Origin of the sequence: Runella aurantiaca (assembly GCF_003339505.1) — a bacterium.
Lineage (GTDB): Bacteria > Bacteroidota > Bacteroidia > Cytophagales > Spirosomataceae > Runella > Runella aurantiaca.
The window spans coordinates 57,672-173,014 of the sequence record NZ_QPIW01000001.1 but is presented as its reverse complement, the minus strand read 5'-3'; the positions used below and the strand labels follow the sequence as shown (position 1 = coordinate 173,014).

Sequence of the window (115,343 nt, the reverse complement as noted above, 5' to 3'; positions counted from 1 at the left end):
GCACCATTTTTACACAATCTGGACCCGAAAAGAAGCACTTCTGAAGGCCACGGGCGAAGGGCTTTGTGATGACATGAAACAAGTACCCGCCATACCCAGCCAGGTACGCCGAAATGGTCAACTTTATTTTCTCACTACTCGCCGCCACGAAGACTATATCGTCAGCTATGCCACATCCCATACCGACCCCGAATTGATAGGGTGGGAATTTGAGTAGACAAGAGAATCAATTGGAGCATCACCTCTTCCCATTATCTTAAAAACATTGACTTTTTTAATGCCTGATAGGATTTCAAAAGATTCCTCCCGCCAAACTGTGCCTATCAAACGGCTTGTAAGTAGTATAATTTTCAGGCAATAACAGGTAAAAAAAGAATAGGCGATGCCTTATATTGCTGTTATTCATATACGTTTCAACCTATAAAATCATCTAAACCTCATAACCACATGAAAAATAAACCTACCCCCGAATCGCGGCGGGAGTTTTTGGTCAAAGCCGCCACCGCCGCCATGGCCGCCCCACTCCTGTTTAGTTCGGAAGCCAATGCTGCCCCGTCAAAACTCCGTCATGCCTGTATTGGGGTGGGCGGAATGGGCTGGGGCGATTTGCAACAATTCAAAAAACACGCAAACGTCGAAATCGTGGCGCTGTGTGACGTAGACGAAAAAAACCTCAAACGTGCCGCTGAGTTTGTTCCCGGCGCACGCACCTACACCGACTGGCGCGAATTATTCAAGGCCGAATCGGCCAACTTTGATTCCGTCAACGTCAGTGTGCCTGACCATAACCACTTCCCCATTGCGGTAGAGGCCATTCACCGACAAAAACACGTGTATTGCCAAAAACCCATGTGCCATGATGTGGCTGAGGTTCGGGAATTGACCAAAGCCGCCGTCAAAGCGGGCGTCACGACCCAGCTCGGCACGCAGATCGCCTCTGGCATGGGCGACCGCACGGCAGTACAGTTAATCAAACAGGGCATTATCGGCAAAATAAAACACGCCTATTTGTGTTCCAACCGCCCAGGTGCTGTAGCAAGGTACCGATTGGTGGGTCCGCGCCCCACGGAGGCCCACGAAGTGCCCGCCCATCTGCACTGGGATCAGTGGCTGGGCACCGCACCCGTGCGCCCCTACGCACCCGACATTTATCACCCCGCCATCTGGCGTACATGGCAGGATTTCGGTACGGGCTGGTCGGGCGACATTGGTTGCCACATTTTTGATGCGGTTTGGAAAGGTCTCGGCATGAAAGCCCCGCTATCGGTGATTGCCGAAGTCCAAAAATCGTGGAAAGACTCCCCCGAGCGCCGCGCCGACACATGGCCACAGGGAAACCACATTACGTGGCAATTTCCAGGCAATGAACTGACCGCTTCAAACACCTTTCAGGCTGAGTGGTTTGACGGTGAGTTTTACCCACCACAAGAAATCCGGGATTTATACAAAGACGGCGAATACCCCGCCGAATCAGCGATGTTGATTGGTACGGAAGGCGCTTTGTTGATTCCCCACCAAAAAATGCCCGTGGTCATCCCTTTCCCCAACGGCAAAGTAAAAGATTACACCCTGCCCACGTTGGCCGAGCGCAACCATTATCATCATTTTGTGGATGCGTGTTTGGGCGGCGAAAAAACCGAATCTCACTTTGCGCAATCAGGCCCCATGACCGAAGCGGTATTGTTGGGTACGGTGGCGATTCGCGTTCCCGACCAATTGCTTGAATGGGATTCTGTCAAAATGAAATTCCCGAATTATCCCGCTGCCGAGAAATACCTACGCCGCACCTATCGGAAGGGCTGGGAGGTTTAACAAATACCGTTTGAAAAAGCGAAAAACTATTACCACCGCTCTATTGGTTCATTTTATGAGCCGATAGAGCGGCTTTTTATGAGCCTCATCCAAGTGTTTTAGTGTCAGGCAAAGTTGTGATTAACACAATTCATCCCATTTTTATCCCGGTTTACATCATTTTTTCATTCAGCTTATAACACCTTCGTATTCTTGCCATAGGAAACTATTGCCTAGCTATTCGCCAACCTTTTTATCAACCGGAAAAATGATTGAAAGCTACATCAAAACATCGAGACGCAACTTATGGCGCAACAAGCTATTCTCGACCATCAACATTGTTGGCCTTGCTATAAGTATGTCGGTAGGGTTACTGCTAATCGCGTTTATGCTCGACCTGCGTTCTTACGACAGGTTCCACCAGAACGGTGAGAGAATCTATCGTATCACCAACGTCCTGACCGAAAATCGCGAACAAAGCGGCAAGTTTGCCACCACATCAATAAAGACCGCAAAACTTATCCAAGAGAAAGTAACTGGCGTTGAAGACGTGGCCATTATGCACAACGACTTTTCGCAAGACGCGAAGGTTGGCGACAATATTCTCCCTATCAAAGGCTTCTGGGCGAATCCGTCAATATTTAAGGTCTTTACGTTTCCGATGTTGGAAGGCAACCCCCACACGGCCCTAAAAGAGCCTTACTCGATTGTTCTCACGGAGACCGCAGCGAGAAAGCTATTCGGCCACCAATCAGCACTTGGTAAGTCAATCAACTTCAATGCACTCGATTACAAGGTGACCGGGATAATGAAGGACGTGCCCTTTTTTTCGCACATCAACTTCGAAGCGTTGGTATCGCTCTCTACCGCCGAGCAGCTCAATAAGACCAACAACAACTTCGAACAATGGACGAGCATGGCATCGAACTATGTGTACCTCCTGCTGCCCGAAAATGTCGACAGAGCTTCTATCCAGCCACAACTTGACGCCATTGCGAAGGAAGAAAATCTCGCCGAAGAAAACACTGAAATCCAACTTGAGCTTCTTCCTTTATACGATATTGTGGTCGGAGAGAATCTCCGTCACTCCGAGGGTGGGCCAGGTTCCGTGGGTCCTCACATGCCTCTGGTCATGCTGTGGATACTTGGCGGGCTTGGACTCATTGTGATATTGTCGGCGTGTTTCAACTATACCAATCTTTCGATAGCACGTGCCATGCGCCGCTTTAAGGAAGTAGGACTTCGCAAAGCTATCGGCGCTGGAAAGAGTCAGGTATGGCAACAATTTTTAGTGGAAGCAATCATCATTTCCCTAGCCGCTCTTTTTCTTTCATACTTCATCTTTCTCGTCATGCGCCCCCTGCTGATAAATTTGGGTCCCGAGATGCAACGCACGGTAAAGCTCGAACTTACTCCGCTTATGGTCGCAGCTTTTATCGTCTTTTCGGTTACCGTAGGTGTGATAGCAGGCCTTATGCCCGCACTATTCTTCTCAAAAGTCAGTGCAATCAGTGCACTCAGGAATGTATCGACGGTGAAAGTGTTCAAACACGTTACCCTCCGACGCGCCTTGGTGGTGATTCAATACTCTTTCACTTTAATCTTTATAACCACAACCGCCATCGGCTACGTGCAGTATAAAAACATCCTTACCTTCGACCTAGGATACCGCACCGAAAACATCCTGAACATCAATATGCAGGGGAATAAACCTGATGCGCTTCTCAAAGAACTAAGCGAGATGCCAGAAGTAAAGGCCCTGTCACGGTCGATAATCATCACCAGCGTTGGAAATGCCTGGGGTGGATTTATGAAATACAAAGATTCGCAAGACTCCGTTTTGGTCATGACCAACCACGTCGACGAAAACTATTTGGCCCTGCATGAATACAAGCTCGTGGAGGGTGGCAATTTTATGGCACGACCCACTACAACCACCGCCGCCACAGAAGTAATCGTAAACCAACAAGTCTTAAAACGATTTAACATTGGCAGCAACGACCCCCAAAAAGCAATCGGGGAAGAAATCACATTCAGTAGTTTCCACGGAACACGCAAGATGACCATTGTTGGCGTAATGAAAGACTTTCACTACGGAAAGGTAGACAACCTTGTGGGGCCAGTAGCCTTCATGTCCTGGACACCCGAAGACAGAGCCATCATCAATGCCAAGATACAAAGTAGGGATATTCCGACGACCATGGCTAAAATCGAATCGGCCTGGAAGAAAATCGACCGTGTTCATCCATTTCAAGCTGAATTTTATGACGAAGCAATAGAAGAGGCATACAGCGAATTCTCAACAATAATCAAAATCATTGGCTTCCTTTCATTCTTGGCCATTTCGATCGCATCGATGGGATTGTTTGGAATGGTGGCCTTTACTACTGAAACTAGGCTGAAGGAAATCAGCATCCGCAAAGTGATGGGCGCAAACTCAGGCAGCCTTATTTACTTATTGAGCCGCAGTTTTCTCATACAGCTGTCGATGTCGGCACTCATCGCTCTGCCCGTAACTTACTTTTTCTTCGAAAGCTTTGTGCTGACCCATTTTCCGTATCACACACCCGTCCAAATCACCGAGTTGTTGGTGGGTTTGCTGGTGGTATTGCTGATTGCATTCATTATGATCGGTTCGCAGACGATGAAGGCGGCGAGGAGTAATCCAGTGGAGGTCCTTAAGAGCGAATAAGAGTTACTATTTGCCCCTATCCAGCGTAACAGCCAAGTATATATGTTACCAGTTACGCCACTTTTGTCCCTAAATAAGTCAATCAGCATTTTTTACATAGGTTCTTCGAGCAACCTGTGCAGTGCTCTGGGCTGAAATCCGCGATTTTTATCATCTGACGGTTATGTCCACGCGAAAGTATAGTACATTCAGTTAGCTGTCCTGTAATGGTACAGGCGTGTACATTTTTTTGTATTTGCATCTTCTAAAAGAGGTCTGTCATAAGGATAAAATACATTGTTCGGGTAAAGGTGAAAATGGGAAAGACAAATTTGTTTGGAAATCATTTGTGATTATATGACTAACCATTATGTTATTGACGACATGACTCAGGGCCGAATGCGGAGCAAAAAATAAATATTTGTGTATGATTCACAAATATTTACTGTTTATCAAATGAAACATGTTTTTACACTTTTGATACTGGGCTTTTGTCTGAATGGGATTGTTAAGCCCGTTTCAGCATAGGGTTTAAAGGAGGCAGAAAAAAGGAGATTAGAAAATATTGAACGGGAGGCTGTTCTAAAAAGTAATTCAGGGGCCTTGTATAACAAATTGTGGTCCTCAAATAGGGTCATCAACACTCCCGAAAATGTTGTTGAGACCGTGGAAGACGGATCAAGTTCAAAAGTTGTGGAGCAACTTGGATTAAGCATATAATTGAGTTAGCTGATACAGGAAGAATTCCACATTCCTTACCCCTCTGAATTGACTTCTAAAGGCTTTGATTTTAGCGCGGTCCGTCGTACGGTTGAAGGACTCCGCTGAAGCGTTCGTACTTCGGTTGTCAAAGTAGCGGTCCTCTGCCGCGGTTAAGAATCGTCTCATAATGATTTTGGATGGACCTCGCCACCGTGTTGAAGGCTTTAAATCCGGATTGTCACCCTTTTCGCATCGGCCTTTAGATTTGTGTGATGTAAAAATTCCAAGAAAATCATAGCTTGGAATATCTCTCAAAATGAGAGCAAGCCAGCGGCATCGGCCGTCCGAACCAGTGGGGTAGCCTTACCGCCTTCGGCTTAGAAAGACTCATGCAGGGCGGCCTGTGACAATCGATTCAAGACCCCACTGGCTTGTTGTAACACAGTACTCAACGGGGTGGCCCGAGCCATAGAAATTTGGACCGCAATAAAGCTAACAAACAATTAAAGGCATTGCTTGAGAACGGGGCGATGTCTGCGATTCAACATTCACCCGAAATTCGACAATATTACCTGAGAAAAACTGTTGAAGGTAAAAACGAAATGTTGGTCGTAAACAATGTTTGTAATAAAATTATCCATCGCGTGTTCTCTTGTGTTCACCGAAAGGAAAAATATAAAGATTTTTATACGCCATCAGTTGCATAAATCATAGAAATCGGTCCACCGTGTGGAGGCGCAACCCTTGTAGGAAAATGAAAAACGCGAAAGCTTCAGAGAGCCTCGGCAGTGGCTCAACCCTTGTAGAAATAATGTTTCAGATACGTTTGGAGAAACCAACCGCAGGAGTTGATTTTGGTATTCAGCAAGGAAGTGGATCAAATTATGTAACCCTCCAAAAACAACGTTCAACGGGAGAAGACCTTGTTTTTGACTTTGTGCTGAACCTGAAATCACAAACGGGCGAGTTTCCTATTTTTGTAGGGGCCGTGGCGCAAGGTTCGCCGCAGGAACGATTTGTGTATATCGACATTGGCACTGCCGCTGGGCAACTGGGCACTATTTGGAGCCGTCGGTTGAAAGTTCCCTTGAAGAGCATCACTTGGGAGATGCTTCGGCAAGTACAAACCGACGCACAAGCGGTGCTGGAAATCACAGTGCCAGGTGTTGGCAAGGATGGTGGGCCCACCTGCGGTAGTGTAAAAGGAGGCGAAAGCTGGAAGGTAAAAGCTTAAAATCGTTGGAGGGAGTTAACAGGGGAGAAAAATGTTACATTTGTTAACCTTTATTGCTCAATGTTGACGTATCAATGGCTACAAAAACCCTTCTCCTGAACCATTCATTTCATAGCGATTTGGCTCACGTCTACGATTCTATCCTAGATTTTAGAAAATTCGGCGAACATCATCCGTACATGGTCAACGTCTATGAACTAAAAAAAACGGATATGAATGGCATAGCATACAAAGTGAATGAAGAAGTGCTATTGTTGGGATTTCTGAAAATGCGCCCTGAATACTATGTAGAAGTGCTTGAAATAGAGAAAGATAAACACGTACGATACGTTAGTAATGTCAAAGGAGGGATTGTGTTGGTGATTGATTTTAACTTTGTGTACGATAAAAATACCAATCAGGTTGCCCTTGCGGAACACATAGTAGTCAAAGGAAATCGGTGGCTGATTGCTTATTTTATCACGCTAGTAAAAAAAGCGCATCTCCAATTGTTTGACAATCTGGCGGGGAGTCTTTTGGCTAAAACATAATTTTACCGCAAAATATATTCCTTCACAACCGCATAAAACCTAACAAAAAACCATGACAAAGCATTTTTACTTCACCGTCTTACTTTTCCTGTGTCTCCATTCGTTGCTACTAAATGCTCAGGTAATTACTTCCCCTGAGATTGATGCGTTGGTTGAAAAAACCTTGAAGACGTTTGATGTGCCGGGAATTGCGGTAGCGGTGGTAAAAGATGGCAAAGTGATTCACGCCAAAGGCTACGGCCTGCGGTCGCTCAATACGAAAGAGAAAGTAACCGAAAACACGCTTTTTGGTATTGCCTCCAACAGCAAAGCTTTTACTTCGGCGGCGCTCGGGATGCTGATGGATGAAAAAAAACTGACTTGGGATACCAAAGTGACGGACATTATTCCCGAGTTTAAAATGTACAATCCGTACGTGACCGAAGAGTTTACCATTCGGGATTTGCTCACGCACCGCAGTGGCTTGGGTTTAGGCGCGGGAGATTTGATGTTTTGGCCGGACCAGAATAATTTTACCCTGAAAGACATCATTCATAACCTCCGCTACCTCAAACCTGTTTCGGGATTTCGAACCAAATACGACTATGACAACCTGCTCTACATCGTGGCAGGCGAGGTGGTGGCGCGGGTATCTGGAATGCCTTGGGAGGACTTTATCGAAACCAGAATACTCAAACCGCTGGGCATGAATGCCACGGCGGCTTCGTACAAACGCCTGAAAGACAAGTCGAACGTGATTGACCCGCACGCGCCCGTGGAAGGAGTCGTTAAAGTAATTCGTCGCGATTGGAGTGAAGTGGCCAATGCCGCTGGCGGAATCTATAGCAACGTGACCGACATGAGCAAGTGGATAATCATGCAAATGGAGAATGGAAAATTTGATAACGGTAAACAACTTTTTAGTAGGGGAGTACATGATGAAATGTGGACACCCCAAACCATCATTCCCGTCAGAGGCACTAACTCCTACAATACGCATTTTTCGGGCTATGGATTGGGTTGGTTTTTGAGCGATGTTAAAGGATTCAAACAAGCTACCCACACGGGAGGATTGGCGGGTATCGTAACGCAGGTGACGTTGCTGCCCGAGCTGAAACTCGGCATTGTTGTTTTTACCAACCAACAATCAGGCGCGGCATTTACGGCCGTAACCAACACCATCAAAGACAGTTATCTGGGGATTAAAGGCTTAGACCGCGTGAAAGAAAACCACGACCGAGTACTGGCCAATGAAGCCGAAGCCAAGAAAATAACGGCTGAGATTTGGTCGGCAATTGAGGGGCAACAAAAAAACAACGGGGCCAAAACGGAGACAAACTTGTTTTTGGGAACCTACCAAGACCCGTGGTTTGGCGAGGCGGTTGTTTCAATCAAAAACGGAAAGCTATGGTTTGATTCCAAACGTTCTTTTCAACTGACAGGTGAGTTGTTGCCGTACAAAGGGAATACGTTTATCGTCAAATGGACCGAGCGTAGCATGGATGCCGACGCCTACGTGATGTTTGAGTTGGACAATGAAGGCAAAGCCTCAGGCTTCAAAATGAAGGCCATTTCTCCCTTGACAGACTTTAGTTTTGACTTCCACGATTTGGATTTTAAGGTGAAGAGCAAGTAGCTTTAAGAAAATCCAGCGCCACCACTTTTTCGCAATACATCTCGTTGAGGTTGTCTTTATTGACTTTAAAAATCATCAAAAACGGAGCGTCGTTGAGAGGTATATTGCGCTCAAAATCCTGCTTTTTCTGAATGATTCGCCAGTTTTGACATAAATAAGTAGTAATGGCGAGGGTAGACTTATTTTCGATTCCGCAAAAAAAGTAGCAGTTAATGGTTTCGGAAGAGAATGTAACGGGAAGTTTCAACAAAAATCCGCAGTCAAATCGTTCGTTGCTTTCGTAGTAATCGGTCCAAGCCGCTTGCTGGGTTTGGGCATTAATATACTTCACTCTGAACCGTACGGGACTATCTGTATATTCTATAAAATCGGCGGCATGGTTTTTGAGTATCCATCTAAAAAAATAGTTGGAATAAAATCCAATCGAAAAAATGCAATTTGTTTTGTTTAGGTTTAAATTCGTTTCGTTAAAATCTAGTTTGCCATTAATGTCTTGAATCAAATCTTGGTCATACATCCTTTTGGGAAGGGTTTGATTGTAATCATGAAACAGGGTAATCAATTCCAATAAACATTCAGTGTCTCTCGAATCAACGGTTTGCTCATTGGCCAGTGGAAACTTTCCCATCATGTCGGCAGGAGGAACGTCTTTGTTGGCGTCAAAAATGGGTTGAATTACCACGATTTTGCCCTCTTTTTTAATGCCAAAAAAGTGATGAAGCGTCAAGGAAAACTCGCTGATGTAGGCCTGAGGATTGGCATATCCCAAAAATTTTGTAAATAAATTGAAGTAATCCTCCTGAAAATTAACCAATTCTCTAGTTTGTACTTCGTTGCGCTTACGCCAGAGGTACATTGTATTGAAGGTAGAGGAAAAAGATAAATGGGTGGCTTCTTCCAAAATGGACTGAAAGTAAGTGACATTGGTTTTGGGATTGGTTAATTTCCAGATGAATGTTTCGGAGCCTCGGTAGGTCATGCCGCGTTTTACGAACTCCTCCTGCAATTTGGTTTTAACGTCCAAATAAAGTTGTTCACACAAGTTTTTATTGATGTTCATCGGTAGGGCAATTGTGTTCCATTTTGTTCCGAAAATAGTTTAAAATTTTGTAATAAATTAACTAATAATAGAATAAATAGGATAAAAAAATGTGCTTAAAGTCAAATACATTTGTCATGCAGTAACCTATGATGAATGAATAACGAAAGGTTATCTTTGCTTTTTAAGGCAACCTTTCGTTATAAAAATGGATGATTTATTAACAACTAAATTTCTGAAAATCGAATGAATCTTACATTAAAACGCATTCAACACGTAGGTATTCCGGTTACTGATTTGGCGCGTTCTGTTGCTTTTTATGAGCAATTGGGCTTTGAAAATGTAATGTCATCTTCGTTTGAGTTCAACGGTGGTCAAGGCAATGTTGCTATGATGCAAAGCGGGGAGATTATCATCGAAATCTACCAAATGCCCGATAGTGAATTGGCCGAAATCAAAAATAGAAAAGACGGACACGTAGATCATGTGGCCTTTGATGTCGAAAATATCGACGAAGCGTTTGAACAACTTAAAGCGGCGGGCTTTGCCATTTTGGAAGAGGCACCCGTGTTTTTGCCTTTTTGGAAAAATGGCTGTAAATATTTCAATATCAAGGGGCCTGATGGTGAGCGTTTGGAGTATAATCAGATACTATAAGCGATATTGAAAACCAGGGTTTTATATAAGAAATTTTTGAGATGGTGCTCCCTGAGCGTCGTTGAAAATCAAGATTCAGCAATGGTGTAACCCACCAAAACTGATAGGTTAAAGTGAACAGAAATGGCGGCGGCGATGAGCAGCTGCCATTTTTTTTAGGGTGAAGCGAGGGCTGATTTGACTTTTATCAACGCATTAAACCGTTTTGAGTAAGTAAAAAAAGGCATTATTTCAGTTTTAAGGATAAGCTGAAATAATCATGAAAAGAAAACTCACCTCGATATTGATGGTCGCTGGTAGCCTTTGCGCTTCATTTGCTCAGGCTCAAACGGCAAGCAGTTGGGAAACCATTCAGTCGACTACTAGCTGCACCGCGCGGCACGAAAACGCCTTCACCAAAGTAGGTGATAAGCTATACCTGATTGGCGGACGCGGCACGCGCCCCGTGGATGAGTACGACCCCGCCACCAACACGTGGAAGCAATTGGCCGCGCCTCCCATCGAAATGAATCATTTTCAGGCCATTGAATACAAAAATGAAGCCTACGTAATGGGCGCTTTTATGGGAGCGTATCCGCACGAAAAACCCATTTCGAGTATCTATATTTTCAACCCCACCAAAAATGAATGGCGCTTGGGCCCTGCCATTCCTGCCGACCGTTTGCGGGGTGCGGCGGGCTCGGTGGTGTATAAAAATAAGCTGTACCTCGTCTGCGGCATTCAGGATGGGCATTACGACGGGCACGTGGGTTGGTTGGATGAATACGACCCTAAAACCAACACCTGGCGCAAACTCCCCGACGCGCCGCACGTCCGCGACCACGTTTCGGTCGCCATCATTGATGACAAACTGTACGTAGCTGGCGGGCGACGCTCCACGGCACGCATCAATCAAGTGCTAAACCTGACCGAACCCGCCGTGGATGTGTTTGATTTTAAGACCAATACTTGGACGACGCTGCCCGAAAGCCTGAATTTGCCCACGCAAAGGGCGGGAAATACCACCGTTTCGTTTGGGTATAAATTGCTCATTATGGGCGGCGAAAGCGCCGCGCAAGTGGAAGCCCACGCCGAAGTGGAAGCCTTTGATACCAAACAAATGAAGTGGGAGAAACTGCCCAACCTCAACAAGGGGCGTCACGGGACAGGGGCCACGGTCTACAAAAAGAAAGTGTACGTTGCGGCAGGCTCCGGCAACCGAGGAGGTGGCCCTGAACTTACCACAATGGAAGTATTAAAATAGCCTTTCCTGTATTCTATTTACTTTCTCTGTCTATCTTTCTCGGTTTACTTTTTCAGTCTATCATTTTTCGGTTTATCTTTTTTCTGTTTACTATTTTTCGGTTTACAAATGACTATCGATTCTCACCAACATTTTTGGATTTTTGACGCGGTACGCGATGCGTGGATTAATGACGAAATGAAGCGTATTCAGCGCAATTTTTTACCCGAAGATTTATGGCCCGTTTTGCAAGCCAACGGCGTTGACGGTTGCGTTGCCGTGCAGGCTGACCAATCGGAAGCCGAAACGCTCTTTTTGCTGGCTTTGGCCGAAAAATATTCCAGCTTCGTCAAAGGCGTGGTGGGATGGGTGGATTTGCGGGCGTCCAATCTCTACGAAAAGCTCGAATACTATTCACAATACGAACTCCTTAAAGGGTTTCGTCACGTAGCGCAGGCCGAGCCCGACGATTTTCTGGCTCGCCCCGAAGTCATCAAAGGCATTCGACAATTAACTGCTTTTGATTTTACGTATGATATTCTGATTTATCCGACCCAACTCAAAGCCGCGCTGCACTTGGTGCGGGAGTTGCCTCAGGTAAATTTTGTGGTTGACCACATTGCTAAGCCGTACATCAAAGACGGTAAATTAAACACATGGTCCAATTATATGCGGCAATTGGCAGCGCAACCGCAGGTTCATTGTAAAGTGTCGGGGATGGTGACCGAAGCTGATTGGAAAAACTGGACAAAAAAAGATTTTTATCCCTACCTCGACGTCGTTTTTGAAGCATTTGGACCTGACCGACTGATGTTTGGTTCAGATTGGCCGGTGTGCCTCGTAGCGGCTGAATATGAGCAAGTAATCGGACTGGTCCGTGACTACATGATAAACGTCGGTTTCTCGGCCAGCGACCAAGCCAAGGTTTTTGGAGAAAACGCCACGCGTTTTTATCGGTTGGAAGAATAAATGAAAACATCATCCTGCCCGAAAACGTATATAAACAGATTCAGGTAGGAAAAATTTGTCGTCAAAAAACGAATCTGCTCAGGCTTGTGAATCGGGCCTTAAATGCACAAGTACTTCACTAATTGTCGTAAAATCACGGAAATTTGGGTGCTCTACTCGGTGCTCAATGTGTTCGTACGCCCAAGTAGTATGGAATGGAATGTGAAAACCGTGACCACCAATAGCCAATACAGGTAAGACATCTGATTTAAGCGAATTGCCAATCATCAAAAATTCATCGGCCTCAATGTCAAGGTGTTTGATGAGCTTTTGGTAGTCGGCTTCTTTCTTTTCGCTCATGATTTCGATGTGGTGAAAATAATGCTCCAAGCCCGATTTACGCAGTTTTCGTTCTTGGTCGAGCAAATCCCCCTTGGTCGCTACTACCAACCTGTAATGTCCTGACAATGATTGCAGGACGTGTTCGACATCCTCCAGTAATTCAATGGGTTTTTCGAGCATTTCTTTGCCCAACGCAATGATTTTTTCGATGACAGGTACGCCGAGGGTGTTTTCGGAAATGCGCAGGGCTGTTTCGACCATGCTCAAAATAAAGCTCTTTACGCCGTAGCCGTACAGCGAAATATTTTGGACTTGGGTCTGGTACAACTCCGCCGATATGCTGTGGTGGGGGAGGTAATCTTCGAGCAAACCGCAAAATTTACGCTCAGTCTCCTGAAAAAAAGGCTCATTGACCCAAAGGGTATCGTCGGCGTCAAACGCAATTACTTTAATACTCATATCTATTTTAATGACTAGCGGTCATTGAAAATCAACTTTTATACATTCCACCAATACGTCAATTTTAAGACAATGGCGCGGTTCTTAACCATTAGGTTTTCGGGTAAATAATTATCAGTGTACACGATAAACAGGTCAGAAGCAGGCTGATAGCGCCATTGGAGGCGGGTATTCAGGTTGATGTTTTTTGCTTGGCTGTTGTACTGCACAAAAGTAGTCCAGAACAGACTGTTGGTAAATGTAATGTCTACCCTAGGGCCTACGAGCCACAACTCAACGGGGGTTTTTAGGTAAGGAACCTGAATGTTGTTATAATCTACCGAAAACTTGGTCGCTACGTAAGGTTGAAAACGATACCCGAGGGTTGTTTTTAAATTTAGGCGGGTTCCGTTGGCAAAAAAACCACCGTAGCGGGCGCTGAAAGCGTAGGTCAAGCGTGCGCGGGGGCTAGAGGTGAAATCCATTCCTGCCGATTTCCAATTGTGATTTGTGCCAGCTGCTAACTTCTCCCGGCCTGTATTTGTGGGGTCAAACGGAGCCAATAGCTGTACGTAATTGGAAGCGACACCGACGACACCAGTAGCCCGATTTCGAAAGTTAAAGGTGTAGGTCAAGGTCGTTTCATTGTCGGTCAACTTACTTGATTTGTTCCAAAACAAGGTCGTTTGGAGCAAAGGCCCGTGGCTGATGAGGTTTGGGGAATTGACAAAAAACAAATAGCCGACGTTGGGAACGGCCATTTGGTACCCGCGCCGGGCGGCATTGGGCACATAGCCTACTTCGGCATTGTAGTTTTCACCGACGTATTCGTATCGCCATTGCCAAAAGAGATTTGCTTTGTTGAAGTTGAGCAAGCTAGAAATGGCCACGTCGTTGCCCGACAGGTGTGGACTGAATGATTTGAGCACGGTGGCCTTGCCCGTCCAGATATTATTGGCGGAGGCCAAGTTGAATTCGGCTCCTATGTTGCGGTTATATTTTCCCGTTGATTTATGGATTTGCTCATCATAGCCCAGTGATTCTTTATTGACCATCAAGATACCGACGTTGGAACGGGCGAATACTTTGCGTTGTAAGGCCACGACGGCAAAGTTTTGGGCGGGCAGATCCCCCTGCTCACGGGTTTGGGTATCCAAAACACCGATACGCCAGTTTTTATCCAATTTACCGCTGAGCCTTGCCCCGAATAAAATCGGAACGCCCAACCCAATACGTCGCGAGAAGAAGGGGCGCAGGGTCGAAAAGCCAAAACTGGCAAATAAGTCGGCATTTTCTAAAAAGAACTGCCGTCGTTCTGGAAAAAATAGTTCAAAACGGTCTAAATTGGTTTGTTGAACATCCACTTCTACCTGAGAAAAGTCTGGATTGACGGTCAAATCCAGGTTAAGAGATGAGTTAAGGGCAATTTTAGCATCTCCACCGATGGCCGGCTTCCAGTCCGCAGGAGTCTTTTTAACTTGGTCTTTCGATACATTCGTGAGTGCGTAGGGAATCAGCGAAATGTTTTTTCCCGCAGGAGGCAGGGGCTTGTCCCACACCAATACGCCTGCGTAGCCCAAATTGGCCGATTGAAATTGACGCGGAACGGGTGCCCACGCCGATTTTTCGTTGATAGTTAGTTCGAGACGGCTGAAATTGATGCCCCACCGGGTTTGGTCTGGGCGGTAGCGGATGCTTTTAAAAGGAATGGCGGCTTCCCATACCCAGCGGTCGTCGTAGTTTTTGGTAGCTCCGTGCCATTTATTGTCCCAGTTGAGGTTTATGAATGTCCCGTCGGCCTCTTGTCCGTCCCAATAAGCGCCTGCGGCACTGGCCCCAAACGAAAAGCCGTTGGTTAAATCCTCAAACGTATCCAGAACGATAAAAAAATTGTCATTGTTGCCAAAATTGAAGTCTCTTTTCAGGGATTCTACCACAAGGGCGCCTTTAACAGGCTTATAATTGATGGCAATGATGTAGAGGTTATTTTTATCATAACACATCTTAACCTCCGTTTTAGCGCGCGACAGGCTGGTATCCATCGGCGTAATCATAAAGAAGTCTTTGGCGGTTTCGGTAGTTTGCCAAGCGGCATCATTTTCTAGACCGTCGATTTTGAGAGGAGCCTCTGCTTCCCGAATGTGGTATTGGTAGGATTCATTTTTCTTTTGGGCAAAAACCGTTACCCCACACAGTAAAAACCACAGAAACAGACGCATTTGAAGCATTTGAAAAGATGTAATAATAAAGAATGAAAGGCGGTTAGAGCTGGGCCCTAACCGCCAAAATGTTTGGTGTGTCTTGAAGGCTATTTTATTGGTACGCCACCGCCACCTGACGCTGAGTGCCGAGGTGGTCGATGCCCAGTTCAACCACGTCGCCTGATTTGAGGTAGCGAGGAGGTTTGAAACCAAGACCCACCCCAAACGGAGTACCCGTAGAAATCACATCACCGGGCAGAAGGGTCATAAATTGGCTAAGGTAGCTAACAAGTTTAGGAATTTTAAATACCATGTCGTCGGTATTTGAATCCTGCAGCATTTCGCCGTTTACTTTCAGCCAAAGGCGCAATTTGTGCGGATCGGCAATTTCGTCCTTGGTTGCCATAAACGGCCCCATGGGCGCAAAAGTGTCGTTGCTTTTGCCTTTTACCCACTGACCGCTACGCTCAAGCTGAAACTCACGTTCTGAATAATCATTGTGTAAAACATAACCCGCCACGTAATCCATGGCGTCGGCTTCATCGACGTAGCTGGCTTTTTTTCCAATCACAAAGGCCAGTTCCACTTCCCAGTCGGTTTTGACGGAATTTCGGGGAATGATGACATTGTCAAACGGGCCGCAGAGCGCCGTGGTAGATTTAAAGAAAATAACGGGCTCTGGTGGCACTTGAGCGCCAGATTCGGCGGCATGTTTGGCGTAGTTCAGCCCAATACACACTATTTTGGAAGGACGCGCTACGCAAGAGCCGAGCCGAATGCTATCGGATACTTCTGGACAGGTGTCTGCGTTTGCGGTCAGCCATTCTGCCAAACGTTGAATACCATTGCTTGCAAAAAAAGCTTCATTGTAATCCTGACCAAAGGCTGAAACGTCAATTTTACGCCCATTGGGGAGAATTACGCCCGGTTTTTCCTGTTCAAAAGTGCCAAAACGAAAAAGTTTCATGGAATTAGGTGGTGTTTTAAAACTATCTCTGTGAGAAATAACAATTGTTTGAAAGATTCATCTTTCAAAATAAGTAGTTTTAGACCGATTTCTAACGCAGTGGAATAGTGAATTAAAAAAAATAAAATTTTTTTTTGACCGTAATTCGCTGATATAGGTTGACTTCCATTTTTTCTTTATTTTTTTTTTAGTTGAGGGCTTGCGTCGTATTCATGTTTCGCCTACTTTTGCACCACAATTCACGGAAACAACCGCCAAATTGTAAAAAAATGATTCTGTAGCTCAGCTGGTAGAGCAATACACTTTTAATGTATGGGTCCTGGGTTCGAATCCCAGCGGGATCACAAAAAGTCAAAAAAAGCCTCAAAACATGCGTTTTGAGGCTTTTTTCTTGTAGAATGAAAGATAAAAAGTTGTAGAATGGAAATTTGGGAGCAATCCCAAAATTTGTGGAGAGCGTTGGATTTTTTTAGGTTTGTGTTTTAATCAACCCTGCCTGTTTTGGAAAGTTTTCTGCCTTTAGTAGAGTACCTCTTACCTGATTTTATTCTAACCTATTTTGAGTTGATGCGTGTGGAGAAAATGGCTGATGTGCTCCATGTTTATTTGGAAGAGAACAATTACGCGGCCTCCTCTGAGCATAAAAAGGACTTACTATCGAAAGGTGCCGAGGCTTTTTGGCATTTGATTACTGTCCAATACTATCAAATCGGCAGAATAACCTGCTTTGATTCGGCCGAATTTATCGCCAAGGCCCAAGTGTTGGGCCGGATACATAGTGGCCATTCTGAAGGCTTCGTCTTTGGGGATTCCTACGTGGTGAATGCAGTTGCGCACCGCGTCGAGGAGCGTAATGGCTGAGCCTGCAAGCTTACCTTCATCGTTGAGTAGGCGATGCCCATCGTAGTTGGCAATAAAATCTTCAAATTCAAAACGCATTGGTTCAATTTTGGCCAAAGTAGCATCTGAAATCAGAAAAAGACGCTCCCGCATGAGCTGTTTGGCAATCCGCACCGTGGCATAGTCGCAATGATAACCATCGACAATGATGCTGGCGTTGACCGTTGGCGTATCCCAAATGGCCGTTACTACGCCCGGTTCGCGACTTTCAAAGGGGCGCATGGCGTTGTATAGATGCGTTGCCAACTGAATCCCACTGTTAAAATATCCTTTGGCTTGTTCGTATGTGGCGTTGGTGTGTCCCAATGACAATATAATGTCACTTTCTTGCAAAAGTTGCAACAATTCTTCGGGCCAGATTTCGGGTGCAATCGTCATGATTGTGAGTAAACCTTCACAACTGGCAATAATTTCGGCAATTTCCGCTTTGGTTGGAACGCGTACGGCATGGGCGCTGTGGGCCCCTCGTTTGGTAAAGTTAATAAACGGCCCTTCAATGTGCAGGCCCAATACGCCCATTTTACCCGCTGCCATGTACGATTTGGTTACTTCGATTGCTTTTAAAATTCGTTCATGTGAGGTAGAATAAAGCGTCGGAACCAAGCCTACTGTGCCATCCTGACGGTGCGTTTGGACCATATCCGTGAGGGATTCTTCCGATAAATCGCGTACGAAAAAGCCGTTTTTCCCGCCATAAAGTTGCAAATCAACCAAGCCCGGAACGAGGTCAAACCCCTGTAAATCAAAGCAAAATACATCCTTTGGAACATCTTCTTGTAGAACTACGTCCACGATGGTTTCATTTTCAATCAAAACGGCGTAATTGGTCAAAACCTCTTCACCAGTATAAATAGTACAGTTTGTGAGTGCGTGCATCGGTTGGTGGATTTTTTTGGGAACTTCCCGAAAGATGTAGAACTTTCGGGAAGTTTTCCAAAGAACAATGAATAAAATTTGGCTTTCATCGCCGCATTTGAGCGGCCACGAACAAAAATACGTACAGGAGGCTTTTGCTGCCAACTGGATTGCGCCACTGGGTCCCAATGTCGATGGATTTGAACGGGATTTGTGTACTTACGTGGGGGCGGGTCATGCCGCGGCTCTTTCTTCGGGCACGGCCGCCCTGCATTTGGCCCTCATCCTGCTGGGAGTCGGACGCGGCGATGTGGTTCTGTGCCAATCATTTACCTTTGCTGCTTCGGCCAATCCCATAGCGTATCAGGGAGCCACGCCTGTTTTTGTTGATTCGGAATTGGATACGTGGAATATAAGCCCAGACGCCCTCGAAACGGCCATCAAAAGCGAAAAAGCAAAAGGGAAAAACGTGAAGGCGGTCATTGCGGTGCACCTCTACGGAATGCCCGCCCAAATGCGCGAAATTCAGGAAATCTGCCAACTGCACGACATTCCGCTCATTGAAGATGCGGCAGAGGCCTTGGGGGCATCGTATCAAGGCAAGAAAATGGGCAGTTTTGGGTTGCTGAATGTCCTTTCTTTCAACGGCAATAAAATCATCACCACGTCGGGCGGCGGGGCGTTACTTTCTGACAATGAGGCTTTTATTCAAAAGGCACGTTTTCTAGCCACCCAAGCCCGCGACAATGCGCAGCATTACCAACATTCCGAAATCGGTTATAACTACCGCCTGAGCAATATCTGCGCAGGCATCGGGCGCGGCCAAATGGAAGTGATTGATGAGCGCGTGGCCCAACGCCGTGCCAATTTTGCGTTTTATGAAAGAGAATTGTCCAGTATTGAAGGTATTACATTTCAGCCCGAAGCCGAAGGCTGTTTTTCCAATCGTTGGCTGAGTTGCATGGTTGTTAACCCTAAACTAACGGGCGGCATCACCCGCGAGAATATTCGCTTGGCGCTGGCTTCTGAAAACATAGAAGCGCGTCCGTTGTGGAAACCGATGCATTTACAGCCCATTTTCCAAGACGCTCCTTATTATGGTAAAAGTATATCAGAACGATTATTCGAAAATGGTCTTTGCCTTCCTTCTGGTTCGAACCTAACGCAAGAGGAATTGGGAAGAGTGACGAATGGAATTAAAAAATGTTTTTCTTAACATCGGCAAAACGTCGGCGAGGTTGTGAACCTCGCCGACGTTGGGAAATCAATAATCCATCGGATCGTCGGCAACGCGTGTATTGTCGTGCCAAGTATTCATTTCGGCCATATCTTCGGCAGAAAGTTGAAAGTCAAACACATCTATATTTGCCGCTAAGCGATTCTTGCTCACCGATTTGGGTATCGTAATAGCACCCTGTTGCAACGACCAGCGAATTAGTACCTGAAACGTGCTTTTGCCGTATTTTTCAGCGATTTGTACCAGCCTAGCATCGTTTGCTTTCAGCCCCCGGACCAAAGGCGCATAGCCTTCTACCTGAATACCTCGTTGACTACAGTATTGCATTTGTTCGGGCAAATAGCAATAAGGGCTCAGCTCAAACTGATTGACGGCAGGAATGATTTCGGCATCGGGCCATAGTTCCTCAAAATGAGGAATGTAATAATTAGAAACGCCGATGGCGCGGGCTTTCCCTTCAGCATAAATTTGCTCCAACGCTTTCCACGTTTGGATTCGATGCTCTTTCACTGGCCAATGAATCAAATACAAATCCACGTAATCCGTGTTTAGTTGCCGAAGGCTTTCCTCAAAAGCACGCAACGTTGCTGCGTAGCCTTGGTCTTCGTTCCTGACTTTGGTGGTGACAAATATTTCTTCGCGGGCCAATCCACTTTGGCCTATGGCTTGACCCACTTCACGCTCATTTTTGTAGGCCGCGGCCGTATCTACCAGTCTATAACCCAGTTCGAAGGCCCATAACACCGCCTGTTTGATGTCTTGGTCGGGTTGTGGGTCATAAATACCCAGTCCCAATTGCGGCATAGTAATGCCGTTATTAAGCGTAATGAGTGGAATCATATCATTAAGTGTTTTTAACACAGGATATCCTATCTTTGAGGAAATGTATTCAATTTTTCAAAAATAGAAGATTTTCGTGGCTAACCCACATCCCTCTTGTTCGCGATAAAACATTTTTTAAACTTGCAATCAAAAGTGACGTTTTTGCGCCTGCTTCGTCCATCAGAAAATAAATCGTTGTTGATTTTATCACTTCTTATTATGAGAACACTCTTTCGTTTTAATTGGCTACCCTTCGTGATGGGTTTAGTCGTATTGCAATCTTGTTCGCGCAATCCTGTGACCGGCAAACGGGAAATCATTCTGATGTCGGCCGATCAGGAAATTGCGTTGGGCCAACAATCTCACCCTTCTATTGTCGCCTCCATGGGCTTATATGAAGATAAACGATTGCAGAGTTTTATCTCGGAAAAAGGGATGGCGATGGCTAAAATTTCGCACCGCCCAGAGCTTCCTTACCAGTTCAACATCATTGATTCTCCAGTTGTCAATGCATTTGCCGTGCCCGGAGGCTATGTGTATTTTACCCGAGGCATTATGGCGCACTTCAACAATGAAGCCGAATTTGCAGGTGTTTTAGGCCACGAAATCGGGCACGTTACGGCTAGGCACTCCGCCCGGCAACAAACCAGCCAAATTCTGGGTACCGTGGGATTGATTGCTGGTATGGTCATTTCGCCCAAATTAGCCCAATTTGGCGAACAAGCCATGCAGGGTTTACAAATGCTGATGCTCAGCTACAGTCGTGCACATGAATCTGAATCCGATAAAATTGGGGTAGAATATTCGAGCAAAGTAGGCTATGACGCGCACCAAATGGCCAATTTCTTCGGCACTATCAAACGTATTTCGGACAACGCTGGCCAATCTATTCCCAACATCATGTCGACACACCCCGATCCGGGCGACCGTTTCAACAATGTTCACGCAATGGCCAAAGATTGGCAAGCCAAAAATGTCGGTAATTACGCCGTAAATCGTGAAAGTTATTTACAAATGATTAATGGCATTGTGTACGGTGAAGACCCAAAACAGGGCTTTGTTGAAAATAGTGTTTTTTACCATCCTGAGCTTCGCTTTCAATTTCCTATTCCGAACGGTTGGCAGACCCAAAACTCCCCTGTTCAATTTGTGATGGCTCCCAAAGACGGCAAAGCAGAGATGTTGCTCAATGTAGCACAGGGCAGTACGCTGGATTCGGCCGCTCAAAATATGGTCAGGCAGTACAATTTAAAAGTGTTGGAATCTGCTCGTAAGACCATTCACGGCAACCAAGCCATCGTCATGATTTCGCAGCAACAGCCTCAACAACAACAACAGGGGCAACCCCAACAACAACAACAACCCCAAACGCCCGCTAATACGGTTCAGCTGGGCACATGGCTCATTCAATACAACGGTTTGATTTATGCCATTCACGGAGTAACCACCGCCGATGTTTTTGGTAACTTGTACCCTACGTTTCGAAATACGGCTGAGAACTTTCGTTTATTGAATGACCCTGACAAACTGAATCGCAAACCCGAACGCATATTTGTAAAAAGCGCCCCGCGCAACGGTACATTTAAAGACATCATGACAACGCTAGGAATGCCAGCCAACCGAATCGAGGAATTGGGCGTGGTCAACAGCATGAAAGCCGACACTCCGATTCAGAAGGGAATGTTGTTGAAAGTAATTGGAAAATAAGAAGTGAGGAATCAGAAGTGAGGAGTGAGAATAACAAAACCGTTACTCCTCGCTTCTGTCTCCTACATTCTCACTACTATCTCCTACCTACTTACTATCAACTACTCACTCCTACCTACTCGCTTCTCACTTCTAATTATCTACCCCAAAGCATATCGCTTACCGGGAAGTGAACGAATGTAGCCCTGCAATTCCAGATTGAGCAACAGCGTGGCCAATTTCCCCGTCGAGACCTGACTTTCCCACGTGAGATTATCAATGTGCATTTCGCCTCTTTGACGCAATAACGCCACAATTTGGCTTTCCTCCTGCGTAAAATGGTCGGGCAATGCCGCCTTTACGGATGCTTTGGAAGTGAGCCAACTTAATGATTCCAGTAAATTTTCTACGCCCGTAAAAATCTGGGCTTTATTGGCGCTGATTAGATTATTGGGACCGATAGAATAGGGGTTCGACAAATTGCCGGGCACAGCAAATACATCCCGATTGTAATTATTGGCAAACTCTGCCGTAAGCAATCCCCCACCCTTTTTAGCCGATTCTACCACAATGACTGCGTCAGATAACCCAGCGATAATGCGATTTCGGGCGGGAAAACGCATCGAATCGGGCTTGGTTCCCAAACAATATTCCGTCACAATTCCGCCATTGGGCTCCATCTCTCTCGCTGTTTTGGTATGCCCTTCGGGATAAACCACATCCACCCCTGTAGCCATCACGCCAATCGTCGGAATATGGCTCCGGACACTGGCCCGGTGCGCCGCAATATCAATGCCATACGCCAATCCACTGACAATCGTTACGTCGTGGTTGACCAGCCCTTCTACAATCTGCTCGGTGATATTTCGGCCGTAATCAGTCGCTTTTCGGGTGCCGACCAAAGAGACATAGCGGCCCTTATTGAAATCAATGTTGCCTTTGGTGTATAGCAAAACGGGGGCATCATAAAGTGATTTGAGTCGTTGGGGAAAGAGGGAATCGGTATAAAAAACCATATTGGCATTTAATTTCTCCAATTTCAGAAGTTCATCTTCAGCCGCTCTCAAACCTTCTTTTTGCAAAACAGTCCGGGCAATTGCCTCTCCTACGCCCGTAACGCGAATCAACGTTTTATAATTGGCTTCAAATACCTTTTGGGCATCTCCAAAGTGAGCAATCAAATACCGAATCAATACACCGCCCAATCCTGGGGTCAGATGCAATCCTAATTGATAAAGACGTTGGTCCATAAATAAATATTAGTGTTCTTTTTTAAGGCCGCCGCCCAAGTATTGGCAATTGATTAGTGCATCAATGCCGTCGTAGGGTACGGGGGCTTTTTCGTAGTCATAAACCACTCTGAGTGAGCGTGTATGGTTATTGTCGCCCATGGCTACGTCTACATCTTCCATCGTAAACTGACAGGGATGTTCATAGCCGCAGGCAATGGCTATTTCGAGAATCTCTTTGGTCAAGGTTTTTCCGTAATGATAAAAACGTTCACTTTTGAGCGCTGGATCGAGGCCCGCCTGCAACCATTTATTTTGCGTAGCTACCCCCGCCGGACAGCGGTTGGTATGGCATATCTGCGCCTGAATACACCCAATCGACATCATGGCTTCGCGGGCAACGTTGACAATATCGACGCCCATCGCAAACGCCATAATCGCCTGCGCTGGTAGGCCTAGTTTCCCCGACCCAATGAACGTTATACGGTCGGTGAGTCCGTGTTTTTTAAAGATTTTATATACACTCGAAAACCCATATACCCACGGTAAAGATACATGGTCGGCAAACGACGGAGGGGCAGCACCCGTTCCGCCTTCACCACCGTCGACGGTAATAAAGTCGGGCCCACGGCCCGTTTTCACCATGAGTTCCGCTAGTTGTTCCCACATGTCCAGTTTTCCCACGGCCGCTTTGATACCCACGGGTAGCCCAGTAGCCTCGGCCATGGCTTCAATCAAATCCAACATTTCGGGTAGGGTCGAAAAAGCGCTGTGCGCTGCGGGAGAGATGACGTCTTTCCCGATGGGTACGTGGCGAATTTCCGAAATCTCTTTTGTGATTTTAGCCGCTGGCAATACTCCTCCTTTGCCAGGTTTTGCTCCTTGTGAGAGTTTCAATTCAAGCATCCGAATGGCGGGGTTTTTCTGCGTCAGTCGGACCAATTTTTCCATGATAAAATTCCCGTCGTCGTCACGAATACCGAAATACGCTGTGCCGATATTGAGCACTACGTCGGCGCCTTTATCGTGGTACGGCGAAAACCCTCCTTCTCCCGTGTTGTGGTAACAGCCAAACTTCGCCGCTCCTTCGTTGAGGGCGGTAATCGCCGAAGCCGATAACGACCCAAAACTCATTCCTGAAATATTAATTACCTGCTTCGGACGGTAGGGTTTTCGACGATTATGGCTCAGCCCAATCACTTTGGGCGCGGGCAAAACGTACGGATTTTCGCGGTAGGGATGGTCTTTGGCCAATCGTTTGGTTACCAAAGCGGGTTTGATAAAGATAAAACCTGCACTGTTGACATCCTGGTCGGTTCCGAAACCCTGAAAATTATTTTCCCGTTTCGACGATGCATAAATCCACGAACGTTGCCGGCGATTGAACGGCAATTCCTCGCGGTTGTTGGCCACAATATATTGCCGAAACTCCGGTCCAACCGTCTCTAACCAATACCGCAGGTGCCCAATGACTGGAAAGTTGTGCAAAACGGTGTGCTTTTTTTGAGTAATGTCCCAAATAGCAACAATGGCCAAAATGACGGGGAAGCATGTCCACCACGGAATGAGCGCAAGCCAATTCAAAAGAGTATTCATTAGGGTTTAGTTTTTCTTGTTGAAAATATTAAAACAAATTTCACCGATTTCACCAATCATCTTTTCGGCGTCTTTTTCAGGGGTTCCTCTTACAAAAACTGAAATCACAAAGGGTGTGGCCGCAAACACAATACCTGCATCGCCGCGTACGTACGTCAGTCCGCCCGTTTTGTGCGCTATTTTGATGGTTTTGGGAATGAGCCTCGGCAGCGTAACCGTGTCCCGATTTTCAAACAAAAATTCCATCATTTGCTCACATAAAGCTGGCGTTGCTACTTTATGGCCATAAATAAGACGCAATAATGCATTGATGTCACGGGCGGTTACGTAATTATCAATCCCCCGGGCTACGGCCGCCGTATCCATCATCACCCGATTCAACTGGAGGCTCGCCAAACCGAAGAATTTCATACGGTCGTTGATTTTTTCCCGCCCCAGTTTTCGGATAAAAATATTGGTGGCCGTATTATCGCTCGCAATCATCATCAAACGAGCAACTTCTTTGAGCGACATTTGCTGCCCATCGGGGTACGAGGCCATCACGCCCGAGCCGCCCGTTTTGTCGGCAGTCACCAGCGTATAGGTTTCGTCTAGGTCCACTTTGCCCGCTTTTACCTGTTCCATCAGCTCAACCAAAATCGGAATTTTGATGATACTCGCCGATGGCACAGACTCCGCAGGCCCTTTGCTGAAATAGATTTCGCCCGTTAGCGATTCTACCTGAAAGTTTACAATTGTAGTGGGTGAAAGTTGCGCAAGATACGTTTCAAGTGAAGAAAAAGATGGGCGTTTTTGGGCAATACTCACGCATGGGAGCAGCATGAAGCATAAAAAAATAAGTTGTCGCATCAGAAAAAGGGTTTCTGGCAACAACTTACGCACAGGAAGACTAAAAATCAAGGAATGTTATGTATCCTTTCCTTCCGGTTGGGCAGGAACGTGGATATGTTTTTCCAAATCCTTGCCCATAAAAAGTTTAAATTCGGATTTTAACTTCCGATAATTGTCGTGAAAAAATGACATTTTCTCCCGTAAATAGGCCTGACTCTCGCGGACTTCGTCGTTAAATTGGGTGGTTTCTTCCTTAATAATGCTCGCAATAATCCCCTCCTGATCACGAATATCAGCTTGAATGCTGTTAACAGTGCGTTTGAAATGGTCGAACTCACGCTCAAAATGGGTAAGCGTTTCGGCAAAATTAGAATCCATTTCCTCTACGGGCAAAAAGGCCCGCATTTCATGCACCAAATGTCCAAAAAAATCAACTTCTTGGTCCACAAAGTCGACTTCATTGAGCCAGAGTCTATGCTCAAAATGAAAGCGATGTAAATCAAATTTAGTATTTCGTGCCATGATTCGCGCGTGGTTAAATGAATAGTCCTAAGTTCTGCTTTATTTCAAGATACGAGTATGAGGTGGGTCAGCAAGATAACTGACGAGCGTCAGGAATTGGGAAATAAAAATGAAAGGAGCCACCGCCTGCATAAAAATTGTTTGTAGCTTTACGTTACGCAGAAAAGTTGATTCACTAACCTACTTTTTGAAAATGTTGAAGGCTTATTTTTCCTTGTTAATTTTCGGTTTTTCTCTTACAGCGATTGCCCAACAAACGGATAATCAATTGACCAATACCGCCCGCGATTTGATTAATTTAAACGGGTTTAAAATCAATGCCAATAACGCCAATACGGGACTTTTTGATATCAAAGGTCCTAAAGGCAACGTCGTAGGCAACCCATATTTAGACTCAACCTGGCAAACGGGTTCTATCAAATTATACAAAAAAATAGGCCCACCCGGACGTGAAGGCGACAGCATCGGCAATGTACCCCTACGTCTGGATTTGTTCGTTAATGAATTGGAAATAAAAATCGCCAGCACACAAGACGTCAGAGTGCTCGCGGGAGATTATATTCGTTTTTTCACGCTTGAGGGACCAGAGCGGCGTATTTTCCTGAACGTGAACCAATTCAGGTCGGAAGACAATATGAAAGGGTTTGTAGAATTAATCAAAGGAGGACGCCTGTCGCTGGTCGAATTGACGAAGCTATCAATCATCAAACCCAACTACAACGAAGCAATGGCACTGGGCAGCAAAGACACCAAAATCGTTAAAAACAATCAATATTTTGTGGTAAAGGGAAACACCCTGATTTCCATCGGAACGTCAAAAAAGAAACTGCTAGATGCCATGGCCGACCGCGCCGATGACGTAGATGAATTCATAAAAACCAATAAGCTCAGCCTAAAATCACGGCCCGACATTACCAAGGTATTTGCATATTATAACAACCTGTAGCGGCCAATAATCGGATAATGATCTGAATATTTTACGTCTTTTCTGGTCTGAAAATCAATCACTTCAAGCTTTTTTTCATCATAAAACTGGTTGTCAATTCGGATAAACCCTGGAGCCTTCCGGTACGTAAACCCAAACCCTGAACCCGCTTCTTCAAAAGCATTTGACAAGCGCTTGCGAACCTGTCCGTAGGCATAGCTGTACGGTACTTCGTTAAAATCACCACATAATATCACTGGGTGCGGACTTTTCTCAATCCATTTCGTCAGAATTTTAGACTCCTCTTCGTGATGTACAAAGCCACCTTTTAATTTTCTGAAGGTACTGGCCAATTCATAGCGTCCCAGTCCAATATTTTTTTCTTTGACCGCCAATTTAATCCCTCCCACGCGCACAATCATCGACCGTAAATGCACGCTTATAAACCGAATCGTATCTCCTTTGATTTTGATATCGGCATAAATGATGCCGTTTTGATTGTTGAATTCCATTTTCTCATGATTAATAATTGGATATTTTGAGAAAATAGCTGGCCCATTTGAGTAATCTTTACCTTTATCCTGTATGGATTGCATAGATACGTAATAAGTGTAACCCTCTTTTTTAAACTGGGCAACTGTTTGCAGTTCTTGTCGGTCTCGGTGATTTAAGAACTCCTGAAAACATTTGACATCGGCATCTTCTTTCTTTACCCAATCAATCAATTTAAAAGTATTTTCGGGTTTTTCATCAACTAAATAACTGTGAGAATCAAACGACATAACGTTATAACTCAACACCTTAATCTCATTTTTAGAAGCGACCGTCTGTTCCTCATCGGGCCCTAATCCGTACGTTCTTGCCCAAAAAGGAAAACTTAACATCAAGGCCAACCCCGAAAGCCATACTCTTTTGGGATTAAACACGAGCCAAAAAGCAACCAGCAAAATATGAACAATCAGCAGCAAAGGGAGGCTCATCATGATGAAGCCCGCGAGCCAGTGCCCCGTAATGGCAAAATAGGTAAGCGTGTAACTGAGTAAGGTAAAGCAAAAAAATAATTGCTGAATACGCCAAAAAAGGGGAGTTTTGGATTTCATTGCGTAGTTTTTCACTGACACTGCGTTTTAATTGCAAAGTAAACAATTCCATGACGAAAATTATTGCTATTGGTTTAGTATTATCAATTCTCATTGCCTGCAATACCTCCCAAGAATCGGAGGAGCAAAAATTAGCCCAGAGTTACTGCGGAGGCTGCCACCTCATGCCAACGCCCGATTTGCTTGACAAAAAAACGTGGAAAGAGAGTGTACTGCCCAAAATGGCCCTGCGGTTGGGCGTCGTTCAGCAAAATATCGGCTTTTATCAGGACTTTTCTACCGAAGAGATTGTGGCGTTTACCCAAGCCAACGTTTTTCCCGAAACCCCAATCGTAACGCCCGAACAATGGGAAAGTATTGTGAATTATTATGTCAAAAATGCCCCCGACAAACTGCCAGATTCCTCCCGCAAAACCCTTATTTCTCCCAACCTCTCCCGATTTTTGCCCAAAGCCAATACCCCGCAGGTGGAGCCTTTTGTTTCGCTCATCAAGTACGACTCCCTCAGCAAGAAGCTATTTGTGGGCAGTCGCCGAGGAATGGTGACAGTATTTGACCAACAATTCAAACGCATTGACTCCCTCAAAGTGAGCAGCCCACCTTCTGATTTGCGGGTCTACCCCGATGGGAGTTTGGATGTGTTGCTGATGGGCATCATGGACCCCAATGACCACAACCGAGGTACGCTGGAAAAAGCCCGCAAATCGGCCGATGGCAAAACATGGGCGTTGACTCCGATACTCCAAAAACTTCGTCGCCCCGTAAATCAATCTTTTACCGATGTAGATGGCGATGGACTTGAAGACATTGTGATGTGTGAATATGGCAACAATATCGGCCAATTGTCTTGGTTTAAACAGCAACAAGACCATTCCTATCAGGTGTTTAAATTTGACCCCGCTCCCGGGGCGCGATTGGTTCAGCCCTATGATTTTAACCGTGATGGAAAACTGGACTTTTTTGTAATGATGGCGCAGGGCGACGAACAGGTATCCGTGATTTATAATCGCGGCGGCGGAAAATACGAAAAACAAATCCTGTTGCGCTTCCCACCCGTATACGGCTCCAGCTACGCCGATTTGGCCGACGTCAACGGCGACGGTTGGGTTGATATTGTGTACACCAACGGCGACAATGCCGATTATTCTATGATTCTGAAACCTTATCACGGCGTACGTATTTTCTTAAACAACGGCAAAAATCAGTTTCAAGAAAAATGGTTTTTCCCTTTACACGGTGCCTCAAAATCCCTCGCCGACGATTTTGACAATGACGGCGACATTGACATTGCGTCTATCTCTTACTTTCCTTCCAACCCACAGGAAGGATTTGTGTATTTTGAGAACCAAGGGAATTTGAAATTTACCGCTAAAACCTTTGCTACGCCTCGGCAAGACAAATGGATGCTCCTCGAAAAAGCAGATTATGACCAAGACGGCGACAAAGACCTGTTGTTGGGTTATCTCGAACGCCCGCCTTACAGATTTCCGCTACAAGCGGGAATGACGGGATTACAAATTCTTGAAAATAAAACAATTGTAAAAAAATAAACTCCACTGGCAATCAATCCTTTACACCTATACCCTACATTCAAACAGTTGGGTAACCAAGCGTTGGCGTTGCATTTATTTGACTCAATTTTTCGTTAGAAAACTGCAACTTTTTACTTATTAAATTTGATTTTAACCTTCCATTTAAAAAATGAAAAAGACACTTTTTGCAATCCTTACTTTACTAATTTCGTACTCTTTCGATGCGGTTCAGGCCCAAAAAGCGGCTTGGACACCACTTTTTGACGGAAAAACCCTGAAAGGCTGGAAACAGCTAAACGGCCAAGCTAAATATGAAGTAAAAGACGGCGTCATTGTCGGAACAGCCGTGGCCAATACCCCCAACTCCTTCTTAACCACCGAAAAAGACTACGGCGATTTTATTTTTGAGTGCGAAGTAAACGTCGATGAAGGACTTAACTCAGGCATTCAATTCCGTTCATTGTCAAAACCCGACTATAACAATGGCCGCGTACACGGTTACCAAATGGAAATTGACGCCACCGACCGCGACTTATCGGGCGGCATCTACGACGAGGCACGCCGTGGATGGTTGTATGTTCCAGAGGTAAATCCCAAGTCCAGAGGTGTGTTTTTGCGCAACAACCAGTGGAACAAATACCGCATCGAAGCCATCGGAACCAGCTTGCGGACGTTTGTCAACGGCGTTGAAATCAGCCACGTAATCGACGATGTCACCTTGAGCGGATTCATCTGTTTACAGGTTCACTCCATCGGAAACCGCAAAGACGACGAAGGCAAGCAGGTACGCTGGCGCAACGTGCGGATTCAAACCATCAATCTGCAACCGACTCCCGCAAGTACCGTTCGTATCGAAAACTGGATTCCAAACACGGTTTCTGAGCCAGAAAAAGCCTTGGGAATCCGTTTGTTGTGGGATGGAAAAACCACCAACGGGTGGCGTGGTGCGTACAAAACAGAATTCCCAAAAGGGGGCTGGAACATCAAAGACGGCGTGTTGAGTGTGGACAAAGGCAACGGAGCTGAATCAACCAACGGCGGCGACATCCTGACCACCGAAAAATTTGGTGCTTTTGAACTTACTTTCGACTTCAAACTCACCGAAGGAGCCAACTCGGGCGTAAAATACTTCGTCAATGAGTTACTTCAATACACCCACGAATTTCAGCCAGGAGAGTCGATGACGGTTCCCGCCGATTACATCAAAAAGGGCTCAGCTATTGGTCTGGAGTTTCAGGTGTTGGACGATGCCAAACACCCCGACGCCAAAATGGGCGCAGGCGGAAACCGCACCATTGGCTCGCTGTACGACCTCATTCCTGCCGACAAAACGGGCTACCGCAAAGGCGCTGTCAAAAAAATCGGTGATTGGAATCAGGGACGCATCGTGGTCTATCCCAACAATCATGTAGAGCATTACCTCAACGGATTCAAAGTAGTGGAATACAACCGCAACTCAGACTTTTATAAAGCCCTCGTGCAGCGCAGCAAATACGCCGTTTGGGGCGACAAATTTGGTTCAGCCCCCAAAGGGCCCATTTTGTTGCAAGACCACGGTGACCTTGTCATCTACCGCAGTATCAAAATACGGGAGTTGAAATAAATATTTAATTACCCATAAAAAAGCCACCACATCAGGTGGCTTTTTTTATCCCCTCAAAGCGGTTGATTCTGGCAATCAGCATTGTGTGCATTTCTAGCAGTTGCCGATTTGAGAAAAAAAACGGAGTTTTGGGGTATGGAAAAGAATTAAGTGCCTTTATACTAAAAACCTGTTTTTACAATGCAACGCAGAGAATTTATACAAAAATCTATTTTAGCAAGTGCAGCGACCGCAATGTCGACCACGAGCTATTCTAAAATCATCGGCGCCAATGACCGCGTACGCGTAGGTGTCGTGGGTTTTTCTGATCGCCACCGTGCGTCACACGTAGGTCCTTTCAAAGAATTGTCTAAAGGAATGAACTTTGAAATCACGTCGCTTTCCGATATTTGGAATCGCCGTCGTGACGAAGGGAAAGCCTATTTGGACAAGCAATTGGGAGGTAACGTAAAGGTTTTCCGTAATAACGAAGAAATGTACGATGCCAAAATGGTGGATGCTGTTTTTATGAGCACCGCCGACTTTCAGCACGCCCTTCATACCATTGAGGCCGTGCAGGCAGGCTGTGATGTATACGCCGAAAAACCATTGTCCGAAACCATGGAAGACAACCGCGCCGTATTGAAGGCCGTAAAAGCTTCGGGGAAAATCGTGCAAATCGGTTCGCAACGCCGCAGCGGTGAAAACTACTGGGCCGCCGATGAATTTATCAAATCGGGCAAATTCGGCCCTATCGTCATGGTGGAATTGATGTGGAACGTCAATCAACCCGGCCGCTGGCGCAGACCAGAATTAACCAAAGATTTGAAAGAATCGGATGTAGACTGGGTTCGCTACCAATTGAATCGTCCCAAAGTGGCCTTTGACCCCCGCAAATACCTTGAGTACCGCCTGTTTTGGCCGTATTCATCGGGTATCCCAGGCCAATGGATGAGTCACCAAATTGATACAGTACACTGGTTCAGCGGATTGTCACATCCACGTTCTGCCGTAGCCAACGGCGGGATTTATCAATGGAAAGATGGTCGTACCAACCCTGATACCCTCACGGTGGTGTTTGATTATGGCCCAGCCAACGATCCTACTTCGGGCTTCCAAGTACAATTTACCAGCCGTTTCTCCAACTCTGCCGGCGAAACCAAAGAATTGTACTACTCAAACGGCGGTATGATTAACTTGGATACCAACGAAATCAGCTCAACGGGTGGTTTGCGCGAGCGCGAAGCCGCCGCGATGGGACTGAAAGCCAACTTAGTAGCTTCTACAAAACTCGAAGGAATAAAAGTAGCAACCGACGCCAACACTGGCGGTGACCCTTTGACGTTCAATCACATCAAAAACTGGATGGAATGTGTGCGCAGTCGCAAGCAACCAAATGCTCCAATTGAGGCAGGGTATCAGCACTCCATTGCTACAATCATGGCCAACGCCGCCTACCGTACTGGTCAGCGCGTGACATTTGATGAAAAAACGCAGGAAGTATTGGCCGGCGGAAAGCCGTTTAAGTACTAAAGAAGTACAACAGCGTAATCTGTACGCAAATAAATCACATAAAGAGGCGGCACCGTTTGGTGTCGCCTCTTATTTTAAAGCCATAAAGTGCATTATTCTGCGGTTTCTGGCTCCGAAACAATCAATTTGATGCCGTCAAGTTGTTTAATGACAACCGACGAACCCATCGCGATAGGATGCCCTTTTTGGGTCAAAGCAATCCATTCTGTTCCACGGTAAAAAACCCGCCCCTCTCCATCTGAGGGAATCGTTTGCACCACCGTAGCTTTATCGCCCACGTATTCAGAGTATTCGAGCGACTTGTTTTTGCGGCGCGAAAACTGGAGCAGCGGTTTTCGCAAAGCCAACAAGGAAAGCACCGAAACCACCGAAAAACAGAAAAGCTGGGAATTGACTGTTGGCGTAAGACCTGTCCATGATAAAATGGCGGTCACAAATGCCCCAACACTCAAAAACAAGAAAACAAACGTTACCGAAAGTAGCTCTGCTATCAGCATAGCAACTCCAACTATTACCCAAATCTGTGTCGAATCCATCTGATTTATAGAAATTTATACGCTGCGGGTCATTCAAGCCCAATTGATTACTTCTGTTGTTTTACTACACTCATGGCCGCCGCAATCATCGAGGCCATGTCCCCAAAATTGGCTGGCAAAATCATTGTATTGGTCGATTTAGCCAAGTTGCCGAACTGTTGTACCATTTGCTCCGCTACTTTAAGTTGTACGGCATCCATTCCGCCTTTTTCCTGAATGGCGGCGGCCACAACCCGGATACTTTCGGCGGTGGCGTCTGCTACCGACATAATAGCGGCGGCCTGTCCTTCAGCCTCGTTAATCTGACGCGTTTTCAATGCTTCTGACTCCAATACCACCTTTTGCTTTTGGCCTTCGGCTACGTTGACGGCGGCCATTTTTTCACCGTCTGACTGCAAAATCAATGCGCGGCGTTCACGTTCGGCCTGCATTTGCTTTTCCATGGCATGTAATACACTTTGCGGAGGGGTGATGTTTTTAATTTCATACCGCAACATTTTTACCCCCCAACCAATCGCCGCTTCGTCAATGGCATGAACCACGGCCTGATTGACCGTTGTCCGTTCTTCAAATGTTTTATCTAAATCAATCTTACCCATTTCCGAGCGCATCGTGGTTTGGGCCAATTGTGTGACCCCAAAAATATAATCTCCGATTCCGTATGAGGCACGTTGCGGGTCAATCACCTGCAAAAAAAGCACCCCGTCTACCCGTACCTGAACGTTGTCGCGAGTGATACAAATCTGCTCAGGAATGTCAATAGCTTTCTCTTTCAAACTATGCTTATAGGCCGTCCGGTCAAAAAAAGGAATAATGAAGTTGATGCCTGGCTGCAACACGGCATGAAATTTACCGAGACGTTCAACAACATAGGCCGTTTGTTGAGGTACAACTTTGACCGTCATTAACACAACAAGTAGGGCCAAAACGACAATAATAATAAATGTAATCATGAGGATAGTTAAGGTTTAAATTTTGAACGAAAATACCAGATTAAGCGACGTATTACAAAGCTTTAAGGATGAAGATAATAAAACATTCCAAGAACGGTGTAAATGTTTATTAAGCGGTAAAACCACCTGAATAAGCGTCCTTTATCAATCCTAAAAAGTTAATTTTACTCCTTTTTTCTTAATATATTCATAATTTTTATTTTTATATTTAAGTAATTGGATGTAATTACACTTATTTTTGCCTGCTTTATTCTTTATTCATCCTAAACCTCCTACATATTATGCTTTCAACGCTCGGCCGTCTGTTGCTGGCAATCCCAATGGCGATTTTTGGCGTGTTCCATCTTATGAATGCTGGCAATGTATCCGCAATGGTGCCTGCTTACTTACCCGGAGGTATCGTTTGGGTTTACATCACAGGCGTTGCTTTACTGGCCGCTGCTTTGGCAATCATCCTGCAAAAATGGGCGAGAACCGCCGCGATTCTGCTCGCCATTATGCTCATTTCATTTGTAGTTTTTGTGCACTTACCCAGTTTTTTGGGAGGAAATGAAAAGGCAATGGGAACCCTTCTTAAAGACCTCGGCATTGCGGGAGGTGCCTTAATCTTGGCCAATACGGAGAAAGATTAAACGGCCAAAAAGATTTGAACAATCTGTGGTATAGGAAGGCCAACGTTCCTACCAAAACAGAATTTTGGCTAACTTTGACAAAAAATTGAATACATGGTCAAAGCAGAAGTAATTACGATTGGCGACGAAATATTGTTTGGACAGATTACCGATACTAATACCCAGTGGATTAGCACAGAATTGACCAACATCGGGATTCGAACCATCCGAAAATCGTCGGTTGGAGACGATGAAAAGGCTATCTTAGAAATTCTTGCCGAAGCCGAAAGCCGGGCGGATGTAATTCTAATTACGGGTGGGCTCGGACCTACCAAAGATGACATTACAAAAAAAACACTCTGTACTTATTTCGATACCGAACTCTCTATCAACGAAGAAGCATTGGCATTCATTACCGCTTTTTTTGAGAAAAGGGGACGTCCAATGACCGAACTTAATCGTTTGCAGGCAGCAGTACCCAACAATTGCACTTACATTGCCAATCGTTGGGGAACCGCCCCAGGCATGTGGTTTGAGCGCAACGGGAAGGTGTTTATCTCCATGCCCGGCGTGCCGTTTGAAATGAAAAACCTCATGACGCACACGCTCTTGCCCAAATTGCAGGCCTTTTTTGAAACGCCGATTATCTACCATAAAATGCTCCGCACCATCGGCATTGGAGAATCTTTTTTGGCAGAGCGCATCGCCGATTGGGAAGATAACCTGCCGCCTCACATCAAATTGGCTTATTTACCCAATTTTGGGCAAGTCCGTCTTCGCCTCACCGCCACGGGTACCGACTTGGAACAGCTCAAAAAAGAAACCCAAGCCGAAGTCGAAAAAGTATTGCCCCTGATTGATGTCAACGTTTTTGGGTACGATAACGACGAAATTGAAACCGTGGTGGGAAGAATCTTAAAAGAGCGCGGCCAAACCCTGTCTACCGCCGAAAGCTGCACGGGCGGCTATACATCGCATTTGATAACGAAAGTATCAGGCTCATCAGCGTATTTTGTAGGAGGCATAATCAGTTACAGCAACGAAATCAAAATAGCCGAATTGGGCGTTAAGCCTAGCACGTTGGCCGAGTTTGGGGCGGTAAGCGAACAAACCGTCGTTGAAATGGCCGAAGGGGTCCGCCAACGACTCAACAGTACTTATGGCATAGCGGCCAGTGGAATTGCAGGCCCCGACGGCGGCACGGACGAAAAACCCGTGGGTACCATCTGGATTGCCAGCGCAGGCCCCGACGGCACCGTAACCCAAAAATTACAACTTGGAAAATTTCGCGAACAAAACATCCAATATACCAGCGTTTATTTACTGAACCTGTTGCGCAAACAGCTGTTAGGTCTTTAAAATCATTGATTTTTTGAGCGTTTGGAATAGGAATTAATACGAAAACAAATGGCAATTGTAGAAATGGTGATGCCCCGAATGGGAGAAAGCGTCATGGAGTGTACCATCATTAGCATCCTGAAAAAAGTAGGTGATGCTGTCGAATCTGATGATTCGGTGATGGAAGTAGCTACCGACAAAGTAGACACCGAAGTGCCCAGCCCTTACAGCGGCATTATCAAAGAAATATTGGTGAAAGATGGCGACGTCGTGGCCATCGGAAACATCGTAATGCGCATCGAAACAGAAGTCACGACGCCCCAAAACGGTTCTCCTACGCCCATCGCGGAGGTTCCAGAAGAAGCCCTTGCATTGGAAACCCAATTCCAATCGTTGGTCACTTCCCCTATTCAAGCCACGGCGGAGGTTCCTTCAAGCGGGCGTTTTTACTCTCCATTGGTGCTCAACATTGCCCAAACCGAAGGCATTTCTCGTCAAGAACTTGACCAAATTGCGGGAACGGGCACCGATAGCCGCGTGACCAAAAAAGATATTTTGGGGTATTTGGAAGAAAAGAAACGCCATCCCGTAGGGGCAGGCCTTGCGTCTGCCCAAGCCACAAGTGTTGCCCAAGAAGCATCCCATGCCAGCAGTCCGCAATCGCCTGCTTCGATTCGCAAAACTGGCATTGAGGTTATTCCGATGGACCGAATGCGGCGTGTCATTGCGGAGCGAATGCTGGAGTCACAGCGAATTTCGGCCCACGTCTCCTCGTTTGTGGAAACCGACATGACCAATGTAGTTCTTTGGCGGAATCAAATCAAGGATGAATTTAAGAAACAAACGGGCGAAGGCATCACCTTTACGCCGATTTTGATAGAAGCCGTGGTGAAGGCAATCAAAGATTTTCCGTTGATTAATATTTCCGTAGAGGGAGAAAACATTATCAAAAAACGGGATATAAACGTCGGTATGGCGGTGGCATTGCCTAGCGGAAATCTCATCGTGCCCGTCATCCATAACGCTGACCAGTACAGCCTGATTGGATTAGCAAAAAAAGTGAACGAACTGGCCAATCGTGCCCGTCAAAATAAACTTACTCCCGACGACCTCGCGGGCGGCACCTACACGGTTTCAAATATCGGCAGTTTCGGAAACATCATGGGGACTCCCATTATTCTCCAGCCGCAGGTAGCTATTATGGCCTTTGGTGCTATTCAAAAACGCCCCGTGGTGATTGAAACCCCCCAAGGCGATGTAATTGGGGTACGGAGCATGATGTACATTTCGCATTCGTATGACCACCGCGTGGTAGATGGTGCGCTAGGCGGAATGTTTGTGAAACGTGTTTCTGATTATTTAGAAAAATTTGACCTGAAACGCTCGCCTTTTTAAGAAAAAAGAAGCGTTTTTATTGATTTACAACTGTACAAAATTAGGATTCAACCATCCCATCGGTACATCGGCAACGATGCGGCCATCAGGGTCAAGGACGCGCCCTACCGCGCGTCCTTCGACGCTGAAACCCAGTTTTTTATATAATTCGATGGCGGCAGCATTACTTTCGCGGGCGTGTAGCTCTACCCGCAAAATATCTTTACGCTCCTGCCTGACATAGTCTAGCAAGGCCGAAAACACTCTTTTCCCCAGGCCTTTTCCCTGATTATCAGGATGTACACAAATGGTAGTGTCGCCAAATAAATGCGTAAAACATTCTATTCCCAAAGAATACGTATGCACTTCGGCCACAACTTTTCCATTATCTTCGGCTACCATTGAGCAGCCATTGGCGAGACTTTTGGTCAAAAAGTTTAGAATATAGGCTTCTGAAATTTCGTGTTCTTTTCGTGCAATTCCGCCCGAAATACGGGCTACATCTTTGTACAATTGCAGAATGGAAGGTAAGTCTTCCAAGGTAGATTTTCTGATAATCATAAGAAGGTGGGTTCTGGGCGTACAACTGCCCACTAATTAGTTAGTATAACAACAAAACTAACACATTAAATTAACACCTCAAAAAGGAGGGCTTAAAACAACCTTCAAGTTTGAACCAGAGTTTTTGCACCGTTGAGGATATTTTTCACTCACTTTCCATCACTTCACCTTGTACCATTGCGGGTGTTTTTCACCCGCAATATATTACCTTCACTTCACCTCAATCGCGTATTTTTCGTCAAACACGGTAATGAATAACGGATAACGCTCATCCAACTTATTATAGTCGGCCGACTTTTGGTCTAGGCGATTTTTGGTCACTTTGACCGCAAGTGTAAGTTTTTGTTTTTTCGTAGGTTTGTAAGCAAAGGCAAAAGTGCGCTCTTCTTTGGGGTTCAAATTATTGTCTTCCAACTTTTTAGCCGCTGGATACCACTCCCACTTCTCCCCTATCCTATCTGTTTTTTGGGCGATGGCTTTTCCGTTTTCATCCAATAACTCCATTGAAATACCGAAAAACCGTTCGGGGTCTCCCGAAGGGACTCGGTGACCCGCAAATTCGTTTTTCAGTTTGAGATGATAAACAATTTCTTGGTTAACAGCATAAGATTTTTCCACCTTAGAGGGATAAAAAGCCAAGCCGTTCAGCGCTTTGGTTTTCGCTCCTTTTACTTTAGGAATGCCCGAACCCGCAAAATAATGCAAATGGCTCAACCGCTCGCCAAAGCCCGCCACGACCTCCCGCTTTGTGGGTTCCATGTGGCAACTAATGCAGTTTTTCTGCCCATAATACGGCCCCGCCTTCCATTCATCGCCCGTTTCAAACGAACACACCAACGTAGATGTAACGACCGCATTGGCATTATGACACGAAATACACAGCTTTTCGGAAAGAAAAACGGGGTCTTTTCGGGTGGCATGAGGGGCTTTCGTGGTACCAGTGGAGCCAATCACAACGTTGTCGCGTACGTGGCAGCTCGCACAATTGATTCCTTCCTGCTGAAGTTTTTTATCAAAATGAGGGTTTTTCTCTTTGACAGGCTGATAAATATCGCCGTCAACCAGTCCCATCACAATAAATTCCTGTTGGTTTTGGAGCGGAATATGGCAGTTGATGCACAAATACGGACTCGATTCTTTTTTCAGTTCGGCCTGAAACTGCAAGTCCGTCCAAGCGTGCGAGTGGGTAGAATGTTGCCATTCTTCATAGTGTTTTACATGACACGCCCCGCACTGCTCGGCACTCAACGACGCCAATCCCTTCGGTATTTGTTGGTGCGGCACGGCTTTTTCCCAACTTTTGATCAGGGGATGAATTTCTTTTTCGGTTGCTTTTAGGAATACTTGATAGGCTACAATACCTGCAAAAACAATCAGCGATAGGTAAACAATCTTTTTTTGCATTTTTTATCAAAAACAAAGCGTTGGAAAGTTCTGAAAACTTTCCAACGCTCACATTAATTACTTCATATTTTTCCGACGATTGCGCTGGAAATCTTCCAGTACAAAACCGCCCAACCCCTGCAAATTGCTGTAGTATGCGCGGCCATTGTTGACCCGTGTAAATTCCTGCACAAATTGCTTCAAGTATGGGTCGGAAGCAATCATAAAAGTCGTAATCGGCACGTCCAACCGACGGCATTGGGCTGCCAGCGTGAGGGTTTTGCTCACGATTTTTCGGTCGAGGCCAAAGCTATTTTTGTAGTACCGAAGGCCTTCTTTCAAACAAGTAGGCTTGCCATCGGTAATCATAAAAATCTGCTTGTTTTTGGTCTTGCGGCGGCGCAACAAATCCATTGCCAACTCCAAGCCCGCCACGGTATTGGTGTGATATGGACCCACTTCTAGGTACGGGAGGTCTTTCAACTGAATCTGCCACGCATCGTTGCCAAACACGATGATGTCGAGCGTATCTTTAGGATATTTGGTTTTAATCAACTCCGCCATCGCCAACGCCACTTTTTTGGCGGGGGTGATGCGGTCTTCGCCGTAAAGAATCATGGAGTGGCTTACGTCAATCATCAACACCGTAGCGGTGAAGGTTTTTTGCTCTTTTTCCACCACTTCAAGGTCATTTTCTACCAGAAAAAATTCGCCGATGCCGTGGTTAATTTGGGCGTTTTTGATGGATTCGGTCATGGCAATTTGGTCGAGGGTATCGCCAAACTGAAAATCGCGCACATCGCTGCTGAGCTCGTCGCCCGTACCCGTATAAGGCGTGTGGTGGTTGCCGCCCGCTTTGGAGCGTTTGAGCTTACCAAAAATCTCTTCCAGCGCACTCCGACGAATGCTGCGCTCAGTTTTAGGGGTCATAATGACCTTACCTTCTTCGTTTTCCTCTGTAATGTAACCTTTGCGTTTGAGGTCTTCAAAGAAATCGCCAATGCCGTATTCGTCATTGGTAAGGTTATACTGACGGTCCAGTTGACTCATCCACGCCATGGCTTGGGATACGTCACCCGAATTCATCAGTAGGAGTTGCTGAAAGATGTTCAACAACTCGTCAAATTTATTTTTACCGGTTTGTTCCGTGGGCTTAAATTCCGAAAAACGATGACCAAGCATGAGAGAATGTCAAGTTAAGGATAAGAACTGTTATATGGTGTTCTAACACGCAAACTCCCCGGGAAGTTTAGGCCCTTTTGCATAATCTACGGGGATTTCACGGCTTTTAATTAATTTTGGGGAAGATAAATCGTATTTGTTACCTTCTGAACTATGCCAAACGCCCCGCTTTCCTCCTCGATACAAACTGTGTACGACCAACAATACGTCAATTCTGATGCGCAATGGCGTGAGATTGGCGCGCGTCAAAAAGCGGATGACATTATAAAGTTATGTCAAAAATTTAACTTTAAAAAGGTGCTGGACGTCGGAGCCGGCGACGGGGCGGTATTGAAAGAACTCGACAGCCGTGGATTTACGGAAAACTTGCACGCGGTAGAAATCTCTGGTAGCGGCATTGAAAAAATCAATGAGCGTCAGTTGAAATCGTTGCGAGAAGTAAAACTGTTTGACGGTTATACGATTCCCTATGAAGATAAAGCGTTCTCGTTGGCGACCTGCTCACACGTCATTGAGCACGTGGAGCATCCGCGTTTGTTGCTGAGAGAGATTGCCCGCGTATCGGAGTATCAGTTTTTTGAAGTTCCGATTGATTTTAGCATGTTTGTAGACCGCAGAATAGACCATTTTCTTTCCTACGGACACATCAATATTTACACACCCGCACTCTTTAAATTCTTACTAAAATCAGAAGGATTTGAGGTCATAGACGAATTGTTTTTGTTCTTCAGCGACGAAGTCGTCTCCTACCTAATGAAAGACTGGAAGCAGCGGTTGGTGTACAAAACAAAGGCGTTTTTGCTCAACAATTCCCCTTTGCGTCAGGTAAAACCGAATGCGTATGCGGTTTTGTGCAAACACAAAGGCGAAGGGGTAAAGATATTTTAAAAACAAAACTTCCCGAAAGTATGAAACTTTCGGGAAGTTAGCTTCTGGTAGTAAAAGCAAAAAATTGGCTTACGCTTTCTCTCCGCAGAATTCTTCGAATGCCATCACCAAATGTTCCGCAATCATTTTGGCATTGCGACCTTCGATATGGTGACGCTCAATAAAATGCACCAATTCATCATCCTTAAAAATAGCAATGGAAGGAGATGAAGGAGGATAAGGCAACAGATACTCACGCATTTTGGCGGTGGCATCCTGGTCAACGCCCGCAAATACCGTCACCAAATTGTCGGGTTTTAGGTCGCTAAACGCCAACGCTGCTTTTACGCCTGGGCGGCAAGCACCCGCTGCGCATCCGCAGACCGAGTTTACCACCACGAGCGACACTCCTTTGGCATTGGCCATGAAGTTATCTACGTCTTCGGCGCTCTCAAGTTGTTGAAATCCTACGCTCGTCAGATCTTCTTTCATCGGAGCTACTAAGTGAGGAGGATACATAATCAGATTACAGTTTTAAGTTTACAGTTTTTTAATAGTATACAACCCTTCTCTAGGAAGGTTTTACAAAAATCCAAGTTCAAGTTTGGCTTCTTCACTCATCATATCCTGTGAGTAAGGCGGATCCCAAGTCAACTCTACACTTACGTCATTGACGCCTTCCACTTCCCGAATTTTTTGTTCAATTTCGGCAGGTATCGTCCCCGCCGACGGACAAGACGGCGACGTAAGGGTCATTTCGACGTAGACGTTGTTTACGGGGAATATTTTCAGGTCATAAATCAGGCCCAATTCCCACACATCCACGGGGATTTCGGGATCATAAACCGACTTTATGGCTTTGACAACTTCTTCTTTTAATTCTGATTCGGTCATTTCTGTTGGGGTTAATCGTAATGAACGCTGAATGCAATTGCATCAACTAACTTTTTCGGACGCACGTTGCGCAAACTCTTTCATTCGGGCAATCATCGAAGCCAAGCCACCAGCCCGCCGCGACGTAATGATGCTACTCATGCCTATTTTATCAATAAAGTACAAATCAGCATTGGCAACAACTTCGGGCTTTTCGTCCGACAATATTTTAATCAAAAGACTCACTAGGCCTTTGCTGATTTGCGCCGTCGGTTCGCTGTCGGCTTCAAAATGCACCACATCGCCGCGCATTTCGGAGTGCAGCCACACTTTAGACTGACACCCGCGAATCAAGTTTTCATCCGTTTTGTATTCTTCCGCAATGGGCGAAAGTTTTTTACCCAAGTCAATAATATACTGTGTTTTGTCCAACTGGTCGTCGAACAATTCAAAATCTTCAATTAACTCGTCTTGTTTTTCGTTGATTGTCATTCTATTTTGCCTAAAGGTCTCGATTGATGTCGTATCATTAATACGGTGATTACATCATTTAAATAACTATAAACTATTCGGTATTTTCCAACAAATATCTCTCTGATAAAACGAACTTCTTTTTCAGGGTTCATCTTTCCCATTTCGGGAAATTTGCTCAAAAGATGCAACGCATGATCTAATTCCTCAATCCAATTCTCTGCTAAGACGTCAGAATCGCGCATTAAATAATAAACTACATCACGAAAATCCTCCTTTGCAGGCTCAGACCAGCTTATCGCTTTATCCATTCTTTTGCCTGATTCATGATAAAATCGTGCGAGTACACCTGTCCTGCTGCAGCCTGCTCCAACGCATCATCCAGTTTCGCAATCACGATAATTCGTTCAATAATTTCATCGACACTCACTCTTTCGGGCAAATCCCTCAGCGATTCAATGACGCTTTCTGTTCTGATCGTTGTTGATAACATTGTATTATGATTTAGCTCAACATCTTTTTAACTCTCTCCAAACCTACGACTAATTTATCAATTTCTTCTTTGGTATTATAAACCGCAAAGGAGGCTCTGGAAGTTCCGGGAATTCCGAGTCGCTGCATCAAAGGTTGGGTGCAATGATGCCCCGTCCGAACAGCAATGCCCTGTTGGTCCAGAATTACGCCCACATCCTGCGGGTGAATTCCTTCCATCACAAACGAAATAACGCTCACTTTCTCTTTAGCCGTACCCACCAATCGTAACCCTTCAATGCTTTGCAGGGCATCCGTACCATAAACGAGCAGTTCATGCTCGTAGTCTGCAATCTGCTTTTTACCAAGCGTTTCTACGTATTCAACGGCCGTATAGGCCGCTACTACATCGGCGATATTGGGCGTACCGGCTTCAAATTTATAGGGCAAATCGCTGTAAGTAGTTTTGGCAAATGTTACTTCTTTAATCATCTCGCCCCCACCACGGTACGGTGGCATGGCGTTAAGAATGTCTTTTTTGCCATACAACGCGCCCATGCCCGTAGGGCCATAGAGTTTGTGTAACGAAAATACGTAAAAATCACAATCCAATGCCTGTACATCAATGTCGATGTGAGAACTGGCCTGCGCGCCGTCAATCAGCACTTTAGCCCCCACTGCGTGGGCTTTTTCAATGATTTCAGCGACGGGGTTGATGGTTCCGAGGGCATTGGAAACGTGAACGATCGAAACGAATTTCGTTTTCTCAGAAAGCATCTTTTCGTATTCATCCATTAGCAATTCGCCTTCGTCATTGATAGGAATCACGCGAAGCACACAGCCCTTTTCTTCGCACAGCATTTGCCAAGGCACAATGTTGGAATGATGCTCCATGGTGCTGATGACGATTTCATCGCCTGCCTTCAAAAAGGTTCGTCCGTAGCTTTGAGCAACCAAATTGATACCATCGGTGGTGCCATAGGTAAAAATGATTTCCTCCACGTGGCGAGCGTTCAAAAAAGTCTGAATTTTATGACGCGACGCCTCAAAGGCCGACGTGGCTTTTTCGGCTAAATGGTGGATTCCTCGGTGAATGTTGGCGTTGAAATGCTCATAATAATGAGTCAGGGCATTCAAAACGGAAAATGGTTTCTGGGTAGTAGCGGCATTGTCAAAGTAGACCAACGGTTTTCCGTTGATTACTTCGTTTAAAATGGGAAAGTCCTGCCGAATTTTTTGGATATCAAGCACTTTGTGGAAAATTTGTGGTGAGTAATTCCCGTTAATCGTCAACGAAATAGTAAAGTAGCCGACATTAACGTTGTTGTATTGAAATAAAACACACAAAATTAGACTTGAGTTTTATAAAGTCTAAATAAAAAGCCAACCGTTGGTGTAAAAATCATTTTTTGCGTCATCTAATCGTGTTATATTGTTTATGTTTTTAAACTAAAACCGCAAATACCATGGTCAATGCCAAACACTTAGCTACGTTTATTCTGGGAGCCGCTGCCGGGGTAGCATTACACAAATATTTAAAAACAGACGAAGGCGAAAAAATGGTCGAAGACCTTAAATCTAAGGCGGGTGACCTAAAAACGGAGGCCGAAGACTCCCTTGAAAAGATTCCGGAGTATTTCGAGCAGCTCAAAAACCAGGGCTCCGATACCCTCAAAAAATATTCACCTGAAATCGAGAAAATTCTTCAGGATTTGCTCGACAATATCCGAGGCAAAGGCGGCTCCACTCCCACCTCCACGCCTCCTACCCCTTAGAGCAGGGCACAAAAAAAGTGGCGCGACCGTAAGGCGCGCCACTTTTTTTAATATTCAGCGTTGATTACGCTTCAGCTACTACATTTACCGTTACGGCATGTTTCACTTCTTTGTGAAGGTCAAGCGTAGCTTTGTAAGTACCGATGGTTTTTACGTCTTCAACCGTGATTTTCTTACGGTCAACGTCAAATCCTTTGGCTTTGAGTGCTTCCGAAATTTGGATGCTCGTTACACGACCAAAGATTTTGCCGCTATCACCCGCTTTAGCGGCGATTTCAACGGTCATTTCACCGATGGCTGCTGCCAAATCTTCGGCGTCTTTTTTGATTTTTTCGGCCTTGTGAGAAGCTTGCTTCAAGTTTTCGGCCAATTGCTTTTTGTTGGACTCGGTCGCCATCACCGCAAATCCCTGCGGAATAAGATAGTTGCGACCATAACCGGCTTTCACCTCTAAGATATCATTCTTATATCCTAGTCCGGCAATATCAGTTCTTAAAATAACTTGCATCGTCAGTTTTCTCCTTCCGTTTTTACTTTAATTGATCAGCTACGTATGGCAATAATCCCAAGTGACGCGCACGCTTGATGGCTTGCGACACCTTACGTTGGTACTTCAAAGAGGTACCTGTCAGGCGGCGAGGTAAAATTTTACCTTGCTCGTTGATCAACTTCAAAAGGAAGTTAGGATCCTTGTAATCGATGAATTTAATACCGGCTTTCTTAAAGCGGCAATACTTTTTGCGATTTTGATTACGCTCGATTGGTTCGTTTACTAGTGTCATTATGCGTCGCCCTCCTTAGCTGTTTCGGTTTGTTTTCTTCCAACTAATCCACTGCGTTTGCGCTCGGCATACGTTACGTGGTGTTTTTCCATAGCTACCGTCAAATAGCGCATTACGCGCTCATCGCGACGGAATTCAGTCTCAACGACTTGAATCAAAGAAGGCGCAGACTTGAACTCAATGAGGTGATAAAAACCTGTGTTCTTGTTCTGAATTGGGTAAGCCAATTTTTTTAGGCCCCAATTTTCTTCGTGTACGAGCTCCGCACCGTTGTCGGTAAGGATTTTGCGGAACTTCTCAATGGTGTCCTTCATCTGTTGATCAGATAAAACGGGAGTTAAAATGAACACCATCTCATACTGTTTTGTAAACATACTGAGAATTGTTAAATGGTTATACTAATGAACTCATTGTAAATGAGGGCGCAAAGGTAGCTTTTTTTGAAGATACTACAAAAAATAGTATAGAAAATTAGGCAACCCAATGTACTAACGGCTTGTCTGTTAGCAAATAGTCGATTTACAAGAAAACAACTATTTCGAAACTTGATATGTCGCAATGCTCCTGCTCGTGTAGATGGGGTTATCCTCTTTCATCCATGATGAATTCAAACCCTGCAACCCAAGATTGAAGTTCATACAGCCATCAAAACAGGCAAAATATAATTTTTTGGTCTTTTTTTACGAAACACTAAGAAAAAAGGCCGTTGCGTGTCTTTAGTTAAGAAGTGCTCCGTGAAAAAACCTTTTCCCGTTTTTCCAATCACTCAGATTCATTTACATCTAACAAAAAAACAGTCTTATGAAATTTGAAACGCTCCAACTGCACGCAGGACAAGCCCCCGACCCGACCACCAATGCCCGCGCTGTCCCCATTTACCAAACGACTTCTTTCGTTTTTAACAATGCCGAACACGGGGCTAATCTATTTGCACTCAAAGAGTTCGGAAACATTTACTCCCGTATCATGAACCCCACAAACGATGTCTTCGAAAAACGCATAGCGGCGCTCGAAGGTGGGGTTGCGGCATTGGCGACGGCTTCAGGGCATTCGGCACAATTTTTAGCTATCAATAATATCACAACCGTCGGTGACAATTTTGTTACTACTTCCTTTCTGTACGGCGGTTCTTACAATCAATTCAAAAACTCGTTCAAAAACATCGGCGTTGAAGCCCGTTTTGTATCGGGCGATAAAGTCGAAGATTTTGAGAAATTGATTGACGAAAAAACCAAGTTCCTTTACTTAGAAACCATCGGAAATCCCGGCTTCAATGTCCCTGATTTTGACGCATTTGCCAAACTGGCACAGAAATACGACTTACCCATTATCGTTGACAATACCTTTGGAGCAGGCGGTGCCATTGCGCAACCCATCAAACACGGCGCGCACATCGTGGTAGAATCGGCAACGAAGTGGATCGGCGGCCACGGTACTACCATGGGAGGGGTGATTGTCGATGCAGGCACCTTTAACTGGGGCAACGGTAAATACCCTCAATTTACGGCTCCGTCGCCTAGTTACCACGGATTGGTACTCAACGATGTCTTTGGCATCGGCGGTCCTTTTGGCAATATTCAGTTCATCATCCGCGCCCGCGTGGAAGGCTTGCGCGACTGGGGCCCTTCGCAATCGCCATTCAACTCATTCTTGTTGCTGCAAGGCTTAGAAACTCTTACGCTAAGGGTAGAGCGCATCGGCGAAAATGCCCAAAATCTGGCAAAATGGCTACAACAACACCCTGCCGTTGAGAGCGTTAATTACTTAGGACTAGAAAGTAGCCCGTACCATGAACTAGCGAAAAAGTACCTTACGCGCGGCTTTGGCGGCGTGCTTTCTTTCAAGCTAAAAGGCGATAAAGCACAGGCTGAAAAGTTTGTAAACAGTCTGGAATTAATCAGTCATTTGGCCAACGTAGGCGATTCCAAAACGCTCATCATTCACCCCGCGTCTACCACACACTCTCAACTTTCTGAAACAGAGCAAGTTACGGCGGGAGTTGACCCCAACCAACTGCGTATTTCGGTCGGCATTGAACATATCGACGATATTAAGGCCGATATTGAGCAAGCATTAAGCAAGTTATAAGCACAAACTTTTTAATTATAGGTGGGTTAAATAAAAAAGCTCCAAATCGCTGATTTGGAGCTTTTTATTTGGACATACACACTTTTATTTGGACATACACACTCGAATTACCTCTTTCTCGTCACAGTGTACCAAAGCTAAGTTTCGTAGATACATTTTAATGATTTCCATAGTTTTTCTCGCCCGCCGTCACCGCAATGGATAAGCGATTTTGCTTGGGTGGCAACGGACAGGTGGCAAAAGTCGTAAATGCGCAAGGCGGGTTGATGGATTTATTAAAATCCAGAACGGTGATTCCTCGCTCGTTTGGCTTTTCAGCGTACAAAAAACGCCCTGCTCCGTAGGTTTCTTTACCACTGGTTTTATCGGCAAAAAGAATAAACAATTGTTCTTCACTTTCTACGGCATCCAAACGGTGTTCTTTTCCGTCAATCGTAAAAACCAATGTACCGGGAGATGTTTGGAGCGATGTTTGACCCGTTACATCCGTAATCGCGATTTTTTTATCGGCGATCGCTGGCTCTAGTTTGGCTTCTATACGCCATTTGGGGTCAATTGAGTACGTTTTTACACCAGCAAAATGCTGTAATTCTGGACTTTCTAAATCGCGAAGGCGAATACCAAATTTAGTCCCGCGCTTAATCACAAACCACCGCAAAGAGCCACTTTCGAGTACGATATTGTGGTCAGAAGGAAAAATTTTAAGCGAGGTGACGGGTTCTTTATTTACCGACACCCTCGCGCTTGGTTCAATATCGACCCAAACTTCGCCGTTTTTGAGGGTAAAATAGCCCAGCAAGGGCGCGCTCTTCCCCGCTGGAAAGACCACGTTGTTTTTAGCATCGGCTCCGAAACTGTTCTTTCCCAATTCCAACCAAAACAGGCCCGCCAAATTTAGCCAACCATTCTCGGCTTTGAGGCTTTCAACGCGTTTTTGATGCCAAGTCTTAAGGTCATTTACGTAGGTGTTATCGTCAGAAATCCGCTGAAACCCCGTCAAAATCAAGATTGAGAACAGGCAAAAAATAAGTTTAGAATCTAAAGAAACTTTCATTTCTGATTAGGTTTAAGAATTGCACTTATAAACGAGTATTCAGACGTACAAAATGCAAAAATTGCGTGTCAATTAAAAATGAACAGTGGCTCAATTTAGGTATTAGTAGATAAGTCTTATTTACCCAAATAATCGTGCAATTTTAACCGCCTTTTCAATTTCTTTATCGGATACAACGTACTCAAAATCACGGTCAACGTAGTCGTACACAATGCGACGGTCGGCGTTAATCACAAACGTGGCCGCCAAAGGCACATCTTCAGAAATACCCGCAATGCGATCCCAAACGGGTTCGTATTTTGAATAAACGCCCAACGCTTCGCTGATTCTGTTTTCATAATCTTGCACTATATTAAACCCAAGGTCATGTTCCTGAATCGTGTAGACGATGTTTTTACAGTATTCCGTAGTCAGCACGAGCAAATTTCCACCAAGCGCACGGATACGCGGATAAATACTGTTGAGGAGTTTTAAGTGGCGCTCTCCGTACCCATTCCAGTCGGGACTGTAAGTACTAATCACCAACGGCCCATCCTCCAATAACTGATGAAGATACATCGTACCTGCGGTCTGCAAGGCCGATGGAAGATGCTGCCAAACGCCTAGCTCCAAATTGATACGAACCACGGGAATGGTGTCTCGATTTTGTAAGGGTTGAATTTTTTGATACAATTTTGGCAACGAAGAGATAATGTAGTCTTCTCCCACAATTTTAATGATTGATTTCATTTTGTGTATTTTTTAAGGATTCTCAAAATATAAATGAGGTCAATATTTGTCTACTTTTTCTATCTATTAAATGATTTAAATGACAAAAAATAATAAAGAGGAGACAAAAGCAAAAATGTTGATTTGTATGGCTTTAGTGTGCTTTTTTATGCTTACGCACGTCCAAATTCTGAAAATAAAATAGCCGGATGGTATGGGCGCTTTGATAGCGATTTCCTGCTCCCAACTGCTGATAAACGTTCATATAACCCAATTGAAGGTTGGAATGAGCGCCAGTTTGGTAGGCCAATCCCGCAAAAAACCGATTTTGGTCAAAGGTATTATACACTATTTTTCGGCTGAGATTGACAAATATTTCGTCGTTAATCGCCACAAAAAATGTTTTCGGAACAATCCCTTTTTTACTTAAAGGAATATTAAGCATATAATTAAACCGCAGGCGGGCATCAAAACGATAACCGGCGGCCAGCTCGTTATCGTTCTTAATATTTCGTCGCCAGCGCTCTTCCAAGCGTAGCCATTGCATGGTACGTACCTTACCGTATTTGGTGTGGAGTTGAAGCTGCTGCCATATTCTGTGTTCGGGCATAGATACGTTGGCATGGCCTTCTTCGGGAAAATGATTAATAAAATTGTAACCGTTGGTCAGTTTAAAATCGTCGGTTAAATAGTACATCAACCCAGCCCGAAATAAAAATTTTGACGGCTCCCCCACAAAACCATCAGTAGTGCGAAAATGCACATCAGTCCAAAGCCCCCACTTATCACTCAATCGGGTTTGATTAAAAAAACCCAACCAAAGCTGCTCACTGTTTTTAACCTGTTTGGTAACCTGACCGTACCCCACCAAACCTAAAGCACTTATTATCAATGACAAATATATTTTTTTCACATTATTAAACTTTAAAATACAGGCAGAACATTCAGTATACGCAAGGCAATAAATATAGTTTTTTACACCATTTGTTTGACTTTCACCAACCCCGTAATCGCTTTTAGGCGCGCAAGTAGGCTATCCAAACGTTCGTTATTGTCAAGTTTTATACTTAATGAGCCCTGAGAACGAACGCCATCTGCTTCAAACTTGGCACTGATGATGTGTCCGTAATCGGCAATAAAACGAGTGACTTCTTCGACAAAACCTACGCGGTCAAAACCTAATATTTCCAAATGGGTAAGGCGGGTGTGATGATGTGTTTGTGTTTGCATTGTCTTGGCTGTTTAAAAGGTTAAATTCTGGTAACGATCAAAAGCTGCGTTTTGATAAGTGTCAGGCAGTTTTGAACGTTATTAATAAAACTACCTGACAGCAAATTAGTTATTTAATTAAAGAGTATATCTCAAGGTAACGCCGTAGGTACGTGGATCTCCCAAAATACCCCCAATTTGGCCTGCGCTACCCGGTGCCACCAAAAGCTGCTCGTAATAATCCTTTTTGCCCAAGTTTCTACCCCATACAAAAAACGAAATGCCATTGGAAGCCCTGAAACCCACTCTGCCATTAACTAAAGCATAACCTTCAATATCTAAAAATTGGGAAGGCGAAGGGCTTGAAGAAAACGTAGAACGATAGTAGACATCAAGGCCACCGAAGAAGTTGCCTTTTAACCCCAACAAATTACCTCTTCCCGTAAGTTCAGTACCAAACGAACCCGCATATTTTGAAATCCCAGGCAGTACACCACCCGAAATATCTTTAAATGCCCGGTCTCCGCCTACTTCTTCAATGGGTACGGGTGCGTTGGTAAACTTTATGTATTTACCATCCGTGTAAGCAAAAGCACCCGTAAAGGTCACGTGATTATTCACTCTGATGTTACCGTCTATTTCCAAACCAATCACCCTTACTTGTTCGGCATTGGCCAAATACCCTCGGTTTACGCCCGGCTCAGGCGTTTGCACTTGCGTTTGATAATCTTTTATGTCGGTAGTATGAAACACAACGTTCAACACCGAGTTGGCTGATGGTTTGGTTTTGATACCCAACTCAAAATGAGAAACCGCTTCTGGTTTTACCGTTGCCAGCTCAGTCAAGACTCGGCCACTGGCCGTCGGCAAGCCTCCCACATTTACCCCAATGGGTTTATAGCTGAGTGAATACGTGCCAAAAGCATTGACGTTTTTATTGAATTTGTATTGTAAGGTCAACTGACCCGAAAAATTGCCTTCAGAAGCATCTATATCAAAGGTTTGGTTGCTGTAAACCCCGTTTTTCAGGGCCAACAAAGCGGGGTCGGTCGTAGTCAAACCACCATAAGTTACTCGGCTGTAGTTGGCTTTTTTGGTGTCATTGTTGTATCTGACCCCAGGCAAAACGTGCAATTTGTCAGTAATCGCCCAATCGGCCTGCGCAAACAATGCCACACTCGAACTCTTTATCCCGTAGGTGGTTTTGATGCCAAAGTTGTCAAACAAACCGGGTGTTTTCCAAAGAGCACTCGTGGAGCTTTGGGCAAAACGCCACTGTGCCGAGCCCGCTTCTTCGGTGTGAACAGGGTCGGTTCTTAAATCCTGCCACAAGCCAAAGGCACCAATTACGCCGCTTATTTTGTCATTGATTTGACCCGAATACCTGAGTTCTTGGGAGAATTGGTCATGGGCAGAGGTTCCAGCAGAGACAGAAAAAGAATTTAAACCCGTGTAATCACGGTCGTTCAAGGGATCCCATTTCCAATATCTCCAAGCGGTGGTAGAAGTCAAGGTCCCTTTTCCAATCTTAAAATCAGCATTCAAAGATAATCCACCCAATTCGTTACCTGCTTTTGAAGGAGTATCTAAGTCCAATGTCCTTTCAAAGGCACTTTTATAAGGAAGTTGGTAATTTAAATCAGCAATAATAGCATTAAATTGACGGTAGGCAGCCCGTTTGGTCGTCACTACTTTGGCCACGGGCCATCCGTACCCCACGGGGTTTTGATCGGTAACATCGGCAATAAACGTAATATTTATCTTGTCGGTAGGTTTGTATAAAAACTGACCTCTCACCCCAATATTATTAATATCATTGATATTGGTTTGGGTACGGGTATTGTATAATAAGCCATCTCTTTGGGTACCGACAAAAGAAACCCTTGCCGCAAGTTTTTTGCTTAAAGGCCCAGAGAGCGAGGCTTTTGCCTGAATGTATCCATAGTTGCCATAGCTTAGTTCAAAGCTGGCGGTGGGGTCAAAACTTGGCGCACGAGACGTTACATTAAATGCCCCCGCCGTGGTGTTTTTGCCAAACAATGTTCCCTGAGGACCACGCAGCACTTCTACCTGGTCGATGTCAATAAAATCAAGTGCCGTAGCCGCTGGGCGGGCGTAATACACACCATCGACATAATACCCAACCCCGGGGTCGATACCGTCGTTGGTCAAGCCATAAGTAGAGCCTAATCCTCTGATATTGAGCGTTGTATTCCGTGCATTTGATGCATAAAACTGAACCGTAGGCACCAATTCTTTCAAACGATTTACGTTAAAAGCACCTTGGTCTTCTACCGTTACGCCTCTGATTACCGTAATCGGAATCGGAATATCCTGTACCGCTTCTTGGCGACGGCGGGAGGTTACTACCACATCCGAAAGTTGATTGGCACTTTCTTCGAGTTTGATTTCTACTTTGCTGTCACTAATCAGAACTTCTTTTTTTAAATAACCTACCGACGATACAAGGAGGATGAAAGGAAGTTTTTGACCCGTAATCAGCGCAAATTCCCCGTTCACGTCGGTTGCTGCGCCGTTGGTCGTGCCTTTGATGGATACCGTCGCGCCTATCAAAGCAGCTCCGCTGCGGGCGTCAAGGATTTTTCCAGATACCGTCGCATTGATTACGGGCGTATTTTGAGCGGATAAAAAAGAAGGAATAAAAGCGAAAACAACCACAAATAACAGGCTGATTAAATTGGGGAGGAAGAAATTTTTCATAAATAGTAAAAATATAGATTTAGTAGTTTTTTGTACAATAAATTTTTTTTGAGTTGTGAGTTAAAGCTTAATACTTATATTGGATAGAGTATACGAAATATTAATACTTTATATCTATTGATTTAGTATGCAAATGTAAATCAACTGTTTTTATAAAAACAAATCAACCTCAAATATTCTTTAAATTATCTAACTAAATCTCACAAAAAGTCCAAATAAGCCCCATTTTCATGGACGAAATACCACGGAAGGCCCAACTCTTTGGCTTGTTTACGGAGGTTTTCCAACGCGTAAAATTTATTGGAATTATCAAAAATGAGCTTTTGATTACCAAAAATGCGAAGAAGTTCTTCTACTTTTCGAAAAGCAGTATTTCGAATCACAACGTAATCTACCACGGGAGGTATCGTTGTCTGCACCGATTTTTCAACCAGCAAAATGCTTTTTCCCTGCCAAACGATGAGCTTGCCAAAGGGTAAATCTTTAACAAAACGGGATGGTTTTACAAATGAAACCAAGGGCTGTTGTAGAATGGAGCGAACGTTTCGCTCGTCGTAAAAATTCTTGAGGTAAAAGTTGAATGGTTGTTGGTTTGGTTGAAAAAAAGCAGAATCTGCAAGCAGCAAAGCCTCTTTCCCATTCATCAAACTAACGACTGATTGACGGGAAACGGAATGCACGACCACCAACTTTTGTTGATTAAAATACGCCATCTCCTTCAGTTGCAAAATACACAGCAACGCGCTTAAGGCCAGTGCATATCCTCCCCAACGAACTTCTCGGTAATATACCAATGCCACCAACATGGCCATGATTCCGTACACCAAGCCCAGTTCGACTGCCGACAAAGACAAACCTTCAAGGGTAGAAAAGGGCAACAAATCGGTCCAAATCACGATTTCATTTAATAACCACGTAATTCCAGTCAGCCCCCAACCCAGAAGAATGGATAAATAAGGCACCCACGAAACTAGAAGCGCGACCATCGCAACTGGCAACATAGCCGTGGCCAAAAGCGCCACAAAAGGATTGGCCAACAAAAAATACGTCGGAAATTGATGAAAATAATAAACGGCAATCGGAAAGGTTATGAATTGGGCGGCGAGAGCTACGGTGGTCATTTCCCATAATTTATCGACCAACCATGTTTTTGGGGTAAAATACTGATACAAAACAGGTTGAAGAAAAATAATCCCCCCCAGCGCCGCGTATGAAAGCTGAAAACTTACGGAAAACAAAAGTAACGGATCAATGGCTAACAGAATGAGGGCTGAGCCAAAGAGGGCATTTGCCCCATTTTCTTTCCGCTTCAAAGGGCTTGCCAACAAGAAAATCGTAAACATCAGCGCCGAGCGAATCACGGGGGCCGACAGGCCCGTAAGCACGGCATAAAACCACATGGTAATGAGCGTAATGCCCAACGAGAGCCACCGCCCGTAGCGGCGTTTCTCCAATCGTTTGAGCATAAAAGTCAAAATAGAAATAAAAATGGCGATGTGAAAACCCGATACCGACAGCACATGCACAGCCCCAGCGGCCGAATACGACTGAATCAGTTCGCTGTCCATCTCATCACGAAGTCCCAAAATCATTGCTTTCGCAACAGCATATTCACGGTCGGGAACAACGAGCCGCCGCAATGCCGCATCGCTCCACTCACTTACGGCAAAAGCCCAGCTTTTATACCATACACCCTGATAGTCCGACGTAAATAAAAAGTCAGTGGCTTTCAGGTAGTGTTGATGATAAATTTGTTTTTGGCCCAGAAATTTTTGGTAATCAAACTGGGCAGGGTTTTGCGGAGACTCCACCCTCCGAGGCTGGCCCCTCACCAACAAAACTTGCCCATAGCGTGGTTTTTCCGCCATTTTATCAAGGTAAATCAGGACCTTACCTAGCATTGGATGCCAGCCATTTTCTCCTTTGCCCCGCCGTAATTCCACCTCAACTTTGTAGGTTTTGGCGCGGGTTTCGGGTGGTGAAAGCACCACCGCTACGTAAGCCGTCAGTTGTGACCAATCTTGTTCCACAACAGCCTGCGGCGTTCGCAACCAACCCAATCCAGCAAAGAGTACTATCATCAGTGTTCCTGACGAATAACGGTTGCCACGCGAAAAAAGAACCAAGAAAAAAAAGGCAATAAAGACAACGGCAACACCGCCCATGATTGGCCCGTTGATAACAGGCAACCAATGTTCGGGAAGCGCCTTATGCAGAAGGATTCCACAACAGAAGGCGATACAACAACGTAGCAGAACATTCATCGCGTAATGACCAAGCGTTTACTAACTGTCTCTTTTTCAGTCTTAACCCGTACAATATAAACCCCAGGGGAAATATTTGTAGTTGGAAACGTAACCAACCAACTTGGATAATCAGTGAATTTTTGATTGCCTACCAGTTGTCCCGTTATGCTGTACAATTCAACCTCAAAATCCGTAAATTCAGTGACGTTGATTTGAATATTTACTTGGTCAGAGGCAGGATTCGGGAACACTTTCACGTCAAACGTGTCTCCAAAAGGCACTTTTGAACACCAGTATTTGACCAGCCGCGCCCGACGCGGTGCTTTTTCAATCACTGCCATCATTCGTTCACTCTGGTTAACGGTAAAGATGTTCATGCAAGAGTCAGGCGAATAATCCATGTAATTTTCGGTCATGTTGCGGGTACGAACACCCGAACAGGTTGAAAACAACGGCCCGCAGTTCGTGGATTGATTGCCCGACTGAGCGGGGGGAGTATCGGCGCAATAATCATCTCCGCAATCGCTGTCTCCCCATGTATGAATCAATCCCAGCCAATGCCCTACTTCGTGGGTGGTGGTACGGCCAAGGCTGTACAGTTTACTCGTTACTGCCCCGCCCGAACCAAACACTTTGTAGTCAATAAAAACCCCGTCTGTTTTTTCCAATAGCTCATTGGCACTGTCTAGACCTTTTACGCCAGTAGCCGATGGAAACTGCCCGATTCCCAGGTAATTATTCCCAAATCGGCTGACCCAAATATTGAGATAGCGGTCGGTGGGCCAACTTACAATATCGGCAAGCGTTTGGTCGTCGGTAAAGATGTCGAAAGTGCTTTTAGCGCTGTAATAATGACGCGTAATTCCGTTGGTCGGATTGCCGTCGGGGTCTTCATTGGCCAAATAAAATTCAATCCCCGTATTAGCTCCCACGGGGTTGGTATTAAAGCCACGCGTTCCAGACTTTCGTTGGTAGTCCTCGTTTAGGGTTCTGATTTGAGCCAAAATTTGATCGTCCGAGATGTTGCCATTATCGCGCCCACCAATCGTCATGGCGGCATTATTATGGACCACATGCACTACGACCGGGATACGCACTTGGGCGCAAAGTGCCGCTTGCCGAGCCCTGCGGTCGGTGGTAGCATTTTTTAAATAAGACTGAATGGAATCTTCGAGCATTGTGCGTTTTAGGCGCCAATAAGGGTAGCGCTTCGCAATGGCTGAATCATATTGAACGGCAGCACAGCGCTGCGCGAAAGAAGCAAGGTGTAAAAAATTCAGAAGTAAAAAAACACGGAGAAAACAGTTGGCAGTGAGCCGTCTTTTTATCCGACTACTCACTGCCAACTGCTCACTACTCTTTCTCTTTCTTTTCATATGCATCCAAAATGTCTTTGACGAGGCGGTGGCGCACTACATCACGTCCATCAAGCTCGACAAAGGCAATCCCCTTTACATCTTTCAGGGTTTCAAGCGCATCTTTCAAACCGGACTTTTGATTTTTCGGTAAATCTATCTGAGTTTTATCGCCCGTGATAATCACTTTTGAACTAGGCCCCATCCGCGTCAAAAACATCTTCATCTGCGAAGGGGTCGTATTTTGAGCTTCATCGAGCAGGATAAAAGCGTTATTTAGAGTTCGCCCGCGCATGTACGCGAGGGGGGCAATTTCGACAATTCGGTTTTCAAGGTAAAACTTCAATTTTTCACCCAAAATCATATCGTCAAGCGCGTCATAGATAGGGCGCAAGTACGGATCAATTTTCTCTTCTAGGTTGCCCGGCAAAAACCCTAAATTTTCTCCCGCCTCCACGGCCGGCCGGGTAATAATGAGTTTTTTTACTTTTTTTTCTTTCAACGCCTGCACCGCGATAGCTACTGCGGTGTAGGTTTTACCAGTTCCTGCGGGCCCGATGGCGAACAGTAAATCGCTCTCAGCCGCTTTTTCCACCATCAACCGTTGATTGGCGGTTCTGGCCTTCACTACCACTCCTTTGGTACCGTACAAAATCACGTCTTTTTCGTCTTCCAATACGTGCGGCGGCGCAACGGAACCTCCATTGGCGGTCAGGTAATGACGTACATTTTCGTTGGTGATTTTGCCGTATCTCTGGTAATGTTGAAGAAGGGATTCCAGAATATCGCTGATGCGGAGAATCTCGGGCTGAGTGCCCATTACACGTATTTCGTTGCCGCGTGAAATGATTTTACTCATTGGAAAAGCGGCAGCAACTTCTTTGATGTGGTTGTTTTCTACGCCGAGAAAGTCAACTAGTGACACATCTTCCAAGGAAATTATTTTTTCTACCAAACGATGTAAGTGGTTTAATAATGATTGATTACGTTTTGTTTATCTAAAACGTTGCGTTGTTGGTTTTAGCTTGGTGAAAAATACGTTTTTGTTTTCAGAATTACAACTTTTTAAGCGATTTTTCCGAGAAGATTCCACTGTAAACTTTGATTATGAAAGGGTTGAATAAATTATGCAACAGTTAGAATTCATCATAAATGCTTTTTTTTATTGGAACAATAAACTACAAAATCTAGCGCATAAAACCCGTGCGACAAGGGATATTGGTTGGCGCATCTCCCGATACTCTCCCACAAAAAATTCACAATCAAAGTAAATATCCATTTTTACCTTAAAAACCTTTTTTAGCCCTAAAAATTCCAAAAAATAAACAAATAGGGATATAAATACATAAATAATTAGCCCATTTGAAAAAATGGCACATTTATTGAGAGGCCTTGGTTTGAAGCTGAAATTAAAACAATCAAGGCAATGCAACACCTACTATCTAACCCAAAAGCTTTAACTGTAAAGACATTTTTAAATCTACTTTCGTCTTTTGTGATGGCTTATTTCTTACTAAGTCCTGCTCTATCCCGAGCGCAAGCTCAAGATTGCGGACTAGGACCTAAGCTGAGCGGATGTGTCGGAGTAGACTGCCCACCCCTAACATTAGCCCCCGACGCCAACAATGACTTAATTCAGGATAGCAACCAAAGCGGCTACCCTATCAATACCACTTATCTTCCCCTTCCGTTCAATTGGCCAAACAATCAAGTCAGGGGCTACAGTCAAGTCTTTAACGTATTGGTTGGTGGTAATTTCAACGTAAAAGATGGAGGTCAGGGCGTACCCGCCGAAATCGAAGGCCGAGTGGCCATTAAAGGCAATCTAATCCTTGGCAACCCACTTATCCCTTACAATTCTTATTATGGAATTGGCACCTCGGGCGGAGGAACCTACGTGATAGCCTCCACCAATTTGCCCGCTTTATTGATTGGCGGAACCATCACAGGCTCGACCAATTCGTTTGGTGTGGGCGGAACAGGCATTGCAATGGGTGGCACGTATCAGAGCAATTTACCCAATTCCATTACCGTCACCGATAGCCTTGGGATGGGCGGAATAGGAATCAACATCGACAGTTGTTTGAACGATATTTCCACCAAAAGCCTCTATTGGGCTACCCTTACCCCAACGGGCACCCTGAGCGGTGATACATTGATTGGTAACAACAGCTCGTCGGTGCAGGTATTCAATGTATCAAGTTGGAAGAATTTTTTGTTTAAAAATATCCCAGCTGGGGCTTCTGTTGTGGTAAACGTGAGCGGCTCAACCCACACAAATGTCCAAATGCCTTTAATGAATGCAGTTACGCCAGCGGCAGGTTCACCTTCTTTATTTCGATTACTCTTTAATTTTCACCAAGCTACAAACGTTACGTTTATAGGTACTTTTTACGGTTCGGTCATTATTCCAAACGGAAACGCTACTTTAACAGGTGGCAATTTCGACGGCCGATTGGTAGTAGGTGGCAACCTTACCCACGAGGCATCTGGGGGTGAAGTACATAATTATCCTTTTGTGGGTGAATTTCCCTGCCCTCCTGCTTGCGTGAAAACGAGTTTTACATTTTCGGACCCCACCTGCGCACCCGACAAAAAATCATACAGCGTAACGTTTGACGTAGCCCAAAAAAACGGCACCATCAAAGTCAATGCGGGTACCCTAACGGGTAGCGGCAACGGCCCTTATACTGTGAGCAATATTCCTCCTACAGTAAGTTTGAAAATTACGGACAGCCTGACCTCAATCTGTAAGTTTGACACCACCATTTTAGCCCCTGCGGCCTGTAACTGTACCCCCGCTGCCCCAGTGGCCATCAGCCCAAATGTGTTTGCCTGTGTAGGAGATACAATCCCAACCTTAAAAGTAACGGTACTGAGCGGGGTAACAGCCGATTGGTACGCCAACGCCACGGGTGGCTCCGCAATAGCTACAGGAGTGGTAAATTATAAGCCTGTTGGCACCGCCAGTGTCACCGATACATTCTACGTAGAAGCACGCGGAACTACCCAAAATTGCGGCGGCATCAGTGTCCTGAGAACGCCGATTATCGTAACGGTACAGGATTGCGATAGCCTCATTGATTTAAAACTCAAAAAATCAATCAGTAAAAAACTCGTGCAAATCGGCGACACCCTTCAATATACGATTAAAGTATGGAATGAAAACACCAGTTTTGCCACGGGTGTAGAAGTCACCGACTCCCTCAGCGCGGGTGTACAATACCTAAGCAGCTCTACCCTGCGCCTATCTAACAATACAGCCGCTGGAAGCTATAACCCACTAACTTCGAAATGGTCCATCGGTGCTATCGGAATAAACGGAGATACAGTAGCCTTGACCATTAAAGTGAAAGTGGTGGCGCAGGGCGTGTGGTTCAATACCGCCGAAATCAGCAAGGCCAACGAAAAGGATGTAGACAGTACACCTTTCAATCAATCAGAATCGGAAGATGACCTAGACCGTCAATGTTTTAGCGTACCTATCAAACTTTGCGGGGGTGAAAAAGCCCTACTGACCATCCCTGACCAATTCACGGGCGTCCAGTGGTTCAAAACGGGTTCTACCACGGCTATCGCTCAGGGCAATCAGGTGTTATTGGAAGAAAGCGGAACCTATACATATACCTCAACTTCAGGCACTTGCCCAGCGGAGGGATGCTGCCCTATTATTATAGAGGCCAGTGCTAACTGCTGCATCGTTACGTGTGTTCCGTATACTGCAAAGAAAATAAGAAAGTAAAAACAAGCAAATATTTGTAAAAAAAGCCGCTCATTGGAAAGCGGCTTTTTTCGTATATAGACCTATGCCCAGCAGGTGTTCCCTAAATAACTGATAAAAATCAATTTATTGACAGTATCGTTTCGTAAATTTGCGTTCATTAAGGTATGTTTTTTTGAATTTTAATTTTGATTTTTTTCAGAAGCTATGTTGAAAAAGTCTTTACTGGTAAGCGTGGGAGTCGTTTACTTGCTGATGAGTGCCTGTAAGCCCAAATTACCTCCCGAAGAATACAACGCCAAAGCCGCTGACCCTGAACTCTATCATCAATCGGTCGAATTACTTACTGAAGTTATCATTCACGACATTTTCAAGCCTCCAGTAGCGAGTCGAATTTACGTGTATGCCAACCTTGCGGGCTATGAAGCAATGGTTCCTGGCTATCCTGCGTATGAATCATTGGGTGGAAAACTCAAAGATTTTGCCGCCCCGACCGCTCCGGATGCCGACAAGGAATATTGCTTTCCATTGGCCAGTACGCGGGCTTTTTTGAAAATAGCCCGTAACCTCACTTTTTCGGCCAGCTTTTTTGACGAATACGAAAAAGAATTTTACAAAAAATACGAGGACATGGGCGTGCCAAGCGAGGTCATCGAAAACTCCCTGGCCTACGGCGACAGCGTGGCCGCGCACGTGATGCGGTACTCCTCAAAAGATCATTATAAACAAACCCGGGGCATACGATTTACGGTGACCAACGAACCCGGCACTTGGGTTCCCACCCCACCTGCTTACGCGGATGCTTGCGAACCCGAATGGCATAAAATCAGAACAATAACCCTAGACTCCGCCACCCAGTTCATGCCCCCACGCCCGCCCATGTGGACCAAGGATAAAAACAGTGAATTTTGGCGCGAAACCCGTGAAGTATACGAAGTAGGTAAAAACCTTACCGATGAACAAAAACGGATTGCTTGGTTTTGGGATGACAATCCATTTGTGATGAATGTGGTAGGGCACGTGATGTTTGCCAATAAAAAAATGACCCCTGGAGGGCACTGGCTCGCCATTCATGAAACGGTTTCGAGAAAGACCAAAGCCTCTTTTGACAAAAGCGTTGAAGGATACGCCCTTGCGTCCATTGCGTTGATTGACGGGTTTATTGGTTGTTGGGAAGAAAAATACCGCACCAGAAAAGTACGGCCAGAAACGGTTATCAATACCGATATTGACCCCAAATGGCAACCTTTTCTGCAAACTCCGCCTTTTCCTGAATACACCAGTGGGCACAGTACTATCTCAGCCGCCGCTGCTGAAGTGTTGAGTTTTGTTCATGGAGATTCCATTGCTTTTACTGATTCTACAGAATTCAAACACGGACACGGGGTATTGTCCTTTAAATCGTTTAGAGATGCAGCAATGAGTGTTAATATCAGCCGACTTTACGGTGGAATTCACTACCGTTCGGGCTGTGATGAGGGTAACCGCTGCGGCGTTAAAATCGGCAAACACGTTTTGGCCGTGGCCCGTACCCGCAAAGAACAAAAAGTAATCTCGCAGGTGCAGTAGCAAAGTAGAGTTACTTTATTTTTGTTTTTCTATCTCTCTTCGCAGAACATGATTGTCATTAAAAATCTTAAAAAATCCTACGGCGGGCATTTGGTTATCCAAGTGCCCGACTTGGTTTTGACGGAAGGCATCCACTGGTTTAAAGGGGCAAATGGCTCAGGAAAAACCACTTTTTTTAGAACATTGGCGGGGATGTTGCCGTTTGAGGGCGAAATTACCCTCGGCGGAATGGACATACGCCGCGACCACACCGCCTACCGTCTCCGCATCAACTACGGCGAAGCCGAACCCGATTATCCTGAGTTTTTAACGGCCAACGACCTCATTCAATTCGTGGCAACCGCCAAACAGGCCAACGCGGAGCAAGTAGACCAACTCATTGACACCCTCGGAATTGAGCCGTTTTTATATCAACCTTCGGGAACTTACTCCAGCGGAATGTTAAAAAAAACGTCGTTGGCGTTGGCATTTTTGGGCAATCCTGAAGTAATTATTTTGGACGAACCGCTCATTACGATTGACGATTCTACGGTGTTGAAAGTATACGAACTTGTCCGCGATTACCACGCCAAGGGAGTCAGTTTTTTGTTATCATCCCATCAGGATTTTATGTTTGAAAAACTACCGATTCAAACTGTTTTTCGCGTTAAAAATCAATCAATTCAACCAGAATCAATTCTGACTCATCGGCCCTAAGTACGTTCGGGAAACACTGTGCGGGCGCGGAGCACCCCATAGCGCCCCCTTTTTTGGTTTTACATTTTTTGGTTTTACATTTTTCGGTTTTACATTTTTCGGTTTTACATTTTTCGGTTCCCAATCCCCATTCATCCCTTGCTTTCACTTTGGAATACCCTCTATAAAACCCTCGTACGGGAATATTACCGCCAAAACACAGGCTTTTTGTTTTTGAGCCTGATGTTTGGGTTTGGTATTCTTCGCCCCGAAGACCACATTGCCCTGTCGGCCTACGTGTTTGCCTCCCCTTTTTTGTTATTGCTGGTTTTTGGACTTTGGGCGTTGTACCACCTTAAAACGCTCTTTTTCGTGCGGCAACGTTTCCTGTGGGACTCCCACTCGTTTCTGTTTGAATTGGTATTGATTCCCAAACCAATCCGTTGGCTTTTACTCTGGGGCATCCAAATGATGCTTTGGCTGCCAGTGTTGGCATACGCCACCTTTGTGGGTTTTTATGGCTGGAAACTGGGCCAACCCGAAGCCGTCATTATTACGGCCGGCTATTTACTAATTTTGCCACTTACGGGCGTATGGGCGTACGAATACCGACTGTTTCGACCCAATCCCGACACCCGTCTCAATCAACTTTCTGTTTTCTTCAATCGCCGATTTACGAAGCCCTATTGGTCGTATTTTGTGCTGTATTTATTCAACAAAGCACCCATTTTACTGTTTTTGACCAAAGCTTTTACCTGCATCATAGTTGTGGGAGTTTGTAAAATCTACCCCACCGACACCTACGATGAGCGTCTGTTTTCGCTCGCTGGAGCTGCCATTGGCATGGTGCAAGTAGTGTTACTGCTGCATTTATATGAATTTGAACATGTCCAGCTACCCATGCTCCGCAACCTTCCCTTTACATTGGCGCAGCGATTTTACAAGTACAGCGGTCTATTTGCATTACTTATGCTACCCGAAACACTTTTTTTGTTTCGTTACCTGCCCAAAGGAATAAGTTTAGGCTATATAGTTGAATGGTTTGGGCTACTAATCAGCTTATTATGGCTAATTTTCGGGCGTTTTTTACAGAAACACCATACCATGGAGCATTTACTGAAGCTTGGTATCTATACATTCATTGCGCTCTACTTTGTGGTTATGTTTCGAGTACCCATTTTTGTAATTGTCGCCTTATGCCTTGGAGCTGGGATATTCCTGTTTCATCGGCATTATTATCGCTCCGAATACTTGATTGATTCCAAGGCACTGGAGCATCGTCCAGAAGATTAGCCATTACTCCTCTTGTTTTCGGGTTTTTCGAAACTGAATGGCTCGGCTCGTAATGCCCAAACGATTGGCCGCCTGAGCCACACGCCCTTTCTCGCGGCGCAATGTCAATTCAATCGCCGTTTGGGTGGTCAAATCTCTCAATTCCCGCAAGTTCAACCCACGTTCTAATATCTTCTGAATGGCATTTTGATACTCATCGTTTGAAGAAGGTAACGATTCGACCGAAATCTGACGCTCAGGGCGGTCAAGACTCGGAATATCGGCCAATGTAATGGGGCTTTTGCCTACATGTTGATTGGCAATCCGCTGAATTAATTGCTGTAATTCACGCACATTGCCTTGGTAAGAGCGGCAGGTCAAATAAGCCATAAGTGAAGCATCAATAGACGGCAGGTCTCTTTTTTGGAAAGATTTTTCAAAAAAACGCTGCGCTAAAAGCGGTATATCTTCGCGTCGTTCTTCCAAAGATGGCACTTTACAAACCCAAGACGATAGGCGATAATACAAATCCAACCGAAATCTTCCATTGCGAACCTCTTGGTCCAGCAGTCGATTGGTGGCACCTACTAACCGGAATACTGTTTTTTTCCAAAAATTATCTCCGATGGGTTTGTACATACCTTCCTGAATCACACGCAATAACTCCGCCTGTAAGCGTAGCGGTAATTCGCCGATTTCATCCAAAAAAAGGGTGCCATTATTGGCCAATGAAAAAGCACCTTCGCGGGCGTTGACTGCTCCTGTAAAAGCCCCTTTTTCGTGCCCAAAAAACTCACTTCCAGATAATTCTGGCGAAATCGTAGTACAATCTACCAGCACAATATTTCCTTTGGGACGGCGTGGGTCAAAATGATGTACCAATCGGGAAAGCATTTCTTTGCCCGTGCCACTTTCTCCGATAATTAACACCGAAGACTCTGAATACGTCGCAATTTCGATCATTTCACGAAGGGTATTTTTCCAAATAGCAGACTCTCCAATGAGGTTTTCTTTTACAAAATCAGTTTGTATCAATCCCTCAATCGTGTGCCAACGATTAAGCTGCTCTTCAATAACCTGATGAATCAGCGGAGTATGTTCAAAATCATACACTTTCGATGCTCCCGCAAACAGCAACTCCCAGATTACTTCCGAGCGGTACATCTCGTTGTCAAAAATTACCACAATCGTTCGCTCATGCCGCTGAAACGCTTCTTCCAATAAAACACAGACGGCGTCGGAGGTATCAGTAGTATCCAGCAAAATCAATCCGGGAGCAGAGGCCACAAAATGGTCTTTAACACACGCCTTGATAGTAGCGAGTGATTTCAATAACGCGTCACGCGAACGTTGAGAATGGCGCGTGAAATCCTTATACCAAATCGTTGGGTATTTCATAATTCTGCGCGGTAAAAAATAATACGGGGTGACGAAAATACTAAAAATGCTTTCGAGAACAAGCAAAAGACCTGACTACTTACTAAACGGTAAATCGCCATAAATAGGGTGCGAAAAAATGTTCGCATAGTCGCTAAAAAAAAGCGAACAACACTTCGCGTCTATTTCATAAAACAACCAAAAAGAGCGTTTTGGCCCACTGGCACGGCATTGGTAATCAGGAAGATCGAAACAATTCAATTCACTTTAACTTTTTTCAATCATGCACAACATTGATCGTACCGTCGGCGAAACAGGGTTTGAATTTGGCAATGAATTCGGACAAGAGTCTTTCGAATTTGGCAACGAAACCTTTGAATTTGGCAATGAAACCTTTGAGTTTGGCAACGAGATGTCAGGCGAAATGCACGAAGCACTGGAAATGGAATTGGCCACTGAGTTGCTCTCGGTCAGCAACGAAGCAGAGTTGGAACAATTTCTGGGTGGGCTGTTCAAAAAAGTAGCGAGCGGAGTCAGCAACTTTGCAAAATCGTCGGCAGGCAAAGCCTTGGGAGGAATGCTCAAAAGTGTCGCCAAAAAAGCCCTTCCCATCGCAGGTGCGGCCTTGGGCAATTTGGTAGCGCCCGGTGTAGGAGGAGCAATTGGCGGAAAATTGGCAGGAATGGCTGGCAAAGCATTTGGGCTCGAATTGGAAGGATTAAGCCCCGAAGACCGCGAATTTGAAGTTGCCCGGGCATATGTGCGTTTTGCTTCCGACGCCGCTCGCCGTACCGCCCGCTCGCCTCAGCTTTCGTATCAGCCCCAACAGGCCGCTCGTACCGCCATGATTGAATCTGCCCGTCGGTATGCACCAGGTCTGATGAGTGCTCCCACTTCGTACGGCAGCAACGCTTACCCCAGCAATACTCCCACTGGGGGCGGACGCAGCGGGCGCTGGGTACGTCGGGGAAGTAGCATTATCATTTACGGCATCTAAAAACCCCTCCGACATGATTCGGGACTATCTCAAAAACGAAGCCCTTTCGATGCTCACCCGGCTGGGGCAGTTGCAACCTTTTTCATTGAGTACACCCATGGTAAGCGCGGCTGGTCCTTCCAACGAAGCACTGAGGGCCATCACCAACCATTTGGTAAGTGCTAAAACGGAGCTCCGGCAAAAGGTACAAACCTATCTGGCACAACTGCGGGGAGAAGCTGACGAGACCTTTGGCAATGCCGCCGAAGCGCAGGCAGCGTATGCAGTACTAAAGCTTCGTTTTAATAATATACTCGACCAGTTGGATATTTTTGCCGATGTCCTCACCCAACGTTCTGAACACCAAACAGGCGTCTGGATTGCGGGTTTAGATGTGGTAGCAACCGATGCGCTGGCGCCGCAAGATGGGTTATATGAGATTCCTCCAGTGATGTGTTTTTTGGAACGGGGGCACGGAGCGGCCATTCGACGCGCCCGTACCCGCCTACCGGGGGGTGATTATAATCCAGTAGCTATCATCCAAGTGCCACGGGAGCGAATGATTGGTAGCGGAATTGCCTCTTCATTGATTCATGAAGTGGGTCATCAGGGCGCTGCGTTGCTGAATCTGGTAGAAACGTTACGAAAAGAGCTCAAAAATAAAATCGCCCAAGCTCCTCCCTCCCAACACATTGCTTGGACTCTGTACGAACGATGGATTTCGGAGATTGTGGCTGACTTTTGGGCCACGGGCCATTTGGGCATTACCGCCACACAGGGCTTGATGAATGTCGTGAGTTTGCCAAAGTACTTCATGTTTCGTATCAAACTCGACGACCCGCACCCTTTTCCGTGGATTCGTGTCAAGCTGAGTCTGTCGGCAGGCGCTTTGCTCTATCCCGACCCGCAATGGCAACGATTTGAATACCTCTGGCAACAGCTTTATCCTTTGGAAGATTTGGAAGAAGATAAACGGGGCATCATCAGGGACCTGGAACAGGTCATGCCTGAATTCACCGAGCTGTTGACCAACCACCACTCCAAATACTTGACAAACAAGGCATTAAAGGATATTTTTCCGTACAAATACCGTCAGCCTGAACGATTAAGGGAGCTCTATTCAACCGTGGCCAGTCAACCAGCAACCGATGACAGTGACCTTTCTCCTTCCCTGACGTTTGCGGTTATTGGGCAGGCCCGGGCCGATGGGCGCGTCAATGCCACCACCGAAAGCTATCTTCTTTCCCGATACCTCAACCGTTGGGCCTTGGGAAGAGCCGAAAGCCGAGGAAAATTGAATTAATTCCTATTTAAAACAATTAAAATCATGGAAAATAAAACACCTTTCAAAATCATACTATCTACTCCCACCCCTCCAGACTCGAATACTAATTACTGGCAACTGAAGTTTCAGGTCTTAGCCTCCGACGGGACGCCCATCCTGCTCGACGCCCTCAATGACTATAGCTGGAATTTTATTATCAGAAAAGACGGGGATGTGTTAGTAGATAAGGATGTGTTAGTAGATAAGGGAATTCAGCATTTATTGGCCACCGATAGTTCTTCCATTGAGCTGTTTGTCAAACCTACGATGACCTTGTCTGAATTGAAGGAAATAACTGAAAAATACGGAGTTGGAACATATGAGGTATTACTTGAGGGCATTGACAAAGACAAAAAGACCTTACATTGTGAGCCAGCAACCATTAAATTAACACTTCCCAAAGGCAATGCGCCTAACTTACTAAGCGTAAACAGTGATTTAAAGAGCACCAAAGAGGATGTAAGACGCATTGAGTGGGACGTCCAAGAAATCAAAGTGAAAGTAGATGGGCTAGGTGCCAAGTTTGACCAAAACTTTGAAAAATTGGGCAGTAAAATCGAAGAGTGCCTGAAAGAAAAATGTCCCCCAGGGCTAGAGGCCCCCGAAGAGGTTACGTCTCTTGCTTTCGAATTGTGCGATTCGGTCATTGACGAAAACACCAATCAACCGCTGATGGGTTTCTTGACGGTCCATATCAACGGAGAGCCCGTCACAGATATGGAAAGAATCAAAAAGCACAACATTGTTTTTAAAGTGACGCAGTGCGGAAAGATTGACCTCCAGCATGATATTGCGCTTGATACCCTGCTTAGGGAGCAGCAATATCAGTTATTGAGCAATACCCAGAAACCCGAAAAGCTACTTTGGTCACTTCCCAATGAGGAGTTTAAAAACCTCTTTCAAAAATTCGGTAAACTTGGCGGTATCAAATTTGTACCATCCGTTCCAGAATATGACGCAAAAGGAAAGTCGAGTAATACATACCGGCATTATGCACCCCAAGAACTCATTTTCGGCGGTGCGGATACTGGAATGCGGAAAGGTCTGGAAAACGTAAAAGAAGCACTCAATCGTGGCTCGAAAGTATTTTTGCAACGAGCCAATACGGAAGACAATGAACATTCGACCCAACAATTATGGGACGCTCTCAAGGCCCGAGTACCTGACTTTCGGCTCTTTGACAGCCTGATGGATGGAATTCTGGGGGGACAAAGCACTGGTCAGGTTCCGCCCATTGCACTTCGTCCGTCTTCGACCCGTCTGGCTGATTTGCGAAAAACTGGACAAAATTCAAGAATCGCCAATCAGGTTACAAACCGCAATGAACAGCTTCATCCGTTGCCATTTACCAATATCAATGCGTATCGACTGCTCAAATCAGCCGCACAGGCTTACTTATGGGCAACCAACAACGTCTATACGGGCACCATTGATTCTTACATCAACAGTTATCCAAGTTCTAACGCTGACGACGGCGACTACACGCCTTACCTACAAAATATTCTGAGTCGTCTGGATGAATGGCGAGATGATTTGTTGGTAAGCCATCCGTTGGCCCCGAATGTATTTGGCATCAATTATTTACCAGGCATTGAGCTTATCTGGAGCTACTGGGTAGAGCAGGGAATGTTGGTCCAAACCATGAACGCCATCAGTTTGAGGTTTCAGAACATTACCACCAACCAAGGCACCGATCCTTTGTCTCAACTCGATATTGACCCACTACGACCGCTGGCCAACTTGTTTTGGGGGTATATTCAGGACGAACAACACACCCTGACCATCAAACGCCGCGCCTATGAATACGACCATACCTACGGATTGTCGTTGCAGGGACGGGCGGTGCCTACATTCAAATCAGTCGATAGTCGTTCAAAATTTCTGGAAGCTTTTCATAATTTACTACACGGCGCGTCAATCTATTTCAAAGAATCTGACGACACAACCCGCATTGCCGATGCGTTCTCAATCTTAAACAACCTGCGAGAAGTGCATTTACTATTGGCAGAAGGAAACCACAATGCCTACGGAAACCTGACTTGGACGGCCCGTCAGGAGATGATGCTCCAACAGTATTTGCTGGCTCGGCCAGAAATGAGGGAGTTTTTGGGCGGTCGTATCATGGTGCCTTATCGTGAAGGGTGGATGGACCGCGTAGACCGCATGAAGCAAATTCAGAACTGGGGCAGTACGAGTATTACCCATTATTACGATTTGGCGCAGTACGGCGAAATCATTCTGCTTTCGATTCGGGTGCATGACTGGTCTAACGAAGAAAGTACCATCGTAGCTGGTAGTTGGGCAACCAACTTCCGCGACAATATTCAGCGCTACATTCACTCCTACCGGACCGTTACGGGAGTAGACCTTTCGGCCGATGCTCAGCAATCCGAAGCTAGTTATATGCAGCCGTCGGTGTTGATTCAACGTCGTTTGATGACCGAAAAAAACGGTCCACAACGCAACAGTCGTATCGTAGGCCCCAGCCAGTCGACACGTTTTTAAGCAAGCTTTCACGTTTCTCTCTGAATCCTTTTTTTACAAAAAATAGATTCAGAGAGAACTCAAAACGTTTTTCAGCATCATGCAATTCTTTGACGAAAACGAACCTTTTGATTATGATGGGTCAGAGGAAGAACCTGTAACGCAGGACGACTGGCACAGCCTGACCACGTTATTGGACAATGCGGATGATTTCCGTCCCTTCGATCTTAACGATAGTTGGGATACTCCGCCAGAGCGGTCATCGGCGGTCATCCGCATCATTTTTCGGCGACGGCTACCCTCATCGGTATTCCAACATTTCAGCGAAGACCCACCGACCATCTATCGTAGGACAAACACTGGAACACCCACCGCTCCGTACTTGTACACCGATGAATCGAGAAACGGCCTTGTCTTTTTGCCCGAACCCGATGCCCGCGCGATGAACATGGTCACGTGGCAGCCCACTTCATCCACCACGCACGTACACCCTGAAAGCCAAGCCATTGAATGGCTAAAACGACAGCGACAGGTAAACCCGTTATTTGCCGATAATATTCAGAGAGTCCGAATGCTGATTCAGGATCAACCCTGCAAAAGCTGCCTCAACGGCCTTAAATCATCCATGGGCCAGGCGCTTCCCGCCAATGCCAATGTCCGGATTCGTTGGATAAAACCGCGTAATCGCTTTGCTTCTTTTCGGGAAAGACGCTATCAGCCTAAGGTAAACCGTTGGCCGACACGCTGATCCGAGTCAATCACCTTTTAATTCATTTACAACCATGCGATTTTTACCTGAAATACCGGCACGCCCACAGTACGGAACGATTCTTTTCAGCACTTGGGAAGTGCTCCTAAAAACCGTACCACCGAATGTAAAAAAACCAGTATTCATCGAACTGCGACGCCGTTCTAAACGATAAAAACTATGCAGCCTTATCACATCCCTCCCTCTCAAGCATCCCCTTCAATCAATGCTGAATTGGAAGCCGAATTTGAAACTTGGCGCGAAAGTCTCTCTGCTTTTTGGAGACGCAATAAAGCCAAAGCGCAAAAATTAGGTGCCGTAGCAGGTATTCTTGCGCGGCTGGCACCAGGCACCCCGTCGGATACAAAGCCACCTGTACAGCATACCGCCGCCGCCGACTGGCAGCAAGTTCAGGACAAACGACGAAAGGACGGTACCGAGCAAACAACCAAAAAAGACACTCCCGCAGGCGGCAAAGAGCTTGAAAATACCCTTTTGGGGGAAATTCTTACCGAAAGTTACACCAAAAATACACTAAATCCAGACTATGAAATGGCGGTATTGGTCAATGAGCTAAGCGGAATATACGACCGATTGAAAGAACTCCGCGGGGTTCAGTCGATATTGGCGGAAGTATTGTTGGAAGCGATGGAATTGGAAACCTATGAGCAAAACAAAACCAAAAAATGGTCGGACATCAAAACACAGGGCGCCAAAGCCGAAAACGCCATCAAGGCCAGCGCCCGATTTGACGCCCGAAAGCTCCATTTTGGCAACCCTTCCTCACTTCAACCCATTGGTATTGAAGTACATCACTGGATTCCTTTCAAATATGCCGATTTGTTTGACAACGTCACGTTGGAGCAGTTGAATAAACAAACCATTCCACTCTCCGCCACCACTCATGCAATCGTAGGGGCGGCGATTGACAAGGCAGTTGCGGGCAAAACGACCAAAGAGCAAAAGAAAGCCGCCATCATCAACGTGTTGAAAAGAATGGGGGAATTTAAAGGACAAAAAATTGTGCTCAGTCCGACTTACTTCGACTACAAAGAAGATCGAAATTTTTTACCCTCTTCTCGGGCAAGTAAAGGCGTAAAAATCGGGGTGCTTCGCAACATCCCCAACTTTAAGGCACACTTCGGACTATCGAAAGAACTGGAATTTGAAGCAGTAAATTTCTTTTAAATATGTACACGCGCGCGCTCAACGAATGGAAAGAATTTGTTCGAATTCCAAGCGTGAGTTCGGGTTCTGTTTACCGTTCTCATTTGTTTGATTGCGCCGATTGGCTGGCTAAGCATCTCCAAAAGATGGGAATGCAACGGGTACTACAACTAACCTCTGGGGTAGCGCCACCCGTCGTATATGCCGAAGAGATGATTGATACCGCCAAAGCTACCTTATTGATTTATGGGCATTATGATGTACAACCCGCCGACCCACTCAACGAATGGAAAACACCCCCTTTTGAGCCTACTGTTCGGGGGGACTATCTCTACGGGAGGGGCGTTTCTGACGACAAAGGTCAACTATTTCTTCACCTTAAAGCCGTGGAAAGCCTCATGGCTGAACATCGCCTTCCCATCAATATCAAGTGCTTATTTGAAGGTGAAGAAGAAATCGGAAGCACACATTTAAGCAATGTTTTACGCACACACAAAGCTTTGTTTAAAGCTGATTGCGCCGTGGTATCAGACATGCGTATGCTAGACCTGCACCAACCCGCCCTGACCTACGGCCTGCGGGGCAATATTCACGCCGAGTTGTTGGTAACACGGCAGGGTACAGATCTACATTCGGGAATATACGGTGGAATTGCGTCAAACCCAATTCACGGTTTAGCGCATATCATTGCAAAGTTACATACCACCAAAGGACAAATAGCATTACCCTGTTTTTATGATGACGTATTCAAAATCTCGACCGCAGAGCGTACATATATGAGAAAAAATGGCCCTTCAAATGCCCAATTAAGGCGGGAAATGCAGGGGCATGATGACATAGGCGAAGAAAACTTCACCGCCTACGAGCAACTTACCATCCGGCCTTCTCTCACCGTAACGGGGATTTCGGGGGGATACCAAGGAGAAGGCAGCAAGGGCGTGATTCCTCGGCAGGCCCGGGCAAAACTAAATTTCAGATTGGTTCCTCATCAGGATTCTAACCAAATAGCCCAATCTTTATCGCGGTATGTTGCTCAACAGTGCCCCTCTAGGCTGCGCGTGGAAGTCTCCGTTACGGCACAAAGCAACGCCTACCAAGTAAATCCCGACGAACGTGTTTTTCAGGCAGCTTCCTCCGCCTGTCAAAACGTATTCGGTCGCAAACCTGTATTGCTGCGCTCTGGAGGCAGCATTCCCATCGTCAGCACTTTGGCGGAGCAATTACGACTCCCCGTGGTCATGATGGGTTTTGCTTCTCCATTCGACAACCTGCACGCGCCTAACGAAAGATTTTATATTCCCAATTTCTTTCGTGGGGTAGAAACCTCCAAACAGTTTATCAAAAACCTTGAATTCATGCGCCATGCTTATCATTGATTGCCACTGCCACGCCGGAGAGGGCGACGGGCTCACGGGCCCTTGGGATACACGAGCTTCGTTGAAAAAATTCATGCAATGGTCGGCCGAAGCAGGAATTCAAAAAACGGTTTTGTTTGCCGCTTTTCACACCGATTATGCCAAGGCAAATGCCCAAACCGCCCAAATCGTCGGTCGCTATCCAGCGCGTTTTTATGGATTTGCGTTTGTTCATGCCGAGCGCGATCGGGGTAGGATCCATTCTATGGTGCAAACGGCCGTCGAAGAGTATGGCTTTTGCGGCATTAAGGTGCATCGCCACGACGCCCGCATCTCGCGTGAAATATGCACCGCCGCCCAGACATTCAACATTCCCGTTTTGTACGACCCCACTGGCGAAACTTCCACCATTGAACTCATCGCAACCGAGTACCAGGACGTCAACTTTATCATTCCTCATTTGAGTAGTTTTGCCGATGATTGGCGAGCACAGCTGGCTTTTCTGGACCTTTTGGCCCGGCACCCGAATGTGTACACCGACACATCTGGCGTACGACGTTTTGATTTGCTCGAAATGGCCTATCAACGAGCGGGCGCAAGCAAGATTTTATTCGGAACCGATGGGCCGTGGCTGCATCCTGCCGTTGAAATCGCAAAAATCTACGCGCTGAAAGCGCCACAAGAAGATCTTGCGCTCATGTTGGGAGAAAATTTTCTAAAATTAACATCTAAGGTTAAGACAAAACAATCCGCCTATTGAGGCACATGTTGGATGCTTCCTGCAAAAGCCCTATTTTCGCCCCCATAAACCAACATTGATAATGAAACGTACGATTGGAACAATTCTCACCAGCATGGGCATCATTTTTATTCTTTTTGCCTGCATTGCCTTCATGTCCGACAAAGCAGTCTTAGGATTCACGCTCACCAAATGGGAAACCCTCGTGCCGTTTATTGTCGGCGCATTGTTTTTGTTTGTGGGCGTAGGAATGCTGAACAAAGTAGCGGATTAGCCCCCCTGCACTTCACACTTTTACAGTTTTAAATTTTACAGTTTTTCGGTTTACAATTTTTCAGTTCCTAATCCCCCGACGCGGAGCATTCCGAAAACGAAATCCTTACTACAAAAAAGAGCGAGACAAATGCCTCGCTCCCGTCATAAAGTTGAATAAAGTCCCGAATTAAATTTTAATCATCTTCCCGCCAGCGGCTACGGATTTATAAATAGCTTCTACCACGCGAATGTCGCGCAGGCCTTCTTCACCAGGGGCAATCAGCGCAGTACCTTTCATGAGGGCTTCGACATCTTCGTCGAGTTGTCGGGCCTGCTGATTTTCGAGGGGGAAATTGATGGGCCCCAGTGGACTGCTTCCTTTGTTTCCGGTGTAGCTCGAAAATGGCTCCATTTTAAACCAACCTTTTTCGCAATTGGCTTGTAAATAATTCATATTGATACCAAAACTGGTGTGACAAGCCGCCAACGCACCGCTCGGGAACTCCAATTGGAACGTAGCCGTCTCTTCCACTTCTTTGTAAATATCGGGGCGTGTAGTATGAAACTGCGCCGTGACCGAAATCGGTTCTTCGCCCGTGGCCAAGCGCGCCCCCTGAAGGGCATACACGCCCATGTCGCCCATGACACCGCCACCGAGGGCTTTGTTTTGTTTCCAGTGCGTAGTGCGAGCGTCAAAATATCCCGCGCCGCAGGTCACCATGCGGACTTTTCCGAAGGTACTCTCTTTGGCAAATTTCTGAAACGCCTGCGTGTTGGGGTCATGCTGACAGCGGTACCCAATCGCCAATTTCACCTTGTTATCAGCACAAGCCTTAATCATGGCTTCGCAATCCGCCACGCTCGGGGCCATGGGTTTTTCGCAAAACACCTGCTTGCCCGCTTTGGCAGCCCGCACCACAAACTCGCGGTGCATACTGGGAGGCAACACCACATAGACAATGTCGATGTCGGGGTTGTTGGCGATTTGGTCGAAATTTTGGTAGTTATAAATATTTTTATCGGCGAGATTGTATTTCTTTTTCCAAGTTTCAGCTTTTGAAGGCGTTCCTGTCACAATACCTACCAACTGGCAATTCTTGGTCAATTGCAGCGCAGGGGCCAATAAATCGGTGCTGTAGTAGCCCAACCCTACCAATGCCACGCCCAATTTATCTTTTTTGGGGCGAGTGGCCGAAAACAACGTATTGGGAGATATAAGCGAAGCAGCACCGCCCAAAGCAGCCTGAATGAGAAAGTCGCGACGAGAGAACATAGACAAGATAATTAAGAGGGTTAAACGTTTAGTACTAAACCCGATAACCCTAAAAATCTACTCAAAAATCCCTAAAAATCAACCTCCAACCCTAGCAACCGCTGCAAGTCAAAGAGGGCTGGATTGCGCTCGGCGAGCACATTGAACTTCTCCTGTGGCGTGTAGGGGTTGCGCTTCCCATCACTTTGCGCAATTTGGTGAGAAAGCTGAATCTGACGATTTTGGAGCTTTCGGCGAAGATAACCCAATAAGGTCGGTTTGATTTCATTGAGCAGGGTTTCTTGATGCAGGTTGTCCAATACCAACTCAATGGTCATATTCTCGAAGAGAAAATCACGGTTAAGCATGATCTGCTCACTCACTGCGCCGCCGTTTTGCTCCCGCATTCGAGAAAATTCGGCCCAAACTTCTTTCAGCGCCTCCATTGTTACGGGAAGGTCTTTTTCGGGCAAGGCATCCAGCGCTACTTCGACGGGTTTGGAAACCTGCGTGGGTGCGGGAGTATCGGTAATGGATGTGCTTAAATTGACCGTTGAGCGCAGTTTCCCCAGCGGCAATCCTTTTCCATTTGGCGCATTTTGATAGGTAATAGTAGGCTCGGCAGTCGTGGGCAACGACGATGCGTTTGCATCTGTTCTATTTACAGGATTTCCCTGCGCATTTGGCGAAGAACCATTATTGTCGTTTTGGGCAGACGCAAGCGGTACGCCGCCCGGACCTGCCCCTACGTTAGGCTTTTTTTTTTCGTCGGCCGCGAGGGCTTCCAAATCCAGCACCTCGGTAAGCTTGGCCATTTTCATCAGGCACAGCTCTACGTGTAGCCGTTGTTGCTTAGACGCTTTGTAGTTAATATCGCACTGACCGCCCACACTCAGGGCCGACAGTAAGAAAGAAAGCGACGCCCGCGTTGATTGGTCAAGGTATTTATTCTTGGCGGTTTCGGATACTTCGAGCAACTGCACCGTGGCAGAGTCTTTGGATACCAACAGGTTACGAAAATGCTCCAACATTCCAATTACGAACAAATGCCCGTCAAAGCCTTTTTTCAGAACTTCATTAAATATCAAAAGTGTTTCCGAAAGGTTTCCCGCCAAAAGCGCATCCGTCAACCGGAAATAATAATCGTAATCAAGAATATGAAGATTTTCGAGAACCTCTTTGTAGCGCACCGTATTGTCGGTCGAAAAAGTCACGTTGAGGTCAAACATCGAAAGCGCATCGCGAAGTCCACCGTCGGCTTTTTGGGCAATAAGTTCGAGTGCTTCGCGCTCGGTTTTGATGCCCTCTTTCTTCGCAATTTGCTCAATATGGTCGGCGATGTCACGCGGTTGAATCCGGTTAAAATCGAAAATTTGACAACGTGACAGAATCGTCGGCAAAATCTTGTGTTTTTCCGTGGTTGCCAGAATAAAGATGGCGTAGCTGGGTGGCTCTTCGAGCGTCTTCAAAAACGCATTGAACGCCGCCGAAGACAGCATGTGAACCTCGTCAATGATGTAGATTTTATACTTACCCGTTTGGGGCGGATACCGTACCTGATCAATCAGATTTCGAATATCATCGACGGAGTTGTTGGAAGCGGCGTCCAATTCATGCACGTTGAAAGAGGCATTGTTTTGAAACGCCACGCATGATTCACACTCACCGCAGGGCTCAACATCTTCCGTAAGACTCTGGCAATTAATGGTTTTGGCTAAAATACGCGCATTGGTCGTTTTTCCTACCCCACGCGGGCCACAAAATAAAAAAGCCTGTGCAAGGTGATTGGTACGAATTGCATTTTTGAGGGTAGTGGTAATGTGCGACTGCCCGACCACCGTATCAAACGTAACGGGGCGATATTTCCGAGCCGATACTACAAAATTGTCTGCCATGGCCGCAAGTTAGCAAGTCAATGTCTGAATTCAAACAGAAAAAAAGGAGAACGTAAGTAATTGAAAAGTTATCAGGAAGTTAGCATTAAATCTTCTGCTCCGTTTTTACAACCGTCACGGTATCCCCTAACCGAATGGCCCCTTCCTGCACCACGCGCGCAGTGATGCCGCCGTGTCCGCGCATGGCGTTGTAACCGCCTGGCCCTAAGACTTCTTCCATACGGCTACAAGGATGACATAATCCCGTCATCTCAAGCACAGCGTCTCCAATCTGAATGCGATGGTCTTTGAGGGCCAACAGGTTGATTCCCTGCACTACGATATTGCGTCGTGTCAGCACGGGATTAATGATTCCCCGCCCTAAATATGACCCTACTGCCGCCAAATGTTCGGCCTGAATGAGCGTCACCTGACGTTTGCTATCGGCAGTACCTTTGTAGCGGTCGCCTTCCAATCCTGTACCAATACGGGCGTAGGTTTCTTCCACAATTTTGATCTCTTGTCGCGTAGCCGTACGTAGTCCAATCCAAATCACCTCTCCCGCCTGCGGAAAGTGACTCATCAGTTCTTTTAAAGGAGTAGGTTCATTAAACATGGTTAAAGTAGTTAGATAAATTACCTCTAATCGTACGAAAGAAAATCCTTGCAGCTGCTGATTAAATCAGGAAAAAACGCGCGAAAATACGGCTCATAGAGGGCTTCATTTTCAAACAGCTCCGCTCCGGCCCGCTCAATCCCTGCCAAAAATGGGTATCGTCGTGACATTCCACCAAACGACCGATTCATGCCTTCCAGAAACTGATAATTGTTCAACCAATCGTACTTAATCATCGAATCTACCAACCCCAAAGCTTCCTGCGGCAAGACCGAACGGTGTTTTTCCAACACCTCATATACGTACATCGTAAATTGTTTTAGGGACAAATGATGGTAATCCGCAAAGTGTTTTGCCAGAAAATAATCAAAATACATATCCGTAATCACGCCTTTGTACTTGCCAAAATAGTTGGGCAATTCCTGACGGCAGGCTTGACCCGACGGATGCGAATCAGTAAATGAATCAATCTGGCGGTGCAACAAAATGCCCTGCTTGATAGATGAATTGTATCGGTCATTGCGCGGGTGGTCAAGGCGGCCACGGGCAAAATCGCCCAGTAAATTGCCAATGATTAATGGTTCCTGCTCAAAAGACAAATAAAAATGGGCGAGGTAGTTCATTGGCGAGGTTCGATTACGAATGACCGATTGGATTTTGTCAGAAAAAGCGCAGAAAATATTATTTTAAATGGGCAATAGACAATTGACTTCCAACATTCTCTTTCGGGATGTACCGGTCTACTTCCACCCCAAACTTGCGCAAAAACTCTACCCCTTCATCAATACCGATGCCTTTGTATTCGGCGTAAGAATTTAGATAAATAACCCGCTTGATTTTCATTGTAAAAATCACCCGGGCACAGGCAATACAGGGCGAAAGTGTTACATACAGCGTGGTTCCTTCCAGATTTGCGCCATTTTTGACGGCATACAAAATGGCGTTTTGTTCCGCATGTAAGGCCAAAGAACAACTTCCTTTTGAATCTCGTGGACAACCGACGCTGGGAAATTCTTCATCACAATTGTGGGTTCCCGACGGAGGGCCATTATAACCGATTGAAATAATCCGCGTATCTTTGGTGAGGACAGACCCTACCTGTGCTTTGATGCAATGCGATCGCCGCGCCAGATTTTGGGCCAATTCCATAAATATATCGTCAAAAGCAGGACGCATTTTCTTGAACAGTAAGTTTAAAAGTGCCGTGTATTCGTTGTAATTCGTACGTAATGAAAGACAAAGTAACAAATAAGAAAGGTATACAGCGTAGTATCGCATGGGTTTTGTTGTTTTTTATCGTGCAATACGCACTCAAAACGCCGTGTTTCTCGCAGACACAAACCATCACCCTAAAATCCGAACGGCTCAATGTACAGCCCAAAGGTTTTTTTATCGTCGAGGTCATTGACAGCCGCCCCATCACTACCAATATCGGGACGGTTTGGAGTAAACCCCAGCCCCTAACCGCCGTGCTTCAAGGTGGAACGGCTCCCGCAATCGACAAGTTTTTAAGGCGAAACTTCAACCCCGCCAACACCGATTCACTAACACCCATTATTTTAGTAATCAAAGAATTACAAGTGAGCGAAACCCTGCTCCCCCCCGCCAAAGTAACTGGAAAAATCAAAATGAATCTGGGCTTTGAAACGTACCGTGAAGGCAAACGAGTCTTTCTTACGGGCGGCAATGCCACCACCACCTACACCCGCAGCGGCATTGCACCTGAGGATATTATTGAGCCCCAAATCAGGCGGTTATTGGAAAATGAATTGAAGGGGTTCAGCAAATGGTACGCCCAAAGCGTGAATGTGTCCGATATTTTTGCAAAAAGTGTCACCGTCATTATAGAGGATGATAGCCTTATCGCGCCCGCCAAAGCCGACTCACTGGTGTATTATAACCCCAATCGCCCGCTTACGTGGTTGGATTTTCAGGGTGCTCCCAGTGTGTTTAACCGTTGGGCAGCACAGGTGTTTACGAGTTTTGGATTTGAGGCACGCTCCACTGTCAAAAATCGCACCGTGGAGCTGCGGGTTCGGACCAAAGTTTGGATTGACAAAACCATCTCATGGGTTCGGCCCGATTCCAAAAACGACTACGTGCTCGACCACGAACAGCTTCATTTTGATGTAACTCGTGTCACGGCAGAGCGCTTTAAACGAAAAGTACAAAGCATGACGTTTTCTGTCGAGGACTTTAGTAGTGAGATTCAATACCAGTATCTGGAACATTTTCGGCTCCACGCTCAGCTTCAGCAACAATACGACGACGAAACCAGCCACGGAATCAACCAAGGGATGCAAGCCAGTTGGGTCAAAAAAATACGCGACGAATTGCACAGTTATGGAATAAAACCTTCGGCGAAATAGGGTTAATTTTAACCCATAAAACAAAAATATTAATAGAAAAAATAGCGCAAAAGTAAGTTTTGAGGAGCATCGGCTTTTAAGGTAAAACCTTTAATCCTCAACTTAGTATCTTGTGAAATCACTCTTTTTCTCCGCTATTCTATGGGGGGGACTCACCTTACCCCTCTTTGCCCAACAAATTTCCAAAGAAGAGCTCCTTTTTCTGACCCCCGAATGGAAAGGAGAACGCTTTGCCGACGGTCGCCCCAAAGTCTCCGATGCGCTCCTCAAACGCATGAGGCTCGTCACCCACGAAGAAGCATGGGCGGTGATGAAAGGGGCAAATTACAAATTTCAATATGCCGAAGGCTGGCAATGCATCAACCCCGACAGCGTGCTAGTGGGCCGGGCCTTGACCGCCACGTTTATGCCCGGGCGACCAGACGTCCACCGCGTGATTGATAAAAAAGGACACGAAAAGGACGGGCGCATCAAGTCCCAGAATTCATGGCCGATTGACCTGCTCGTCAGAGGTGATGTGTACGTGGTAGACCAATTCGGAGCACACGAAAATGGCCCCACCATCGGCGATAATTTAGGGAATTCTATCTACGCCAAATCGGGCAACGGCATTGTGTACGAAGGTGCTATCCGCGACATTGCGGGGCTGAAAGAAATCAGTGGTTTTACTTCTTTTTTCCGCACTTATCACCCTTCGCACCACCTCAACAACCCTGATGGCGAACTGAATACTACCTTGGTGGGCATAAATCACCCCACGCGCATTGGCAAGGTAATGGTCATGCCTGGCGACGTCGTGCTGGGCCGCGACGGGGCCGTTACGTTTATTCCACCGCATTTGGCCGAAAAGGTAGTAACTACTTCAGAAATAGTGCGCCTGCGGGATATGTTTGGCCACGAACGGCTCCGCGAGCAAAAATATACAGCGGGACAAATCGACAATCGCTGGTCGGACGAGATTGAAAAAGATTTTTCGAAATGGCTCAATTCACACATCAATGAGCTTCCTGTGCCGAAAGAACAAATTCAAGAATATCTAAAAAATCGCACTTGGTAAATTGTTAATCCTTTTCCTTTCATTTTTAACCTTTCAACATTCCAATGACCTCCCGCCGCGACTTTTTAACCAAAAGTGCCATTACCACCGCTTTGGGGCTTTCAACCCTCAGCAGTTATGGCCAAGGACTTGAAACTGCCCTCCAACGCACGCCCCAATCTTCTGCCCCTTCTGATTTAAAAATCACCGATATTAAATGTGGATTTATCCGTAACGGACACAGTCTTTTTGTTAAAATTTATACCAATCAGGGTATTCACGGTTGCGGTGAAGGCGTTGATGCAACGCCCGGCACCTACCATCTGGTCAAAATGATGGGCGAGCGTATCAAGGGGAAAAATCCGCTAAATGTACACCGCTTGTTTGAAGATGTGCGACGCGCCGGTTTTTTTGAAGGAGCGCAAGCGGGGATGTACATTGCGGTTTTGTCGGCGGTCGAGTCTGCCCTGTGGGATTTGGCCGGCAAAGCACTCGGAATGCCCGTGTATCAGTTATTGGGCGGAAAATTTCGGGACAAAATCCGCGTTTATTGCGATACCGGTGCGTACAGAACCACCCAAACAGGCCCTGCCGCCTTTGCCGAAAGCGCCAAAGCCGCCGTAAAAATGGGCTTTACCGCCGTAAAATACGACATTGACGAGCGCAATGACCCCAATAAATACGACGCATACAACTGGACCGCAAGCAATGGAGAATTGGAACGAATGTACAACCAAATTGCCGCCGTTCGGGAAGCCGTCGGGCCAAAAATCGACATTTGTGTAGACATGCACGGACGCTACGATACCACCACTGGCAAGCGCGTGGCCAAAATGATGGAACCGTTGAAATTATTGTTTTTGGAGGAGCCGTTTCCTGCCGAAAACCCCGAAGCTTATAAGACTGTCCGGGATTCTACCCAAACGCCCATTTGTGCGGGAGAAAACCACTATTTGGCGCACGGCTTCCGTAAACTGTTGGAATTGGGAGCGGTAGACGTGGTGATGCCAGACCTCCAAAAAGCCGGCGGGCTCGGTGAAGGCCAGCGCATTGCCAACCTCGCCAACTTATACTACGTGCCGTTTGCACCCCACATGGTGGCTTCCTATTTGGGCGCTATGGCTTCGAGCCATGTATGCGCTTCGGTGCCAAACTTTTTGATTTTGGAGTGGCAGATTTATTTCCACGAAGAGCCGATGTTCAAAGAAATCGTCACGTTTGACGGACCGATGGTGAAAGACGGGTACATTCCGCTTTCCGAGAAACCGGGTGTCGGCGTGGAAATCAACGAAGAGGGAATGCGTAAATACGCTCCGAAAGGTGTTCCTTTTTTTGAATAAGAATCTTACTTCAATTAATCAAAAAGCCCCGAGTTTCGGGGCTTTTTGATTAATAAATGACTTCAATCCAATCTGCCTTTATTCAGCTCATCCTGCCATTTTTTCAGTTCATCCCATTTCCCATCACGGGCCAAAGAAGCTTGTTCTGGCCAGGTAGTAGGGTCATGAATCTGAAAACGCGGACCCGCCGCATTGAGTATTTCCTTGATAGATTCGGCGGGCGTTTCGGCCAACTGCGCAAACGTCAAAATCCCTTCCTTATTGAGCAACTCCTCAATTTTGGGCCCAATGCCCTCAATGATTTCCAAATCGTCGGGTTCACTCGGAATTACGGGCATAGCCATAAGGCTTTCTAGTTGAACGGGCCCTGGGATTCGGCCAGGAGCAGGCGTTGAGTGTGTCAATTTACTCTTGTGGCAATCATTGAGTTCTTTATGACGCGCATGAACGTCGGCTTCCAGACTGGCCAATTCAACCGCAAAAGTACGGCGGGCAATCCACCAGCCAATATAAGCCGCCAAGGCCAACAGGGCAAGGGCTTCCAATCCTGCAATCCAAAAGTTTTGACTTATGGGAGTAGCTTGTAGTATAATCATGGTGATTAATCTATTTTGAGGGTAAAACCATTAATGTGTACGGCCCTTGTTGAGCTCATCCTGCCATGTTTTCAGCGCGTCCCATTGGCCATCGCGGGCTAGTGCCGATTGCTCAGGCCACGTAGCAGGGTCGTGCATTAGAAAACGGGGACCAGCAGCCACCAATATTTCTTTGATTCGCTCTGGTGAGGCCTCCGCCAATTGAGCAAACGTCAAAATACCCTCCTGATTGAGCAGTTTCTCAATTTTCGGTCCAATCCCTTCCACTACTTTCAAATCATCGGGTGTAGCGACAACAACGGGCGTGGGAAGGGGAGCTACCACCGCGGCGGCTTTTGCCACTGGCGGAGTAACCGCGATTACTTCCTTTTTGCTCTGTTGACATTCATCAATATCAATTTCGAGCGCCTGCAATTCCGCTCGTAAACTATCAGCCTTATTTTTAGCCGAAATATAGCCAATGATGTAGCCTAATACAGCCGCTATCACCAGCATCAATAGGTGTTGCCACCAGGCATCTCCCGAAGCAAACGGATTAAAATGTGAGTACATAATATAAATAGGAATTTTACCAGTTGACAAATTTATTGCACAATAATACTTACCCGGCGATTGGCTTTACGGCCCTCAGGAGTGTCGTTGGAGGCTTTAGGTTGCGACTCGCCTTTTGCATCAGTCACCAACTGGGTTCCTGAAATTCCTCTCTTCATCAATACTGCCTTTACACTACTTGCCCGGTTTTTAGAAAGCTTCAGGTTTGTTTCATCCGTCCCGTCGTTGTCGGTATGGCCCGTTAAGGCAAGCTTTTTATCCTTATTCGCGGCTAAGTATTTGATTGCTTCTGCGATGAATTTTTCATTCTCAGGCGTTTTGATATAATCCGCTTTGGCAGTTTTGAAGTACAAATCCATCGTTTTGAATACATTTTCGTATTTCTCCGCCGCGGCGAGCGCCTCTTCTGTTTTCGGAATAATCAAGCTGTCAAACCCAAATTCCATCCCATGCGTAGAATCGTCGACGCTGAAGGTTAAGTCAATCAATTTACTTGCCGTCACCAACTGACTTCCTGGCACTCCTGCCTGTACCAAATACTGTTTCAGGGCATCCGCACGCGCTAAGCCCAAATCAGGGAAGGAGGTGGTATTTTGTTCAACAGAAGAATAAAGTCCAGTAATTGTCAGTTTTCGGCCAGAATTTGCTTTGAGGTAGGCCGCCAATGAGTCCAATTCTTTTTTAACATTGACATAATTAGGCTCGGGCATTGACTTTTTAAAGCCAAAATTCATCGCCGAAGATAAACTAAGATTGTTTCCATCCACAATACTGAGGGCAGGGATAGAATAACCAGCGGGCGCAGCGGTACTTACTTGGGGAGGACCGTCACATAACAATTTGATTTTACAAACGTGCCAGTAAGTGGACCCGCCCATCCAGCCAATAAGCAAAATCCACGCAAGCGTTTTGACACTTGAAGCCATAGAGATAAGAGGTTAAAGAGGGAAGAATAGAATAACAGCACTTATGACTGTGAAAATAACAATAAGTATCTCAATAACAATGATTTTCACAAAAAGCAATAAAAATAGTACAATAAAATACCTTAAACCTTATTGGTAAAAAAAAGGAAATCAGAATTTAGCATTATCATATTTCAACAAATTATAAACAAAATATAATTCTGTTTTATGTATAACAAAACATATTTTATATATAATTTTTTATTGTCAATTGGGATATTTAACGATAAAAACAGAATATATTTTGGTTTAATAACAATTTCCACACCATTCATCACTAAAAAATATCCACTCATCCAATTTCACTTTCCGAAGTCGAGAGAACCCTGCACCTTTGCAGTGTCAAAAAAGGAATAACAGCCAATAGCAAACGCTAAATCGTTAAATTAAAACAAAGTACCCATTATGAAAACGTTCATCATCACCGCCGCTTTAAGTGTTTTATCACTTGGACATATTGCCGTAGCTCAAGATGGAAAGAGCATCCGCACACAAAATCAACTTGTAGAATTGTTGGCTTCTTTGCCAACGCAAGATACGTATACACCAACGGCTCCCGTTTTTTCACTAAACGACCAGCGCCTGATTGCTCTACTCCCAACCATGGATGCAACGGTAGAAACTAAAATCAGCATTGACGAAAAAACGGTGATTGCCAAAAAAACAACTGACACCGTAATTGCCCCAAAGGCAGAAGTAAAAGTTGAGATTCGTCGTACTGGCGATAAGTAATCAACTACCTACAAAACGAAAAAAGCCGCTCAGTGAGCGGCTTTTTTCGTTTCACTACGTTCAGATTAATACAACTGAGACGCTATTTTGTAAATATTTTCAGACTTACCCATCGTATAAAAGTGCAAAACAGGCACGCCAAACGCCATCAATTCTTTGCACTGCTGCGTACACCATTCAATTCCTACCTGTTTGGCCTGCGCGTCGTTTTCGCAATCTTCCACTGCTTTGACAAAATCGTCGGGCATGTGTAGATAAAAGATACGAGGCAAAACACTCAATTGTTTTTTGGTTGAAAGCGGCTTTAAACCAGGGATAATCGGAACCGTAATGCCCGCTTCTCGGCAGCGCTTCACAAACTCAAAATATTTGCTGTTATCAAAAAACATCTGCGTGACGATATAGTCGGCTCCGAGCGCAATTTTTTGTTTTAAATACTCAAAATCGACGTCGAAATCAACCGCTTCAAAGTGTTTTTCAGGATACGCCGCCACCCCAATGCAGAAATCCGTCGGTGCCAGTGCTTCTACACCCTCGTGCAGGTATTGGCCTTTGTTCATGTTGGCTACTTGCTCCACCAATTGACTGGCATATTCGTGGCCGTTGGTTTTGGGTTTAAAGGTCTTGTAAGGCTTGGCAGGATCTCCGCGCAAAACCAGTACATTATCAATGCCCAAATAGTGTAAATCCATCAAAAAATCTTCGGTTTCTTCCCGCGTAAATCCACCACACAGTACGTGGGGAACCGCATCAACCCCAAATTTGTGCATGATTGAGCTGCAAATCCCTAACGTTCCAGGACGTTTACGGGTTACGATGTGTTTGACGGTTCCGTCGGGGAGCGCCTGTTCAATGTACTCTTCCCGGTGGTACGTAACATCAATAAATGGAGGTTTAAAATCCATCAAAGGCTCAATATTGGCCAATAACTCTTTGATACTGCTCCCTTTAAGTGGTGGAATCACTTCCAGTGAAAACAAAGTTTTTCCGTTGGCCTGCTGAATGTAATCGGTAATTTTGGTCATGCGTGCTGTTCATTTGGAAAGCAAAGATACACAAGTGGCCGATTATCTAGCCTAAAAAGTGCCTCCTGCGTTTGTAGGATAACAATTCAGAAAAAAAAACATTCACTAAAGCTAAAAACTCCTGCATTTCGATTGCATTCTTCCGTAGAAAACAGTACTTTTGCGGGCAATTTTTCTGATAAACTCGCTTTTTTGAATGAAGGCCGATAAGCCGTCCGCTGGAAAAAGCTACAATTTTACTAAAACAATGACTAATGAGTTAATCAAACTGGTAGATGCTGAATTCGCTGGAAAACGCGACAGCCATCCTGCATTCGGTGCGGGAGATACTATCAGCGTTCACCTTAAAATTATTGAAGGTGCCAAAGAACGTATTCAGGTATTTACCGGAACAGTTATCCAACGTCGTAACAACGGCGGAAACGGCGAAACCTTTACAGTTCGTAAAATTTCAAACGGTGTAGGTGTTGAGCGTATCATTCCTATTTTGTCACCAAGTATCGACAAAATCGAAGTAATTCGTCGCGGTAAAGTACGTCGTGCACGTTTGTTCTATCTTCGTGGTAAGCAAGGCAAAGCCGCTCGTGTTAAGGAGAAAAAATAATTTTCTTTCACAGAGTGGTCATAAAAAGCTGTCTTTAGAGGCGGCTTTTTTTGTACCTAATTTAATCCCAAAACCAACAATGAAGATTTCATTTTCAAAATACCAAGGTACCGGCAATGACTTCATCATGATTGATGACCGCGCCGAACAGTTTCCGGTTGATAAAAACCTGATTGCTTTTTTGTGCCACCGCCGTTTTGGCATCGGAGCCGATGGACTTATCTTATTGCGAAATGCCGAAAACTATGATTTTAGGATGGTGTATTTCAACGCCGACGGCGGCGAAGGCAGCATGTGCGGAAACGGCGGCCGCTGCACCGTTCGGTTTGCGCAGGATTTAGGTCTGTTTGAGGAAAATACCACGTTTATTGCCGTAGACGGTGAGCACAAAGCCGTGGCCTGTGAAGAAGAAATTTTCCTCAACATGATTGATGTATCGGGCATTCAACATGACGGCAACGATGATTTTATCAACACGGGCTCTCCGCACTTGGTAACCTTTGTAAAAGATATTGAAGCCACCGAAGTCTTCAATGAAGGCAAAAGAATTCGATACGGCGATGTATATGGCCCCCTTGGCGGCACCAACGTCAATTTTGTGGAAGTACTCAACGAAGATTCACTATACGTTCGCACTTACGAGCGCGGCGTCGAAGACGAAACCTACTCCTGCGGCACCGGTGTGACGGCCTGCGCGCTGTCGGCCCATGACCGCTTACAGATGGAATCGCCCATCAACGTTAAGACCCGAGGCGGAAACCTTCGGGTTTCTTTCGTGGCCCAAGCCCCTGGAAAATTTGATAATATTTACCTCATTGGTCCCGCCATCAAAGTGTTTGAGGGCGTGTTCCAAGTAGACGATTTATAGGTATTATCCCTTCTTCTGAGTCAATGTTACACGGTCAGAAGAAGGGATTTTTTCCACACCATCCGTAGAAAGTAGATTGTACAAATCACAACACCTACTTGCAGGATATAGTCTAAAATATACATAGGTTGGGCAAAAATAGCGGCGGGAGAAGCATAATAAGGGCTTTTGAGTCGCCACCACAAAGAGGGGTGAACAACCGACAAGGCATTGAATAACAGAAACATAACCGTTTCTTTTCGATTACTAAAATCAACCCACACAAACGTAAGCGGCAACAGAAATATAAATATATAGCTGCTGTAAGCACTTTGTTGCACGACCATCATAGTCCCGTACACTACCACAAAGACCGCCGAAAAAGCCCGAACGAAATCCACTTTTTGTAGGCGATACGCCAAGCCAACGCCCATGCCCACCGTAGTCAGCAATCCTAACCAATTCCAACCTTTGGCCCCTGCGTGGAGCACACCAAACGTAAGCGGGTTAAGAACCGAAAGCCAATTGGGCGCGCGAAGGGTGGCGGCTTCGTGCAAGGGCTGCTCCAACCACAGAAATTCGGTAAAATAATACAACGCCCCTAAGCATACAATTCCCGCAATCGCCGCCGCACCAATCCATTTGATAGGCTTAGGAACCAAAAACAGCAATGCTGGCCCAACCAATATAAAAACAGCTTTGGTAAACATAAAACCAACCACTAGCCCTACCCCAAACCATTCCACTCGCTTGGTACGTTGCCACACCAAATAAGCACTGATTAGCAAAAACCACATCCACTCATCTTCCTGCCCACCCAACACACAGAACACCAGCGACCCAGGTAACAACAAGTAAATCAGGCTTTTGAAAATCCGTTCGCTACTTGGCAACAGCGCTTGAAAATAACGATTGGTAGCCCACAATGCGCCACCTTCGATAAGAATCATAATGAAAATAATGGCTTTTTTATCCATCCAAAACCCCAATGCCAACGCGTTTACGTACGGAAAGAAGGGTGAATACATGCAATAAAAATCGCGGTAAACCAGCTTGAGTTGTACCGCTTCACGGGCCTGATTATAAAAACCGTCAAGGTCTGAAAATGGCGTAAAACCAACGACAACAAAGATGACGATAAAGGGCACAAGCCGAGTAGCCATCCAAACGCCACCGAGCAATAGCCGCTCATTCTGACGCGCAATCCACTGTTCTATTGCGGCCCGATAGACAAGTAAAATACCCACCAGACTTACACAAATCAGCGATACAATGGTTTTTGCAACAATAACGAGCATTAATTAAATGTTTGATTTACGATTTAAAATTGATGGTTAGGTCAAAAAACTCACATCACCTTACTCAAGCGAAGCGCGCCTTTTGATACACTTTCAGAAAATACCACCCATAACAAGCCACATTGAGGAGCTGTAACGTATATTCCAACAGAAATAAAGGCTCACCTAATACAGTAATATCGTCGTAGGTAGGGCTATTCAAATGCGTAAAGAGGAAAGGCTGCACCACAAGCAGCGCGTTGAAAATCAGCAAAATGATTACATCGTGGCTTTTTTTCCAATCTACCAACTCCATCACCAAAGGCAACATATATGTAAATACATAATAGCCAGGCGAACTGAGTTGGAAAATAGTCATGGCAATGTAGGTCGCTAAAAACGCCAAAGGCAAAGTCAACGTCAATGATTTATGTCGGGCAAAATACACCATCCAAACCGCCGAAGAAAGCGTAATTACCATACCAATCCAACTAAAAGTGGGCAGGTCGGGCGTGTGTCCTAGCAGCGCGGTGATGATGGGCCGCACTACCGTAAATAAGTTGGGAGTCAACAAGTTGGTGGTCATTTGCAGGGGCATCAAAAAATCCATCCCCATCAAAAAATACAAAATAACCAACGATGGAACACCGACCAAAATCATCCCCAGCAGGAAAGACCAGCGTTTTTTTAGCAAAAACCACAACGGAAATAACCAAAAACCTGCGGTAGCTTTAATAACAATCAATCCTGCCGAAAAGCGAAGTCCAAGCCCTAATCCGTCGTCTTTGGTCCGTAAAAAGTAATACAGCATCCAAACGGCAATTCCCCACAACCAAATATCTTCCTGCCCACCCAACAAAACCATTACCGCTGGTGCAGAGAGCATCACGTACAACATTATTGACTTAAATGCATTGGTTTTCAAAGACTTGTAAGTACGATAAGTACCCCAAACAATGGCTGCTTCGATTATCACCATCAACAAAACAATGGCTTTGGGGGTATACCAAAGCAAGAGAGGCAGGGTTATGATATACGAAAACATCGGAGCGTGGTAAGAAGCAAAATCTCGATAAACCAATCCCCATTGGTACGCCACGGTGGCTTTGCCCCAAAAAAAAGGCACATCGCCGCGCGGTGAATAATTCATTGCCACGTACACCAAAATGAAGGGCAACAATCTGAACAAAATGAGTCCAAGGCCGAGCAGGCGGTTTTCTTGCTGCTTTTCGTGAATTTGTTGCCAAAAAGAATCCGAACGAGCACCTAACCAAATGGCTATAGACGAAAACGCAATTAATACAAGCTTTATATAAAATACCGTAAGTGTTGACATATCACTTTTATTTCTCGCCCACTATCAAAAATTGTTTTCCTAAAACCCACCAAGTGAAGGGCAACGACAGGTAGAGTTTTACAAGCAATGGATGGACAGGTAACCCTCCCCTAAACGACAAAGGTAAAAACCGGGCGTGTGATTCACTGATTTTGAATCCTGCTCCATACAAATGTTCCTCCACTCCCAATTCTGAAAGAACGACTGTATGATCGGCAAAATCAAAATATTGCTTATAACAATACTTAAAATTTGGCCCTATGATACCAATTTTTCCCCCAGGTTTGAGCGATTTATACATTCTTTCCAGAAAAAACGCCACCTCTTCCTGCGTGTGCAGGTGTTCCAGAAAGTTTGAAATAAATACCGCATCAAAATAATTTTCGGGCAAATCCACTTTCAGAATATCGCCAATGATAAGGTTTACCTCGGGAGCCGCATAATTTTTAATAGCGTCCACAATGTCTACCGTCCATTTTTCGGGGGAAGGAACCGCGTTGATAAACTCACACATTCCACCCGCCGAGTCCAAAATACGTTGTGGCTTTCCAAGTTTATGATAAAAATATTCAGCGATAATGGTCCATATCACTTTTTTCTTTTCGTGAGCTACTTGCTTGAAGCGGTACTCATAAATTCTCTCGTAATTCATTCGGGTTTAAAAAGAGTTTAGTGTAGTTAGTAAAGAATGTAGTTAGTGACGCAAAGAAACGACCCTTTAAAAGAATATACAAATAATGGACAACCGCCATCATTGCTCAGTTACTACTTCTTGTAAAACGTCGAGCAGTTGTTTGATTTGAAGATTTTCTCCCTTCAACGTAAAATCAGCCTGCGAATAAAACGGTAAACGGTCGTGATATTTTTGCTGCAGGTTCTGTAAAAGCTGCGTATCCTGTTTACGGTACGTGGGCCGGTCATTGGATGAGTGCCGTTGAATACGCGCCAAAATTTCTTCGGGCGACACATCCAGAAAAACGCTGATTCCGTTTGCTTTGATGTACGCCATATTGTTATAAAAATAGGGAATTCCGCCGCCCGTTGCCACAATCAATTTGGAATCGGGGCGAATAGCCCGCAGAATTCGGGCTTCGGCTTCGCGGAAATAGGGCTCTCCTTTTTGGGCAAAAATATCATTGATGCTCATGCCTTCTTCTTTGACAATGAGCACATCAGTATCTACAAAACGATACCGAATATGCCGAGCCAATTGTTTGCCAAGCGTCGTTTTTCCCGATGAAGGAAGGCCTACTAAGAATATGTTTTTCATGTATAAAAGCAAAAATAAAGAGCCGAAAGGAAACACAATTTCCACGGTCGGCTCCTCATTTTCAATATTACAATTTACTTACAACCACGTCTTTATCAGGCGTTTTATTATAATGCCATTTTCCTTTAACGGTACCGTTGTCGAGAAGCCACACGCCCGGATTGGAGCGCGAAATGGTTTTTAATACGGTGCCATCGGCAAAGAAATAAGGAACATCCAGCGCGTATGCTTTACGGATTTCCTGAATTTCGGCGTCGCTGTTGGAGGTTAAAATCAATGATTCAATGTCGCTGCCTTTCAATGAATTCACCAGCGAACGAATCTTTGCCAAACTAGCACCGTTGAGGTCAGGACCGTTTTTAATGATGATGATGAGTTTTTTCCCTTTGAAGGTTTCTTGTGTAAAATCTCCCTCATTATTCCACACTTTATAATCTGTAATTTTGGGCTTGGCGTTTTCGTTGATAAGCACCATTTCCTTGTACTTATAGGTGGTATCGGTCGGAAACTTCTCAAACTCTTCCGATTTTCCGTCTTTTTCCATGATGTATTTGTAGCGCAACGGCTCCGAAGGCTGCATCAATTGCGGAATGTTGTTACCGATTTTATAGGGCAAAAAATCAAAAGGTGGCAAGTAGCGAATGGCATAAATGGCCAACGCCAGTGAAAAAATAGCCGAAAAGCCCACCAACGAGCCCGTCAAAAGATTTCGGAAGACTTTTCGTTGCCAAATGAGGAACAAAATCAGCACCAACAGGATAACGTCTTTGGTAAAAGAAGTCCAAGGCTTGAGTTTAAGGAAATCGCCGAAACAGCCGCAATCGGTCACTTTGTTGTAATAAGCAGAATAGAACGTCAAAAACGTAAAGAAAATAATCAGCGCTAAGAGAATCCAATTCACCAGTTTGAGCCGCCACGACACGAGAAGCGCCACGCCCAAAATCACCTCTGCGGCGCACATCAACACCGAAAAATACAATGCATAAGGCACCAACGACATCCAAAAATCGTGCATTGCTGGAAAATCGGCGGCAAACACTTCAAAGTATTCTTCCAGTTTGATTTGTGTACCAACGGGGTCATTGAGTTTGACCAATCCCGAAAAAATAAAAATGCCCCCAACCAGGAAGCGAACAATGTGGGCTACTATTTTCATTAATCAGTGGGTTCGTTATTTATCTTTTGAAATTTTAAAAAATCATCAATCATAATCACATCTCTTGAGGTCTTTGGGCAATCACTATGCTGTGAACAACAAAAATTCATTGTTTTCTAAATCCATGAAACTTTGCGAATAACAATTCCCCTTTTGAGCGATTTTTTTATCCCCATAAATGCCCTGAATTTGGCTCTTTCTTCAAAGAACCGCACAAAGCGCTCATCAGGTGTTTCATGTAGCCCCCTTTGAAGCATCGCCTCATAAGGTTCGTTCAGATTTTTATAGATGGTTATTTTACGCTTCATAAAAGGTTCCTTTTATTGAGTTGCACAAATTTCAAAAATCAGGCCAGAAAAGAATCCTATTTAGTCTTAAACCGCCAAGCCTAGTTTTATCAGGCAAAAAACCGAATAATTGATAATATCCTGATACCCTGACTTTACACCTTCAGAGATGATGGTTACGCCTTCATTGTCTTCTATCTGCTTGATTCTGAATAACTTCATCAAAACAATATCCGTCATGCTGCTCACGCGCATATCGCGCCAAGCTTCGCCGTAATCATGATTTTTGTTAAACAGCAATTCATAAACCTCATTCATCTGAGCGTCGTACAGTTCAGTCAGGTCGGCCGCCGTAAAATCCGTCCTTTTGTTATCTCCTAACTGAATCTGAATCAGGGCCATAACGCAATAATTGATAATGCCGATAAACTCGGGCACTTCCCCTTCGTCTACTTTCGAAAAGCCATTTTCCTGCAACGTCCGTATGCGTTGCGCTTTGATAAAAATTTGGTCCGTAATGGACGGCAATCGCAAAATTCGCCACGAAGGGCCGTAGTCTTGGTTTTTTTTAGTGAAAATATCTTTGCAACGAGTCATTACACTCCGATATTCGCGCTCGGTTTTACTTTGGTCATTCATAGTCATTAGATTCACGTCAAAAAAAGGTCATGTGTGGTATATCCGTCATTCATTGTTTTTAATCAATTTGATGACTTTGCGTGGACTACAAATGACAATTCGTGACTTTTTCGCCGCTAAATTATGAAAAAAACGCTGAACATTGGTGGTAAATTACTGGACTTGTCAACGCCGCAAGTCATGGGAATCATGAATATTACCCCTGATTCATTTTATTCAGAAAGTCGAGTTAATCAGCTCGACGAAGCTTACAAGAAAGCAGAACGTATGCTCTCGGAAGGGGCTTCCATCCTGGATTTAGGTGGACATTCCACGCGGCCTGGCGCCGATGCCGTCAGTGAGAAAGAAGAACGTAAGCGCATTTTGCCCGTGGTAGAAATGCTTCGCAAAAATTTCCCCAATGCCATCCTCTCCATTGATACCTTTCGGGCGTCGGTAGCGCGGCAGGCGGTAGAAGCGGGGGCGCATATCATCAACGACATTGCGGGTGGAAACCTTGACCCACAGATGTTTGAAACGGTGGCGGCCCTCAACGTACCGTACATCCTGATGCACAGTCGCGGCACGCCCCAAACCATGAAAGACCTTAATCAATACGAGGATTTGGTGACGGATGTATTGCGGGAACTACAAGCTAAAATTTATCAACTTCAACAGTTGGGGGTCAAAGATATTGTGGCCGATATGGGATTTGGATTTGCCAAAAACGCCGACCAAAACTACGTGTTATTGAACGACCTGAAATCATTCCAAGCCCTCAATGTGCCCATTTTGGCGGGGGTTTCGCGCAAGTCCATGATTTGGCGAAAACTTAATATTACGCCCGACCAATCGCTCAACGGAACCACCGTTTTGAACACCGTGGCGCTGCTCAACGGCGCGAGTATTTTACGGGTACACGATGTAAAAGAAGCGGTTGAAGCGGTGAAATTGGTGGGTTTGCTACAACATAACTATTGAAAATAGTGAGACTTTCCAAGTTAAAAAAACTTGGAAAGTCTGTAAGTAATCACGTCAGAATCTTCTTTTTTGGTACAGAGAGGTATCCAGCGAATATTTCCCTGCGCCTATCAACAAAATCGTTGTGTAAGGAATCAGGAACAGAAGCGCGTGTTCTTTCTCACTCAGCGGCTCCCCAGCGTGCATCATAAAGGCCACCACTAAAAAATGGATAATTTCCACCAAACAGGCCACCCGCGTCCATAGTCCAAGCATGACCAAAATCGGTGCAATCACTTCGCCCACCACCGCCAATGCGTGCGAAACCTGCGCACCTACGTGCAGCGGGTCGGGAAAGTCAGTGGCCCCGTTCAAAAAACTCAACAACTTATCATATCCGTGCGTAAGCAGCAACAACGGAACACACACCCTCAACACCAAAACACCCCAATCCGTGTAGGCAACTTTTGAATTTGGTTTAAAGAAATCAAACATAGCCGGATAATTTTTAAGTGGAATAATAGAAACGGTAAAGGCTGGGTTTACAGTGTACAGAGAAACTAACTTCTAATTTCCGCCCAAGATGTAAATCTTATTCTTTTCGGTTGTCAAATCGTACACAAATCCACTTCCCTCTGGGGTAGTGGTTTGGTATTTATTTTCAAACACGGCATAAAACGCATTAGGGTTTTTGCCTTTGGCTGGCTGAAGTTTGGCATTCGTCAGCACGTTGGGCAGTTTCAATCGACAATTGCCGCCCAAGGCTGATTTTATGATTAAACGCGTGATTTTTCCGTCTTTCCACACCATGTCGAGCTCAAAACCACCGCGTGCCTTTAAGCCTTTTACTTCGCCCGTAGCCCATGCGTCGGGCAAGGCAGGCAGCAGATTAATTAACCCATCCTGACTTTGAAGCAACATTTCTGCAATGCCTGATGTACCCCCAAAATTCCCGTCAATCTGAAACGGCGGGTGTGCGCAAAATAAATTGAGGTACGTGCCGCCCCCTTTGGCGTAGTCAGTACCTTCTACACCCGTCACTTTGAGCAATTCACGTAAGAGTTTGTAGGCGTGGTTGCCGTCGTGGAGCCGTGCCCAAAAGTTGATTTTCCAAGATTTGCTCCAACCCGTGCCGCCATCCCCGCGCAACTCAAGGGTTTTGCGGGCGGCATCGGTAAACTTAGGCGTCCGCAGGGGAGAAATATAACGCCCAGGGTGTAGCGCAAACAGGTGCGAAACATGACGGTGTTCTGGTTCCTGATCTTCCCAATCTTTGTACCATTCCTGTAAATTTCCTTTTTTACCAATCTGCAATGGGAACATGTTTTGCAGTCTTTCTTCCAAAGTCTTGCGTAACTCTGCGTCGACTTTTAGGTGTTCGGCCGCATGAATTACGTTCGTAAACACATCATATAACAAAGCCATGTCCATCGTCGTGGCCACCGAAACGGATTGTTTTACGCCTTTGTCAGTAATAAAAATGTTTTCGGGTGAGGTAGAAGGTGACGTAATCCATTTACCATTGGCATCTTTGACCAACCAGTCCAAACAAAACTGTGCGGCATCGCGCATGAGCGGATAGGCGTAGTTTTTTAAGTAGGCTTCGTTGCCCGAATACACATAATGCTCCCACAAATGCTGGCTCAACCACGCCCCGCCCATGGCCCAGTTGGCCCACGACGGACTCCCTTTGCCTTTGTCGCCCACGGGATTGGATGCGCCCCAGATGTCGGAATTGTGGTGAACAGTCCAGCCGCTCATGCCGTAAAAATTCTTGGCTGTTTCGCGTCCCGTTGCGGCAGCGCTGGCTATCCAATCGGTAAAGGTGGTATGCAACTCCGAAAGATTGGCGGCTTCGGCGGGCCAATAGTTCATTTGTGCGTTGATGTTGGTGGTATAATTACTGCTCCACGGCGGACGGGTCATGGGATTCCAAATTCCTTGCAAGTTGGCGGGAATCCCGCCGGGCCGTGAACTCGAAATCAATAAATACCGACCAAAATCAAAATACAATGCCTCCAATTGCGGGTCATTTCCCATTTGCGCGTAGCGAACCAACCGCGAATCCATCGGCAGAAATGCCGCTTCGCCCGATTGGCCGAGAGTCAATTTTACCCGATTAAAATACTTCTGATAATCGGCGATGTGTGCCTTCCGAATCAAATCAATGGATTTGGCTGATGCTTTTTTCAGATACGATTCCACCAACGCTTTCTCATCCCGTCCTTGGCTATCGGGGCATTTGTCGAAGCCATTGAAACTGGTAGCGGCAGTAATGAGCAAAATAGCTTCTGTGGCATCGCTGATGCTGAGTCCTGATGTGTCGGCAGTTACTTTTCCGTCGGTGGTTTGCACCTTGACGCGCCAATCAAACCGCATTCCTTTGCATCCCGACGGGTCTTCATAATACACGGGTTTGGCATTATAATTTACGTAGTTGGGGTCGGCATGAGCGGGCGCTTTACCGCGCATACTGAGTTCATTTTTCCCCGTTATTTGTTTAAGCAACGGGTGCGGGCTTTTGGTAGAAGCCGAAAAATTCAATTTTCCTTTTTGCGAAGCCGTCAAACGAAGCACAATCACTTGGTCGGGTGCCGATACAAACAACTCGCGGCTGTAAGTGACACCCTCAATCGTAAACTGCGTGTGCGCCGTGGCGTTTTGCAGGTCCAAATCGCGAAAATAAGCGCTGGGTTGCGCATCAAAAGGCTGTTTTATGAGCAAATCGCCCAAGGGTTGATAGGCCTCAGTATAAAGGCCCTGAATCTTTTGCAATTCTTTGGAGGCCGTTTCGTACTCCTCCCGATTCAGCGCAGCCCGCACCGCTGGCAAATGTTTAATGGCATCAGGGTTGGGATTTTTCTCCACGGGGCCGCCCGACCAGAGCGTCTCTTCGTTCAGTTGCAGCAGTTCTTCATTGACCCTACCAAACGTCATGACGCCCAATCGGCCGTTTCCTACGGGCAAGGCCTCGTTCCAGTTACGGGCGGGTTGTTTATAATGAATGGGGGCTTGAGCGAAGGCGCTGCACAGCGGTAATAGACAGAAGGCAAGCGGAAGAAGGCTTTTTTTCATGCAGATTGTGATTAATTAATCAGTTAAAAACAGCAGCATTATTTTTTCAAATACTGTTTCAGAGAACATTTTTTCAGGGATTTCACCCCTTTTACCACCGAGGAAGCGTTTAGTTTTGCTCCTGATTCATTGGTGTGGGTATTGTCTTTGGGAGTAAAGAATTCATTCTTTACTTTCTCCTCTCCCACGGCTTCGTATTGGGGCACAATTAGGCCAAATAAATCAAGGTAAAACGCCCCATTGGAGGCGGCAACGGCTTCGGCCCATTGACGATGCCCCGCTTCTGAAGTGGCTATTTTGCCTTCTCTCCAACTGTTGCGCGGTACGGGCGAACAGATAATCGGAATCGCTCCTTTGGCTTTGGTTTCGTCTACATACTTGCGCATATACCAACCGTAGCTATGCACAATCTCGTGCTTTTTGGTCAATAGATTATCAATTTCTTCGGTTTCTTCTCCCAATCCTTTGATGGTTCCACGGGCGCGGGTGGAGTCGTTGATGGCGCTGTTGTCATTGTGGCCAAACTGCATAATTACAAAATCGCCAGGCTTTAGGTCGGTCAGAATTTTATCCCAACGCCCTTCGGTGATAAAGGTACGACTACTGCGCCCTCCGATGGCGTGATTTTCGAGGTGTATCTGGGTCGTATCAAAATGTTCATGGAGAAAACTTCCCCATCCCCACATGTTATCCTGCCCTTTTCCAGAGCCATTTTTAACGGTCGAATCGCCAATAATGTACAGGGTAGGTTTGGGAGATACGGCGGCGATGATTCCCCAGAAAAGGAGAACAGAGGCCAACAAAGAGTAGATGGTTTTCATGGTATTTAGCGATTTATAGAATTCAAAAGAGCGTAGAAACAACTCTTTTACTATTAATTGTTTTGTGATTTTCATCCTAAGTTGATTTTATTACTATGCAAAAAAGAAAATGCAATGATAGGTATTAGGCGGGAAACATGGCAATCAAAATCACTAATCAACTGATAATCAAACCATAACTACCTATGGCGGATAACGATTAGCGATTAACAGACACACAAATACCTAAAAGCGAGAAGAATGTGTAATTTTGCTCACGATTATCTGCTTACTGCATGAAGTTCCCTCAAAAACATTTAGCCATTCTTGGCTCAACGGGTTCCATCGGAACCCAAGCCCTAGACGTAATAGCCGCCAACCCCGACGCCTTCTGCGTTGAGATTCTCACCGCCCAAAACAACGCTGAATTGCTGATTCAGCAAGCGGGACAGTTTCGTCCCAACGTGGTCGTTATTGCCAACGAAGACTTATACGACAAGGTTTTCGATGCCCTCGACCCGCTCGGCATCAAAGTCTACGCTGGTTCAAAAGCCATCGCTGATGTGGTCCAAATGGACAGTATTGATACCGTTTTGACCTCAATGGTAGGATATTCTGGACTGATTCCGACCGTCAAAGCCATTGAAGCGGGCAAACAAATTGCCTTGGCCAACAAAGAAACCCTCGTCGTAGCGGGCGAGTTGGTGACCGCCCTCGCCCAAAAGAAAGGCGTCAGCATTTATCCCGTGGACTCCGAGCATTCGGCGATTTTTCAATGCCTCGTGGGTGAATTTCATAATCCCATCGAAAAGATTTTCCTGACTGCTTCTGGTGGACCGTTTCGTGGAAAAACCCGCGATGAGCTATTGCACGTAACAAAAGCACAAGCCCTAAAACATCCCAATTGGAGCATGGGGGCCAAAATCACCATTGACTCCGCCTCCCTGATGAACAAAGGGCTGGAGGTGATTGAAGCCAAATGGTTGTTTGGGTTGGATGTATCTCAAATTGAGGTAGTGGTGCATCCACAAAGCATCATTCATTCCATGGTGCAGTTTGAGGACGGCAGCATCAAAGCCCAAATGGGCCTGCCTGATATGCGCTTGCCGATTCAATTTGCGCTCACTTACCCGCACCGCCTGCCGGCTGATTTTCCCCGGTTCAACTTCGCCAATTATCCCGCGCTGACGTTTGAACAACCCGATTTGAAAACTTTTCGTAATTTGCAATTCGCTTTTGACGCCATCGAGCGGGGCGGAAACATGGCCTGCATCGTCAACGCCGCCAATGAAATAGCCGTAGCAGCTTTTCTTCGCGACGAGATTGGGTTTCTGGAAATGTCGGACCTTATCGAAACTTGTATGCAACGCGTGACGTTTATCCAACAGCCAACGCTCGATGATTACATCGAAACCGACGCCGAAACCCGAAAAGTAGCCGAAAATTGGGGCAACATTCATATTTAGGAGATTATGCAAACACCGGTGCTGATAAAAATGGGGGATTTAATGACTGACGAGGAGTTTTTTACTTTTTGTCAGTTGAACGATACCCTTGACTTTGAACGCGACAGTGAGCGCAACATTATTTTTATGTCACCAACAGGCTCTTCCACTGGCAATACTACTTCCACCATTCTAGGTGAACTTTATTTTTGGAACAAACAATCAAATCTTGGCTATTGCTTTGATTCATCTACGGGCTTTCTAATGCCTAACGACGCCGTTCGCTCCCCGGATGCGGCTTGGATACAAAAAGAACGTTGGGATGGACTTACGAACGAACAAAAAGAAAAATTCGCTCCGCTTTGCCCCGATTTTGTGGTGGAAGTTCGCTCAAAAACGGATAGTTTAACCTATTTGCAAGACAAAATGAATGAATACCTTGCCAATGGATGTCAACTTGGTTGGCTTATAGACCGTTTAGAAAAAAAAGCGTACATCTACCGCCCAACTAAGGAAGTTGAAATCATTGCAACATTTGAATTGGCTCTCTACGGTGAAAATGTGCTACCCAATTTTGTTTTTGAACTTAAATGGATTCAATAAAATAATGCCTCAAGTCTTAAACATACCCACCATGGATACCATGAACGACGATGAGTTTTTCGCATTTTGCGAAGCCAATCGCCCTAATGGAATGAACTTTGAACGAGACAAGTACGGTCATATTATTTTTATGTCACCCACTGGAAGTATCGGAGGCCATAACGATGGCGAAATTTTTGTTGAAATAAAGCTTTGGAATAGAAAGAAAAACAATGGTATTGTATTTCCCTCTTCTACTGGCTTTACCTTACCCGACAGTTCGATTAGATCACCCGATGTAGCGTGGATTCGTCGCGAACGCTGGGAACAGGTACCGCGTGAGTTACGCAAAAAATTTGCGCCAATTTGCCCCGACTTTATCGTAGAAGTTATTTCAGAATCGGATACATGGCACGAACACGAAAATAAGATGCGGGAATGGATTGCCAACGGCTGTCGCTTGGGTTGGTTAATAGATTCAAATGAGCAAGCATACATGATTTTTACTCCTCAGAATACCAATCCTGATAAACAAGCGTTTGGAATTATCAACGGCGGTGACGTGTTAGAAGGATTAACGATTGATTTGAGAACCGTCTTTGAAGACATAGGATAAAAACGACGTTACCCAATAGAAAAAATTAAACAAACTCATAAAAGCACAGAATGGAAATTTTAGTAATGGTCGGGCAGTTGATTTTAGGACTGTCAATTTTAGTTGGATTACACGAATGGGGACACCTCATCACTGCCAAGATATTTGGAATGCGTGTCGAAAAATATTTCATTGGATTTCCCCCTAAAATATGGTCAATTAAACGCGGTGAAACAGAATACGGCGTAGGCGCCATACCATTGGGTGGATTTGTGAAGATTTCAGGCATGGTCGATGAGTCGTTGGACACTAAAAATCTATCAGCCGAACCCGAGCCTTGGGAGTTTCGCGCCAAACCCGCTTGGCAACGCCTCATCGTAATGCTCGGTGGCATTATTGTCAATGTCATTACGGGTGTCATTATTTTTGTAGCCATTACGTATTACGAAGGCCACGATTATATTGCGACCAAAGACGTAAAATACGGAATCGTTGCGCACAAATTAGGCCAGGAAATCGGCCTTCGTACGGGCGACAAAATTGTGGCTATCAATGGCAAACCCTTTGATGACTTTTCGGAAGTTCGCAAAGTATTTCTGGAATCAAACAGTTATTATACCGTTGAACGTGGCGGCGAACGAGTCGACGTTTACGTGCCCAATGATTTCATTGAGAAGGTCAGCGACAAGAAAAATGCGAAAGAGTTTATTGATCCTATCTTCCCCTTTACGGTGCGCGAACTGGTTCCGGGGATGCCCGCCGAAAAAGGTGGTTTGAAGCCTGGGGATAAAATCGTAAAGCTCAACGAAACACCGATTAATTTTTACCACGAAATTCAGGACGCCTTGGATAAGTCCAAAGGTCAAACTGTCACGCTTTCGGTGGTGCGGGCGGGCCAAACCTTGCCCTTATCGGTCAAAGTTTCTCCAGAAGGCACGATTGGTTTTTATCCCGAACAAATCTTGAATATCACCCACATTGATTATTCTTTTGGCGAATCAGTGGTGGTAGGAACAGGCAAGGCATTTAGTGTAGTAACAGACAACATTCGCGGCTTCGGTAAGATATTTCGCGGCGAAGTTTCTCCTTCAAAAGCCCTCAGCGGCCCCATCGGTATTGCGCAAATGTTTGGCGGTATTTGGGACTGGAGCCGTTTTTGGTTCTTAACGGGACTTTTGTCAATGGTTTTGGCCTTCATGAACATTCTGCCGATTCCTGCCTTAGATGGTGGCCACTCCGTGTTGTTGATTTATGAAATGGTAACTGGCCACAAACCGTCCGACAGTTTTCTGGAAGGTGCCCAAAAAGTGGGTATGGTTATATTGCTAGGCCTTATGGTATTTGCTTTTGGCAATGATATATTCAAATTGTTTAGATAGTAAAGTGAAAAAATCGCACCATTTAAAAAAACACGCAAAGATGCAAAGGGGCAAAGCACTAGGAGTTATAAGGAACCTTAACTTTGCTGCTTTGCGCCTCTGCACGATTAAATTTGTATCCTTTTCAGTACTCTTTCTTTTACTCTCTTTCCGTCTTCACGATTTCCATACCAGCATCACCCGGATGGACTACAATGCCAAGGAAAAATCCTTTGAAATAAGCATTCGCGTCTTTACGGATGACCTAGAAAAAGCTCTCTCGAAAGACAACAACGGACAAAAGATTGTGGTGGTCAACAACGACAAAAATGACCCGTTGGTAGAAAAATACATCCGCAAGCATTTTGCATTGGTTAGTTCACAGAAACAGAAGAAGGCCTATGCTTACGTTGGGAAAGAACAAGAAGCCGATGCCACGTGGATATACATTGAAATCCCCAATCAAGAAGCAGTCACGGGGTTTTCGCTTCAGAATACCATCATGCACGACCTTTTTGACGACCAAATCAACTTGGTAAACCTCAATTATCAGGGTCAGAAAAAGTCTTATATCTTCAAAAAAGACGACACCACGCTGGCTTTAGGAATTTAAAGGCCCTGCATCTACAATGCTTGACACTTAAAAACAAATACTTCGTTGTATTTATAGCAGCAAATCACTACCTTTGCGCCCCAAAACTTTACTTTTTTAGTATCTTAAACGATTCAGTATCATGCCTAAAGTAAAAACACACTCAAGTGCTAAGAAGCGTTTTAAGCTTACCGGCACCGGGAAAATCAAGCGTAAGCACGCTTTCCACAGTCACATTTTGACTAAAAAATCAACAAAACGTAAGCGCAACTTGGTTGGCTTTTCGCTGGTTGATGACACAAACCTTGACCGTGTCAAATTGATGCTCAAGATTTGAGTTAATTGTTTGAACGTTAATCGTACCTTTTTTTACAATTAACGGCCAACTTTTAACAAAAAAGTGCGCAAGCACAGGTTCATTGTTTCACCCGATTGTTGGTCTAAAAAGTGCTTCAACAGAGGCCACCAACCGTCAAAAAACGTTTAAAAATTATGCCACGTTCGGTAAATCACGTCGCTTCGCGGGCTCGCCGCAAAAAAATCTTAAAATTGGCCAAAGGTTACTATGGCCGTCGTAAAAACGTTTGGACCGTTGCCAAAAACGCCGTTGAAAAAGGGCTTGTTTATGCATACACTGGTCGTAAACACAAGAAAAGAAATTTCCGCGCGTTGTGGATTCAGCGTATCAACGCTGCTGCTCGTCAAGAAGGATTATCTTATTCTGCTTTGATGGGTAAAGTTCACGCCGCTGGTATCGAACTGAACCGTAAAGTACTTGCTGACCTTGCAATGAATCACCCAGAGGCATTCAAGGCAGTAGTCGAAAAAGTAAAGTAGTACACAAAAAGCGGGGCAAACGTCCCGCTTTTTTTTTGAACAAAATTCTTCTTTCCGACGTTTTGGTATTACATATAAGACTTGTTATCTTTACTACGTCTTTTCAGTATCGGTTAGAAACAAATGAAAAAACTGCTCCGCAAAGCGCTCACCTTATTCATGGCCTTCGTTGTACTCACAGCGAGTATGGGCTTTGGTGTGGTTGAGCATCACTGCCTCATGCGGGGGAAATCAATCCAACTGGCCGCTTTACACAAAGAAGGCGTAGCTGCTTGCGGACAGGACAGCACCAAGGCTCCTGTTTCTGACCAAACTTCTTTCCAAAAACAAGATTGCTGCGATGACCAACAAAGCTACGAAAACGTAGATGTGTCGTCGTCGGTCACCCAATGGGTTGCCAAGTTTTTACAGATTATCAGCGATGCCGTCATTGGTGCTTTGGTGGCCGTGTTTAAGTCAATCCTTGCATTTTTTGTTGCAAGTCCTGAATCAGCTGATTCTTTATCTTCCTTCTCCTCTCTATTTCACGGACGTACACTGCTTTCTTTCGTCCAATCTTTTTTGATTTAGCCACTTTTTGTGTTGTTATCTTTCTGTAAGAATCATTCTTACGGTCTGTTTATGCAGATTTTTTTCTGGAAAACGTATTCAATCAAAAAAGTAATTTCAACATAATCAACCATTGGCGCAGGGACAAACCCCTGAAATTTTGTAAAACATCGGAAAAATTCTGTATCATTTTTCAAAGAGCCGGGCAGTACCTTTGTCGTGTACAAAAACAGCTCAATCATGAAAACACCTCTTCTGATTCGTATTCGCCAATTTCTCAATGTAACGGTTGATTTAAATGTAAAAACAATGAAAAGTTTATTTCAATCCATACTCATTCTGACTGCCTCTGCACTGTTTATAACGCTCCGTGCCCAACGCGTTACGGGTACCGTTTTTGAGCGCAATGGAGCAGAAAAAAAATCACCTTTGGTAGGTGTAAATATATTTTGGGCCGAAACTTCATTAGGCACCATCACTGATTCACTGGGCAGATTTGACATAGCTCGCTCTGCCAAGTCAAACCGACTGGTATTGAGATACATCGGATTCAAAACCGACACGATAAAGGTCACTTCCGAAAACAATTTTGAGATTGTGATGAAGCCCGAGGGCCAACTGGGCGAAGTAGTAATACGCGGCACCTCTTCCCAAATTGACCGCATGAATCCGATTCAAACCGAAATCATCACGACCAAAGCCTTGGCCAAGGCGGCTTGTTGTAATTTATCGGAAAGTTTTGAAACCAATGCCTCAGTTTCGGTAAGCTATAGCGATGCCGTAACGGGTGCCAAACAAATCCAGTTTTTAGGCTTGGGCGGCCAATACGTTCAAACCAACGTCGAAAACGTACCCACCATTCGTGGGTTAGCGTCTACATTTGGAATGAGCTATATTCCAGGTACTTGGATTCAGTCCATTGATGTGGCCAAAGGAGCGGGGTCGGTGGTTAATGGCTACGAAAGCATGACGGGCGCCATCAATGTAGAACTCGTAAAACCCGATGCGCGCGAAAAACTGTATTTCAACACCTACGTCAATCATTTGGGGCGCGGCGAAGTTAATCTGAACCTTAATCGAAAGTTATCCGACAAATGGGCTACGGGCTTTCTTACCCACGCCAGCACGCTACAAAATCGTGTCGACAACAACGGCGATGGCTTTCTGGATTTGCCACTTTATACCCAATTCAACGGTATCAACCGCTGGCAGTACAAAAGCGACAAAATGATGGCTCAGTTTGGGATTAAAGCGCTCTACGAAGACCGATTGGGCGGGCAGACAGGGTTCCGCCCCGACAAACATCGCGGAACGGCCCAATTTTATGGCTTTGGAAATAAGACCAATCGAATCGAGCTTTTTTCTAAAACCGCCAAATTGTACCAAGACAAACCCTACAAAGGCTTAGGACTGGTATTGAATGCCTCATTGCATAACACAGACTCTTACTTTGGATTTGTAAATTATGACGGTCGGCAACGGACCCTTTATGGAAACTTGATTTATCAATCCATCATCAACAATACAAATCATCAGTTCAAAACGGGCATCAATTACCTGCTGGATGATTACCGCGAAACCTACAAAGACAGCCTCATGACGCGCACGGAATCGGTTCCGGGAGCATTTTTTGAATATACATACAACCACTTAGATAAATTTACGCTCGTGGCTGGTTTACGCGCCGACTATCACAATCTGTTTGGTGCTTTTGCCACACCACGCCTGCACCTGCGCTGGCAGCCTTGGGAAAACACCACCTTGCGGGTGTCGGGAGGGCGTGGTCAGCGTACCCCCAATGCTTTTGCCGAATACTATGGGTATTTAGTAAGTGGACGTACGGTGCGTTTTTGGGGACAAAAAATTCAGCCCGAAGTGACTTGGAACTACGGCCTCAGCCTGACCCAAACCTTCCATTGGTTTGATAAACACTGGGATTTGGTGCTGGACTATTACCGAACCGACTTTCAAAATCAACTCATTGTCGACACCGACCACGCCACACCGTTGGCTTCGCACCTGTATTTTTACAATTTAAAAGGTAAATCTTTCTCCAACAGCTTTCAGATTGAGCTGAATACGCTACTATCTAAACGTACAGAGGTAAAATTGGCATACCGTTTGTTTGACGTATGGCAAACCATGGGACAACCTTTCGGAAATTCTGTGTTACAACAACGCATGATGGTACCGCGCGACCGGGTATTGTTCAACATTGGATATAATCTTCCGTACGACAAATGGAAGTTGGATTTGACAGTTCAGTGGAATGGCCAAGCGCGCATCACCGATCCGATGCAGTCATTGCAGGCCACCATTGACCGCAAGCCTATGCCGATTTTGTATTCACAATCGTTTATGAATGTAAATGCACAGGCATCACGAGCGTTCAAAAAGTTTGAAGTATATCTGGGAGGGGAAAATTTAGCAAACTTTAAACAGCCCAACCCAATCATTCACGCAGAAGACCCCTTCAATAAGTATTTTGATGCGGGTCAAACTTGGGGGCCCGTGGTTGGCCGCGTGATTTACGCAGGTATCCGGGTAAAAATCAAAGATTAGGAACATTTTCAACTAAAATTTACACATAAATCAATCAAGCAATGAAACAGTTAACATTCGTATTCGCGTTAGTTTTGACAATCGTTTTTGGGGCGGTAGCCAACAAACCTGGTAAAGAAAAAGAGGTAAAAATCAAAACCTCAGCCGTTTGTGAAATGTGCAAAGAGCGCATTGAGAAAAACCTCACCCTAAGTAAAGGCATCTCAGAAGCAGTACTAAATCTGGAAGACAAAGTGGTAACGGTCAAATACAACCCCAAAAAAACCGACGAAGCCCAAATCCGTAAAGTGATTACCGAAACGGGTTACGACGCCGACAATTTGGTGTGCAGCCAAACGGCCCACGACAAGTTGCCAGAGTGCTGCCAAAAAACAAGCGAAGCGCACTCGCACTAGAAATTAGATTTTCAAACTATTTATAAGGAGCCCCAAAAGCTCCTTTTTTATTTTACATTATTTTCTGCAATAAAAAAAATGCAGTTCAATTTTGCAATAAAAAAATTGCAATGTAATTTCAACGAAAATTTTTAAGCTATGAAACTAAGTATTGGCAAGACCGCCACAGGTGATAATTTTTTCCTTCGAAACGACATTGTTCATGAAATTTATGAAGCGCTTGAAGAAGGACAAAATCTACTACTTTCTGCTCCTCGGCGGGTGGGTAAAACGTCTATCATTCATTACCTCAAAGACAATCCGACCCACGAATATTATTGTGTTTATGTTGATACAGAAGATGTTATCGATAGTCAAACTTTCTTTAAAGTACTCCTTAAAGCTATTTTCGACATCGAAAATAAAAATCGTTTTCTGAAAACCATCGAAAAAGCAGGCAAGAAAATTAAAGGTTTTCTAAGCAGTATTGACAACGTCGAAGTAGGCGGAGTCAAAATAGATTTCAATGAAAAAGCCGATGAAAAGCTTGATTACTACGAAAAATTCAAAGATTTTCTGGAAAAAGTGGATTTAGATAATCGCAAAATCCTGCTGATGATTGATGAATTTCCGGTTACGATTGAACACATTCGTGACGAGCAAGGCGAACAAGCCGCTCGGAATTTCCTCAAACAAAATCGAGCCATCCGCCAGAATGACAAATACAATCAGAAAATCAAGTTTATTTATACGGGTTCAATTGGCTTGCTTTCAGTAGTCAAAAAACTCAACGCAACCGCCGATGTCAATGATATTCAGACTTATAAGTTACGTCCACTTTCGTTAAAAGATGCGCTAGAGTTGGCCAAAACGTTACTCGAAAACTATCAAATTGAGGCTTCTGAGGAGGCTTTGACATACTTATTGAAAGAGAAAATCGAATGGTTAATTCCGTTTCATATTCAGTTGGCTATCAAAGAAATCCGTGATTTATACCGCATAGAATCTCGCGAAGTGAACAGGACATTTATTGACCTCGCTTTCAATGAGCTAGTCCTAAACGGAAGCATTTACCTCGAACACTACCGAGGGCGTTTGAGTCAGGTTTTTAATCGAAACGAATTGTCATTGGTACACGATTTACTCAAAAAACTCGCTGAATATCAATCTGTAGCCGAATTGGAGTTGTATGATTTGGCCGTAAAGCATCGCCTCGAAGAATCGTTCAAAAATATTCTACTAACACTCGAATACGACGGGTACATCGCGGAAGCGACTGAGAAACAATGGCGGTTTTATTCTCCAATCCTCAAAAAATGGTGGTCAAAAAATGTCTGATAAAAAGCTAAAATACCTATTCAATCCTCCCCAAAAAGAGCCACTACAACTCAAAGCAGAGTTTGTGGTTAGAACGGCGGATTTTGAGCAACTATTTACGGATATTCAGGAAGATACTATGCAGCACCCGCCGCAGCATTACATGATTTTAGGGCAAAGAGGCATGGGAAAAACGACACTTTTACTGCGTCTTAAATATGCGGTGCTAGACGATGAAAAGTTGAATCAATGGCTCCTTCCTGTGCTTTTTAACGAAGAACAGTATTCGATGCCCGATTTGGCGGCATTTTTTGAACACATTGCCAAAATCCTCGCTGAAGACCACCCCGCTTACGAAACGCTTTTGGATGAAATGCGAAAGCGTGAGTTTGAAGCCGATTACGACCAAAAAGCCTTTGAAATTTTAGTGGATTATTTGAAACAGAACCAACAGAAAATCATCGTTTTTCACGACAATTTTGGGCAGTTTTTGGAGAAAATCGGCAAAACCGCCACGCACCGCCTCCGCAATATCCTGATGAATTCGCCACACCTGCGATTGGTGGGGGCGTCGGCTACGCTGCTCGAACATACCTTCGATTACAAAGAGCCTTTTTTTGATTTTTTTTATCAGATTCGGCTCAAAGGCATGACCGCCGACGAAACCATTACGCTTTTTGAGAAATTGGCCGAAAATGAGGGCAAAAGCGAGACTTTTCAGGAAATGCTCAAGACCCAACGCCCGCGCATTGAGGTGATGCGTAAGCTATCGGGCGGCGTCATACGCACGATGGTGATGCTCTTTGATGTCTTTATGGACAACGAAAAGCAGGACAGTTTCAAAGACTTGGAGGTGATTCTCGACCGCGTAACACCCCTCTACAAACACCGTATGGACGACCTCAAACCGCAGCAACAGCTCATCGTAGATGCCGTGGCCCGGGCGTGGGATGCCGTAACCGTGAGTGAAATTGCCGAATTGGCCCGCTCGGAAAGGCAAGGGTTGAAAACCAATCAAATATCAGCCCAACTCAAACAATTGGTTGATAACCAAATCATTGAAATAGAGCCACGCACCACAGGCCGTACCCACCTCTACCGCTTACAGGAACGATTTTTCAATATTTGGTACTTAATGCGCTACTCTACCCGCCAAGACAAGCAACGGGTGATTTGGTTTGTAAAGTTTTTGGAAGGTTGGTGCGATACCAACGACCTCAAACAACTCTTTGAACGTTTTGAGAATAATTTAGAGAAAGGTACTTATGAATTGAATACGGTTTTTGATAGGGCGTTGGCGTATTCGATGGTGGATAATGAGGAGATCTCAAATGAAAAGTTTAAACTCATACCGATAGCAATTAATCATTTGAAAAAGAAAGGATATGACGAAAAACTTTTAGAAATTCTTAAAAATGAATATAAAAATATCACAAGAAAAATAGTAAATCAACTACTTGATGGTACAGTCTTTAAAGTTCAATCCTCAAAGAATAGAACTTCTGAATATTCGGCAACTTATTTGCAAAGATTTATAAAACAAATAGAAGAATTAGAAAAAGGGACATTAGCTAATGCCATCAATGCTCTTTTTATGATTATAATCCATTGTTTAATTTTAAATAAAATCTCCCTGTCTCTCCAATTAATCCATAAAATCAACACAAATTTAAAAATAGAAGATGTTTATGATTGGCAATGGCAAGAGCTTTTTTCTCTTCTAATTGCTAAAAAACAGTACCACACAGTCCATCAACTTTTTGAAGAGGTTCCTCAACTCAAAGACCGCTTAAAGCCCATTTATTTCCTCACGATGGAGTATCTCAAAGATGAGTACCCCAATGAGTATCTGAAAGCAGGTGAGGAAATGAGGGAAACGATTGAAGAATTGAAAGAACGGGTGAAATGGTTTGAGGACAATTTGAAATAAACGAAAACGTCACCCTCTCCAATCAGACAGGGTGACGTTTTACAAATAGTTACTGCGCTTTCACCGCATCTACTTTGGTAATTTGCCAATTTGTATCAAAAAAGCCTGCTTGTTTTACACCTTTGGTGCCTTCTTTCAGCATATCCGCTCCGAAGATAAAATAGTCAGGGAAACCGCTCCCCCCCGTAAAATATTGGTTTGACTCGGTAGCCAACATTCCTGCCAAACCTGAACCAGCCACGACCGCCACCGAAGCAACGGGGCTATCGGGGCGCGGATAAGTAAAGTAAGCCGCCAAATCATCGCCCACGATTTGCTCCTCTCCTATTTTGATACTTCCCCGTTGGATTTGAATCGGACTTTGACTCAACAAAGCAGACCAAGCGCCGTTTGTGGTGGCATTCCCAAACAAAACGACACCCCGGTCAGGGTAAGCCGCAGGGGTAAACTCACGGTCCGAGATGACATCAACGGCCCCGTTGCCGCGATAATACCAAGTTTCGGCGTCATAGCGGGCTTTGTTATACGCCCATTCGTTTTCCTCTTTGGTCCCCGTCGTTCCATACACAAACACCATTCGGTAATTAAATGCAGCCTTAAATGTACCGTTGCGGTGCGAGCCTCGTTGGGCCAGTGCTGGTTTTTCGACCGCTTCCCATTTCTCTTTTTTTGTAAAATACAGCGGCTTCTCATCCAAAACACAGGCGGCGCATACCACCGTTTCGTCTACTGTTACTTTGAAGGTCTGGCCTTTGGCAAACGCCCCCGGCATTATCATTATGGTACGGGCATTTTCGGTGGTAATGATGACACTTTTATCATTAACATTTCTTTTGGCTTGAATCCGGCTGTAATTGAGCGGAGTTTCCTGTTGTTCAATCCCCGCCCATAAATAATTTGCCGAAATGGCTGGATTGGCCGTCGTAAAATCAATCACATCCTTTTCTTCGGCATTTTTGCTGCGATGCCATTTAAAAAAGTCAAACAACGCAGGCCAATCTACACTGTGATCGCCGTACCAATGCGAGCCGTTAGGGTATTCATAATACGAAAAATCGTTGTGAAAAGCACCCAATACTTTACGCATCGTACGCGCATATTCTACCGAAACGGTACGGTCGGCATCTCCGTGAAGCACGTAAATGCCGCTGGCTTTATAATTTGAAGCCAAAGCCATTACATTACTAGGATTGCTGGCCCGAAGCAGCATTTTTTCCATTGGATTGGTGCTATTTTCAGGAATCTTCCCGTCGGCCGAGCCGTAGCCCATCAGCGTCGGGTACCCCGCGCAGGGTGCCACTCCCGCCCATTTTCCAGGATATGTTGCCCCCAAATACCAAGACCCATGCCCACCCATCGAGTGGCCCGTCAGGTATATTTTTTGGGGATGCGGTTTAAATTTCTTTTGCGCAACCTCCAATACTTCTAAAGCATCAATTCTTCCCCAATCTTCCCAATTGAAACCACGTGGCCGGCGATTGGTGGGAGCAACCAAAGTTCCCCATTCTTTTGGTTTATAGGCTCTTGCTTGCCCGATTGCCTCCACGCCCGCACCGTGTACTGACAAAAACAGCGCAGCTGTGTCCGTTTGTCCACCTTTTTGGGGTGCAACCCCAAAATATTGAACGCTTCCGTCGATGCCGCTGATAAACGTATTGCTGTAATGTTCATTGGACGCAACCGCCTGCAATTTAATGGTGCTTTGGTCAACGGCTTTGCCATTTTGTAGCAGGGTAAGTTCACACACAACGTCGCCTTTTTGCTGGACCGCGCTCGCATCCATTCTGAAACCTACTTTTCGAGAGTTCATTGCCGAAACCACGGGAACCTCAGAAATCATTTCTTTTCCCTGAATAAAGGCCCGAATTTTCAAATTTGTTAAGGGTTTTTCGGTCAAATTAAATAGCACAATTCCTCCCAAAAGTTGTCCGTTATTTTCTGAAAGCACTACATTTGGCAAGGTTATATCTGGAGTGCTTAACTGAATATTTTTTTCAGAAAAAATCAACTCCGCCGAAACACCCTGAAAGCGTCCACCCATCCCCACTCTTACCAAAACCTCGTTTAGCCCTTTTTTCAGTTTGACAGGACTATACATATACCCATAGCGATTTGCATCACCACCTCTAGGGGCGCCGTTGAAATACAGGCCCGCGTGACCCGCCACGTGCAACAACGCCACGGTTTCTTTGGGGGAGGTGTAGGTCAGGTATAAATATCCATTCGTCAAAGCATTGTGCCGAAACCGATGCGAGGTGTCGGTGGTGATACGTTGCCATTTCTGCTCTTTTCCTTGCGCATCAGTCAAAAAGACCTTCCCCTCTGCGGGTGTTTGGAAAGTTTTGCGAATCAATTGGTAGGTTAATTGGTCAGTATAGATGGCTTCTCTCCCGTATTGGTGGCAAGGCCCAACCGCGAGTCCTTCTTTGAAGGGCACTGCAGTTTGTGCAAAACCAAAATGAACGATAAACAAACCGCCAAAAATCAGTAAGTAAAGAGCTTTTTTCATGCGAGTGGATAGTTTTTAATATTTTTTAAAATAGAAACAAATATAATTTTTTTGCAGACAACATGAACGGTAAATAAGCTTTCAAACAATAATAAAAATTAATGTGTAGGATATGTGAATAATTAACCGTACTTTTATGGCCTAATACTTTAAAGAAAAAATAATGCAAGAAGGCGTAGTAAAATTTTTCAATGATACCAAAGGATTTGGTTTTATAACTCCATCAAATGGAAGCCAAGACATTTTTGTCCACGTTACAGGTCTTACTGAAGACATTCGTGAAAATGACAACGTGTCTTATGATGTCGAAAATGGTAAAAAAGGCTTAAATGCAGTTAACGTAAAAGTTATCTAATTTTATTCATAAAGATCATTCTGTAAGAAAGCCGCTTCCTTCACTGGAAGCGGCTTTCTTTTTTGATCATTCCCCAGACAATCAACCACTGGGCCGCGCTATAAGTCGTCATGACAAAAAGCGTTGAACCCTCAAAATGATGTAGGAACTTATTGACCGCAATTCCCGAATCAGACGCAATAAATAATACAGCCCCCACCAAAACCCAAGCGTAGCTGGCTGAACTCACGGAACCTTTTCGAAGGGCCGCCGCTGCCCCCATTGCGCAAAGGCAAATTGAATATGCAACCACTGGGACCCAAAGACCCTGTTTATCAGCAGATTGAGTGAGTGGTGGATATAATATCACCAGAAAAATCAGCGCGTATAGGGCAAACGGCAGCGTCAACCACCACCAAGTTGAACGTAGGAGCGATTTTCCAGTCGAGGTCAGAGTCTTGCTAAAAGCAATGATGTAAAAAATTTGCATGACCAAAAAAGAGCCTAAACCCGCCACAAACAGGTCTTTTCCTCGAATCATTAAAAATATATCTCCACCTAGACCAAACCACATCCCTATCCATAAGTAAGGATAAGACTTGCGGTAGTTGCTCGTCCAAAAAAGCAGGGAAAGCATAATCAATGGCTTAAATAAATAAACGCCCTGCCAGAAACCAGCATAGCCAGAAGCAATTTCAGCCACCACAATAACCGAAAAAATAAGTAGTTTTAAACGCATAAAATCTGTCAGAAAAGTTAAGAAAATTAACATGTAGGGGCAATGTAGGGGCAGGGTTTACCTCTGCCCAAAGTCACAAAAGCATCGGTGTAAACCCAGCCCCTAC

Annotated in this window: 111 protein-coding genes and 1 tRNA gene (2 of these 112 cut by a window edge); 55 read left to right on the top strand and 57 right to left on the bottom strand. The window is 45.3% G+C overall.

Annotated elements, in window-relative coordinates; genetic code table 11:
- From DVG78_RS00800 to DVG78_RS00790, 3 genes are all read left to right on the top strand, one after another.
- Window positions 1-217, top strand: the 3' portion of a protein-coding gene (locus DVG78_RS00800; RefSeq protein WP_114459172.1) for a 4'-phosphopantetheinyl transferase family protein. 464 nt of this gene lie to the left of the window's left edge; 217 of the gene's 681 nt are visible here — the last part of the coding sequence; its start codon lies off the left edge, out of view; it ends in the stop codon at window positions 215-217.
- Between the two features lie 230 nt (window positions 218-447).
- Window positions 448-1,812: a Gfo/Idh/MocA family protein gene (locus tag DVG78_RS00795; RefSeq protein ID WP_114459171.1), complete on the top strand. Its 1,365-nt coding sequence runs from the start codon at window positions 448-450 to the stop codon at window positions 1,810-1,812.
- A gap of 247 nt (window positions 1,813-2,059) precedes the next feature.
- Complete coding sequence (locus DVG78_RS00790) at window positions 2,060-4,483, top strand: ABC transporter permease (RefSeq protein ID WP_114459170.1); 2,424 nt, start codon at window positions 2,060-2,062, stop codon at window positions 4,481-4,483.
- Window positions 4,484-5,170: 687 nt separating this feature from the next.
- Here the strand turns inward: DVG78_RS00790 and DVG78_RS30485 are convergent.
- On the bottom strand, window positions 5,171-5,350 hold the full coding sequence (locus DVG78_RS30485) for a hypothetical protein (RefSeq protein WP_310589110.1): 180 nt from the start codon (window positions 5,348-5,350) through the stop codon (window positions 5,171-5,173).
- A 568-nt stretch (window positions 5,351-5,918) separates the two neighbouring features.
- Between DVG78_RS30485 and DVG78_RS00775 the strand changes: the two genes are divergently transcribed.
- The 3 genes from DVG78_RS00775 to DVG78_RS00765 all read left to right on the top strand — a co-directional run bounded on the left by DVG78_RS00775 (window position 5,919) and on the right by DVG78_RS00765 (window position 8,543).
- Window positions 5,919-6,398, top strand: a complete 480-nt coding sequence (locus DVG78_RS00775; protein ID WP_229598091.1) for a DUF5990 family protein — start codon at window positions 5,919-5,921, stop codon at window positions 6,396-6,398.
- 74 nt (window positions 6,399-6,472) lie between these two features.
- Window positions 6,473-6,928, top strand: a complete 456-nt coding sequence (locus DVG78_RS00770; RefSeq protein ID WP_114459169.1) for a hypothetical protein — start codon at window positions 6,473-6,475, stop codon at window positions 6,926-6,928.
- A 52-nt stretch (window positions 6,929-6,980) separates the two neighbouring features.
- Window positions 6,981-8,543 carry a serine hydrolase gene (locus tag DVG78_RS00765; protein WP_114459168.1) on the top strand — a complete coding sequence of 521 codons (1,563 nt, stop codon included), beginning with the start codon at window positions 6,981-6,983 and terminating at the stop codon, window positions 8,541-8,543.
- Here the strand turns inward: DVG78_RS00765 and DVG78_RS00760 are convergent.
- The gene (locus DVG78_RS00760) at window positions 8,524-9,603 is read right to left on the bottom strand and encodes a hypothetical protein (RefSeq protein WP_114459167.1); all 1,080 of its coding nucleotides are present in this window, start codon (window positions 9,601-9,603) and stop codon (window positions 8,524-8,526) included. The two genes, DVG78_RS00765 and DVG78_RS00760, sit on opposite strands and share 20 nt — an antisense overlap.
- A gap of 225 nt (window positions 9,604-9,828) precedes the next feature.
- On the opposite strand from DVG78_RS00760, the gene DVG78_RS00755 reads away from it, so the two are divergent.
- From DVG78_RS00755 to DVG78_RS00745, 3 genes are all read left to right on the top strand, one after another.
- Window positions 9,829-10,239 carry a VOC family protein gene (locus DVG78_RS00755; RefSeq protein WP_114459166.1) on the top strand — a complete coding sequence of 137 codons (411 nt, stop codon included), beginning with the start codon at window positions 9,829-9,831 and terminating at the stop codon, window positions 10,237-10,239.
- Window positions 10,240-10,498: 259 nt separating this feature from the next.
- Window positions 10,499-11,482: a Kelch repeat-containing protein gene (locus DVG78_RS00750; protein WP_114459165.1), complete on the top strand. Its 984-nt coding sequence runs from the start codon at window positions 10,499-10,501 to the stop codon at window positions 11,480-11,482.
- A 108-nt stretch (window positions 11,483-11,590) separates the two neighbouring features.
- Window positions 11,591-12,430 carry an amidohydrolase family protein gene (locus DVG78_RS00745; protein ID WP_114459164.1) on the top strand — a complete coding sequence of 280 codons (840 nt, stop codon included), beginning with the start codon at window positions 11,591-11,593 and terminating at the stop codon, window positions 12,428-12,430.
- Between the two features lie 78 nt (window positions 12,431-12,508).
- Here the strand turns inward: DVG78_RS00745 and DVG78_RS00740 are convergent, their stop codons facing one another.
- From DVG78_RS00740 to DVG78_RS00730, 3 genes are all read right to left on the bottom strand, one after another.
- Window positions 12,509-13,210 (bottom strand): HAD family hydrolase, encoded by a 702-nt coding sequence (locus tag DVG78_RS00740; RefSeq protein WP_114459163.1) that lies wholly within the window; start codon window positions 13,208-13,210, stop codon window positions 12,509-12,511.
- A 38-nt stretch (window positions 13,211-13,248) separates the two neighbouring features.
- A complete protein-coding gene (locus tag DVG78_RS00735) occupies window positions 13,249-15,408 on the bottom strand; it encodes a carbohydrate binding family 9 domain-containing protein (RefSeq protein WP_114459595.1) in 2,160 nt (719 codons plus the stop codon).
- Window positions 15,409-15,502: 94 nt separating this feature from the next.
- Window positions 15,503-16,357 carry a fumarylacetoacetate hydrolase family protein gene (locus DVG78_RS00730; protein ID WP_114459162.1) on the bottom strand — a complete coding sequence of 285 codons (855 nt, stop codon included), beginning with the start codon at window positions 16,355-16,357 and terminating at the stop codon, window positions 15,503-15,505.
- A gap of 271 nt (window positions 16,358-16,628) precedes the next feature.
- Between DVG78_RS00730 and DVG78_RS00725 the strand changes: the two genes are divergently transcribed.
- Window positions 16,629-16,701 (top strand) — tRNA-Lys (locus DVG78_RS00725).
- Between the two features lie 310 nt (window positions 16,702-17,011).
- On the opposite strand, the gene nagA is transcribed toward DVG78_RS00725, so the two are convergent.
- The gene (nagA, locus tag DVG78_RS00715; protein ID WP_114459161.1) at window positions 17,012-18,133 is read right to left on the bottom strand and encodes an N-acetylglucosamine-6-phosphate deacetylase; all 1,122 of its coding nucleotides are present in this window, start codon (window positions 18,131-18,133) and stop codon (window positions 17,012-17,014) included.
- 67 nt (window positions 18,134-18,200) lie between these two features.
- Between nagA and DVG78_RS00710 the strand changes: the two genes are divergently transcribed.
- On the top strand, window positions 18,201-19,328 hold the full coding sequence (locus DVG78_RS00710; protein WP_114459160.1) for a DegT/DnrJ/EryC1/StrS family aminotransferase: 1,128 nt from the start codon (window positions 18,201-18,203) through the stop codon (window positions 19,326-19,328).
- Window positions 19,329-19,376: 48 nt separating this feature from the next.
- Here the strand turns inward: DVG78_RS00710 and DVG78_RS00705 are convergent, their stop codons facing one another.
- Window positions 19,377-20,189 (bottom strand): aldo/keto reductase, encoded by an 813-nt coding sequence (locus DVG78_RS00705; protein ID WP_114459159.1) that lies wholly within the window; start codon window positions 20,187-20,189, stop codon window positions 19,377-19,379.
- A 201-nt stretch (window positions 20,190-20,390) separates the two neighbouring features.
- Here DVG78_RS00705 and DVG78_RS00700 point away from each other — a divergent pair, with 201 nt between their 5' ends.
- Entirely contained in the window at window positions 20,391-21,878 is a 1,488-nt protein-coding gene (locus DVG78_RS00700) for a M48 family metalloprotease (protein ID WP_114459594.1), read from the top strand.
- A 140-nt stretch (window positions 21,879-22,018) separates the two neighbouring features.
- On the opposite strand, the gene dprA is transcribed toward DVG78_RS00700, so the two are convergent.
- Genes dprA through DVG78_RS00680 form a run of 4 tightly spaced genes read right to left on the bottom strand, consistent with a single transcriptional unit; the run spans window position 22,019 to window position 26,035 of the window.
- On the bottom strand, window positions 22,019-23,107 hold the full coding sequence (gene dprA, locus DVG78_RS00695) for a DNA-processing protein DprA (protein WP_114459158.1): 1,089 nt from the start codon (window positions 23,105-23,107) through the stop codon (window positions 22,019-22,021).
- Between the two features lie 9 nt (window positions 23,108-23,116).
- Entirely contained in the window at window positions 23,117-24,682 is a 1,566-nt protein-coding gene (locus DVG78_RS00690) for an FMN-binding glutamate synthase family protein (protein ID WP_114459157.1), read from the bottom strand.
- A 6-nt stretch (window positions 24,683-24,688) separates the two neighbouring features.
- Complete coding sequence (locus tag DVG78_RS00685) at window positions 24,689-25,531, bottom strand: serine hydrolase (RefSeq protein ID WP_229598090.1); 843 nt, start codon at window positions 25,529-25,531, stop codon at window positions 24,689-24,691.
- 57 nt (window positions 25,532-25,588) lie between these two features.
- The gene (locus tag DVG78_RS00680) at window positions 25,589-26,035 is read right to left on the bottom strand and encodes a hypothetical protein (RefSeq protein ID WP_114459156.1); all 447 of its coding nucleotides are present in this window, start codon (window positions 26,033-26,035) and stop codon (window positions 25,589-25,591) included.
- Between the two features lie 193 nt (window positions 26,036-26,228).
- On the opposite strand from DVG78_RS00680, the gene DVG78_RS00675 reads away from it, so the two are divergent.
- Entirely contained in the window at window positions 26,229-26,981 is a 753-nt protein-coding gene (locus DVG78_RS00675; protein ID WP_114459155.1) for a hypothetical protein, read from the top strand.
- Here DVG78_RS00675 and DVG78_RS00670 read toward each other — a convergent pair.
- A complete protein-coding gene (locus tag DVG78_RS00670; protein ID WP_147276933.1) occupies window positions 26,966-28,075 on the bottom strand; it encodes an endonuclease/exonuclease/phosphatase family protein in 1,110 nt (369 codons plus the stop codon). The genes DVG78_RS00675 and DVG78_RS00670 overlap by 16 nt on opposite strands.
- 35 nt (window positions 28,076-28,110) lie before the next feature.
- Between DVG78_RS00670 and DVG78_RS00665 the strand changes: the two genes are divergently transcribed.
- The 3 genes from DVG78_RS00665 (at window position 28,111) to DVG78_RS00655 (ending at window position 32,707) form a co-directional block, all read left to right on the top strand.
- Window positions 28,111-29,610: an FG-GAP repeat domain-containing protein gene (locus DVG78_RS00665; RefSeq protein ID WP_147276932.1), complete on the top strand. Its 1,500-nt coding sequence runs from the start codon at window positions 28,111-28,113 to the stop codon at window positions 29,608-29,610.
- A 151-nt stretch (window positions 29,611-29,761) separates the two neighbouring features.
- The gene (locus DVG78_RS00660; RefSeq protein WP_114459152.1) at window positions 29,762-31,195 is read left to right on the top strand and encodes a 3-keto-disaccharide hydrolase; all 1,434 of its coding nucleotides are present in this window, start codon (window positions 29,762-29,764) and stop codon (window positions 31,193-31,195) included.
- Between the two features lie 180 nt (window positions 31,196-31,375).
- Window positions 31,376-32,707: a Gfo/Idh/MocA family protein gene (locus tag DVG78_RS00655; RefSeq protein WP_114069893.1), complete on the top strand. Its 1,332-nt coding sequence runs from the start codon at window positions 31,376-31,378 to the stop codon at window positions 32,705-32,707.
- Window positions 32,708-32,799: 92 nt separating this feature from the next.
- On the opposite strand, the gene DVG78_RS00650 is transcribed toward DVG78_RS00655, so the two are convergent.
- On the bottom strand, window positions 32,800-33,243 hold the full coding sequence (locus DVG78_RS00650; protein WP_114459151.1) for an NfeD family protein: 444 nt from the start codon (window positions 33,241-33,243) through the stop codon (window positions 32,800-32,802).
- Between the two features lie 47 nt (window positions 33,244-33,290).
- Window positions 33,291-34,196 carry an SPFH domain-containing protein gene (locus tag DVG78_RS00645; protein ID WP_114459150.1) on the bottom strand — a complete coding sequence of 302 codons (906 nt, stop codon included), beginning with the start codon at window positions 34,194-34,196 and terminating at the stop codon, window positions 33,291-33,293.
- A 281-nt stretch (window positions 34,197-34,477) separates the two neighbouring features.
- On the opposite strand from DVG78_RS00645, the gene DVG78_RS00640 reads away from it, so the two are divergent.
- The 3 genes from DVG78_RS00640 to DVG78_RS00630 all read left to right on the top strand — a co-directional run bounded on the left by DVG78_RS00640 (window position 34,478) and on the right by DVG78_RS00630 (window position 37,540).
- On the top strand, window positions 34,478-34,828 hold the full coding sequence (locus tag DVG78_RS00640) for a DoxX-related protein (protein WP_114459149.1): 351 nt from the start codon (window positions 34,478-34,480) through the stop codon (window positions 34,826-34,828).
- 93 nt (window positions 34,829-34,921) lie between these two features.
- The gene (locus DVG78_RS00635) at window positions 34,922-36,166 is read left to right on the top strand and encodes a competence/damage-inducible protein A (RefSeq protein WP_114459148.1); all 1,245 of its coding nucleotides are present in this window, start codon (window positions 34,922-34,924) and stop codon (window positions 36,164-36,166) included.
- A gap of 48 nt (window positions 36,167-36,214) precedes the next feature.
- Complete coding sequence (locus DVG78_RS00630; RefSeq protein WP_114459147.1) at window positions 36,215-37,540, top strand: dihydrolipoamide acetyltransferase family protein; 1,326 nt, start codon at window positions 36,215-36,217, stop codon at window positions 37,538-37,540.
- 24 nt (window positions 37,541-37,564) lie between these two features.
- Here DVG78_RS00630 and DVG78_RS00625 read toward each other — a convergent pair whose 3' ends face one another.
- From DVG78_RS00625 to DVG78_RS00615, 3 genes are all read right to left on the bottom strand, one after another.
- On the bottom strand, window positions 37,565-38,080 hold the full coding sequence (locus tag DVG78_RS00625; RefSeq protein WP_114459146.1) for a GNAT family N-acetyltransferase: 516 nt from the start codon (window positions 38,078-38,080) through the stop codon (window positions 37,565-37,567).
- 210 nt (window positions 38,081-38,290) lie between these two features.
- Window positions 38,291-39,484, bottom strand: a complete 1,194-nt coding sequence (locus DVG78_RS00620) for a multiheme c-type cytochrome (protein WP_114459145.1) — start codon at window positions 39,482-39,484, stop codon at window positions 38,291-38,293.
- Between the two features lie 57 nt (window positions 39,485-39,541).
- Entirely contained in the window at window positions 39,542-40,645 is a 1,104-nt protein-coding gene (locus DVG78_RS00615; RefSeq protein WP_114459144.1) for a vWA domain-containing protein, read from the bottom strand.
- Between the two features lie 153 nt (window positions 40,646-40,798).
- On the opposite strand from DVG78_RS00615, the gene DVG78_RS00610 reads away from it, so the two are divergent.
- Window positions 40,799-41,533 carry a class I SAM-dependent methyltransferase gene (locus DVG78_RS00610; protein WP_114459143.1) on the top strand — a complete coding sequence of 245 codons (735 nt, stop codon included), beginning with the start codon at window positions 40,799-40,801 and terminating at the stop codon, window positions 41,531-41,533.
- Window positions 41,534-41,602: 69 nt separating this feature from the next.
- On the opposite strand, the gene DVG78_RS00605 is transcribed toward DVG78_RS00610, so the two are convergent.
- The 6 genes from DVG78_RS00605 to DVG78_RS00580 all read right to left on the bottom strand — a co-directional run bounded on the left by DVG78_RS00605 (window position 41,603) and on the right by DVG78_RS00580 (window position 44,578).
- A complete protein-coding gene (locus DVG78_RS00605) occupies window positions 41,603-42,031 on the bottom strand; it encodes a BrxA/BrxB family bacilliredoxin (RefSeq protein WP_114459142.1) in 429 nt (142 codons plus the stop codon).
- A gap of 63 nt (window positions 42,032-42,094) precedes the next feature.
- The gene (locus DVG78_RS00600; RefSeq protein WP_114459141.1) at window positions 42,095-42,406 is read right to left on the bottom strand and encodes an SUF system Fe-S cluster assembly protein; all 312 of its coding nucleotides are present in this window, start codon (window positions 42,404-42,406) and stop codon (window positions 42,095-42,097) included.
- A gap of 42 nt (window positions 42,407-42,448) precedes the next feature.
- Window positions 42,449-42,877, bottom strand: coding sequence for a SufE family protein (locus tag DVG78_RS00595; protein ID WP_114459140.1), 429 nt, complete (start codon window positions 42,875-42,877; stop codon window positions 42,449-42,451).
- Window positions 42,874-43,167 carry a type II toxin-antitoxin system RelE/ParE family toxin gene (locus DVG78_RS00590; protein WP_114459139.1) on the bottom strand — a complete coding sequence of 98 codons (294 nt, stop codon included), beginning with the start codon at window positions 43,165-43,167 and terminating at the stop codon, window positions 42,874-42,876. The genes DVG78_RS00595 and DVG78_RS00590 overlap by 4 nt, the downstream gene beginning before the upstream one ends.
- Window positions 43,152-43,349 carry a hypothetical protein gene (locus DVG78_RS00585; protein WP_114459138.1) on the bottom strand — a complete coding sequence of 66 codons (198 nt, stop codon included), beginning with the start codon at window positions 43,347-43,349 and terminating at the stop codon, window positions 43,152-43,154. The genes DVG78_RS00590 and DVG78_RS00585 overlap by 16 nt, the downstream gene beginning before the upstream one ends.
- A gap of 11 nt (window positions 43,350-43,360) precedes the next feature.
- The gene (locus tag DVG78_RS00580) at window positions 43,361-44,578 is read right to left on the bottom strand and encodes a cysteine desulfurase (RefSeq protein ID WP_199563172.1); all 1,218 of its coding nucleotides are present in this window, start codon (window positions 44,576-44,578) and stop codon (window positions 43,361-43,363) included.
- 215 nt (window positions 44,579-44,793) lie between these two features.
- Here DVG78_RS00580 and DVG78_RS00575 point away from each other — a divergent pair, with 215 nt between their 5' ends.
- Window positions 44,794-45,102, top strand: coding sequence for a YtxH domain-containing protein (locus DVG78_RS00575; RefSeq protein ID WP_114459137.1), 309 nt, complete (start codon window positions 44,794-44,796; stop codon window positions 45,100-45,102).
- 64 nt (window positions 45,103-45,166) lie between these two features.
- On the opposite strand, the gene rplI is transcribed toward DVG78_RS00575, so the two are convergent.
- The 3 genes from rplI to rpsF are packed head-to-tail and all read right to left on the bottom strand — an operon-like array spanning window position 45,167 to window position 46,258.
- Complete coding sequence (rplI, locus tag DVG78_RS00570; RefSeq protein WP_114459136.1) at window positions 45,167-45,610, bottom strand: 50S ribosomal protein L9; 444 nt, start codon at window positions 45,608-45,610, stop codon at window positions 45,167-45,169.
- A 22-nt stretch (window positions 45,611-45,632) separates the two neighbouring features.
- On the bottom strand, window positions 45,633-45,884 hold the full coding sequence (rpsR, locus tag DVG78_RS00565; protein ID WP_013930944.1) for a 30S ribosomal protein S18: 252 nt from the start codon (window positions 45,882-45,884) through the stop codon (window positions 45,633-45,635).
- Complete coding sequence (rpsF, locus tag DVG78_RS00560; RefSeq protein ID WP_114069875.1) at window positions 45,884-46,258, bottom strand: 30S ribosomal protein S6; 375 nt, start codon at window positions 46,256-46,258, stop codon at window positions 45,884-45,886. Before rpsF ends, rpsR begins: the two co-directional genes overlap by 1 nt.
- A 427-nt stretch (window positions 46,259-46,685) precedes the next feature.
- Between rpsF and DVG78_RS00555 the strand changes: the two genes are divergently transcribed.
- Window positions 46,686-47,972, top strand: a complete 1,287-nt coding sequence (locus DVG78_RS00555; protein ID WP_114459135.1) for an O-acetylhomoserine aminocarboxypropyltransferase/cysteine synthase family protein — start codon at window positions 46,686-46,688, stop codon at window positions 47,970-47,972.
- A 157-nt stretch (window positions 47,973-48,129) separates the two neighbouring features.
- Here the strand turns inward: DVG78_RS00555 and DVG78_RS00550 are convergent, their stop codons facing one another.
- From DVG78_RS00550 to DVG78_RS00515, 8 genes are all read right to left on the bottom strand, one after another.
- The gene (locus DVG78_RS00550) at window positions 48,130-49,026 is read right to left on the bottom strand and encodes a DUF1684 domain-containing protein (RefSeq protein ID WP_114459134.1); all 897 of its coding nucleotides are present in this window, start codon (window positions 49,024-49,026) and stop codon (window positions 48,130-48,132) included.
- A 120-nt stretch (window positions 49,027-49,146) separates the two neighbouring features.
- Window positions 49,147-49,755: a redoxin domain-containing protein gene (locus DVG78_RS00545; RefSeq protein ID WP_114459133.1), complete on the bottom strand. Its 609-nt coding sequence runs from the start codon at window positions 49,753-49,755 to the stop codon at window positions 49,147-49,149.
- A 133-nt stretch (window positions 49,756-49,888) separates the two neighbouring features.
- On the bottom strand, window positions 49,889-50,647 hold the full coding sequence (locus tag DVG78_RS00540; RefSeq protein ID WP_229598089.1) for a DUF2490 domain-containing protein: 759 nt from the start codon (window positions 50,645-50,647) through the stop codon (window positions 49,889-49,891).
- Window positions 50,648-50,709: 62 nt separating this feature from the next.
- Window positions 50,710-50,964, bottom strand: coding sequence for an ACT domain-containing protein (locus tag DVG78_RS00535; RefSeq protein WP_114459132.1), 255 nt, complete (start codon window positions 50,962-50,964; stop codon window positions 50,710-50,712).
- Between the two features lie 117 nt (window positions 50,965-51,081).
- Window positions 51,082-53,664 (bottom strand): TonB-dependent receptor, encoded by a 2,583-nt coding sequence (locus tag DVG78_RS00530; RefSeq protein ID WP_229598088.1) that lies wholly within the window; start codon window positions 53,662-53,664, stop codon window positions 51,082-51,084.
- 200 nt (window positions 53,665-53,864) lie between these two features.
- Window positions 53,865-55,928, bottom strand: a complete 2,064-nt coding sequence (locus DVG78_RS00525; protein ID WP_114459131.1) for a ComEC/Rec2 family competence protein — start codon at window positions 55,926-55,928, stop codon at window positions 53,865-53,867.
- A complete protein-coding gene (locus DVG78_RS00520; protein ID WP_158549938.1) occupies window positions 55,925-57,286 on the bottom strand; it encodes a T9SS type A sorting domain-containing protein in 1,362 nt (453 codons plus the stop codon). The genes DVG78_RS00525 and DVG78_RS00520 overlap by 4 nt, the downstream gene beginning before the upstream one ends.
- Complete coding sequence (locus DVG78_RS00515; protein WP_114459129.1) at window positions 57,264-58,220, bottom strand: PhoH family protein; 957 nt, start codon at window positions 58,218-58,220, stop codon at window positions 57,264-57,266. Before DVG78_RS00515 ends, DVG78_RS00520 begins: the two co-directional genes overlap by 23 nt.
- A gap of 471 nt (window positions 58,221-58,691) precedes the next feature.
- Here DVG78_RS00515 and DVG78_RS00510 point away from each other — a divergent pair, with 471 nt between their 5' ends.
- From DVG78_RS00510 to DVG78_RS00495, 4 genes are all read left to right on the top strand, one after another.
- Complete coding sequence (locus DVG78_RS00510; RefSeq protein WP_114459128.1) at window positions 58,692-61,007, top strand: choice-of-anchor A family protein; 2,316 nt, start codon at window positions 58,692-58,694, stop codon at window positions 61,005-61,007.
- A 189-nt stretch (window positions 61,008-61,196) separates the two neighbouring features.
- The gene (locus tag DVG78_RS00505) at window positions 61,197-62,555 is read left to right on the top strand and encodes a vanadium-dependent haloperoxidase (protein WP_374755707.1); all 1,359 of its coding nucleotides are present in this window, start codon (window positions 61,197-61,199) and stop codon (window positions 62,553-62,555) included.
- A 48-nt stretch (window positions 62,556-62,603) separates the two neighbouring features.
- A complete protein-coding gene (locus tag DVG78_RS00500; RefSeq protein ID WP_114459126.1) occupies window positions 62,604-63,251 on the top strand; it encodes an ABC transporter ATP-binding protein in 648 nt (215 codons plus the stop codon).
- A gap of 138 nt (window positions 63,252-63,389) precedes the next feature.
- Window positions 63,390-64,523, top strand: a complete 1,134-nt coding sequence (locus tag DVG78_RS00495; protein WP_114459125.1) for a hypothetical protein — start codon at window positions 63,390-63,392, stop codon at window positions 64,521-64,523.
- A gap of 3 nt (window positions 64,524-64,526) precedes the next feature.
- Here the strand turns inward: DVG78_RS00495 and DVG78_RS00490 are convergent, their stop codons facing one another.
- Entirely contained in the window at window positions 64,527-65,900 is a 1,374-nt protein-coding gene (locus DVG78_RS00490) for a sigma 54-interacting transcriptional regulator (protein ID WP_114459124.1), read from the bottom strand.
- 262 nt (window positions 65,901-66,162) lie between these two features.
- Here DVG78_RS00490 and DVG78_RS00485 point away from each other — a divergent pair, with 262 nt between their 5' ends.
- The 9 genes from DVG78_RS00485 to DVG78_RS00450 all read left to right on the top strand — a co-directional run bounded on the left by DVG78_RS00485 (window position 66,163) and on the right by DVG78_RS00450 (window position 74,946).
- Window positions 66,163-66,876: a hypothetical protein gene (locus tag DVG78_RS00485; RefSeq protein WP_114459123.1), complete on the top strand. Its 714-nt coding sequence runs from the start codon at window positions 66,163-66,165 to the stop codon at window positions 66,874-66,876.
- Window positions 66,877-66,889: 13 nt separating this feature from the next.
- A complete protein-coding gene (locus DVG78_RS00480; RefSeq protein WP_114459122.1) occupies window positions 66,890-68,158 on the top strand; it encodes a hypothetical protein in 1,269 nt (422 codons plus the stop codon).
- 24 nt (window positions 68,159-68,182) lie between these two features.
- Entirely contained in the window at window positions 68,183-70,684 is a 2,502-nt protein-coding gene (locus DVG78_RS00475) for a hypothetical protein (protein WP_114459121.1), read from the top strand.
- 79 nt (window positions 70,685-70,763) lie between these two features.
- Window positions 70,764-71,411, top strand: a complete 648-nt coding sequence (locus tag DVG78_RS00470; RefSeq protein ID WP_114459120.1) for a hypothetical protein — start codon at window positions 70,764-70,766, stop codon at window positions 71,409-71,411.
- A gap of 34 nt (window positions 71,412-71,445) precedes the next feature.
- Entirely contained in the window at window positions 71,446-71,586 is a 141-nt protein-coding gene (locus tag DVG78_RS29970) for a hypothetical protein (protein ID WP_158549937.1), read from the top strand.
- A 5-nt stretch (window positions 71,587-71,591) separates the two neighbouring features.
- Window positions 71,592-72,599 carry a hypothetical protein gene (locus DVG78_RS00465; protein ID WP_114459119.1) on the top strand — a complete coding sequence of 336 codons (1,008 nt, stop codon included), beginning with the start codon at window positions 71,592-71,594 and terminating at the stop codon, window positions 72,597-72,599.
- A 2-nt stretch (window positions 72,600-72,601) separates the two neighbouring features.
- Window positions 72,602-73,954: a dipeptidase gene (locus DVG78_RS00460; protein ID WP_114459118.1), complete on the top strand. Its 1,353-nt coding sequence runs from the start codon at window positions 72,602-72,604 to the stop codon at window positions 73,952-73,954.
- A complete protein-coding gene (locus DVG78_RS00455; RefSeq protein WP_114459117.1) occupies window positions 73,941-74,693 on the top strand; it encodes an amidohydrolase family protein in 753 nt (250 codons plus the stop codon). Before DVG78_RS00460 ends, DVG78_RS00455 begins: the two co-directional genes overlap by 14 nt.
- 61 nt (window positions 74,694-74,754) lie before the next feature.
- Window positions 74,755-74,946 carry a hypothetical protein gene (locus DVG78_RS00450; protein WP_114459116.1) on the top strand — a complete coding sequence of 64 codons (192 nt, stop codon included), beginning with the start codon at window positions 74,755-74,757 and terminating at the stop codon, window positions 74,944-74,946.
- 168 nt (window positions 74,947-75,114) lie between these two features.
- Here the strand turns inward: DVG78_RS00450 and DVG78_RS00445 are convergent, their stop codons facing one another.
- The 5 genes from DVG78_RS00445 to DVG78_RS00425 form a co-directional block, all read right to left on the bottom strand.
- Window positions 75,115-76,200 (bottom strand): Gfo/Idh/MocA family protein, encoded by a 1,086-nt coding sequence (locus DVG78_RS00445; RefSeq protein ID WP_114459115.1) that lies wholly within the window; start codon window positions 76,198-76,200, stop codon window positions 75,115-75,117.
- A gap of 71 nt (window positions 76,201-76,271) precedes the next feature.
- Window positions 76,272-78,074 (bottom strand): DNA polymerase III subunit gamma/tau, encoded by a 1,803-nt coding sequence (locus tag DVG78_RS00440; RefSeq protein WP_114459114.1) that lies wholly within the window; start codon window positions 78,072-78,074, stop codon window positions 76,272-76,274.
- Between the two features lie 85 nt (window positions 78,075-78,159).
- The gene (locus DVG78_RS00435; protein ID WP_114459113.1) at window positions 78,160-78,669 is read right to left on the bottom strand and encodes an MOSC domain-containing protein; all 510 of its coding nucleotides are present in this window, start codon (window positions 78,667-78,669) and stop codon (window positions 78,160-78,162) included.
- A gap of 26 nt (window positions 78,670-78,695) precedes the next feature.
- Window positions 78,696-79,292: an acyl carrier protein phosphodiesterase gene (locus DVG78_RS00430; protein ID WP_114459112.1), complete on the bottom strand. Its 597-nt coding sequence runs from the start codon at window positions 79,290-79,292 to the stop codon at window positions 78,696-78,698.
- Window positions 79,293-79,350: 58 nt separating this feature from the next.
- Window positions 79,351-79,845, bottom strand: a complete 495-nt coding sequence (locus DVG78_RS00425; protein ID WP_114459111.1) for a deoxycytidylate deaminase — start codon at window positions 79,843-79,845, stop codon at window positions 79,351-79,353.
- A gap of 53 nt (window positions 79,846-79,898) precedes the next feature.
- Between DVG78_RS00425 and DVG78_RS00420 the strand changes: the two genes are divergently transcribed.
- The 3 genes from DVG78_RS00420 (at window position 79,899) to DVG78_RS00410 (ending at window position 83,414) form a co-directional block, all read left to right on the top strand.
- Window positions 79,899-81,038 carry a hypothetical protein gene (locus DVG78_RS00420; RefSeq protein ID WP_114459110.1) on the top strand — a complete coding sequence of 380 codons (1,140 nt, stop codon included), beginning with the start codon at window positions 79,899-79,901 and terminating at the stop codon, window positions 81,036-81,038.
- A 112-nt stretch (window positions 81,039-81,150) separates the two neighbouring features.
- Entirely contained in the window at window positions 81,151-82,095 is a 945-nt protein-coding gene (locus tag DVG78_RS00415; protein ID WP_114459109.1) for an RraA family protein, read from the top strand.
- A gap of 44 nt (window positions 82,096-82,139) precedes the next feature.
- Window positions 82,140-83,414, top strand: coding sequence for a mandelate racemase/muconate lactonizing enzyme family protein (locus DVG78_RS00410; RefSeq protein WP_114459108.1), 1,275 nt, complete (start codon window positions 82,140-82,142; stop codon window positions 83,412-83,414).
- Between the two features lie 62 nt (window positions 83,415-83,476).
- Here the strand turns inward: DVG78_RS00410 and DVG78_RS00405 are convergent, their stop codons facing one another.
- From DVG78_RS00405 to DVG78_RS00395, 3 genes are read right to left on the bottom strand one after another with little or no spacing between them, the layout of a single operon-like run.
- Window positions 83,477-84,010, bottom strand: a complete 534-nt coding sequence (locus tag DVG78_RS00405; protein WP_114459107.1) for a helix-hairpin-helix domain-containing protein — start codon at window positions 84,008-84,010, stop codon at window positions 83,477-83,479.
- A gap of 30 nt (window positions 84,011-84,040) precedes the next feature.
- A complete protein-coding gene (locus DVG78_RS00400; RefSeq protein WP_114459106.1) occupies window positions 84,041-84,562 on the bottom strand; it encodes a helix-hairpin-helix domain-containing protein in 522 nt (173 codons plus the stop codon).
- 32 nt (window positions 84,563-84,594) lie between these two features.
- Window positions 84,595-85,488 carry an OmpA family protein gene (locus DVG78_RS00395; protein WP_114459105.1) on the bottom strand — a complete coding sequence of 298 codons (894 nt, stop codon included), beginning with the start codon at window positions 85,486-85,488 and terminating at the stop codon, window positions 84,595-84,597.
- 444 nt (window positions 85,489-85,932) lie between these two features.
- On the opposite strand from DVG78_RS00395, the gene DVG78_RS00390 reads away from it, so the two are divergent.
- Window positions 85,933-86,259, top strand: a complete 327-nt coding sequence (locus DVG78_RS00390; protein WP_114459104.1) for a hypothetical protein — start codon at window positions 85,933-85,935, stop codon at window positions 86,257-86,259.
- A 65-nt stretch (window positions 86,260-86,324) separates the two neighbouring features.
- Here DVG78_RS00390 and metF read toward each other — a convergent pair whose 3' ends face one another.
- On the bottom strand, window positions 86,325-87,284 hold the full coding sequence (gene metF / locus DVG78_RS00385) for a methylenetetrahydrofolate reductase [NAD(P)H] (protein WP_114459103.1): 960 nt from the start codon (window positions 87,282-87,284) through the stop codon (window positions 86,325-86,327).
- A 247-nt stretch (window positions 87,285-87,531) separates the two neighbouring features.
- On the opposite strand from metF, the gene rplS reads away from it, so the two are divergent.
- Together rplS and DVG78_RS00375 are read left to right on the top strand one after the other, a co-directional pair.
- On the top strand, window positions 87,532-87,888 hold the full coding sequence (gene rplS / locus DVG78_RS00380; RefSeq protein ID WP_114459589.1) for a 50S ribosomal protein L19: 357 nt from the start codon (window positions 87,532-87,534) through the stop codon (window positions 87,886-87,888).
- 79 nt (window positions 87,889-87,967) lie between these two features.
- A complete protein-coding gene (locus DVG78_RS00375) occupies window positions 87,968-88,756 on the top strand; it encodes a diaminopimelate epimerase (protein ID WP_114459102.1) in 789 nt (262 codons plus the stop codon).
- Window positions 88,757-88,782: 26 nt separating this feature from the next.
- Here the strand turns inward: DVG78_RS00375 and DVG78_RS00370 are convergent, their stop codons facing one another.
- The 7 genes from DVG78_RS00370 to DVG78_RS00340 form a co-directional block, all read right to left on the bottom strand.
- A complete protein-coding gene (locus DVG78_RS00370; protein ID WP_114459101.1) occupies window positions 88,783-90,033 on the bottom strand; it encodes a hypothetical protein in 1,251 nt (416 codons plus the stop codon).
- A gap of 64 nt (window positions 90,034-90,097) precedes the next feature.
- Window positions 90,098-91,348 (bottom strand): glycosyltransferase family 87 protein, encoded by a 1,251-nt coding sequence (locus tag DVG78_RS00365; RefSeq protein ID WP_114459100.1) that lies wholly within the window; start codon window positions 91,346-91,348, stop codon window positions 90,098-90,100.
- 7 nt (window positions 91,349-91,355) lie between these two features.
- On the bottom strand, window positions 91,356-92,000 hold the full coding sequence (locus DVG78_RS00360; RefSeq protein ID WP_114459099.1) for a class I SAM-dependent methyltransferase: 645 nt from the start codon (window positions 91,998-92,000) through the stop codon (window positions 91,356-91,358).
- A gap of 99 nt (window positions 92,001-92,099) precedes the next feature.
- Window positions 92,100-92,618, bottom strand: coding sequence for a shikimate kinase (locus tag DVG78_RS00355; protein ID WP_114459098.1), 519 nt, complete (start codon window positions 92,616-92,618; stop codon window positions 92,100-92,102).
- Window positions 92,619-92,685: 67 nt separating this feature from the next.
- Window positions 92,686-93,774 (bottom strand): BT_3928 family protein, encoded by a 1,089-nt coding sequence (locus DVG78_RS00350; RefSeq protein WP_114459097.1) that lies wholly within the window; start codon window positions 93,772-93,774, stop codon window positions 92,686-92,688.
- 116 nt (window positions 93,775-93,890) lie between these two features.
- The gene (locus DVG78_RS00345; protein WP_114459096.1) at window positions 93,891-94,082 is read right to left on the bottom strand and encodes a hypothetical protein; all 192 of its coding nucleotides are present in this window, start codon (window positions 94,080-94,082) and stop codon (window positions 93,891-93,893) included.
- A gap of 66 nt (window positions 94,083-94,148) precedes the next feature.
- A complete protein-coding gene (locus DVG78_RS00340) occupies window positions 94,149-94,700 on the bottom strand; it encodes a DUF1599 domain-containing protein (protein ID WP_114459095.1) in 552 nt (183 codons plus the stop codon).
- A 123-nt stretch (window positions 94,701-94,823) separates the two neighbouring features.
- On the opposite strand from DVG78_RS00340, the gene folP reads away from it, so the two are divergent.
- Window positions 94,824-95,660 carry a dihydropteroate synthase gene (folP, locus tag DVG78_RS00335; protein WP_114459094.1) on the top strand — a complete coding sequence of 279 codons (837 nt, stop codon included), beginning with the start codon at window positions 94,824-94,826 and terminating at the stop codon, window positions 95,658-95,660.
- Between the two features lie 54 nt (window positions 95,661-95,714).
- Here the strand turns inward: folP and DVG78_RS00330 are convergent, their stop codons facing one another.
- The 3 genes from DVG78_RS00330 to DVG78_RS00320 form a co-directional block, all read right to left on the bottom strand.
- Window positions 95,715-96,134: a DoxX family protein gene (locus DVG78_RS00330; protein ID WP_114459093.1), complete on the bottom strand. Its 420-nt coding sequence runs from the start codon at window positions 96,132-96,134 to the stop codon at window positions 95,715-95,717.
- A gap of 72 nt (window positions 96,135-96,206) precedes the next feature.
- Window positions 96,207-98,714 carry a glycoside hydrolase family 95 protein gene (locus tag DVG78_RS00325; RefSeq protein ID WP_114459092.1) on the bottom strand — a complete coding sequence of 836 codons (2,508 nt, stop codon included), beginning with the start codon at window positions 98,712-98,714 and terminating at the stop codon, window positions 96,207-96,209.
- A 38-nt stretch (window positions 98,715-98,752) separates the two neighbouring features.
- On the bottom strand, window positions 98,753-99,535 hold the full coding sequence (locus DVG78_RS00320; RefSeq protein ID WP_114459588.1) for a rhamnogalacturonan acetylesterase: 783 nt from the start codon (window positions 99,533-99,535) through the stop codon (window positions 98,753-98,755).
- A gap of 275 nt (window positions 99,536-99,810) precedes the next feature.
- Between DVG78_RS00320 and DVG78_RS00315 the strand changes: the two genes are divergently transcribed.
- The 12 genes from DVG78_RS00315 to DVG78_RS00255 all read left to right on the top strand — a co-directional run bounded on the left by DVG78_RS00315 (window position 99,811) and on the right by DVG78_RS00255 (window position 111,655).
- Entirely contained in the window at window positions 99,811-100,980 is a 1,170-nt protein-coding gene (locus DVG78_RS00315; protein WP_114459091.1) for a 1-deoxy-D-xylulose-5-phosphate reductoisomerase, read from the top strand.
- Window positions 100,981-100,986: 6 nt separating this feature from the next.
- Window positions 100,987-101,562 (top strand): Uma2 family endonuclease, encoded by a 576-nt coding sequence (locus DVG78_RS00310; RefSeq protein ID WP_114459090.1) that lies wholly within the window; start codon window positions 100,987-100,989, stop codon window positions 101,560-101,562.
- A 4-nt stretch (window positions 101,563-101,566) separates the two neighbouring features.
- Window positions 101,567-102,157, top strand: coding sequence for a Uma2 family endonuclease (locus tag DVG78_RS00305; RefSeq protein ID WP_158549936.1), 591 nt, complete (start codon window positions 101,567-101,569; stop codon window positions 102,155-102,157).
- A gap of 50 nt (window positions 102,158-102,207) precedes the next feature.
- Window positions 102,208-103,515 (top strand): RIP metalloprotease RseP, encoded by a 1,308-nt coding sequence (gene rseP / locus DVG78_RS00300; protein WP_114459088.1) that lies wholly within the window; start codon window positions 102,208-102,210, stop codon window positions 103,513-103,515.
- Window positions 103,490-104,107: a DUF6702 family protein gene (locus tag DVG78_RS00295; protein ID WP_114459087.1), complete on the top strand. Its 618-nt coding sequence runs from the start codon at window positions 103,490-103,492 to the stop codon at window positions 104,105-104,107. Before rseP ends, DVG78_RS00295 begins: the two co-directional genes overlap by 26 nt.
- A 121-nt stretch (window positions 104,108-104,228) precedes the next feature.
- The gene (gene rpmI / locus DVG78_RS00290) at window positions 104,229-104,423 is read left to right on the top strand and encodes a 50S ribosomal protein L35 (protein ID WP_114459086.1); all 195 of its coding nucleotides are present in this window, start codon (window positions 104,229-104,231) and stop codon (window positions 104,421-104,423) included.
- Between the two features lie 155 nt (window positions 104,424-104,578).
- Window positions 104,579-104,923 (top strand): 50S ribosomal protein L20, encoded by a 345-nt coding sequence (gene rplT / locus DVG78_RS00285; protein WP_013930989.1) that lies wholly within the window; start codon window positions 104,579-104,581, stop codon window positions 104,921-104,923.
- Between the two features lie 123 nt (window positions 104,924-105,046).
- The gene (locus DVG78_RS00280; RefSeq protein WP_114459085.1) at window positions 105,047-105,493 is read left to right on the top strand and encodes an HYC_CC_PP family protein; all 447 of its coding nucleotides are present in this window, start codon (window positions 105,047-105,049) and stop codon (window positions 105,491-105,493) included.
- A 288-nt stretch (window positions 105,494-105,781) separates the two neighbouring features.
- On the top strand, window positions 105,782-108,034 hold the full coding sequence (locus tag DVG78_RS00270; protein WP_114459587.1) for a TonB-dependent receptor: 2,253 nt from the start codon (window positions 105,782-105,784) through the stop codon (window positions 108,032-108,034).
- A gap of 41 nt (window positions 108,035-108,075) precedes the next feature.
- Window positions 108,076-108,429: a heavy-metal-associated domain-containing protein gene (locus DVG78_RS00265; protein WP_114459083.1), complete on the top strand. Its 354-nt coding sequence runs from the start codon at window positions 108,076-108,078 to the stop codon at window positions 108,427-108,429.
- A gap of 138 nt (window positions 108,430-108,567) precedes the next feature.
- Window positions 108,568-109,746, top strand: coding sequence for an ATP-binding protein (locus tag DVG78_RS00260; RefSeq protein ID WP_114459082.1), 1,179 nt, complete (start codon window positions 108,568-108,570; stop codon window positions 109,744-109,746).
- Window positions 109,739-111,655, top strand: coding sequence for an ATP-binding protein (locus tag DVG78_RS00255; RefSeq protein ID WP_114459081.1), 1,917 nt, complete (start codon window positions 109,739-109,741; stop codon window positions 111,653-111,655). The genes DVG78_RS00260 and DVG78_RS00255 overlap by 8 nt, the downstream gene beginning before the upstream one ends.
- A 49-nt stretch (window positions 111,656-111,704) precedes the next feature.
- Here the strand turns inward: DVG78_RS00255 and DVG78_RS00250 are convergent, their stop codons facing one another.
- A complete protein-coding gene (locus DVG78_RS00250; protein ID WP_114459080.1) occupies window positions 111,705-114,164 on the bottom strand; it encodes an alpha/beta hydrolase-fold protein in 2,460 nt (819 codons plus the stop codon).
- A gap of 163 nt (window positions 114,165-114,327) precedes the next feature.
- On the opposite strand from DVG78_RS00250, the gene DVG78_RS00245 reads away from it, so the two are divergent.
- Window positions 114,328-114,519 carry a cold-shock protein gene (locus DVG78_RS00245; RefSeq protein WP_114069813.1) on the top strand — a complete coding sequence of 64 codons (192 nt, stop codon included), beginning with the start codon at window positions 114,328-114,330 and terminating at the stop codon, window positions 114,517-114,519.
- Window positions 114,520-114,559: 40 nt separating this feature from the next.
- Here the strand turns inward: DVG78_RS00245 and DVG78_RS00240 are convergent, their stop codons facing one another.
- On the bottom strand, window positions 114,560-115,270 hold the full coding sequence (locus DVG78_RS00240; RefSeq protein WP_114459079.1) for a lysoplasmalogenase: 711 nt from the start codon (window positions 115,268-115,270) through the stop codon (window positions 114,560-114,562).
- Between the two features lie 69 nt (window positions 115,271-115,339).
- On the bottom strand, window positions 115,340-115,343 hold the end of the coding sequence (mce, locus tag DVG78_RS00235) for a methylmalonyl-CoA epimerase (RefSeq protein WP_114459078.1). It continues 401 nt past the right edge of the window; the window shows 4 of its 405 coding nt (coding positions 402-405); its start codon lies beyond the right edge, outside the window — the gene reads right to left on this strand; it ends in the stop codon at window positions 115,340-115,342.

What these genes read in the sequence shown, in the direction of transcription:
- DVG78_RS00605 (WP_114459142.1), bottom strand. Translation starts at nt 42,031, where the DNA reads ATGTATCCTCCTCACTTAGTAGCTCCGATGAAAGAAGATCTGACGAGC.
- DVG78_RS00700 (WP_114459594.1), top strand. Translation starts at nt 20,391, where the DNA reads ATGAGAACACTCTTTCGTTTTAATTGGCTACCCTTCGTGATGGGTTTA.
- DVG78_RS00765 (WP_114459168.1), top strand. Translation starts at nt 6,981, where the DNA reads ATGACAAAGCATTTTTACTTCACCGTCTTACTTTTCCTGTGTCTCCAT.
- DVG78_RS00440 (WP_114459114.1), bottom strand. Translation starts at nt 78,074, where the DNA reads ATGGCAGACAATTTTGTAGTATCGGCTCGGAAATATCGCCCCGTTACG.
- DVG78_RS00685 (WP_229598090.1), bottom strand. Translation starts at nt 25,531, where the DNA reads ATGCGACAACTTATTTTTTTATGCTTCATGCTGCTCCCATGCGTGAGT.
- DVG78_RS00310 (WP_114459090.1), top strand. Translation starts at nt 100,987, where the DNA reads ATGCAAACACCGGTGCTGATAAAAATGGGGGATTTAATGACTGACGAG.
- DVG78_RS00410 (WP_114459108.1), top strand. Translation starts at nt 82,140, where the DNA reads ATGACCTCCCGCCGCGACTTTTTAACCAAAAGTGCCATTACCACCGCT.
- DVG78_RS00450 (WP_114459116.1), top strand. Translation starts at nt 74,755, where the DNA reads ATGAAACGTACGATTGGAACAATTCTCACCAGCATGGGCATCATTTTT.
- DVG78_RS00360 (WP_114459099.1), bottom strand. Translation starts at nt 92,000, where the DNA reads ATGAATTACGAGAGAATTTATGAGTACCGCTTCAAGCAAGTAGCTCAC.
- DVG78_RS00395 (WP_114459105.1), bottom strand. Translation starts at nt 85,488, where the DNA reads ATGGCTTCAAGTGTCAAAACGCTTGCGTGGATTTTGCTTATTGGCTGG.
- DVG78_RS00350 (WP_114459097.1), bottom strand. Translation starts at nt 93,774, where the DNA reads ATGAAAATAGTAGCCCACATTGTTCGCTTCCTGGTTGGGGGCATTTTT.
- DVG78_RS00750 (WP_114459165.1), top strand. Translation starts at nt 10,499, where the DNA reads ATGAAAAGAAAACTCACCTCGATATTGATGGTCGCTGGTAGCCTTTGC.
- DVG78_RS00420 (WP_114459110.1), top strand. Translation starts at nt 79,899, where the DNA reads ATGAAAGACAAAGTAACAAATAAGAAAGGTATACAGCGTAGTATCGCA.
- DVG78_RS00575 (WP_114459137.1), top strand. Translation starts at nt 44,794, where the DNA reads ATGGTCAATGCCAAACACTTAGCTACGTTTATTCTGGGAGCCGCTGCC.
- folP (WP_114459094.1), top strand. Translation starts at nt 94,824, where the DNA reads ATGAAAAAAACGCTGAACATTGGTGGTAAATTACTGGACTTGTCAACG.
- DVG78_RS00475 (WP_114459121.1), top strand. Translation starts at nt 68,183, where the DNA reads ATGGAAAATAAAACACCTTTCAAAATCATACTATCTACTCCCACCCCT.
- DVG78_RS00490 (WP_114459124.1), bottom strand. Translation starts at nt 65,900, where the DNA reads ATGAAATACCCAACGATTTGGTATAAGGATTTCACGCGCCATTCTCAA.
- rplT (WP_013930989.1), top strand. Translation starts at nt 104,579, where the DNA reads ATGCCACGTTCGGTAAATCACGTCGCTTCGCGGGCTCGCCGCAAAAAA.
- DVG78_RS00250 (WP_114459080.1), bottom strand. Translation starts at nt 114,164, where the DNA reads ATGAAAAAAGCTCTTTACTTACTGATTTTTGGCGGTTTGTTTATCGTT.
- DVG78_RS00425 (WP_114459111.1), bottom strand. Translation starts at nt 79,845, where the DNA reads ATGCGTCCTGCTTTTGACGATATATTTATGGAATTGGCCCAAAATCTG.
- DVG78_RS00435 (WP_114459113.1), bottom strand. Translation starts at nt 78,669, where the DNA reads ATGTTTAATGAACCTACTCCTTTAAAAGAACTGATGAGTCACTTTCCG.
- DVG78_RS00610 (WP_114459143.1), top strand. Translation starts at nt 40,799, where the DNA reads ATGCCAAACGCCCCGCTTTCCTCCTCGATACAAACTGTGTACGACCAA.
- DVG78_RS00245 (WP_114069813.1), top strand. Translation starts at nt 114,328, where the DNA reads ATGCAAGAAGGCGTAGTAAAATTTTTCAATGATACCAAAGGATTTGGT.
- DVG78_RS00705 (WP_114459159.1), bottom strand. Translation starts at nt 20,189, where the DNA reads ATGATTCCACTCATTACGCTTAATAACGGCATTACTATGCCGCAATTG.
- DVG78_RS00645 (WP_114459150.1), bottom strand. Translation starts at nt 34,196, where the DNA reads ATGATTACATTTATTATTATTGTCGTTTTGGCCCTACTTGTTGTGTTA.
- DVG78_RS00615 (WP_114459144.1), bottom strand. Translation starts at nt 40,645, where the DNA reads ATGCTTGGTCATCGTTTTTCGGAATTTAAGCCCACGGAACAAACCGGT.
- DVG78_RS00340 (WP_114459095.1), bottom strand. Translation starts at nt 94,700, where the DNA reads ATGAATGACCAAAGTAAAACCGAGCGCGAATATCGGAGTGTAATGACT.
- rplS (WP_114459589.1), top strand. Translation starts at nt 87,532, where the DNA reads ATGACTAATGAGTTAATCAAACTGGTAGATGCTGAATTCGCTGGAAAA.
- rpmI (WP_114459086.1), top strand. Translation starts at nt 104,229, where the DNA reads ATGCCTAAAGTAAAAACACACTCAAGTGCTAAGAAGCGTTTTAAGCTT.
- rplI (WP_114459136.1), bottom strand. Translation starts at nt 45,610, where the DNA reads ATGCAAGTTATTTTAAGAACTGATATTGCCGGACTAGGATATAAGAAT.
- DVG78_RS00430 (WP_114459112.1), bottom strand. Translation starts at nt 79,292, where the DNA reads ATGAACTACCTCGCCCATTTTTATTTGTCTTTTGAGCAGGAACCATTA.
- DVG78_RS00500 (WP_114459126.1), top strand. Translation starts at nt 62,604, where the DNA reads ATGATTGTCATTAAAAATCTTAAAAAATCCTACGGCGGGCATTTGGTT.
- DVG78_RS00710 (WP_114459160.1), top strand. Translation starts at nt 18,201, where the DNA reads ATGAATAAAATTTGGCTTTCATCGCCGCATTTGAGCGGCCACGAACAA.
- DVG78_RS00400 (WP_114459106.1), bottom strand. Translation starts at nt 84,562, where the DNA reads ATGTACTCACATTTTAATCCGTTTGCTTCGGGAGATGCCTGGTGGCAA.
- rpsF (WP_114069875.1), bottom strand. Translation starts at nt 46,258, where the DNA reads ATGTTTACAAAACAGTATGAGATGGTGTTCATTTTAACTCCCGTTTTA.
- DVG78_RS00640 (WP_114459149.1), top strand. Translation starts at nt 34,478, where the DNA reads ATGCTTTCAACGCTCGGCCGTCTGTTGCTGGCAATCCCAATGGCGATT.
- DVG78_RS00595 (WP_114459140.1), bottom strand. Translation starts at nt 42,877, where the DNA reads ATGACAATCAACGAAAAACAAGACGAGTTAATTGAAGATTTTGAATTG.
- DVG78_RS00345 (WP_114459096.1), bottom strand. Translation starts at nt 94,082, where the DNA reads ATGAAGCGTAAAATAACCATCTATAAAAATCTGAACGAACCTTATGAG.
- DVG78_RS00465 (WP_114459119.1), top strand. Translation starts at nt 71,592, where the DNA reads ATGCAGCCTTATCACATCCCTCCCTCTCAAGCATCCCCTTCAATCAAT.
- DVG78_RS00590 (WP_114459139.1), bottom strand. Translation starts at nt 43,167, where the DNA reads ATGGATAAAGCGATAAGCTGGTCTGAGCCTGCAAAGGAGGATTTTCGT.
- DVG78_RS29970 (WP_158549937.1), top strand. Translation starts at nt 71,446, where the DNA reads ATGCGATTTTTACCTGAAATACCGGCACGCCCACAGTACGGAACGATT.
- DVG78_RS00405 (WP_114459107.1), bottom strand. Translation starts at nt 84,010, where the DNA reads ATGATTATACTACAAGCTACTCCCATAAGTCAAAACTTTTGGATTGCA.
- DVG78_RS00745 (WP_114459164.1), top strand. Translation starts at nt 11,591, where the DNA reads ATGACTATCGATTCTCACCAACATTTTTGGATTTTTGACGCGGTACGC.
- DVG78_RS00255 (WP_114459081.1), top strand. Translation starts at nt 109,739, where the DNA reads ATGTCTGATAAAAAGCTAAAATACCTATTCAATCCTCCCCAAAAAGAG.
- rpsR (WP_013930944.1), bottom strand. Translation starts at nt 45,884, where the DNA reads ATGACACTAGTAAACGAACCAATCGAGCGTAATCAAAATCGCAAAAAG.
- DVG78_RS00320 (WP_114459588.1), bottom strand. Translation starts at nt 99,535, where the DNA reads ATGAAAACCATCTACTCTTTGTTGGCCTCTGTTCTCCTTTTCTGGGGA.
- DVG78_RS00520 (WP_158549938.1), bottom strand. Translation starts at nt 57,286, where the DNA reads ATGAAAAGAAAGAGAAAGAGTAGTGAGCAGTTGGCAGTGAGTAGTCGG.
- DVG78_RS00630 (WP_114459147.1), top strand. Translation starts at nt 36,215, where the DNA reads ATGGCAATTGTAGAAATGGTGATGCCCCGAATGGGAGAAAGCGTCATG.
- DVG78_RS00585 (WP_114459138.1), bottom strand. Translation starts at nt 43,349, where the DNA reads ATGTTATCAACAACGATCAGAACAGAAAGCGTCATTGAATCGCTGAGG.
- DVG78_RS00480 (WP_114459122.1), top strand. Translation starts at nt 66,890, where the DNA reads ATGATTCGGGACTATCTCAAAAACGAAGCCCTTTCGATGCTCACCCGG.
- DVG78_RS00775 (WP_229598091.1), top strand. Translation starts at nt 5,919, where the DNA reads ATGAAAAACGCGAAAGCTTCAGAGAGCCTCGGCAGTGGCTCAACCCTT.
- DVG78_RS00755 (WP_114459166.1), top strand. Translation starts at nt 9,829, where the DNA reads ATGAATCTTACATTAAAACGCATTCAACACGTAGGTATTCCGGTTACT.
- DVG78_RS00625 (WP_114459146.1), bottom strand. Translation starts at nt 38,080, where the DNA reads ATGATTATCAGAAAATCTACCTTGGAAGACTTACCTTCCATTCTGCAA.
- DVG78_RS00355 (WP_114459098.1), bottom strand. Translation starts at nt 92,618, where the DNA reads ATGAAAAACATATTCTTAGTAGGCCTTCCTTCATCGGGAAAAACGACG.
- DVG78_RS00795 (WP_114459171.1), top strand. Translation starts at nt 448, where the DNA reads ATGAAAAATAAACCTACCCCCGAATCGCGGCGGGAGTTTTTGGTCAAA.
- DVG78_RS00265 (WP_114459083.1), top strand. Translation starts at nt 108,076, where the DNA reads ATGAAACAGTTAACATTCGTATTCGCGTTAGTTTTGACAATCGTTTTT.
- DVG78_RS30485 (WP_310589110.1), bottom strand. Translation starts at nt 5,350, where the DNA reads ATGAGACGATTCTTAACCGCGGCAGAGGACCGCTACTTTGACAACCGA.
- metF (WP_114459103.1), bottom strand. Translation starts at nt 87,284, where the DNA reads ATGACCAAAATTACCGATTACATTCAGCAGGCCAACGGAAAAACTTTG.
- DVG78_RS00740 (WP_114459163.1), bottom strand. Translation starts at nt 13,210, where the DNA reads ATGAGTATTAAAGTAATTGCGTTTGACGCCGACGATACCCTTTGGGTC.
- DVG78_RS00735 (WP_114459595.1), bottom strand. Translation starts at nt 15,408, where the DNA reads ATGCGTCTGTTTCTGTGGTTTTTACTGTGTGGGGTAACGGTTTTTGCC.
- DVG78_RS00760 (WP_114459167.1), bottom strand. Translation starts at nt 9,603, where the DNA reads ATGAACATCAATAAAAACTTGTGTGAACAACTTTATTTGGACGTTAAA.
- DVG78_RS00315 (WP_114459091.1), top strand. Translation starts at nt 99,811, where the DNA reads ATGAAGTTCCCTCAAAAACATTTAGCCATTCTTGGCTCAACGGGTTCC.
- DVG78_RS00390 (WP_114459104.1), top strand. Translation starts at nt 85,933, where the DNA reads ATGAAAACGTTCATCATCACCGCCGCTTTAAGTGTTTTATCACTTGGA.
- DVG78_RS00655 (WP_114069893.1), top strand. Translation starts at nt 31,376, where the DNA reads ATGCAACGCAGAGAATTTATACAAAAATCTATTTTAGCAAGTGCAGCG.
- DVG78_RS00600 (WP_114459141.1), bottom strand. Translation starts at nt 42,406, where the DNA reads ATGACCGAATCAGAATTAAAAGAAGAAGTTGTCAAAGCCATAAAGTCG.
- DVG78_RS00555 (WP_114459135.1), top strand. Translation starts at nt 46,686, where the DNA reads ATGAAATTTGAAACGCTCCAACTGCACGCAGGACAAGCCCCCGACCCG.
- DVG78_RS00295 (WP_114459087.1), top strand. Translation starts at nt 103,490, where the DNA reads ATGATATATTCAAATTGTTTAGATAGTAAAGTGAAAAAATCGCACCAT.
- DVG78_RS00690 (WP_114459157.1), bottom strand. Translation starts at nt 24,682, where the DNA reads ATGAATACTCTTTTGAATTGGCTTGCGCTCATTCCGTGGTGGACATGC.
- dprA (WP_114459158.1), bottom strand. Translation starts at nt 23,107, where the DNA reads ATGGACCAACGTCTTTATCAATTAGGATTGCATCTGACCCCAGGATTG.
- DVG78_RS00240 (WP_114459079.1), bottom strand. Translation starts at nt 115,270, where the DNA reads ATGTTAATTTTCTTAACTTTTCTGACAGATTTTATGCGTTTAAAACTA.
- nagA (WP_114459161.1), bottom strand. Translation starts at nt 18,133, where the DNA reads ATGCACGCACTCACAAACTGTACTATTTATACTGGTGAAGAGGTTTTG.
- DVG78_RS00470 (WP_114459120.1), top strand. Translation starts at nt 70,764, where the DNA reads ATGCAATTCTTTGACGAAAACGAACCTTTTGATTATGATGGGTCAGAG.
- DVG78_RS00325 (WP_114459092.1), bottom strand. Translation starts at nt 98,714, where the DNA reads ATGAAAAAAAGCCTTCTTCCGCTTGCCTTCTGTCTATTACCGCTGTGC.
- DVG78_RS00510 (WP_114459128.1), top strand. Translation starts at nt 58,692, where the DNA reads ATGCAACACCTACTATCTAACCCAAAAGCTTTAACTGTAAAGACATTT.
- DVG78_RS00445 (WP_114459115.1), bottom strand. Translation starts at nt 76,200, where the DNA reads ATGTTCTCTCGTCGCGACTTTCTCATTCAGGCTGCTTTGGGCGGTGCT.
- DVG78_RS00375 (WP_114459102.1), top strand. Translation starts at nt 87,968, where the DNA reads ATGAAGATTTCATTTTCAAAATACCAAGGTACCGGCAATGACTTCATC.
- DVG78_RS00305 (WP_158549936.1), top strand. Translation starts at nt 101,567, where the DNA reads ATGCCTCAAGTCTTAAACATACCCACCATGGATACCATGAACGACGAT.
- DVG78_RS00270 (WP_114459587.1), top strand. Translation starts at nt 105,782, where the DNA reads ATGAAAAGTTTATTTCAATCCATACTCATTCTGACTGCCTCTGCACTG.
- DVG78_RS00620 (WP_114459145.1), bottom strand. Translation starts at nt 39,484, where the DNA reads ATGCAAAAAAAGATTGTTTACCTATCGCTGATTGTTTTTGCAGGTATT.
- DVG78_RS00635 (WP_114459148.1), top strand. Translation starts at nt 34,922, where the DNA reads ATGGTCAAAGCAGAAGTAATTACGATTGGCGACGAAATATTGTTTGGA.
- DVG78_RS00485 (WP_114459123.1), top strand. Translation starts at nt 66,163, where the DNA reads ATGCACAACATTGATCGTACCGTCGGCGAAACAGGGTTTGAATTTGGC.
- DVG78_RS00280 (WP_114459085.1), top strand. Translation starts at nt 105,047, where the DNA reads ATGAAAAAACTGCTCCGCAAAGCGCTCACCTTATTCATGGCCTTCGTT.
- DVG78_RS00535 (WP_114459132.1), bottom strand. Translation starts at nt 50,964, where the DNA reads ATGCAAACACAAACACATCATCACACCCGCCTTACCCATTTGGAAATA.
- DVG78_RS00455 (WP_114459117.1), top strand. Translation starts at nt 73,941, where the DNA reads ATGCTTATCATTGATTGCCACTGCCACGCCGGAGAGGGCGACGGGCTC.
- DVG78_RS00460 (WP_114459118.1), top strand. Translation starts at nt 72,602, where the DNA reads ATGTACACGCGCGCGCTCAACGAATGGAAAGAATTTGTTCGAATTCCA.
- DVG78_RS00525 (WP_114459131.1), bottom strand. Translation starts at nt 55,928, where the DNA reads ATGAATGTTCTGCTACGTTGTTGTATCGCCTTCTGTTGTGGAATCCTT.
- DVG78_RS00370 (WP_114459101.1), bottom strand. Translation starts at nt 90,033, where the DNA reads ATGCTCGTTATTGTTGCAAAAACCATTGTATCGCTGATTTGTGTAAGT.
- DVG78_RS00365 (WP_114459100.1), bottom strand. Translation starts at nt 91,348, where the DNA reads ATGTCAACACTTACGGTATTTTATATAAAGCTTGTATTAATTGCGTTT.
- DVG78_RS00730 (WP_114459162.1), bottom strand. Translation starts at nt 16,357, where the DNA reads ATGAAACTTTTTCGTTTTGGCACTTTTGAACAGGAAAAACCGGGCGTA.
- DVG78_RS00260 (WP_114459082.1), top strand. Translation starts at nt 108,568, where the DNA reads ATGAAACTAAGTATTGGCAAGACCGCCACAGGTGATAATTTTTTCCTT.
- DVG78_RS00680 (WP_114459156.1), bottom strand. Translation starts at nt 26,035, where the DNA reads ATGGCACGAAATACTAAATTTGATTTACATCGCTTTCATTTTGAGCAT.
- DVG78_RS00530 (WP_229598088.1), bottom strand. Translation starts at nt 53,664, where the DNA reads ATGAAAAATTTCTTCCTCCCCAATTTAATCAGCCTGTTATTTGTGGTT.
- DVG78_RS00650 (WP_114459151.1), bottom strand. Translation starts at nt 33,243, where the DNA reads ATGGATTCGACACAGATTTGGGTAATAGTTGGAGTTGCTATGCTGATA.
- DVG78_RS00330 (WP_114459093.1), bottom strand. Translation starts at nt 96,134, where the DNA reads ATGTTTGATTTCTTTAAACCAAATTCAAAAGTTGCCTACACGGATTGG.
- DVG78_RS00660 (WP_114459152.1), top strand. Translation starts at nt 29,762, where the DNA reads ATGAAAAAGACACTTTTTGCAATCCTTACTTTACTAATTTCGTACTCT.
- DVG78_RS00770 (WP_114459169.1), top strand. Translation starts at nt 6,473, where the DNA reads ATGGCTACAAAAACCCTTCTCCTGAACCATTCATTTCATAGCGATTTG.
- DVG78_RS00790 (WP_114459170.1), top strand. Translation starts at nt 2,060, where the DNA reads ATGATTGAAAGCTACATCAAAACATCGAGACGCAACTTATGGCGCAAC.
- DVG78_RS00665 (WP_147276932.1), top strand. Translation starts at nt 28,111, where the DNA reads ATGACGAAAATTATTGCTATTGGTTTAGTATTATCAATTCTCATTGCC.
- rseP (WP_114459088.1), top strand. Translation starts at nt 102,208, where the DNA reads ATGGAAATTTTAGTAATGGTCGGGCAGTTGATTTTAGGACTGTCAATT.
- DVG78_RS00675 (WP_114459155.1), top strand. Translation starts at nt 26,229, where the DNA reads ATGTTGAAGGCTTATTTTTCCTTGTTAATTTTCGGTTTTTCTCTTACA.
- DVG78_RS00550 (WP_114459134.1), bottom strand. Translation starts at nt 49,026, where the DNA reads ATGAAAGTTTCTTTAGATTCTAAACTTATTTTTTGCCTGTTCTCAATC.
- DVG78_RS00545 (WP_114459133.1), bottom strand. Translation starts at nt 49,755, where the DNA reads ATGAAATCAATCATTAAAATTGTGGGAGAAGACTACATTATCTCTTCG.